Source organism: Pasteurella canis, from assembly GCF_900454865.1.
In the GTDB taxonomy this organism is placed as follows: domain Bacteria; phylum Pseudomonadota; class Gammaproteobacteria; order Enterobacterales; family Pasteurellaceae; genus Pasteurella; species Pasteurella canis.
The window spans coordinates 1,490,001-1,605,343 of sequence record NZ_UGTV01000015.1; the positions used below are offsets into that span (position 1 = coordinate 1,490,001).

The 115,343-nt window shown below is 37.3% G+C and carries 91 protein-coding genes, 2 pseudogenes and 2 CRISPR repeat arrays (2 of these 95 cut by a window edge); of the genes and pseudogenes, 42 read left to right on the plus strand and 51 right to left on the minus strand.

Features of this window, described 5'->3' with window-relative positions; all coding sequences use genetic code 11:
* The 3 genes in view from metN to DYE19_RS07635 are tightly spaced (at most 45 nt apart) and all read left to right on the plus strand, a layout consistent with a single transcriptional unit that may run on beyond the window.
* Nucleotides 1-912: the 3' portion of a methionine ABC transporter ATP-binding protein MetN gene (metN, locus tag DYE19_RS07625; protein ID WP_115323158.1), read on the plus strand. 123 nt of this gene lie to the left of the window's left edge; the window shows 912 of its 1,035 coding nt (coding positions 124-1,035); the start codon falls outside the window, past its left edge; it ends in the stop codon at nucleotides 910-912.
* On the plus strand, nucleotides 905-1,594 hold the full coding sequence (locus DYE19_RS07630; RefSeq protein WP_049215715.1) for a methionine ABC transporter permease: 690 nt from the start codon (nucleotides 905-907) through the stop codon (nucleotides 1,592-1,594). The genes metN and DYE19_RS07630 overlap by 8 nt, the downstream gene beginning before the upstream one ends.
* Nucleotides 1,595-1,639: 45 nt before the next feature.
* The gene (locus tag DYE19_RS07635; RefSeq protein WP_115323159.1) at nucleotides 1,640-2,470 is read left to right on the plus strand and encodes a MetQ/NlpA family lipoprotein; all 831 of its coding nucleotides are present in this window, start codon (nucleotides 1,640-1,642) and stop codon (nucleotides 2,468-2,470) included.
* A gap of 109 nt (nucleotides 2,471-2,579) precedes the next feature.
* Here the strand turns inward: DYE19_RS07635 and DYE19_RS07640 are convergent, their stop codons facing one another.
* The gene (locus DYE19_RS07640) at nucleotides 2,580-3,668 is read right to left on the minus strand and encodes a TrmH family RNA methyltransferase (RefSeq protein WP_115323160.1); all 1,089 of its coding nucleotides are present in this window, start codon (nucleotides 3,666-3,668) and stop codon (nucleotides 2,580-2,582) included.
* A 164-nt stretch (nucleotides 3,669-3,832) separates the two neighbouring features.
* Here DYE19_RS07640 and pssA point away from each other — a divergent pair, with 164 nt between their 5' ends.
* Entirely contained in the window at nucleotides 3,833-5,209 is a 1,377-nt protein-coding gene (pssA, locus tag DYE19_RS07645; RefSeq protein WP_115323161.1) for a CDP-diacylglycerol--serine O-phosphatidyltransferase, read from the plus strand.
* 98 nt (nucleotides 5,210-5,307) lie between these two features.
* On the opposite strand, the gene DYE19_RS07650 is transcribed toward pssA, so the two are convergent.
* From DYE19_RS07650 to hflD, 6 genes are all read right to left on the minus strand, one after another.
* Nucleotides 5,308-6,015, minus strand: a complete 708-nt coding sequence (locus DYE19_RS07650; RefSeq protein ID WP_115323162.1) for a LutC/YkgG family protein — start codon at nucleotides 6,013-6,015, stop codon at nucleotides 5,308-5,310.
* Between the two features lie 16 nt (nucleotides 6,016-6,031).
* Complete coding sequence (locus DYE19_RS07655; RefSeq protein WP_049215706.1) at nucleotides 6,032-7,435, minus strand: LutB/LldF family L-lactate oxidation iron-sulfur protein; 1,404 nt, start codon at nucleotides 7,433-7,435, stop codon at nucleotides 6,032-6,034.
* 11 nt (nucleotides 7,436-7,446) lie between these two features.
* Entirely contained in the window at nucleotides 7,447-8,166 is a 720-nt protein-coding gene (locus DYE19_RS07660; protein WP_115323163.1) for a (Fe-S)-binding protein, read from the minus strand.
* Between the two features lie 77 nt (nucleotides 8,167-8,243).
* Nucleotides 8,244-9,830 (minus strand): L-lactate permease, encoded by a 1,587-nt coding sequence (locus tag DYE19_RS07665; protein ID WP_115323164.1) that lies wholly within the window; start codon nucleotides 9,828-9,830, stop codon nucleotides 8,244-8,246.
* 410 nt (nucleotides 9,831-10,240) lie between these two features.
* Nucleotides 10,241-11,608 carry an adenylosuccinate lyase gene (gene purB, locus DYE19_RS07670; RefSeq protein WP_115323165.1) on the minus strand — a complete coding sequence of 456 codons (1,368 nt, stop codon included), beginning with the start codon at nucleotides 11,606-11,608 and terminating at the stop codon, nucleotides 10,241-10,243.
* Nucleotides 11,609-11,634: 26 nt separating this feature from the next.
* Nucleotides 11,635-12,246 carry a high frequency lysogenization protein HflD gene (gene hflD, locus DYE19_RS07675; protein ID WP_115323594.1) on the minus strand — a complete coding sequence of 204 codons (612 nt, stop codon included), beginning with the start codon at nucleotides 12,244-12,246 and terminating at the stop codon, nucleotides 11,635-11,637.
* 180 nt (nucleotides 12,247-12,426) lie between these two features.
* Here hflD and cscK point away from each other — a divergent pair, with 180 nt between their 5' ends.
* The 7 genes from cscK to rfaC all read left to right on the plus strand — a co-directional run bounded on the left by cscK (nucleotide 12,427) and on the right by rfaC (nucleotide 20,127).
* Nucleotides 12,427-13,350: a fructokinase gene (gene cscK, locus DYE19_RS07680; RefSeq protein ID WP_049215701.1), complete on the plus strand. Its 924-nt coding sequence runs from the start codon at nucleotides 12,427-12,429 to the stop codon at nucleotides 13,348-13,350.
* A gap of 34 nt (nucleotides 13,351-13,384) precedes the next feature.
* Entirely contained in the window at nucleotides 13,385-14,824 is a 1,440-nt protein-coding gene (locus DYE19_RS07685) for a glycoside hydrolase family 32 protein (RefSeq protein WP_115323166.1), read from the plus strand.
* 20 nt (nucleotides 14,825-14,844) lie between these two features.
* Nucleotides 14,845-15,864: a LacI family DNA-binding transcriptional regulator gene (locus DYE19_RS07690; protein WP_115323595.1), complete on the plus strand. Its 1,020-nt coding sequence runs from the start codon at nucleotides 14,845-14,847 to the stop codon at nucleotides 15,862-15,864.
* A gap of 241 nt (nucleotides 15,865-16,105) precedes the next feature.
* Entirely contained in the window at nucleotides 16,106-17,527 is a 1,422-nt protein-coding gene (locus DYE19_RS07695) for a sucrose-specific PTS transporter subunit IIBC (protein WP_115323167.1), read from the plus strand.
* Between the two features lie 97 nt (nucleotides 17,528-17,624).
* Nucleotides 17,625-18,032, plus strand: a complete 408-nt coding sequence (locus tag DYE19_RS07700) for a copper chaperone PCu(A)C (RefSeq protein WP_115323168.1) — start codon at nucleotides 17,625-17,627, stop codon at nucleotides 18,030-18,032.
* Between the two features lie 89 nt (nucleotides 18,033-18,121).
* A complete protein-coding gene (gene waaF, locus DYE19_RS07705; protein ID WP_115323169.1) occupies nucleotides 18,122-19,168 on the plus strand; it encodes a lipopolysaccharide heptosyltransferase II in 1,047 nt (348 codons plus the stop codon).
* The gene (gene rfaC / locus DYE19_RS07710; protein ID WP_115323170.1) at nucleotides 19,165-20,127 is read left to right on the plus strand and encodes a lipopolysaccharide heptosyltransferase RfaC; all 963 of its coding nucleotides are present in this window, start codon (nucleotides 19,165-19,167) and stop codon (nucleotides 20,125-20,127) included. The genes waaF and rfaC overlap by 4 nt, the downstream gene beginning before the upstream one ends.
* A gap of 49 nt (nucleotides 20,128-20,176) precedes the next feature.
* On the opposite strand, the gene cas3f is transcribed toward rfaC, so the two are convergent.
* The 20 genes from cas3f to DYE19_RS07810 all read right to left on the minus strand — a co-directional run bounded on the left by cas3f (nucleotide 20,177) and on the right by DYE19_RS07810 (nucleotide 53,182).
* A complete protein-coding gene (gene cas3f / locus DYE19_RS07715) occupies nucleotides 20,177-23,524 on the minus strand; it encodes a type I-F CRISPR-associated helicase Cas3f (protein WP_115323171.1) in 3,348 nt (1,115 codons plus the stop codon).
* Nucleotides 23,505-24,485 carry a type I-F CRISPR-associated endonuclease Cas1f gene (gene cas1f / locus DYE19_RS07720; RefSeq protein WP_049215687.1) on the minus strand — a complete coding sequence of 327 codons (981 nt, stop codon included), beginning with the start codon at nucleotides 24,483-24,485 and terminating at the stop codon, nucleotides 23,505-23,507. Before cas1f ends, cas3f begins: the two co-directional genes overlap by 20 nt.
* A 105-nt stretch (nucleotides 24,486-24,590) precedes the next feature.
* A CRISPR array of direct repeats spans nucleotides 24,591-27,918; the repeat unit is 28 nt; unit sequence TTTCTAAGCCATCTATACGATGTTGAAC.
* Nucleotides 27,919-28,059: 141 nt separating this feature from the next.
* Nucleotides 28,060-28,620, minus strand: coding sequence for a type I-F CRISPR-associated endoribonuclease Cas6/Csy4 (gene cas6f / locus DYE19_RS07725; protein ID WP_115323172.1), 561 nt, complete (start codon nucleotides 28,618-28,620; stop codon nucleotides 28,060-28,062).
* A 2-nt stretch (nucleotides 28,621-28,622) separates the two neighbouring features.
* A complete protein-coding gene (csy3, locus tag DYE19_RS07730) occupies nucleotides 28,623-29,627 on the minus strand; it encodes a type I-F CRISPR-associated protein Csy3 (RefSeq protein ID WP_115323173.1) in 1,005 nt (334 codons plus the stop codon).
* Between the two features lie 2 nt (nucleotides 29,628-29,629).
* Entirely contained in the window at nucleotides 29,630-30,613 is a 984-nt protein-coding gene (gene csy2 / locus DYE19_RS07735; protein ID WP_115323174.1) for a type I-F CRISPR-associated protein Csy2, read from the minus strand.
* An 8-nt stretch (nucleotides 30,614-30,621) separates the two neighbouring features.
* Entirely contained in the window at nucleotides 30,622-31,956 is a 1,335-nt protein-coding gene (gene csy1 / locus DYE19_RS07740; RefSeq protein ID WP_115323175.1) for a type I-F CRISPR-associated protein Csy1, read from the minus strand.
* A gap of 15 nt (nucleotides 31,957-31,971) precedes the next feature.
* Nucleotides 31,972-32,163 carry a hypothetical protein gene (locus tag DYE19_RS07745; protein ID WP_115323176.1) on the minus strand — a complete coding sequence of 64 codons (192 nt, stop codon included), beginning with the start codon at nucleotides 32,161-32,163 and terminating at the stop codon, nucleotides 31,972-31,974.
* Nucleotides 32,164-32,421: 258 nt separating this feature from the next.
* The gene (gene mutS / locus DYE19_RS07750; protein WP_115323177.1) at nucleotides 32,422-35,004 is read right to left on the minus strand and encodes a DNA mismatch repair protein MutS; all 2,583 of its coding nucleotides are present in this window, start codon (nucleotides 35,002-35,004) and stop codon (nucleotides 32,422-32,424) included.
* Between the two features lie 131 nt (nucleotides 35,005-35,135).
* The gene (locus tag DYE19_RS07755) at nucleotides 35,136-36,530 is read right to left on the minus strand and encodes a hypothetical protein (protein WP_115323178.1); all 1,395 of its coding nucleotides are present in this window, start codon (nucleotides 36,528-36,530) and stop codon (nucleotides 35,136-35,138) included.
* A gap of 12 nt (nucleotides 36,531-36,542) precedes the next feature.
* Nucleotides 36,543-38,003 carry a hypothetical protein gene (locus tag DYE19_RS07760; RefSeq protein WP_115323179.1) on the minus strand — a complete coding sequence of 487 codons (1,461 nt, stop codon included), beginning with the start codon at nucleotides 38,001-38,003 and terminating at the stop codon, nucleotides 36,543-36,545.
* A 60-nt stretch (nucleotides 38,004-38,063) separates the two neighbouring features.
* Complete coding sequence (locus DYE19_RS07765; protein ID WP_049215671.1) at nucleotides 38,064-38,546, minus strand: hypothetical protein; 483 nt, start codon at nucleotides 38,544-38,546, stop codon at nucleotides 38,064-38,066.
* 3 nt (nucleotides 38,547-38,549) lie between these two features.
* A complete protein-coding gene (locus DYE19_RS07770) occupies nucleotides 38,550-39,272 on the minus strand; it encodes a coiled-coil domain-containing protein (protein ID WP_115323180.1) in 723 nt (240 codons plus the stop codon).
* Nucleotide 39,273: 1 nt separating this feature from the next.
* Complete coding sequence (locus DYE19_RS07775; protein ID WP_115323181.1) at nucleotides 39,274-40,809, minus strand: SUMF1/EgtB/PvdO family nonheme iron enzyme; 1,536 nt, start codon at nucleotides 40,807-40,809, stop codon at nucleotides 39,274-39,276.
* On the minus strand, nucleotides 40,802-42,019 hold the full coding sequence (locus DYE19_RS07780; protein WP_255313146.1) for an ABC transporter permease: 1,218 nt from the start codon (nucleotides 42,017-42,019) through the stop codon (nucleotides 40,802-40,804). Before DYE19_RS07780 ends, DYE19_RS07775 begins: the two co-directional genes overlap by 8 nt.
* A 21-nt stretch (nucleotides 42,020-42,040) precedes the next feature.
* Nucleotides 42,041-42,745: an ABC transporter ATP-binding protein gene (locus DYE19_RS07785; protein ID WP_115323183.1), complete on the minus strand. Its 705-nt coding sequence runs from the start codon at nucleotides 42,743-42,745 to the stop codon at nucleotides 42,041-42,043.
* A 17-nt stretch (nucleotides 42,746-42,762) separates the two neighbouring features.
* Nucleotides 42,763-44,790 (minus strand): vWA domain-containing protein, encoded by a 2,028-nt coding sequence (locus DYE19_RS07790; RefSeq protein ID WP_115323184.1) that lies wholly within the window; start codon nucleotides 44,788-44,790, stop codon nucleotides 42,763-42,765.
* Between the two features lie 42 nt (nucleotides 44,791-44,832).
* Complete coding sequence (locus DYE19_RS07795) at nucleotides 44,833-45,795, minus strand: tetratricopeptide repeat protein (protein ID WP_115323185.1); 963 nt, start codon at nucleotides 45,793-45,795, stop codon at nucleotides 44,833-44,835.
* A 21-nt stretch (nucleotides 45,796-45,816) separates the two neighbouring features.
* A complete protein-coding gene (locus tag DYE19_RS07800) occupies nucleotides 45,817-48,477 on the minus strand; it encodes a putative virulence factor (RefSeq protein WP_115323186.1) in 2,661 nt (886 codons plus the stop codon).
* Nucleotides 48,477-51,551 carry a virulence factor SrfB gene (locus DYE19_RS07805; RefSeq protein WP_115323187.1) on the minus strand — a complete coding sequence of 1,025 codons (3,075 nt, stop codon included), beginning with the start codon at nucleotides 51,549-51,551 and terminating at the stop codon, nucleotides 48,477-48,479. The genes DYE19_RS07800 and DYE19_RS07805 overlap by 1 nt, the downstream gene beginning before the upstream one ends.
* Nucleotides 51,552-51,574: 23 nt before the next feature.
* On the minus strand, nucleotides 51,575-53,182 hold the full coding sequence (locus tag DYE19_RS07810) for an SrfA family protein (RefSeq protein ID WP_115323188.1): 1,608 nt from the start codon (nucleotides 53,180-53,182) through the stop codon (nucleotides 51,575-51,577).
* Between the two features lie 308 nt (nucleotides 53,183-53,490).
* On the opposite strand from DYE19_RS07810, the gene recA reads away from it, so the two are divergent.
* Together recA and recX are read left to right on the plus strand one after the other, a co-directional pair.
* Nucleotides 53,491-54,549, plus strand: a complete 1,059-nt coding sequence (recA, locus tag DYE19_RS07815) for a recombinase RecA (protein WP_049215653.1) — start codon at nucleotides 53,491-53,493, stop codon at nucleotides 54,547-54,549.
* A gap of 117 nt (nucleotides 54,550-54,666) precedes the next feature.
* Complete coding sequence (recX, locus tag DYE19_RS07820; RefSeq protein WP_115323189.1) at nucleotides 54,667-55,116, plus strand: recombination regulator RecX; 450 nt, start codon at nucleotides 54,667-54,669, stop codon at nucleotides 55,114-55,116.
* A 93-nt stretch (nucleotides 55,117-55,209) separates the two neighbouring features.
* Here recX and DYE19_RS07825 read toward each other — a convergent pair whose 3' ends face one another.
* From DYE19_RS07825 to hemC, 4 genes are read right to left on the minus strand one after another with little or no spacing between them, the layout of a single operon-like run.
* Entirely contained in the window at nucleotides 55,210-56,484 is a 1,275-nt protein-coding gene (locus DYE19_RS07825; RefSeq protein WP_115323190.1) for a heme biosynthesis protein HemY, read from the minus strand.
* 18 nt (nucleotides 56,485-56,502) lie between these two features.
* Nucleotides 56,503-57,915 carry a uroporphyrinogen-III C-methyltransferase gene (locus tag DYE19_RS07830; protein ID WP_115323596.1) on the minus strand — a complete coding sequence of 471 codons (1,413 nt, stop codon included), beginning with the start codon at nucleotides 57,913-57,915 and terminating at the stop codon, nucleotides 56,503-56,505.
* A gap of 43 nt (nucleotides 57,916-57,958) precedes the next feature.
* Nucleotides 57,959-58,705, minus strand: coding sequence for a uroporphyrinogen-III synthase (locus tag DYE19_RS07835; protein ID WP_049215647.1), 747 nt, complete (start codon nucleotides 58,703-58,705; stop codon nucleotides 57,959-57,961).
* An 18-nt stretch (nucleotides 58,706-58,723) separates the two neighbouring features.
* Nucleotides 58,724-59,653: a hydroxymethylbilane synthase gene (hemC, locus tag DYE19_RS07840; RefSeq protein WP_115323597.1), complete on the minus strand. Its 930-nt coding sequence runs from the start codon at nucleotides 59,651-59,653 to the stop codon at nucleotides 58,724-58,726.
* Nucleotides 59,654-59,806: 153 nt separating this feature from the next.
* On the opposite strand from hemC, the gene DYE19_RS07845 reads away from it, so the two are divergent.
* From DYE19_RS07845 to DYE19_RS07870, 6 genes are all read left to right on the plus strand, one after another.
* The gene (locus DYE19_RS07845) at nucleotides 59,807-62,341 is read left to right on the plus strand and encodes a class I adenylate cyclase (protein WP_115323598.1); all 2,535 of its coding nucleotides are present in this window, start codon (nucleotides 59,807-59,809) and stop codon (nucleotides 62,339-62,341) included.
* Between the two features lie 16 nt (nucleotides 62,342-62,357).
* A complete protein-coding gene (locus DYE19_RS07850) occupies nucleotides 62,358-62,987 on the plus strand; it encodes a response regulator (RefSeq protein ID WP_115323191.1) in 630 nt (209 codons plus the stop codon).
* 149 nt (nucleotides 62,988-63,136) lie between these two features.
* Nucleotides 63,137-64,891, plus strand: a complete 1,755-nt coding sequence (gene tamA / locus DYE19_RS07855; protein ID WP_115323192.1) for an autotransporter assembly complex protein TamA — start codon at nucleotides 63,137-63,139, stop codon at nucleotides 64,889-64,891.
* Nucleotides 64,892-64,930: 39 nt separating this feature from the next.
* Entirely contained in the window at nucleotides 64,931-68,839 is a 3,909-nt protein-coding gene (gene tamB / locus DYE19_RS07860; protein ID WP_115323193.1) for an autotransporter assembly complex protein TamB, read from the plus strand.
* 8 nt (nucleotides 68,840-68,847) lie between these two features.
* Complete coding sequence (ppx, locus tag DYE19_RS07865; RefSeq protein WP_115323194.1) at nucleotides 68,848-70,398, plus strand: exopolyphosphatase; 1,551 nt, start codon at nucleotides 68,848-68,850, stop codon at nucleotides 70,396-70,398.
* Between the two features lie 373 nt (nucleotides 70,399-70,771).
* Nucleotides 70,772-71,611: a hypothetical protein gene (locus DYE19_RS07870; protein WP_115323195.1), complete on the plus strand. Its 840-nt coding sequence runs from the start codon at nucleotides 70,772-70,774 to the stop codon at nucleotides 71,609-71,611.
* Between the two features lie 139 nt (nucleotides 71,612-71,750).
* Here the strand turns inward: DYE19_RS07870 and glmU are convergent, their stop codons facing one another.
* Nucleotides 71,751-73,127, minus strand: a complete 1,377-nt coding sequence (gene glmU, locus DYE19_RS07875) for a bifunctional UDP-N-acetylglucosamine diphosphorylase/glucosamine-1-phosphate N-acetyltransferase GlmU (RefSeq protein ID WP_115323196.1) — start codon at nucleotides 73,125-73,127, stop codon at nucleotides 71,751-71,753.
* 174 nt (nucleotides 73,128-73,301) lie between these two features.
* On the opposite strand from glmU, the gene DYE19_RS07880 reads away from it, so the two are divergent.
* The gene (locus DYE19_RS07880; protein ID WP_115323197.1) at nucleotides 73,302-73,829 is read left to right on the plus strand and encodes a PM1805 family lipoprotein; all 528 of its coding nucleotides are present in this window, start codon (nucleotides 73,302-73,304) and stop codon (nucleotides 73,827-73,829) included.
* A gap of 408 nt (nucleotides 73,830-74,237) precedes the next feature.
* Nucleotides 74,238-76,005: direct repeats of the CRISPR family, unit length 28 nt; unit sequence TTTCTAAGCTGCCTATGCGGCAGTGAGC.
* A gap of 144 nt (nucleotides 76,006-76,149) precedes the next feature.
* Here DYE19_RS07880 and srmB read toward each other — a convergent pair.
* A complete protein-coding gene (srmB, locus tag DYE19_RS07885; protein WP_115323198.1) occupies nucleotides 76,150-77,478 on the minus strand; it encodes an ATP-dependent RNA helicase SrmB in 1,329 nt (442 codons plus the stop codon).
* A gap of 111 nt (nucleotides 77,479-77,589) precedes the next feature.
* Here srmB and DYE19_RS07890 point away from each other — a divergent pair, with 111 nt between their 5' ends.
* Complete coding sequence (locus DYE19_RS07890; protein ID WP_115323199.1) at nucleotides 77,590-78,303, plus strand: tRNA1(Val) (adenine(37)-N6)-methyltransferase; 714 nt, start codon at nucleotides 77,590-77,592, stop codon at nucleotides 78,301-78,303.
* A gap of 187 nt (nucleotides 78,304-78,490) precedes the next feature.
* Here DYE19_RS07890 and DYE19_RS07895 read toward each other — a convergent pair whose 3' ends face one another.
* Together DYE19_RS07895 and pnuC are read right to left on the minus strand one after the other, a co-directional pair.
* Nucleotides 78,491-79,012 carry a rhodanese family protein gene (locus tag DYE19_RS07895; RefSeq protein ID WP_115323200.1) on the minus strand — a complete coding sequence of 174 codons (522 nt, stop codon included), beginning with the start codon at nucleotides 79,010-79,012 and terminating at the stop codon, nucleotides 78,491-78,493.
* 26 nt (nucleotides 79,013-79,038) lie between these two features.
* A complete protein-coding gene (gene pnuC / locus DYE19_RS07900) occupies nucleotides 79,039-79,731 on the minus strand; it encodes a nicotinamide riboside transporter PnuC (RefSeq protein WP_049215631.1) in 693 nt (230 codons plus the stop codon).
* A gap of 300 nt (nucleotides 79,732-80,031) precedes the next feature.
* Between pnuC and rapA the strand changes: the two genes are divergently transcribed.
* The 7 genes from rapA (at nucleotide 80,032) to DYE19_RS07935 (ending at nucleotide 88,411) form a co-directional block, all read left to right on the plus strand.
* Complete coding sequence (gene rapA / locus DYE19_RS07905; protein WP_115323201.1) at nucleotides 80,032-82,935, plus strand: RNA polymerase-associated protein RapA; 2,904 nt, start codon at nucleotides 80,032-80,034, stop codon at nucleotides 82,933-82,935.
* Nucleotides 82,936-83,171: 236 nt separating this feature from the next.
* Entirely contained in the window at nucleotides 83,172-83,831 is a 660-nt protein-coding gene (gene rluA / locus DYE19_RS07910) for a bifunctional tRNA pseudouridine(32) synthase/23S rRNA pseudouridine(746) synthase RluA (RefSeq protein ID WP_115323202.1), read from the plus strand.
* 62 nt (nucleotides 83,832-83,893) lie between these two features.
* A complete protein-coding gene (yihI, locus tag DYE19_RS07915) occupies nucleotides 83,894-84,463 on the plus strand; it encodes a Der GTPase-activating protein YihI (RefSeq protein WP_049215627.1) in 570 nt (189 codons plus the stop codon).
* 5 nt (nucleotides 84,464-84,468) lie between these two features.
* Nucleotides 84,469-84,903 (plus strand): DUF2489 domain-containing protein, encoded by a 435-nt coding sequence (locus DYE19_RS07920; RefSeq protein WP_115323203.1) that lies wholly within the window; start codon nucleotides 84,469-84,471, stop codon nucleotides 84,901-84,903.
* 15 nt (nucleotides 84,904-84,918) lie between these two features.
* Entirely contained in the window at nucleotides 84,919-86,286 is a 1,368-nt protein-coding gene (gene hemN / locus DYE19_RS07925; RefSeq protein WP_115323204.1) for an oxygen-independent coproporphyrinogen III oxidase, read from the plus strand.
* A gap of 175 nt (nucleotides 86,287-86,461) precedes the next feature.
* Nucleotides 86,462-87,130: an NAD(P)H-dependent oxidoreductase gene (locus DYE19_RS07930; RefSeq protein ID WP_115323205.1), complete on the plus strand. Its 669-nt coding sequence runs from the start codon at nucleotides 86,462-86,464 to the stop codon at nucleotides 87,128-87,130.
* 162 nt (nucleotides 87,131-87,292) lie between these two features.
* Nucleotides 87,293-88,411 (plus strand): anhydro-N-acetylmuramic acid kinase, encoded by a 1,119-nt coding sequence (locus tag DYE19_RS07935; RefSeq protein WP_049215621.1) that lies wholly within the window; start codon nucleotides 87,293-87,295, stop codon nucleotides 88,409-88,411.
* Between the two features lie 66 nt (nucleotides 88,412-88,477).
* On the opposite strand, the gene DYE19_RS07940 is transcribed toward DYE19_RS07935, so the two are convergent.
* The 5 genes from DYE19_RS07940 to DYE19_RS07960 all read right to left on the minus strand — a co-directional run bounded on the left by DYE19_RS07940 (nucleotide 88,478) and on the right by DYE19_RS07960 (nucleotide 91,719).
* On the minus strand, nucleotides 88,478-89,242 hold the full coding sequence (locus DYE19_RS07940; RefSeq protein WP_115323599.1) for a class I SAM-dependent methyltransferase: 765 nt from the start codon (nucleotides 89,240-89,242) through the stop codon (nucleotides 88,478-88,480).
* Between the two features lie 3 nt (nucleotides 89,243-89,245).
* Nucleotides 89,246-90,343, minus strand: a complete 1,098-nt coding sequence (trmA, locus tag DYE19_RS07945) for a tRNA (uridine(54)-C5)-methyltransferase TrmA (RefSeq protein WP_115323206.1) — start codon at nucleotides 90,341-90,343, stop codon at nucleotides 89,246-89,248.
* Between the two features lie 90 nt (nucleotides 90,344-90,433).
* Nucleotides 90,434-90,763, minus strand: coding sequence for a MaoP family protein (locus DYE19_RS07950; RefSeq protein ID WP_049215617.1), 330 nt, complete (start codon nucleotides 90,761-90,763; stop codon nucleotides 90,434-90,436).
* 58 nt (nucleotides 90,764-90,821) lie between these two features.
* Nucleotides 90,822-91,439 (minus strand): thiol:disulfide interchange protein DsbA, encoded by a 618-nt coding sequence (dsbA, locus tag DYE19_RS07955; RefSeq protein ID WP_115323207.1) that lies wholly within the window; start codon nucleotides 91,437-91,439, stop codon nucleotides 90,822-90,824.
* A gap of 13 nt (nucleotides 91,440-91,452) precedes the next feature.
* Complete coding sequence (locus DYE19_RS07960; RefSeq protein WP_115323208.1) at nucleotides 91,453-91,719, minus strand: YihD family protein; 267 nt, start codon at nucleotides 91,717-91,719, stop codon at nucleotides 91,453-91,455.
* A 65-nt stretch (nucleotides 91,720-91,784) separates the two neighbouring features.
* On the opposite strand from DYE19_RS07960, the gene mobA reads away from it, so the two are divergent.
* From mobA to DYE19_RS11470, 6 genes and pseudogenes are all read left to right on the plus strand, one after another.
* Nucleotides 91,785-92,357 (plus strand): molybdenum cofactor guanylyltransferase MobA, encoded by a 573-nt coding sequence (mobA, locus tag DYE19_RS07965; RefSeq protein WP_115323209.1) that lies wholly within the window; start codon nucleotides 91,785-91,787, stop codon nucleotides 92,355-92,357.
* A 71-nt stretch (nucleotides 92,358-92,428) separates the two neighbouring features.
* On the plus strand, nucleotides 92,429-92,944 hold the full coding sequence (locus DYE19_RS07970; protein WP_115323210.1) for an HI_0449 family lipoprotein: 516 nt from the start codon (nucleotides 92,429-92,431) through the stop codon (nucleotides 92,942-92,944).
* 96 nt (nucleotides 92,945-93,040) lie between these two features.
* Complete coding sequence (gene fruB, locus DYE19_RS07975) at nucleotides 93,041-94,189, plus strand: fused PTS fructose transporter subunit IIA/HPr protein (protein ID WP_115323211.1); 1,149 nt, start codon at nucleotides 93,041-93,043, stop codon at nucleotides 94,187-94,189.
* A complete protein-coding gene (fruK, locus tag DYE19_RS07980) occupies nucleotides 94,186-95,121 on the plus strand; it encodes a 1-phosphofructokinase (protein WP_115323212.1) in 936 nt (311 codons plus the stop codon). Before fruB ends, fruK begins: the two co-directional genes overlap by 4 nt.
* A gap of 10 nt (nucleotides 95,122-95,131) precedes the next feature.
* A pseudogene (locus DYE19_RS11635) lies at nucleotides 95,132-95,380 on the plus strand (PTS fructose-like transporter subunit IIB); the annotation flags it as partial.
* Between the two features lie 69 nt (nucleotides 95,381-95,449).
* A pseudogene (locus tag DYE19_RS11470) lies at nucleotides 95,450-96,541 on the plus strand (PTS fructose-like transporter subunit IIB); the annotation flags it as partial.
* A 218-nt stretch (nucleotides 96,542-96,759) separates the two neighbouring features.
* On the opposite strand, the gene DYE19_RS07990 reads toward DYE19_RS11470, so the two are convergent.
* Nucleotides 96,760-98,766, minus strand: a complete 2,007-nt coding sequence (locus DYE19_RS07990; RefSeq protein WP_115323214.1) for a BCCT family transporter — start codon at nucleotides 98,764-98,766, stop codon at nucleotides 96,760-96,762.
* 273 nt (nucleotides 98,767-99,039) lie between these two features.
* Between DYE19_RS07990 and DYE19_RS07995 the strand changes: the two genes are divergently transcribed.
* From DYE19_RS07995 to DYE19_RS08025, 7 genes are all read left to right on the plus strand, one after another.
* Nucleotides 99,040-99,294, plus strand: coding sequence for an FAD assembly factor SdhE (locus DYE19_RS07995; protein ID WP_049215603.1), 255 nt, complete (start codon nucleotides 99,040-99,042; stop codon nucleotides 99,292-99,294).
* A 120-nt stretch (nucleotides 99,295-99,414) separates the two neighbouring features.
* Entirely contained in the window at nucleotides 99,415-99,990 is a 576-nt protein-coding gene (rpoE, locus tag DYE19_RS08000; RefSeq protein WP_049215601.1) for an RNA polymerase sigma factor RpoE, read from the plus strand.
* A 44-nt stretch (nucleotides 99,991-100,034) separates the two neighbouring features.
* Nucleotides 100,035-100,622 (plus strand): sigma-E factor negative regulatory protein, encoded by a 588-nt coding sequence (locus tag DYE19_RS08005; RefSeq protein WP_115323215.1) that lies wholly within the window; start codon nucleotides 100,035-100,037, stop codon nucleotides 100,620-100,622.
* Between the two features lie 62 nt (nucleotides 100,623-100,684).
* Nucleotides 100,685-101,638, plus strand: a complete 954-nt coding sequence (gene rseB / locus DYE19_RS08010; RefSeq protein ID WP_204371650.1) for a sigma-E factor regulatory protein RseB — start codon at nucleotides 100,685-100,687, stop codon at nucleotides 101,636-101,638.
* Between the two features lie 8 nt (nucleotides 101,639-101,646).
* Nucleotides 101,647-102,078: a SoxR reducing system RseC family protein gene (locus tag DYE19_RS08015; RefSeq protein ID WP_049215596.1), complete on the plus strand. Its 432-nt coding sequence runs from the start codon at nucleotides 101,647-101,649 to the stop codon at nucleotides 102,076-102,078.
* A 54-nt stretch (nucleotides 102,079-102,132) separates the two neighbouring features.
* Nucleotides 102,133-102,642, plus strand: coding sequence for a molybdopterin-guanine dinucleotide biosynthesis protein MobB (mobB, locus tag DYE19_RS08020; protein WP_049215594.1), 510 nt, complete (start codon nucleotides 102,133-102,135; stop codon nucleotides 102,640-102,642).
* 9 nt (nucleotides 102,643-102,651) lie between these two features.
* Nucleotides 102,652-104,043, plus strand: a complete 1,392-nt coding sequence (locus tag DYE19_RS08025; protein ID WP_049215592.1) for a DHA2 family efflux MFS transporter permease subunit — start codon at nucleotides 102,652-102,654, stop codon at nucleotides 104,041-104,043.
* A gap of 724 nt (nucleotides 104,044-104,767) precedes the next feature.
* Here the strand turns inward: DYE19_RS08025 and DYE19_RS08030 are convergent.
* Together DYE19_RS08030 and DYE19_RS08045 are read right to left on the minus strand one after the other, a co-directional pair.
* Nucleotides 104,768-105,580, minus strand: coding sequence for a hypothetical protein (locus tag DYE19_RS08030; protein ID WP_115323216.1), 813 nt, complete (start codon nucleotides 105,578-105,580; stop codon nucleotides 104,768-104,770).
* 1,982 nt (nucleotides 105,581-107,562) lie between these two features.
* Complete coding sequence (locus tag DYE19_RS08045; RefSeq protein WP_115323217.1) at nucleotides 107,563-108,390, minus strand: NYN domain-containing protein; 828 nt, start codon at nucleotides 108,388-108,390, stop codon at nucleotides 107,563-107,565.
* 483 nt (nucleotides 108,391-108,873) lie between these two features.
* Between DYE19_RS08045 and DYE19_RS08050 the strand changes: the two genes are divergently transcribed.
* Nucleotides 108,874-109,149 (plus strand): hypothetical protein, encoded by a 276-nt coding sequence (locus DYE19_RS08050; RefSeq protein WP_147285039.1) that lies wholly within the window; start codon nucleotides 108,874-108,876, stop codon nucleotides 109,147-109,149.
* Nucleotides 109,150-109,786: 637 nt separating this feature from the next.
* Here DYE19_RS08050 and DYE19_RS08055 read toward each other — a convergent pair.
* The 8 genes from DYE19_RS08055 to DYE19_RS08090 form a co-directional block, all read right to left on the minus strand.
* On the minus strand, nucleotides 109,787-111,961 hold the full coding sequence (locus tag DYE19_RS08055; protein ID WP_115323218.1) for a DUF927 domain-containing protein: 2,175 nt from the start codon (nucleotides 111,959-111,961) through the stop codon (nucleotides 109,787-109,789).
* Nucleotides 111,954-112,388, minus strand: coding sequence for a hypothetical protein (locus DYE19_RS08060; protein ID WP_115323219.1), 435 nt, complete (start codon nucleotides 112,386-112,388; stop codon nucleotides 111,954-111,956). Before DYE19_RS08060 ends, DYE19_RS08055 begins: the two co-directional genes overlap by 8 nt.
* A complete protein-coding gene (locus tag DYE19_RS08065; RefSeq protein ID WP_115323220.1) occupies nucleotides 112,385-112,711 on the minus strand; it encodes a hypothetical protein in 327 nt (108 codons plus the stop codon). Before DYE19_RS08065 ends, DYE19_RS08060 begins: the two co-directional genes overlap by 4 nt.
* Nucleotides 112,704-113,111 carry a hypothetical protein gene (locus DYE19_RS08070; RefSeq protein ID WP_255313147.1) on the minus strand — a complete coding sequence of 136 codons (408 nt, stop codon included), beginning with the start codon at nucleotides 113,109-113,111 and terminating at the stop codon, nucleotides 112,704-112,706. The genes DYE19_RS08065 and DYE19_RS08070 overlap by 8 nt, the downstream gene beginning before the upstream one ends.
* Nucleotides 113,104-113,721 (minus strand): ash family protein, encoded by a 618-nt coding sequence (locus DYE19_RS08075; RefSeq protein WP_368656423.1) that lies wholly within the window; start codon nucleotides 113,719-113,721, stop codon nucleotides 113,104-113,106. Before DYE19_RS08075 ends, DYE19_RS08070 begins: the two co-directional genes overlap by 8 nt.
* Before the next feature lie 52 nt (nucleotides 113,722-113,773).
* Complete coding sequence (locus DYE19_RS08080) at nucleotides 113,774-114,202, minus strand: terminase small subunit (RefSeq protein ID WP_115323222.1); 429 nt, start codon at nucleotides 114,200-114,202, stop codon at nucleotides 113,774-113,776.
* 517 nt (nucleotides 114,203-114,719) lie between these two features.
* On the minus strand, nucleotides 114,720-114,995 hold the full coding sequence (locus DYE19_RS08085) for a hypothetical protein (RefSeq protein WP_041422803.1): 276 nt from the start codon (nucleotides 114,993-114,995) through the stop codon (nucleotides 114,720-114,722).
* Between the two features lie 191 nt (nucleotides 114,996-115,186).
* Nucleotides 115,187-115,343, minus strand: partial view of a hypothetical protein gene (locus tag DYE19_RS08090; protein WP_115323223.1) — the 3' portion only. It continues 122 nt past the right edge of the window; only the last 157 of its 279 coding nucleotides appear in the window; its start codon lies off the right edge, out of view; the stop codon is at nucleotides 115,187-115,189.

Here is a 115,343-nt window from a genome sequence, read left to right on the forward strand (position 1 = left end):
GCAGGAAAAAGTACGTTAATCCGTTGTGTTAATTTACTTGAAGCACCATCAACTGGCTCAGTTATTGTCGATGGAAAAGATTTAACTCAGTTAAGAAATACTGAATTAGTTCATGAAAGACGTAATATTGGCATGATCTTTCAGCACTTTAATTTGCTTACATCACGTACAGTATTTGGTAATGTGGCATTACCATTAGAATTAGAAAATACACCAAAAGAAAAAATTCATAGCAAAGTCAATGAATTATTAGCACTTGTTGGTTTGGCTGATAAGAAGGATGCTTATCCATCTAACTTATCAGGCGGTCAAAAACAACGTGTAGCAATTGCACGCGCACTTGCTAGTGAACCTAAAGTTCTTTTGTGTGATGAAGCAACTAGTGCTTTAGACCCTGCAACAACACAATCTATTTTAAATTTATTAAAAGAAATCAACCGCACTTTAGGTATCACCATCCTTTTAATTACGCATGAGATGGAAGTTGTTAAACGCATTTGTGATAAAGTTGCTGTAATTGATAAAGGACGATTAATTGAGCAAGGGTCTGTAAGTGAAGTTTTTTCTAATCCACAAACTCAACTGGCAAAAGAATTTATTCGATCAACTTTCCATATTAACTTACCAGAAGAATATATGGAAAAACTATCAGATACACCTAGACATACAAACTCTTGGCCAATTGTACAATTTGAGTTCACGGGACAAACAGTAGATGCCCCAGTACTCTCACAAGCTTCAAAGATGTTTGGTGTTGACTTAAGTATTTTAACTTCACAAATTGACTACGCTGGCGGTGTTAAATTTGGCTTTGTTATTGCAGAAATGGAAGGAGATGATGAAGCTATTACAAAAACAAAAGCTTATTTAATGGAACATAATGTAAAAGTTGAGGTATTAGGTTATGTTTGATCAATTATGGGCAGATTTTACCCGAGAAATGACACCAAGAATTTGGGAACTTGTTGGGCTTTCTACACTAGAAACTCTTTATATGGGATTTGTTGCAACATTATTTGCCATTATTGTTGGTCTCCCAATAGGATTCCTTGCGTTTTTAACAGGTAAAGGTGAGATCTTAGAGCATCGTCGTGCGCATCAAGTATTAAATGTGGTTATTAATATAGGGCGATCAGTTCCTTTTATCATCTTACTCATTATTTTATTACCTTTTACACGTTTAATTGTCGGTACGACACTTGGTACAACAGCAGCAATCGTTCCATTGAGTGTGTCTGCAATTCCATTTTTTGCAAGATTGACTTCGAATGCACTTCTTGAAATTCCAAGTGGTTTAACAGAAGCTGCGAAATCAATGGGTGCGACTAATTGGCAAATCGTCACTAAATACTATTTGCCAGAATCTATCCCTATTTTAATCAACGGTATAACGCTGACCTTAGTTGCTTTAATCGGTTACTCTGCAATGGCGGGCGCTGTTGGTGGTGGTGGCTTGGGTAATCTTGCGATTACTTATGGAGAACACCGTAATATGGTCTATGTGAAATGGATCGCAACAATTATTATCGTTCTGATCGTAATGTTAAGCCAAAAATTGGGTGACCACTTAGCTGAGCGTTTTGATCATCGCTAATTAACTATACAACTTACACAACATCTTTCTTTTAGAGGATTACTTATGAAATTAACAAAACTTTTAGGTCTAGCGACCATTTTCTCGGCAGTTGCATTAGCAGGTTGTAAAGATGACAAACCTACCGCAACAACTACTCCAGCTCAAGAGCCTGCACGTAAATTAACACTCGGTGTCATGTCTGGTGCAGAAGCTCAAGTTGCGGAAGTTGCCGCGCGTATTGCAAAAGAAAAATACAATATTGATGTAAAACTTATTGAGTTCACTGAATATACTCAACCGAATGAAGCACTATCAAAAGGCGATTTAGATATAAATGCTTTCCAACATAAACCATATATGGATAAAGAAGTAGAACAACGTGGTTATAAATTAGCTGTTGTTGGTAATACTTTTGTTTTCCCAATCGCCGCTTATTCTAAAAAAATTAAAGACATCTCTGAACTAAGAGAGGGTGCTATTGTTGCAGTACCAAATAACCCTAGTAACTTAGGGCGTGCATTACTACTTTTAGAAAAACAAGGTGTGATAAAATTAAAAGATTCAAATAATTTATTCTCAACCTCAATTGATGTCGTAGAAAATCCAAAAAATATCACTATTCAAGAAGTAGAAACATCATTATTACCACGTGCATTAGATGATGTTGATTTTGCTGTAATCAACAATACTTACGCAGGACAACATGGTTTAACTCGCGAAAAAGATGGTATTTTTGTGGAAGATAAAGACTCTCCATACGTTAACTTAGTTGTAGCACGTGAAGATAACAAAGATAATGAAGTTATCAAAGATTTCGTAAAAGCATTCCAAAGTGAAGAAGTTTATCAAGAAGCCGTTAAACATTTTAATGACGGTGTTGTAAAAGGTTGGTAATACTTTTTATATAGTTTCAAACAAAAAAATCCCCAGCATTAACTGGGGATTTTTATTTGCCTACTAATATATCATAGACTAAAATTTAACTAATACAATACATAGAAAATTAATTTAGACTTTCATCCCATTTTGCTAACAAAATTCCTGTCGCAACGGCAATATTCAATTCTGCATTGAGTGGATTACTTAACGACAAAATGACTTTTTCATCTTCCTGTTCTGCTAATGATGTTTTTCCACTTTCACTGACCACAAAAACCACTTTATGAGCTAACTTAATTTTATTGAATGTACTAGCTTGTTTACTAGTTGAAAGGTGTACAATTTGATATCCGGCTTGGCGAAGCTGTTTTAATGCTTTATCGGCATAATCTGTTTCTAATACACGAATATATTCCATTCCCCCTTCTGCAACTCGCACGGCAGCTGATGAGTTTAAATTGTCAGCAAATTGACGCTCGACAATAAGACCTTTAACACCAAACACTGCGCAAGTACGAACAATACCGCCAATATTATGTGCATTTGGTACATCATCAATCATTACTAAACAGTCTTGTTTACGAGGAATATCTAAATAACCTGATAGAGTAAATGGTCTCGCTTTTTTCACGAGCATACAGATTCCACCATGATGCTCTGTACCACTTACTAGCGTTAATTCCTTATTATCTACTACATGATAGACTTTTTTATTTGCAGCTAAATAACTGAATAACTCACCACTCTTTTTCGCCATTTCTACTGTTGTCCAAACTCGTACAATACTCTCTGGGCGTTGAATAAATAATGCAGAACAAGCATTTTCACCATATACTTTCATTTCCTCTGATCGATTTTTTTTGATCTTCTCTGGTGCACGAGGTGAAAGAGGCCCAGTTTTTTTCTCAGTAGCTTTATCACTCATAACAGAACTTTTTACAACAACCTTTACTTTCCCATCAATACCATTTGCTGTTCGTAAGGTTGTTTCTGAAATGCGTTGCTCTACTTTTTGAGTATGACGAGAACTGCTCATTTTTGTTTGTAATTTATGTGTAGAATGAAAGCTATCATGCTTTTTTTTAGCGCGATTTTCTTGTGTTTGATGTTTGAAGTGCGGTGTATTTTTTTCAATTTTTTCGCCTACAATACGCTCATTAAATTTTTTATGAGGTGTTTGTTGAAAAACAGGTGACTTTGTCTTATTGCTCATTTTGATGTGCCAGTTTGCTTGTTAGAAGGGTAAAGTTAGGCAAAAAAAGCCCTACTTTGCGATAAAGTGTGAGCATTATAACGAAAAAACTGTATTTTGCTACCAAGTTCCATATTAAATATTGTAAACTAGCGAGCTAATCAAACTTAAAGAGAATGATTTTTATGTTGATAAACAAAACCAAACGAGCAAAACAAAATATCAATCGTTTATTCTGTTTACCGTTACAAGCTGAACAAGTGGAGTTTCTTTATCATCCATCCACATTTAAAAACCAGATTATTCAGCTTATCAAACAAGCAAAATCACGTATTTATATCACTGCACTTTATTGGCAGCATGATGAAGCAGGGCAGGAAATTTTAGATGAAATCTATCGTGCTAAACAAGATAACCCCGCTCTTGATGTCAAAATCCTAATTGATTGGCATCGAGCACAACGCAACCTACTTGGTGCAGAAAAGAGCGCCACTAATGCAGATTGGTATAGTGATGAACGAGCGAAATATCAACTAGCAAATGATCCAAATATGTTTTTTGGTGTACCAATTAATACTCGTGAAGTCTTTGGTGTATTACATATTAAAGGTTTTGTATTTGATAATACGGTGCTTTACAGTGGTGCAAGCATTAATAATGTCTATCTACACCAATCAAATAAATATCGCTATGACCGCTATCATAAAATTACTCACCCAGAATTAGCGGATACAATCGTTTGTTTCATACAAAAGTATTTATTAAACCCAGATGCGGTTTATCCTTTGGATAGTGTGCACCGCCCAGCAACAAAAGATATTCGTCCAGCCATTAAAGAATTTCGTAAAACATTGGCATTTGAAGCACAATATGCATTAAAAGGAGCTAAATTATTAGAAGAAACAGAGGAGCAACTCAGCATTTCTGTCTTATTCGGTTTAAGTAAATATAACAATCGCTTAAATCAAACAATAGAAGATCTCTTTCAAATTGTTGAACAAGAATTAGTAATTTGTACACCTTACTTCAACTTTCCACGTACATTACAACAAAAGATCCGTCGCTTACTCAATAAAGGTAAAAAAGTGGAAATTATTGTAGGTGATAAAACAGCCAATGACTTCTATATTCCACCTTCAGAACCCTTCAAAATGGCAGGTGCATTACCTTATTTATATGAAAGCAATTTGCGTCGCTTTAGCAAAAAATTTGAGTATGAAATTAATCAAGGACTATTAACGATACGGACTTGGAAAGATGGTGAGAATTCCTATCACTTAAAAGGTGTTTGGGTCGACCGAGATTATATCTTATTGACTGGAAATAATCTTAATCCTCGTGCATGGCGTTTAGATGCAGAAAATGGCTTATTTATTCATGATCCAAAACAGCAATTAGGCGCTCAGGTTGATCAAGAGTTAACCTGTATTCGCCAGCACACAACTGTGCTAAAACATTATTCTGAGTTAGATGAAATGAAACAATATCCAGCGCCTGTACAAAAACTACTGAAAAAATTTGCTCGTATTAAGGCAGATAAACTCGTCAAAATGATTCTGTAAACAAAATGGAGGCCATTTTGCCTCCATTATTTATATCACAACACCTATCATTGATAAAATTTTACTAGAATAGACCACAGTTTTATCATGTTTGATACCTATTTAGTATCATCAATAATCAAATAAGCCTTTGCAACAGGGCCATGTACACCAACAACTTTAATCAGTTCAATGTCAGCAGTGGAACTTGGTCCTGCAATCAAATTTACGCATGACGGCATACGCTCCCCCGACTTTGCTTTTTGATGCAAAATCTCTGACAACTGTGCAACACGTGGCAAAATAGTGCTTTTTTTCAATACAACGATAGATACCTTGGGCAACAAGCTAACAGAACGACCTGATTGTGCATTAGAAAAAAGCACAATCCCACCTGACTCCGTTAGACCATATTCAGCAAATACAATACCAATATTCGCGCTGTTCGCAAAAGTGCGGTTTGTTTCCGCAGAGTTTTCTGCCCAAATATGTGTTTCATATTGTGTTTGTATAGCTGATGTGATACCTAAGCCCACTAAACGTACATCGTCATTCAATATAACTGGACCACCACCATATTGTTTACATAAAGCTAATATATCTGTACTAGCATGTTCTGGGGTCGTCATTTTGCAATTAACTAACATCGTTTGTGTAGCAAATTCAACGAATGCTTCACAACGTTCATCAATACTCAATTCTGTTAACCGCGTTGTAGGATAATTGTTCAATTGCAAATAACTTCCTGTAACAGTAGAACGAAACTCCCGTCCAAGTTGTTGTGCAAGGTTATCCAAAAACTGTTGTCTATTTTGTTGATCTAACATAGAAATTCCTTACCAATTAACGATTTTTGAACCAAGAACGGAAACTTTCACCTTCAGCATCAGGTAAATCACGAGCCTTACTCCACTCTGCAACCGCCCCAACTTGAATCGGCATTTTTCCATCACGAATAGCTAACTTTGCAACTTTAGCACCGATATTTACACCAATCTTCCATAGATTTGGATGGCTATTCGCAACAGTAAATGCCTTCACAGATAAACGTTCTACGACAGGATTCATACCTGACTCAGCAATATTACGACGATGTTTTAATAATAAATTTGCCAGTGGTATTTTAACAGGGCAAACCTGATTACATGCTGTACATAATGAACAAGCAGAAGGCAGATCTTTAAATTCCTCATAGCCACCTAAAATAGGTGAAATCACTGAACCAATTGGACCTGGATAAATCGAACCATAACCATGTCCACCAATTTGGCGATACGCAGGACAAGTATTCAAACAGGCGCCACATCGGATACAACGTAAAACATCACGAAATTCTGATCCCAGCATTTTCGAACGACCGTTATCCACAATCACTAAATGGAATTCTTCAGGTCCATCTGTCTCACCAGCTAAACGTGGACCAGTTAACCACGTATTATAGCCTGTTAAACGAGCCCCTACTGCACTTCGTGCCAATAAAGTAATTAAAATATCAACCTCTTTAAAAGTTGGAGCTAAACGTTCCATTCCCATTACCGCAATATGTGTTTTCGGTAATGATGTTGCTAAACGCAAGTTTCCTTCATTAGTAACTAAACATACACTGCCCGTTTCTGCTACTGCAAAATTACACCCACTTACACCAATATCTGCTTCTAAGAAATCTTTACGTATCGTTTCACGAATAAATAATGTCATTTCCTCTGGTGTTTCAGACCCTGTGTAACCTAACTTTTCTGCTAACACTTTACGAATTTGATGACGATCTTTATGAATAGCAGGAACAACAATATGCGATGGCTTATCTTCAGCTACTTGAAGAATATATTCACCAAGATCGGTTTCAATAACTTTTATCCCTTCTGCCTCAAGAACATGGTTCATGCCAATTTCTTCAGTCACCATTGACTTTGACTTCACAATTTTTTTTGCATTTTTCGCTTTAGCGACCTGTTTAATATAGTTAGTCGCCTCTTCAGCCGTTGCTGCAAAATAAACATGTCCACCATTTTCAGTCACTTTTTCTGAAAGTTGGAATAAATAGGCATCTAAATTTTCAATTACATGATTACGGATCTCTTTTGCTAAATCGCGCCATTCTTCCCAGTGCCCGAGCTCCTCCACCATTTTCTGACGATTAGCGCCAATACGCTCTTGTGCCATAACAACAGCTTTACGCATAATCTCATTTTGAATCTCTTCATTAATACGTGGCTTAAATTGAAGGTGACTTGTTTTTATTGACATCATTTTCTCCTTTATCGACTCATTAACACTTCAGCGATATGCATGACTTTTACATTATGCCCTTCTCGCTTCATCCTACCGCCGATATTCATTAAGCAACTTACGTCTGCTCCAATTAAATACAAAGGCTTGACTGCCATAATATGTTGTACTTTTTCTTTTACCATCTCACCTGAAATCTCAGCCATTTTTACAGAGAATGTTCCACCAAAACCACAACAAGTTTCTTGGTTGTGGATAGGCAATAAACTTAACCCCTTCACATTTTGCAACAGTTTTAAGGGCTCGTCTTTCACACCTAGTTTACGAAATAAACTACAAGAGGGATGGTAAACTGCATTGCCTTCTAATTTTGCACCTACATCAACGATACCTAATTTATTTACAATAAAATCCGTTAAATCATAAAAACGATCTGCAACTTTCTGCGCGCGAGCAACCCACTCTGGTTCATCTTTTAAATACTCTGGATAAGTTGTAATGGCATATACACAAGAACCTGCAGGTGCCACTATAGGATAGTCATTAACCTCAAAGGTTTCGATTAAATTTTTCATTGCGGGGATCGCTTGAGTCACATAGCCACTATTAATCGCAGGTTGTCCACAGCAACTTTGTTGTTCTAGAAACGTAATTTGACAGCCAAGCTGTTCAAGAAGAAGTACTGTTTGCTTTGCCACATTCGATTTCAATGCATCAGCAATACAAGTTACATAAAAATTGACATTCATTTTTGATTACTCCAAAAAAATAGTACATAGCTAACTTTATACAAGTTAGCTATGTATGACAGTATCACAACAACAGATTAGTAAATAACAACCGCAACTAATGCTGCAATTACGCCATATAAGAACATAGGTATAACCGTGCGTTTTAAGATCGTACCCTCTTGATTACTCACATTTAATACAGTACACACTGCAATAATGTTATTCAAACACACCATATTACCCATCGCGCCCCCCACAGACTGTAGCGCTAAAATAAGTGGAACTGACATACCTGTTGTTTCTGCAATAGATAACTGAATGCCACCGAAAGTTAAATTTGATACGGTATTTGAACCAGAGAAGAAGGCACCAATTGCACCTAAATAAGAAGAGAAATAAACCCACTTATCACCCGTTACATCAGCAAAGGTTTTACCGATAGTAATGACCATAGAATCATAATTATCATTACCTACTAGCATTAATTTTACCATAACTAATGCACCTAATAAGGCAAAGAAGGGCTTTTTAGTTTGATGATAAGTTGTTGATACAATATTCTTAGTTTTCTCACTATTCAATTTGAATACAAAAATAGAGATAATCACTGTCACAATAAATGGAATAAGAGATGGCACATAAAGCGTCTTATAGCTTTCACTAATCCCTTGTCCTAAAATATTATTTAACGACAAGATGAGAGCTTGACTGACTTTAAACTCACCTAATCCACCCAGTGAAACTGAGAACCAAGTTGTTGCATCATTTAACAATTGTTTAATACCTAACTGATGAATACGTGTCACAATTAAGATAGCAATTAACATCATTGTTGGGAAAAGTGCTTTGAATACTTGACTAAATGCCACGTTTTCCAGCTGCACATCCGTATTATCTCCTTTACTGATACCAATACCTTTATTAGCAATGAAAATTGAAACAAGTAAACCAATCGCACCACCTACTAACGATGGGAACTCATAGTTTATTTGTGCTAATAGGAAATAAGGTATCGTACAAGCAAGGATACTAATATAAATAAATACAAGGTTTTGTTTGATTTGTTTCCAAGTTACGAGAAAACGTAACGCTAATAGAGGGATAACAAACGCCGCTATAAAATGAATAAATGCCGTTTTTTGCCCTAATTCCAGTACCACATCATCACTTAACCCCAATGCACCAAAACCAAACCATGTTGGTGTACCTACTGCACCAAAAGAAACTGGCACCGAATTCATCACTAATGCAAGCATAGCAACTTGTAGAGGTTTAAAACCTAAACCAACTAGAATAGGTGCCGCAATTGCCGCAGGCGTACCAAATCCACTGGCACCTTCAATCATAAAAGCAAATGCCCAGCCAATAATCATGATTTGAGCAACGGGGTTGGGGTTAATATTGGCTAACCATTTACGAAGTATATCTGTGCTACCAGATACTTCCATCATACGATTAAATAAAATTGCCCCAAAAATGATCGTGATTGGTGTTTGAGTCGCAATTAAACCAGCAATAACATTTGCATTTAAACGCGTTAAATCTGTACCAAAGTAAAATGCTTGTAAAAGATAAGTTAATACTGCAATGATTGGCAAAGCAATATAGGAAGGTAAACTATTACGCTTTACCATTAAGTAAATTAATAGCGCAATCGGAAGAATGCTTAAAAAGAAAACCATAAAAAAATCCTATAGATAAATTCGATATGAATATCAAATTAACATATTAAAAATCCATATAACTATTTTTGAGTAATTATTTAAAAACAAAATTAAATTGCATAAATAATATACATTTACTCATTAATGTTAATGAGATGTTATATTAAAGTAATTAAAAAAAAATGCTTTAAAAAAAATCGTATTTTATGTGATTTAATTCACACATATAGCAATTCAATCAACAATTGATGAATTAACAAACAATATTGACTGCAACATTTTTTTATTTTTTATAAGTGAATTAATTTAATTTATTTAAAATAACGAAAAAAGGCTATGGATTATTCACATAGCCTTTTTAATTCAGTTTAAATTTAAAACAAATTATTTAACTTTAAAAAAATAAATATGATTAAAATTTAATCCAATTATAATTTTTCAACTAACTCAATTGCCGCGCCAATATAAGTTGCTGGTGTCATTTGCTGTAAACGTCTTTTTTCTTCAACTGGAATGTCAAGCGTCTCAATAAATTCACGCATAGCTAGGGCATCGACACGTTTACCACGAGTAAGCTCTTTCAATTTCTCATACGGTTTTTCAATACCGTAACGGCGCATAACTGTTTGAATTGGTTCTGCAAGTACTTCCCAATTTTGATCTAATTCATCAAGTAAATGTTGCTCATTGACTTCTAATTTACTGATCCCTTTACGAGTAGCAGCATAAGCAATCAAACAATAACCCAGTCCGACCCCTAAATTACGCAATACTGTCGAATCTGTTAAATCACGTTGCCAACGTGAAATAGGTAATTTCGCACCTAAATGTGCCATGACTGCATTTGCTAAGCCTAAATTACCTTCTGAATTTTCAAAATCAATTGGATTCACTTTATGTGGCATTGTTGACGAACCAATTTCACCTGCAATAGTACGTTGTTTAAAGTGGTTTAATGCAATATATCCCCACAAATCACGATCAAAATCGATAATAATCGTATTAAAACGCGCCACATTATCAAAAAATTCTGCAATATAGTCATGTGGTTCAATTTGTGTCGTATAAGGATTCCAAGTTAAACCTAATGATGTTACAAATTCCTGACTGAAGTTATGCCAATCAATTTCAGGATAGGCTGACAAATGAGCATTATAGTTTCCCACTGCTCCATTAATTTTACCTAGCATCTCAATTTGTTGTAATTGCTTAAATTGGCGTTTTAAACGATATACGACATTCGCCATTTCTTTACCTATTGTTGAAGGTGAGGCAGGCTGTCCATGTGTACGCGAAAGTAATGGAATAGATTTATATTCCCGTGCAAGTGCACTGATGTCATCAATTAATTTTTGCCACTCTGGTAAAATAACTTCTTCACGCGCTGTCTTTAACATTAAAGCATGTGAAAGGTTGTTAATATCTTCTGAAGTACAAGCAAAATGAATAAACTCACTCACTTTTGCAAGTTCAGATAAAGCTTCACTTTTTTCTTTTAAGAAATATTCAACTGCTTTCACATCATGATTAGTCGTGCGTTCAATTTCCTTAATTCGCTCTGCATCTTGCAAACTGAAATGATCAACTATTTGGTTAAGGTAATCGTTTGCTTCTTTCGATAATATAGGCACTTCTTGAATTTGTGGAGTTGCTGCTAATTTTTGTAACCAACGCACTTCAACAGTAACACGAAATTTTAATAAGCCGAATTCACTAAAAATATGACGTAATGAATTTGCCTTCTCTTGGTAGCGTCCATCAATAGGGGAAAGTGCAGTTAATGCGTTAAGTTGCATAGCGGTTTGCTCCATAAATAAGATGATTAAAGTGAAGAATAAATTTGTTTTGCCATGGCAGTAATTTTGCGACGTGAGAACAAAATCTGCCATTTTGTTCCGCCTACTTGTTTCCATAAGACCGCAGAACGAATTCCTGCCAACAAACAAGCTCGGATCCGATTATGCATAGCTGGCTGCTGTAAATAAAGCGTTGAGCCAGTCACTTGGATTTTACGACCTAATGGGCTAATCACATCCACATAAATACTTGCTAAAGTAGATAACATTTGCTCATCAAGCAAATCATAATGTTCAAGTTGAGTCAGTAAATATTGAATACGACGCGCAAGTTCAGTTTTAGCTTTAGGATCTTTATTTAATTTCCCCTCTAATGCTAATAGACTGATCCAATATCGACTGAGATCAGAACCACTGCCATTCATTTGCTCAAGCAAAGTTTCTAGCCCCAGTTTTAAATGTTGTTCATGTCCACCAAAGACAGCTAATGTATCTTCTGGATTCATTTGCAATAATGTATTTAGACTTGCTTTCAGTGCTGCTTCATCAGCTTGCCCCTTATGGGCAAACTGTTGTACTAATTTTGCAGCTTGACACACACCTGCAAGGGCCAGAGTAATCTCGTAATAATTTGCCATATTGTCAGATAAATGAAGATAAAAAATCGGCGGACAATATAGCACTTTTTCATACCTTTTTAAAGTTGCCTATTTGTATTTCAAAATTTGATCTTGATCTCAAATTTTAAAACCAAAATTGAAAAACTAAAACGTTTTAGTTAATATTATTAATTATAAAATCAGTAAAGGGGATTCACGATGAGTAAGATTTGGGTATTAGGTGATGCAGTTGTTGATTTAATTCCTGACGGACAACACCATTATTTACGTTGTCCTGGTGGTGCACCAGCTAATGTTGCCGTTGGAATTGCACGCTTAGGCGGTAATACTGGCTTTATTGGCCGTGTAGGTGATGATCCATTCGGTCGTTTTATGCAAGAAACATTACAACATGAAAAAGTCTGCACACAACAAATGATATTAGATCCACAACAACGAACCTCTACAGTTATTGTCTCTTTAGAGAATGGTGAACGCAGTTTTACTTTCATGGTTAACCCAAGTGCAGATCAATTTTTAGAGGTATCTGACTTGCCTGAATTTCAAAAAAATGATTGGTTACACTGTTGTTCAATTGCATTGATTCATAACCCCTCTCGTCAAACGACATTAGAAGCTATTCAGCGAGTTAAAAACAAAGGTGGATTTTTCTCTTTTGATCCAAATCTACGTGAGTCACTTTGGTCAAGTCATGATGAAATGAAAAGCGTGGTCAACCAAGTCATTGCTCAAGCTGATGTACTTAAGTTTTCAGAAGAAGAACTCATCTTACTCACTAATAGCAGCAGTCTAGAACAGGCAACACAAACACTTACCACCCAATATCCTGAAAAACTAATTATTGTGACTTTAGGAAAAGCTGGTGCAGCTTATCATTTACACGGCGAAAGCCAAATTATTGCAGGTAAAGCATTACAACCAGTAGATACAACAGGAGCTGGAGATGCCTTTGTTAGTGGCTTATTAGCTGGACTCTCTCAAGTCGAAACGTGGCAAACCTCAACCGCACTTATTCCTATTATCCGACAAGCGAATGCCTGCGGTGCTTTAGCTACAACTGCAAAAGGGGCAATGTCAGCTTTGCCAACTCGAACTGAATTAGAGCGCTTTCTTGCACAATAACATGAGCTCATGATGGCTAATTTCGGAGTGTCGTATGTATATTTTCAACCAAGGCAAATACAAAAGCCTACATGCACAATCTGCTGGTGAGTTAGATCAAATTCGCCAACAAGTCCTGTCTGATAAACAATTTCGTCCAACTTATCATTTGGCTGCCGATACAGGTTTATTAAATGATCCAAATGGGTTAATTTTTGATGGTAAAAATTACCATATCTTTTATCAATGGTTTCCTTATGATGCCATACATGGCATGAAACATTGGCAGCATTTAATCACCGAAAACTTTCAACAGTTTACTTATGCTGATCCCTTAATTCCCGATCAACACTTTGAATCACACGGTTGCTATTCTGGCGGCGCAATATTATGGCAAGATAATATTATCGCGTTTTATACAGGAAATACACGAAACCAAGAAAATCAGCGGATTCCATATCAAAATATTGCTATTTTTACTCAAGACGGTAAGTTGCTTGAAAAACGTTGTTTACTCAGCCAAGTACCTGAAGGCTACACTGAACATGTACGTGATCCTAAACCATTCATCACGGCCGAAGGTAAAATCCGTTTTATTCTTGGTGCACAGCGAAAAAATGGTACGGGTACTGCGTTGTTATATGAAATGCCTAATATTGATAGCTCACCTCAGTTGTTAGGAGAACTGTCTCTCACCCATTTTGATAACCAACATGTTTTTATGTGGGAATGTCCAGATCTATTCCAATTAGCAGATAAATCTATTTTTATTTGGTCACCACAAGGTAAAGTACGCGAAACACACCGCTTCCAAAACAACTATCATGCAACTTATGCTGTCGGTAAATTACATAATATGACTTTCCATAGTGAGCATATTGAAGAACTCGATTATGGATTTGATTTTTATGCACCACAAACTGTTTATCAAAGTGAAGGTATTCTTTATGGCTGGGTTGGATTACCTGACTTAACATATCCAACCGATCACTATCAATGGCATTCTATGTTAAGCTTACCACGCCAATTGACTTTAAAACAAAATAGGCTCTACCAAAGACCTATTGCACAAATTTATACACAATTAGGTGTAAGCCAAGTATTTTCTATACAACAGCCACAAATTATAGCAGGATTAGATACTGCTTATTTAATGTTTGAACCTGACAATCAAGATTTTGAAATGGCTTTTTTTAATAATAATGCTGAACATAGGCTGATTATAAGCTATCGCAATGGGCTATTTAGTTTAGACAGAACACAGACAAAACAGACTGAAATTATGCAAGCCTTTGGTACACAACGCCATTGCGAAATCAGTCAACTAAACAAAATCGAGATCTTTTTTGACCGCTCTGTAATAGAAATTTTTCTCAATGATGGTGAAAAAGTAATGACATCACGATTTTTTATTGAACAACGTGAAAACCAAATAACCTGCTCTCGCCCAATTCAGGTTTCTGTGGCACAATTACCCGCAATTTCGATTACATAATGGACTATATCGTGAATAAGATAAAAAACACGCACAAAAAACGAGTCACACTGAATGATATAGCCACATTGAGTGGTTTATCAACAACGACTGTCAGTATGATTTTAAATGGACGTGGTGAAGAATTTAAGATCAAACCTGAAACTTGTCAGCGTGTAAAAAACATTGCAGAAACGGCAGGATATCGCGCTAATGTTTATGCAAAATCACTGAAAATGCAACGCTCTAATGTCATTGGCTTGGTTATTCCTGATTTAACTAACTATGGTTTTGCTTACACTGCAAAAATGTTAGAAAAACAATGCCGCGAAAATGGTTTACAGTTAGTTATTGCTTGTTCTGATGATAATCCACAACAAGAAAAACTCGCTATTGAGCGTTTATTGGATCGCCAAATTGATTTTTTGATTACAGCTCCAACACATCAAGATCCGTATTATTATCAACAAATTGCACAGCAAACCCCCATTTTACAGCTAGATCGCTATGTACCAAATCTGGATCTTCCTTACATCATCAGTAATGATCAAAATAAAATTGCAAAACTGATTCAATATCTAATACAAAAATATCAACTTAAAGAATTCTTCTATTTTGGCGGTCAATTAGCCCTTTCTCCTAGTGAATCACGTTTACAAGGCTTTTTAACAGGACTTACACGAGCTCACGTGACACCAAAAAATGAGTGGATTTTACACCGCACTTATCAGCCTGAATCAGGCTATCAAATGTTAGCTGACCTGCAACAACGCTTAGGGCGTTTACCAAATGCAATTTTTACCGCCTCTTATACCTTACTAGAAGGTGTCCTACGCTATCTCACAGAATATCAACAAATGGAAAAGTTATTCAATCGTCAATTACATTTAGCTACTTTTGATGATCATGCTCTGTTAAATGCACTACCTTTTCACATTCATTCTATTAAACAAGATCACCAAACTATTGCAAAACACACTTTTGAAATGGTACAAAAAATGTTACAAGGTGAAAAAACACACAATCTTAAAATTGATTGTGAAATTATTTATCGTGATTAATCTTTCTCTTTCTTATTTCTATATTGATAAAAATATCTCCTATTTTGCCTTAATGAAGGTTTAATCAACTACATTATGTTGATTGATAACTTTATACACAATGTACTTCCCTTATAAATAAAAATGTGATCTATCACACAAAACTAAAACGTTTTAGTTAATTACAGTTTCAAAACTAAAACGTTTTAGTTAAAATAAAAAATGATGATTAAATACATTTATGGATTAAAAGGTGACTCATATGAACTTCCCACTTATTGCTCAGCAAGTCATTGAAAAATTAGGCGGTAAAGAAAATATTTCAGCAGCTGCACACTGTGCAACGCGTTTGCGCTTAGTTGTCGTTGACGAAACGAAAATTGATAAAGAAGCCATCGAAAACATTGAAGGTGTTAAGGGGCAATTTGCTGTCGCTGGACAGTACCAAATTATTTTTGGTTCAGGAACAGTAAATAAAGTATATACCGAATTAAGTCAACAATTAGGTATCGGCGATATGACAAGTGCTGATGTTGCTGCTGCTGGCAATGAAAAACAAGGCTTATTTCAACGTGCAGTTAAAGGCTTGGCAGATATTTTCGTCCCGATTATCCCTGCAATTGTAGCAGGCGGTTTATTAATGGGTATCCACAGTATGCTGACAGCAAAAGGTTTCTTTGTGGAGGAAAAAAATGTCGTTGATCTTTACCCAGCTATTGCGCATTTAGTTGATTTTATTAATACTGTTGCTAATGCGCCTTTTGTTTTCTTACCTGTGTTATTAGGTTTCTCTGCAACCCGAAAATTTGGAGGTAATCCTTATTTGGGCGCTGCCTTGGGAATGTTACTTGTCCATCCAGCTTTAGCAGATGGCTGGAATTATGCCTTAACGCTAGCGAATGGCAATATTCAATATTGGCAAATTTTTGGACTTGAGATAGAGCGTGTTGGCTATCAAGGTACCGTTATTCCTGTGCTGATTGCTTCTTGGGTACTTGCAACGCTAGAAAAAAACTTGCGTAAAGTTGTTCCTTCTTTCTTAGATAATTTAATTACGCCACTCTTTGCCTTATTTATTACAGGATTATTAGCGTTCACTATTATCGGTCCATTTGGACGTGAAGCAGGTTCTTTAATTAGTAGTGGTCTTACTTGGTTATATGACACACTTGGCTTTGTTGGTGGCGCAATCTTCGGTACGCTTTATGCGCCAATTGTTATCACTGGCATGCACCAAACGTTTATTGCAGTCGAAACTCAGCTATTAGCCGAAATTGCACGCACTGGTGGTACATTCATTTTCCCAATAGCCGCTATGTCAAATATCGCTCAAGGTGCCGCTTGCTTAGGAGCAGCATTTGTCATGAAAGATCCAAAAGTACGCGGAATTGCTGTACCTTCAGGTATCAGTGCATTATTAGGTATCACAGAACCAGCAATGTTTGGCGTAAACTTACGTTATCGTTATCCTTTTATTGCCGCTATGACAGGAGCGGGGATTTCCAGTGCTTTTATTGCCTTCTTTAATGTCAAAGCAATCGCCTTAGGGGCAGCAGGCTTACCAGGTATTCCATCAATTAAACCTGATAGCTTGGTGATGTATATTATTGGCATGCTGATCTCAGCTACTATCGCCTTTTCAGTCACCTTGATTTTAGGTAAGCGAGCACAAGCTAAAATATAAAGTTGAGTTTATGTCGAATGCCGTGAAGTTATCACGGCATTTTTTCTTTTTAGCACGTATAATACTGAGGATAATTTATACATAACGCGATGTTAATATGAAATACTTATACAAAATTGCCTTAGTTTGTACCGCTCTTTTACCAACAATGTTATTTGCCAAAATAAGTGTACAGCAGCCTGTGATTTTTACTGCGCAAAAAGGAGAACCTACTGCTATTTTTATGCAACTGCGTAATGACAGTGAGCAGGAAGTGAACCTTGCGATTGTACAAAGTAAAGATAAGGCACGTTTAGAATTACACGGTACACAAAATGGTAAAATGATCGAAGTCACTGGTATTCCAATTCCACCTCAAAGCATCACTGAACTAAAACAAGGTGGATTACACATTATGGTCTTTGACACAGAAAAAGATCTTACTATTGGCGATGAATACCCTATCCATTTATTTTTTGATAACGGGGAAATTATTGAAGTAAATGCGAAAGTCATTTCGCCTTAAAAGAGCAAAATGAATAAGAAAAAACGTTTTTCTTCCTAATAAAGCAGATTAAAATAGTACCTTCTTTTGACTAACTTAATGGAATCATAATGCGTATTTTAGTGATTGGGCCGTCTTGGGTTGGTGACATGATGATGTCACATAGTTTATATCAAACACTTAAACAACAATATCCTCATTGTGATATTGACGTCATGGCACCTGATTGGTGTAAACCATTATTAGCGCGTATGCCAGAAGTACGCCAAGCCATTACGATGCCATTAGGACATGGTGCTTTTGCTTTGGGTGATCGTTACCGTTTGGGAAAAGCACTAAGAAATCAATACGATATGGCTATTGTACTGCCTAACTCACTTAAATCTGCCTTTATTCCTTTCTTCGCAAAAATTCCACATCGTCGTGGTTGGAAAGGGGAAAGCCGCTATATGTTCTTAAATGATCTACGCAGTAACAAAAAAGACTATCCGATGATGGTGCAACGTTATGCTGCTCTTGGTTATGATAAAGGCATGGTTCCGAGCGCAGAACACTTAGTCTATCCTATACCTTACTTACAAGTTGATCCGACACACCAAGCAACCACACTAGAAAAATTCAACAATCAAACCGCACTTTGTCAACAACGCCCAGCTATTGGTTTTTGTCCTGGTGCTGAATTTGGTCCAGCAAAACGCTGGCCTCACTATCATTATGCTAAATTAGCTGATATGTTGATTAAACAAGGTTATGCTATCCGACTATTTGGCTCGGCAAAAGATGAGGCTGTTGGCGAACAAATCCGCCAAACTTTACCGCCTGAAAAACGTGATTTTTGTCTCAATCTAGCAGGAAAAACGTCGTTAAATGAAGCGGTAGATTTGATTGCAGATTGTACCGCTATCGTTACAAACGACAGTGGATTAATGCACATTGCCGCGGCAGTTAAACGCCCTTTAGTTGCACTTTATGGTCCAACAAGTCCAACTTATACACCGCCTTTATCTGACCAAGCCGTAATTATCCGCTTGATTGAAGGTGGCTTAATTAAAGTACGTAAAGGCAAAGACAGTGAAGAAGGTTATCATCAAAGTTTGATTGATATTCAACCTGAAATGGTCTTAGAAAAATTAACTGAGTTACTAAGTAAAGTATGAAAGTTTGTTTGATTAAAACCTCATCCATGGGCGATATCTTACACTCATTGCCTGCTTTAACAGATGCACAATGTGCAATACCGCATATAACATTTGACTGGGTAGTTGAGGAAAACTTTGCAGAGATCCCACATTGGCACAGTGCGGTCAAACAGGTCATTCCTATTGCACTACGTCGATGGCGTAAGACGCCTTTTACGGCAGCAACAAGAAATGAGTGGAAAAACTACCGCTCTTTATTACAAGCTACACAATATGATGCAGTAATTGATGCTCAAGGTTTATTCAAAAGTGCTTTTTTCGCCACACGTTTAGCACATGGTTGTAAACATGGTTATGATCGCCACTCTATACGAGAACCAATTGCAGCTTGGTTTTACGATAAACACTACGCAATTAGCTATCAGCAACATGCTGTCGAGCGCATTCGTCAATTATTTGCACAAAGCTTAGGCTATTCATTACCCATGACACAAGGCGACTATGCAATTGCGCGCCATTTTCCACAACAACTATCAGAAAAGCCTTATGTGTTATTCTTTCATGGCACCACACGCACAGATAAATTTCTACCTGATCGACAATGGCGTCAACTGGCAGAAAAACTGACTGCACTTGGTATAGCAGTATACCTACCTTGGTCAAATCCATTAGAAAAACAACGCGCAGATTATATTGCTCAAGACTTACCCCTTGCGCGTATTCTCGCAAAATCGAGCCTATCAGAATTAGCCCAATACATTGTCAATGCTCATGCCATCGTTTCAGTCGATACAGGATTGGCGCATTTAAGTGCTGCCTTAGATAAACCTAATATCACACTGTATGGGGCGACAGATCCCAGACTTATTGGTGCTTATGGCAAAAATCAACATTATGTTGTTGCTGACAGTATGACAAATATCCATAGTGATGAAATTTTGCAAAAACTCACCGCACTTCTGACACTTTCATCTTAAAAAACAGAGCGCAATCCTATTTGTATTGCGCTATTTCTAATTATAACAATTACATTAAAGTCTTATTGGTATCCCAAAAACCCAGCATTTCATTGTAATCCCATTTTAAATTATATAGTGGAATTGACACACTAAGATAGGTAACAGGGACAGCTTTCACATCATCTAACTCTAAATCCTCAGCTAATTGCGCGAGTGCAACCTCTAAAGACTGATTCAACCAAGGTTTCACTATACTTTGTGGGCAGTCAGGTAGTGGTTTATATTTAAAATTAGACGAAGTACTAAGATTATCTCGTTTCACATTCTCCATATCATAAAACGAGAATCCCCAATCAGAGTCATCATCGAATTTACAGACAATATCTTGCTCAGGCAGACTTTGTCGAAAACGCGTCATCAAAGGTAAATTTGCCAATAATCTATTTGTATAGCGAGGATCCCAATACAAATTAACATGATTTTCGCGTGGATTATTCAATAAATTAGCGATAACTTGATGTTCTAAATCTGCTAACCTTTCTCTCGGTTGTAAATTCGCTGGCTTCACAATACGTGGTGTGGCTTGAATATGTGATAGTTCTGCTGCTGAAATTAATTGCGCTAACTTATACGAACTCAGCTTATCTGTCTCACTTTCAAAACCAGGGCGATGATAAATCGGTTTATCAGAATTTCGTTTTAGCGACAAACCTCGCCAGTTGGTCGGCAATAAATACATATTTGGCTGTTCTGCAACTTTATCTGCACGATGTCGCCAGACACGTCCTGCAAGCTGGATAATCGAACGCATAGAAGAAGGATCAACTATCGCCCAATCATAATCATGATCGCGTCCAACTTCTGTGACGGGACTACCCAGGACAATGAATACATGGTTTTTAGCGGGATCACTTGCTAAAGCAGAGATGATTTCAGGTTGTTGATATATGTCTTGTGGATCGTGACGATCTAATAAACGATCAAGTTTTTCTTCTAAATTAGAACGCAATAATAATAATTGTCTAGAATGATAACAACACAGATGGAAGCAATAATCTGACAATTCATCATGTGCTTGCTGCTGCAAAAGTGCTTGTGCTATTGGAATCATAGGGGTGATATTCGAAAAACGCACTAGACCAATACTGACTTTTTTCTGACTTTTACTGTCCATTTCCCCATGAAAACTATGCAATTTTGCCGCACTCTTCAATAAATGTTCGGCTAATAATCGATAATTAAACATTTCATTTTCATTAGGTGATAATGACGGTAAAGTCAAAATCTCGGCTTTGCGCCGCACAGGACTTTTAGCTAAATTTTCTGCACGCTGTAAGACAAATTGTTGATGTTGTTGCATAAAAATCTGCTCATTACCACAATCCATTTGTTGTTGCTGAAATTCATCTACCCAAGCACAACAAACGGGCAATTCTGCAACAATGCCTTGTTGTTGGTTATAAATTTGACGTCCTGCTTGATAAGCGCGGAATAGCCCCGTGATAAAATCGGGCGTCAACGTAGCAGAAGAAAGCAATACACGGCTACCAAACAAGCCTGCCAAATGCACTAAACGACTGAGCGCAGGTAAATCCTCCAGCCCAAAATCATCAGGCTCATCCAAAATTAAATCTGATGTCAACAAACGCAATGTCGGCACTATATGATGCCCACCTCGCACACTTTCTGATGCAGCAATAATATGATCTAAAGTACAACTGACGAGTGGTGCATACAGTAATTTCTTCATTGTTGGATCTTTCTTCGTTAAAAAATCTGAAATTTCTTCATTTTCCACCGCACTTTCAATATAAGTCGCACCTGCAACTGTCATATTCTCGAACCATTGTTCGATACTTTCACTCCCCTGTTCTGCTAGCTGCTGTGCTCGCTCTTGCTGCAACTCATACAATTTTCTAACTGCACTACTCCCCACTAACACCGCTAAATAATCTTGTTCCTTGGCATTCTGTAATTCCAAACGCTGACTCAATGCAGTACCTGTTTGTAAGGTTAGCACACGTAAGCCTAACGCAATCGTTAATCTCGCTCCTTTAGCAGGATCACTTAATGCATACATCATCTTGGCATTAGCAAAGGTTTTGCCACAGCCTGTACTTGCCATATTCACACCAAAAAAACCTTGTGTTTCACTGTTTTTTTGTATTTTTTTTGCCAGATTAACAACATTATTCTGCCAAGCAAAACGACTTGTTGCAGGCTTAGCAAAAGGCTTATGTTGTTTAATATGTGGTAATTCTGTGCTGAATTTAGGGAGTAAACGGGCAAATCGACTTGCACTCTGGCATACTCCCAATAAATGTTCATCTAAGCGTTGTTTTTCGTTGCCTTCATCATCAGTATTAGCTAATAAGATACATTTTTTATCCCCTAAATCAGTATTTCTCACTTGTGAAGAATAATAATGATCGCCAGCAACTAAAGATAAACGCGCTAATAACAAGGCGAAAGGATTTTCAATGTAGGAAGAGGAAAATAAGGCGGGATGATTAAGTGCTTTTTTCGCCCAGCGAGTCATCACTTTCTGCCATGCACGGCTTTGTGTGACGATTGTATCAAATTGCCAAAAATGTTGTGGCTTGGGATGCTGTGAATCATTAAACACCCAACGCTCTATCGGACGATAATAACTAAAAAAGGAATTAAAATCACGTTTGCAGCAACCTCGTAGATCCCTCAAATAATTTCGCCCACCTACGAAAAAATTCTGACTAAATGGAAGTCGGTGATGAGAAGTAATTAACCAAATCAGCACTTGAGCAATGGGTGGTAAATGACCAAAACCAGAGAAATCTTTTCCCATATCGTCTTCAATAATATTTTTGTGCCAGTGAGGATTTTGCTCTTCGAACTCAGCCCAATCAGCTAACCGCTTAAGCCAATCCTGATCCGTTTCACACCCAGTGATCATCGCCTCAAACAAACGGGCTGAAATCCATTCATGTCGATATGGGTCAGCCTCTTTGGGAGCATTCTTTGTTTTAATTAACTTGTTCTGAAAACCAACACTCGACTTGCCCAAATCATGTAACAAGGCAGCAAGTGCGGTCAAAATTTGAATAGAATAGGCATCTTTCCAATTCACCTCATCTTCAACACGTAAAATATTACGCTGAGTACGATTCGTCGGTACACGCCCTTGCTCATTAAATTGGCGCTTATCACCAACGATCCATAATAACTCTGTCCTGTTTTTACCATGAGTCCAATAACAAGCGACCGCTGTATTTTTACGTGCTGTTTGGCGCAACATCTTATATAGAGTTTCCAACCCAGCTTGCGTAATAGCCGTTTGCCATACACAATCGCCACAACGCTCAGCAAATTGGTCTAAGATGCGACGAGTTTCAGTCAGCGCATTTTTCCGACATTGACTAACTAGCAGAATATTCATCCGACGCTCCCTGTAAAGCAAGTTGTTTCAACGTATCAATAATAATATCTAATGCCCCAAAATGAAGAAGATTTTGGATACAGGCTTGACGAAATTCTTTTTCTGACTCGCCATTTTGTGCAGAAATAAATGCTTGCGGTAAAATGATACTGTCTTTAATAATATCTGCTGCATCAAAAACCAGACCACCTCGTCTTGTTTTGCCATGTAATACGGCTAAACCGTGCGGTAATCCTAATACCCAACAAGCTGTTGCGCCTAAGCCATAGGCTAAATAATTGCCATGATCTAAAAACTGATTGACTGTATCAATACTATTACCACGCTCACTGCGTTTAAAAGTAGGATCATTCATTGTCGTCTGATTAGCGAGCGCATATAGTTTAGTCGTTAAACGCCCTTCTGATGCTAACAACGCTTGGCTATGTTCTGCATGAGTAAATTCTTGTTGATATTGCTGTACAAGTGCGGCGAGTTTTTCAGCAGAATAATGCCATTCTAATTTAGCCCAAATAACCTCTAACAAAGATAATCGATGTTGTTGTAATGTTTTGGCTACGCTTAACCGCTTTTCATCATCAAACCAAAAACGACACCATTGTTGTAAATAGATAACAGGACGATATTCACTTTGTGGACTAAAAAACTCACAGCCAATTTCTGCTTCCGTTCCATTGAATAAAGGCGTACCACCGCCACTACAAAACCCCACCATTACCCCTGCTTTTGATAGTTCACGCATTGCAGCTTGTGTAATAGACGTTCCACTCCCCAATAGCAGGCAACTAGTATTAGCAATAGGGATATTCCAGTATAAAGACTCTTTACCTTCATCAGTCACATATTCCACTCGTCCACCATTTAACAATACTCGACAGTGTTCTAAATAATAAATATTGGCTCTTTTAGAATGCATTATGGTTTTTAAATCTGAAGAGGCAATATAAGGTGTCTTACGCACAACATCCTCCTTAACTAAGTGTAAAAATATTAAAATCCAGTTTAAACTAAATTAAATAACATTTAACTTTTTCAATATGTTTAAATAATAAGCTTTATTTAAGCAGATATGAACCATCTATACGATGTTGAACCTCTCTTTAATGCTGATTTAAAGAGAGTTTAATTTCTAAGCCATCTATACGATGTTGAACCTGGCAGCATTTGGTCTTACTCACAGAATCATTTTCTAAGCCATCTATACGATGTTGAACTTCCAGTAAAACAGACCAAAAAGCGCAGTGAATTTCTAAGCCATCTATACGATGTTGAACATTCCGCAAAACTTAAATGATTTTGTTGAAATTTTCTAAGCCATCTATACGATGTTGAACCGATTCAAACGCACATCACAGTAGAGCTAGATTTTCTAAGCCATCTATACGATGTTGAACATGAATTAGGATTTGATGGAACTACAACAAAATTTCTAAGCCATCTATACGATGTTGAACCTTTAGGGCAAAGCGCGACAACAACGCTAACTTTTCTAAGCCATCTATACGATGTTGAACCTAACGAAGAAGTCAGTGTGATGAAAAAACATTTTCTAAGCCATCTATACGATGTTGAACTGAAAAAGTTTATATAGAAGGTGTACCGTATTTTTCTAAGCCATCTATACGATGTTGAACTTAATCATGAATGGACTGATATGAGCCAGAATTTTCTAAGCCATCTATACGATGTTGAACTTTGAACTTCTGTTAATGTTAACCCAGATTTTTTTCTAAGCCATCTATACGATGTTGAACCCTTTATTCTGTAATCCTAGGATTTTTAAAGATTTCTAAGCCATCTATACGATGTTGAACTGCGTGATGACCATTCAAAAGGTGTAATGAATTTTCTAAGCCATCTATACGATGTTGAACCATTACTCCACTTTTGTCCAAGTTAGCTAAAATTTCTAAGCCATCTATACGATGTTGAACGAACTCAATTCCTCTTGCAAATAGAATCACATTTTCTAAGCCATCTATACGATGTTGAACGCTTACGCGGTGGAGGATTGCGGAAAATTTATTTTCTAAGCCATCTATACGATGTTGAACCAAGTAACAATCCTGTTGCACTGCTCTATCGTTTTCTAAGCCATCTATACGATGTTGAACAAAGTGAACGGAGCGAGTCTCTAGCTTCTACATTTCTAAGCCATCTATACGATGTTGAACTATTAAAAATATTAAAATGGCTTGGCTAGGTTTTTCTAAGCCATCTATACGATGTTGAACTTTCAGGCGCGGTACGTTTTTGCCAAATAAGTTTTCTAAGCCATCTATACGATGTTGAACGCAAATATCGCCGTGGCTAGCATCTTCGGAACTTTCTAAGCCATCTATACGATGTTGAACTCGGCATAACAAATTCAACATTAAAAACATAATTTCTAAGCCATCTATACGATGTTGAACAAGCGACAACTATAAAGCCGTGCGGGCATATTTTTCTAAGCCATCTATACGATGTTGAACATTAAGTTTCGCACTTCATACTGCAACAAATGTTTCTAAGCCATCTATACGATGTTGAACCAACTACAAAAACAAATACTTATGGCTTTTTATTTCTAAGCCATCTATACGATGTTGAACAGCAAAAGAGAGCAGCAGAGAAGCTAGCATTATTTCTAAGCCATCTATACGATGTTGAACAGCTTGAGCAATCTTTCAATCTACACGCAAGATTTCTAAGCCATCTATACGATGTTGAACAATTGCTAGGCTGTGCTTGGTTGCTTAATGTATTTCTAAGCCATCTATACGATGTTGAACGTTTGCAGCTCTTGATGCTGAAGGTGCAATAATTTCTAAGCCATCTATACGATGTTGAACTTTCTACAAAATCTTGCAAATTTTTTGGTATTTTTCTAAGCCATCTATACGATGTTGAACACGCTTGTTTTGGCAAAGCTAAAAGGCATTGATTTCTAAGCCATCTATACGATGTTGAACGTTTTGCAGTGATAGGCGTTTCAGAAGATTATTTTCTAAGCCATCTATACGATGTTGAACGCCTTGTTTTAAATCTAGTGCTAATTCGTCAATTTCTAAGCCATCTATACGATGTTGAACGAGATAGATAATCTTCAATGCGATTGCGTTTCTTTCTAAGCCATCTATACGATGTTGAACAGATTATCGCCGAATCTATCAACAACGATCCGTTTCTAAGCCATCTATACGATGTTGAACTGCTTGATGACAGCATAATGTATTTGCCACCTTTTCTAAGCCATCTATACGATGTTGAACCTTGGTATGCAAGCATTAAATGAATCAGAACTTTTCTAAGCCATCTATACGATGTTGAACGATAAAAGCTGATCGTCGTCTAAACCCTCAGTTTTCTAAGCCATCTATACGATGTTGAACCTAAATCTTCAATATCTGCACCATTTACAAACTTTCTAAGCCATCTATACGATGTTGAACACTCCATACATCCACATTGCTTAGATATATCATTTCTAAGCCATCTATACGATGTTGAACACAAGCTAACAAACTACTCCCACTCCCCACGTTTTCTAAGCCATCTATACGATGTTGAACAATTACAAAATATGACTTGTTTTGTTGATCCATTTCTAAGCCATCTATACGATGTTGAACCCGTGTTACCCGGCGGGAAAGTGCGCGTTGACTTTCTAAGCCATCTATACGATGTTGAACGATATCCTTCTAATAATGAATCCATCAGATTTTTTCTAAGCCATCTATACGATGTTGAACGTTTTCGGAAATACTCACGCTGACGTTGGCGTTTTCTAAGCCATCTATACGATGTTGAACCTGTAAATGCTGCAACATCATCAATGAAGCGTTTTCTAAGCCATCTATACGATGTTGAACGGGCGAAGAAGGTGTAGTGGATTTTTCTGACTTTTCTAAGCCATCTATACGATGTTGAACTATTACGTACAATCGTCGGCACTGATTTTAACTTTCTAAGCCATCTATACGATGTTGAACTTAAATCTGTATGAGTGCCGAATTTTGAAGAGTTTCTAAGCCATCTATACGATGTTGAACTAAATGCCCCCATTGGTCTAATTTAGCCCACGTTTCTAAGCCATCTATACGATGTTGAACATTTTTATCTAAAATCTTTTATGCAATACAGGTTTCTAAGCCATCTATACGATGTTGAACGATAAAACCACGCCTTTTTACTGTAACATTTATTTCTAAGCCATCTATACGATGTTGAACATGCTGGATATATCCAATACACTAAATCGTAATTTCTAAGCCATCTATACGATGTTGAACACTTTTCACAACGTGAAGTTATGTTGATTATGTTTCTAAGCCATCTATACGATGTTGAACATGGTGGCTGCAAGTGTTCAATTATTAAATGATTTCTAAGCCATCTATACGATGTTGAACCTAATAATATTAATAAAAATTTATTTATTCTTCAAATTGTTAAAGAGCATCTGAAAGAAAAACCCTTTTTTACAGCATATTTATAACCCTTTGATCTCATTGGTTAATTTAGCCAATTAGAAAAAAGGGTTATAAATTAGGTTAGAAGTGTGGCACAGTTGCTTTATTACTTAATCCATAACTACTGAATTGAGCAATATGAGGCTGAGAGGTTTTATTGACTCTTATTGCCAAGATAAAACGCTGATTTGTGCTCGCACTTTTTAAATGTACATGTGGAAAATAAGGTGTATTTTGTTGGCGTTGTTGCATTTCTTCACGAATCCCTTCACGCCATTTGTCAATACTCTTCAGGAACTTTTCTGTGCGACGAATCGTACTTTGTCCTTTACGATGCACACGACTATAACAACGATATTCTGCTACAGGAGGAGTTTTATTTACACTACTGATCAACGCATAATCCTGCAATCCTACCTGTGATAATTGTTGATAAAGCTGTTTACAGTCATCTTCGCTACCAAAAATACGCAAAATACCGCCAAGAGTACGCCCTAAACCATAAGCAGGAAAGGCAACGCCCATACGACCTTCAAAGTGTGGTAAGAATTTATGTAATATTTGCATACAATGTCCAACCACTTCACTTTGTAGCATATCCATTTGTGGGATTGCTTTTAGTTCAATGTAATGGCTTGTCATGATTATTCCTTACCGCTTGCTCCAAAGACGCCACCGCGGATTAAAACACTCATCACATAATGCTGTTGTTCAATGCTTGGGACTTCATCTTTAAGCACCCAATTATCAAATAACGTATAAAAGTCCAGTTTTGCTTTAGGTTGGCGGAATGCAGTCCCTAACGTAGTCACTGCACCATAAGGTTCTGCAGCAATAGGGAAAGCCACTTCATCTGCATACCAAGTATCAATCGTGCGAATCGCGTTACCGACTTTTTGAGAATGCATACCCGCTTTTTGATTAATTTCATATAAAATTTTGCTTTTGCGATTAGTCGTTGAGTTATCTAACACAAGTTCTTGTGATGGATATACTTCTTGTCCATACCCCATATTGGCATAAGCTGTGATATAAAGAATCACAAATTTTTCACCGAGTAAGCCTGATTTAATTTCATCTGCAATATCTTGAATCTTGCTATCTTCATATGTAAAGCTGTTTAATGAAAATTGTTTCGCATCATCAAAACGAATAATTTCCTCACCACACTTCACTTCTATTTGAATATGCTCAGCCCCCATACGATTACGCCATAACCAACGGGCATTAACGATATTCATTGCATAACGCTTAGCTAATTCATCAATACCTGTTTGCGTCAAATATTGCTGTACTACCGTCATCACTTGCTGTTGATAGTGCTGATCGTTACACACATTTGGTCGCCCAGTAAATGGCAGCACTTTCATACTAAAACTGGCAACTAGAGTATCTTTGTCATTATCTAACGTTGCTACATCAACACGCTGTAAATTCGCTTTTTCGGTTTCTGCATCCAATTTTGCAGGATCATTTGTAATCGCATTTTTCAGGCGATTCGAAATCGTACCACGTACTGATTTTTCACGGATGCGTAGTGCAATAGGCTCATCTTGATCATTTTTACTGTCTTTTTGACTAAAAATCGCATCTGAAATATCCAAGTTACGTTCAAATGCTAATACGCTTGGGGTTGATAATTTACTCATTATTATTCTCCTTGTGAAATCAGATAAAGGTTATTTTGTGGAGCGCGATAGCGCCAAAAACATTGGGAAAGATCATCAGGTAAGCTAAATGGGAAAACCCACTTACCTAAACTATAAATTGTTTCAACATATTGGCTTGGATATTGTGTCGTGCGGCAATGCTGTAATTGTCCCGCATCAAACAAAGGAGAAATGGCTTGATATCCCACAGGCATTGGTACTAGCCAGCCACGATCTTGTTTAACACTGTAGGTTTGCCAATCAACTGAGCTTGCTTGTGGATGATTTGGAATATGGTGTAAGGTTGCCATTTCTAACAATGCATCAAGTGCGGTCGCTTCTGGCTGAATGTTGATTTGTGATGATTGTGAATTACCATCTTCGTCTAATAGATCTACGCGCAATCCTGTCTGTAGCTCTGTTGTAATATTAACCAAATCTGCCTTCGCATCCATCAGCACAAAGGCGGGCATTAAAGCAAATGGAATATCCGGTTCTTCTGCTAAGCTAAATAATTGTACATCACCAATCTTTAAGACCGAACCACCTGCAATGCGCTGTTGCCATAATAACTGCTTACATTCCTGTAAGAACTGTTGTGCAGTTTGGCTTTGTTTATTTTCCAACGCATCATATAAATGTTGATCAGGTACATGCATTTCAACGACTAACGAAACATCTAAATGGATCTTACCTTCTTCAATAATAGAGGCAGATTTACCATCTCGTTTGATTGGATTACGGGTTTGCTTAAAAGTGTGGTCAGAAAACGGCGAACTTTGATAAGTTTGTAGTTCATAATCGTGACACGCGATCATCACGCCACCTAATTGCACATTATGATGAGTTAACTTACGGCTCAGTGCATGAATAGCGCCAGTAAACCCTGTTAATGCAGGAAAACCATAACTTAACGGACCAGAAATCGCATTGGCGCCTTGTAGTTTAATGTGATCAAATAAAATATAGTAATCAGTTTGAAACATATCTCCTCCTAGGGATGGCGTAAACGATAGCGTAGGGAGCGACGTATATTACGACGCCATTCGTTATATTCTGCATCAGCAAAATCATGCGCTAATTTAGGGAAACGGCGTTGTAAGCATTGGTTTAGCCATAAAGCGAAACTGCGTTCTATTTCTGCCACCCAATCTCCTTTTTCACGTTCTGTACGAAATGCCTCTTCTTCAACTAATTCTGTGCGCTTTGGATCAAGCCAGTACTTTTCATGCATATTTAATTGATATTCTTTCGACCACCCTGCTGGTAACCGTTGGTATAAACTAGCGTGAAATAGCAATGTCCTTAAAATAATATTTAAGGCATCAATTCGATTGTCACGTACTTGATAAATATTTTTTTTATTTTTTATCACTTCATACAATTGACGTAAGCCATAACGGCATGCATATGCCAATCTATCATTAAAAATAGTATTTTGACTCTTTGTGATTTTAAGCTGACCTGAAAAAGACATAATAGGAGGTAAGGAAGGCAATAAATAATTACGCCCTCCTTGCGCACTCATTAACTGAGATATATTTTGTGGTTTGCTCCCACCTAAAACGACTGTGACGAGCTGATTAATGGAAAGGTAACTTACCTGCTCAGATGTTTTTTTATACCTATTCTCACGGGCTTGTTTATTTTGTTCAGAATACCGATTTTGATTAATTTTTTGATAGAAGGCATGAGTTAGAGAAGAGGGATAAAGTGGAATTAAACACGTATAATCATCATCTTCAATTGCATTTTCACTATTAGCCCATAATAGTTGTTTATTACGTTCGTGAGTACTTGGTTGAGTTAAGTCGCCTTTAAGGGCTTGTTGAAACTGTTGTTTATATTGTTCAGATAATGCAAGATCATCAGCAAAACAACCGATTAATTGTGGATCATCCGAGAGTAAAAGATCTCGTAATTTTAACTGTTTTTGTTCATCCACAATAATATTAAAAAATGCAGCTAATGGAAGGGCAGCAGCATTTCCATTAGCATCTAATACTAAATTGATAACACTCTGTGAACCGACATATTGATTGGATAAATCAGTCTCAGCTTGGAAAGTAACATTATCCCCCTTTGCATCGGGGTGAATACCTTTGGCGATATGTGTACCAAATTGAAGTTGTTTTGCCATGATATTAGCAGCATTAGCTACCCAATTATCAAATCGGTACTTTTCATCAAATTCTCGAATGCTCTTAGAGAGCTGCTCAATTTCTGCATCAGAGGTTGCTTTTTCGAGAGCCTTACGTTCTTTTTCAGATTTTTTATAATTTTGCTCTTGTAGAAAAGCTAAAATATATTGTTTAATATTTGAACTCATGATTAAATGCCCTTATCAAAATAAATAGATTATTATCTTAGCAACTAACAGCAACTGCTTAGCAATCGTCGCTATATTCTCTATTTTGCGTTTTTGTTCTGAAACTGGTTTTTCTATAGTTGGAACATTTATTTGCTGGTAAATAGTTATAGAAGTTTTATTACATCCTTTAATATAGATATCATTTTTTCTTTTATGTTTGTTCATATTACTACCTCTTTAAAGGTGATTAATTTAAGCTCATTCTACGAATAAGATCTAATCATGTCAATAAATTTTTAAATAAAAAATACACATGAATACATGGATGAAAATAAAGGTGAATAAGATACATAAATTACATGTAAGGAAGAGCAAAGAAAAACCGCCTATACGGCGGTAACAAAACATATAAAGAATGCACAAGAGTACATTTTCTAAGCCACTTTTCAGCGGTCCTTTAGTCTACCGTACTTTCTATAAAACTCAAACTAACTTTTTCAACTGATACAAATACGCCAGTGCTTGTTTTGGACTCAGTTCATCAGGATCGAGTTTTTCGAGCATTTCCCAAACTGCATTTTTGCCATCGTTTTCTTCCATCAGAGCTAATTCGCCTTGTGTTTGATTGAGTTGGCGTAAATCCTGAATACGTTGGTCGGCATTTTGTTGTGATAGTTTTTCTAATTGTGCTAATTTTTGTTTTGCCAGTTTAATAACTGATTGTGGTACACCTGCTAAAGCAGCTACTGCTAAACCATAACTTTTACTTGCGGCCCCTTCTTGTACGGAGTGCATAAAAGCAATGGTATCATTGTGTTCTAAGGCATCTAAATGGACATTGGCGCTGCCTGCCAGCTGTTCGGGTAATACAGTCAGCTCAAAATAGTGCGTGGCAAATAATGTCAGTGAGCGCAATTTTTTCGCAAGCCATTCTGCACATGCCCAAGCCAATGACAAGCCATCATAAGTCGACGTACCGCGCCCAATTTCATCAATGAGCACCAAACTCTGTGCCGTGGCTTGATGTAGAATATTTGCCATTTCGGTCATTTCCACCATAAAAGTAGAGCGTCCAGAAGCTAAATCATCTGAGGCACCAATACGGGTAAAAATACGATCAATCGGTCCAATGATGGCACTTTCAGCTGGTACAAAACTGCCAATATATGCCATCAAAGTAATCAAGGCTGTCTGACGCATATAAGTGCTTTTTCCCCCCATATTAGGGCCTGTAATAATTAACAGATGACGCTGTGAATTAAGCTGTACTGGATTTGCAATAAACGGCGCTTTTAAAACCTGTTCTACGACAGGATGACGCCCTTGTTGAATATATACACCAATGTCATCACTAAATTGTGGTGCGACATAATTTAAACTCTCTGCACGTTCTGCTAAATTCGTCAGTACATCCAGTTCTGCTAACGTTAAGCTCGCAAGTTGTAACGCCCCTAAATGCGGTAATAACTCGTCAAACAATTGTTCATAAAGCTGTTTTTCTAGTGCCAATGCAGCACCCTTAGCTTTTAGCACTTTATCTTCATAGGTTTTCAGTTCGGGAATAATATAACGTTCAGCATTTTTAAGCGTTTGGCGGCGTACATAATGGATTGGAGCTTTATGCGATTGCCCTTGGCTGATCTGAATATAATAACCATGCACTGCATTAAAACCGATTTTTAACGTATCAATGCCTGTACTTTCACGTTCACGACGTTCTAAATCCTCTAAATAACGCGTAGCGCCCTCTGATAAACTACGCCATTCATCAAGCTCCGCATTATAGCCTGCGGCAATCACACCACCATCACGGATGAGCATTGGTGGATTATCAATTAATGCACGTTGTAATAGATCCAATTGTGTTGAAAACTCGGCAATTGGTTGTAAAAGTGCGGTCAGATTTGGGGAAGTTTGCTGTTGTAAAATTTGACGAATTGCGGGAATTTGCGCTAATGCAGTGCGTAAACGTGTGAGATCGCGCGGACGTGCAGAACGCAATGCAACACGTGCTAAAATTCGTTCCATGTCACCAATTTGATGTAAATATGGTTGCAACTCTGACACTAAATCTTGTGTTAAAATGGCACTTATCGTTTGTTGACGTTGAGTAAGCTTTTCTACATCACGAATCGGTTGGTGAATCCATCTCTTTAACAAACGACTGCCCATTGCAGTAACACACTTATCCAACACTGAAGCTAACGTATTTTCTGTGCTTCCTGCTAAATTTTGAGTTAATTCTAAATTACGGCGCGTTGCGGCATCTAATTGAATGTTTTCAGAATTTTGCAATAAAGTAATGCTTTGAATATGCGGTAAAGCAGTGCGCTGTGTATCTTTTGCATATTGTAATAAACACCCTGCTGCACATAAGCCCAAAATGGCTTTTTCCACACCAAATCCGCGTAAGTCTTTAGTATTAAACTGACGATTCAGTAATTGTATTGCTGTGCCTAATTCAAATTCCCAAATAGGGCGACGGCGTAATCCTTTGATATGTTCAATCGCCGAAAAATCCGCCAACTCTTCACAATATAACATTTCTACAGGCGAAATACGTTGTAATTCAGCCTGTAAACTCGCGCGATCGTCTAGCTCACTGATTTGAAAACGTCCAGAACTCATGTCTAAAATCGCTAAACCAAAACGCGTTTTCTCTTGATAAAGGGCAGCAATAAGATTGTCTTGGCGCTCAGGTAATAAACTTTCATCACTCACTGTACCTGGTGTCACAATACGCACCACTTTACGCTCAACAGGCCCTTTTGCAGTAGCAGGATCACCAACTTGCTCACAAATTGCCACTGACTCGCCTAATTGCACTAACTTCGCTAAATAACCTTCAACCGCGTGATAAGGTACTCCTGCCATTGGAATAGGTTGTCCCGCTGACTGTCCACGCTTCGTCAATGAAATATCGAGTAATGCTGCTGCTTTCTTCGCATCATCGTAGAAAAGCTCATAAAAATCCCCCATACGATAAAACAATAAAATATCAGGATTTTCCGCTTTAAGGGCGATGTATTGTCGCATCATTGGCGTATGTAATTCTAAGTTATCCATACTTATCTCTATAATTAATCATAAAAGTACGCGCTATTTTCGCATAAAATAACAGGACAAAATATAGCTTTATCTAGACAAAAAGCAGGCGTTCTAGTGATTGCCTGCTTTTTGTTTACTATGCAAAAGATTTATTCACAAATCTCTTCTGTTTGGACTGATTTTACTGCTTTATTAATTAACTCAGTTAATTGTATTTCACTATTCACTTCAGTATTAAAAATCTGTCCTCCCGTTAGATTTGCTAAACAATCAGTCGCATTCCAAGGCGAGTTAATACTGACTATGTTGACTTTCAATTTTGGTCGACGTTTTAATTCCTGCTGAATCAATTGGCACGGATCACGGAAAGTACAATCACCATTGCCTTCTGTAATTAATAAAATCAATGCTTCCCTTTCAATACCGTCTACCATTGCTAACGCCTTCTGTAACCCCTCATAAATTGGCGTACCTGGCACTTCGTTTTGACGTACTTTCATTTTATTAATTTTTTGTTTCAATGTATCACGTTGACCTGAAGTGAAGATACCATGTGATACTGCAGCGGATACTTTTTTACTTTTACTTAAACAACTTTTTAATTCCACCAAACCAATATCAATATTCGGATCAATAGATGCTAAAATATTATTAACCGCCACTTTTGAAGCTGTTGAACGATTTGGCTTACGATACATATAATCAATATCTTTTTGAGGTACCGCTTCACGTGATAAACGTTTATCAAAATCATCAATCTTTTTAATCCCTTCTTTAATGGTATAACGCATACCTGAAGCATTATTGAAAATGATCGCCATCTGTGGTGCCTCAGCAGGAATAATTTTCTGACGACACACCTTTTCTGGCGGTGCAGGTTCAACTTTTGGTAACTCTACTGGCGGTTCTACTTTCGGCTCTTCTACTTTCACAGGCTCAGGTGGTATTTCATTTGGCTGTTCAATTACTGGCTCGACTTTCACAGGCTCAATAGCTGGTACACGCCACCAAAACCACCATAATAACAAGGCTAGTAATAACAATAATGGCAATAGCCACCAATACCAGCGTTTATTCGCCGCAGGTGCTGGCACAACGGGTATAGGCTCAGTTGGTTTATCTCCTATTCCCCATCCAGTAATAACGGGTTCATTATTCACTAAATAAATCTGGCGAGTATTGTGGCTAGCTCCTTCGACCAACTGTGTCAAAAGACGAGATTGCGCTGCACTAATTTGTCCTTTATTACTCAGTTCTTGATTGAGTTGACGAATCGCATTTAAACGTTGCATTAAGTGCGGTTGAATTTCAGCTAGTTTTTTCTGATCTTCTGAGCTGTGACTCAATAACTGAGGCTGTCCTTGTAAATCAGTATACCACTCAATAATTTTGCCATCAGCTTGTACTTCTGGGCGCGCAAATAAAGTGGCTGTACTTGGCGGCAAATATCGTAGCAAAAGACTTTCAATCTCTGAATAACGCGATAGCAATTCAATGGCTTCTTGATTTTCGGTTTGAATGGAAAAACGGGCTAAACGTTGCATCTTAATATCTCTCTATTTACACACTTCGACTTCTGTAATGGGTTTTACTGCTTGATTAATCATATTAATCAGCTGTTTTTGGCTATTGGCTGTAAAAACTTTACCACCTGTTGCTTTTGCTACACAGTTCGCTCCTTTAGCACCACCAATATCAACGACATTAATTTTCAAACGTGGCTGACGTTGCGCAATTTGTTTCGCTAGCGCGCAAACATCACCAACTTCGCAAGAATCCTGACCATCACTTAAAATTAAAATGAAACCATCACGCTTTTTACCATCAATCATACTTGCTGCTTTTTGTAAGCCGCTATACAAAGGCGTACCACCTGCATTCGGGTCATTATCAGGTGCTGGCTGCATAGCACTGATCTTCGCTCGGAGTTGTTTACGTTTAGCTGGACTGTAATAACCATGATTATTTGCTGCAGGGCAGCCTCTTAACTCCACCAAACCAATATCTACTGTTTTAGCAATACTATTAATAATGCTAGAAGAAGATTTTTTCGCTACTTCTAAACGATTCGGTGAACGACGCATATAAGCGAAATCCTCTGCTGTCACTAAGTCACGATCCCAACGCCAATGGAATTGTTCAATACTCTGATTATTTTCTAATAGCGAATACAACATGGATCTCGAGTTATCAAAAATAATCACCATCTGTGGATTTTCGCCTGGCTTGGTTGAAATTGAGCACACTTTTTTCGGTGCTTCAGGTGTTTTCGGCTTTTCAGGCTCTACTGCCTTTTCTTCTACAGGTGGCTGTGTTACTACTTCTGGTTCAGCCTTAACAGGCTCAATAACCTCTGGTTTTACTGGCTCGACTTTAGGTGGGTCAGGTTTGATTTCCTCAACTATTTTACTTTCTTTCGGCTGTTCAATCACAGGCTCAGTCTTAGGTAGTTCAGGTTGCTTTTCTGATACACGTAACCCAAACCACCACCAAAGTAGTAAGGCTAATAACAATAATAAAGGTAATAACCACAAGCACCAGCGATGTTTTTTCACGGGTATTGCAACAGGTGGTGACGATATAACAGGTTTCTCACCGACTCCCCAACCTGTAATCACAGGCTCATTATTAACTACATAGATTTGAGCTGTGTGATGACTAGCACCTTCAACTAACAACGTAAGGCAACGTGATTGCTCTGCGCTAATTGCCCCTTGTTTAGTCAAATGTTGATTTAATTGCGCTATGGATTGTAAACGCTGTGTTAAGTGCGGTCTAATTTCAGCCAATTTTTGTTGATCTGCAACGCTATTCCCTAATAAGTAAGGCTGCCCTTGTAAATCGCTATACCATTCAATCGTTTTGCCATCTGCTTGTAACTCAGGTCGAGCAAATAATGTCGCTGTACTAGGTGGTAAATACCGTACAATAATTCGCATTAACTCATCGTAATGAGATAATAAATCTATAGCAGATTGATTCTCGTTTTGAAGCGTAAAACAGGCTATACGTTGCATAATTTTTTCCAAACTATTAACAAAAAATAGGCAGCCTTCAGGCTGCCTTATTGAGCCAAATTAAATACCACTTGCGGCTTGTAATGCCTCAAGCTTGCGCTGTAAGGCTTTAATTTCAGCTTGTTTGGTCTCTTCACTTACCGCTGAGCCATTAATATTTTTTAACTGCTGCTCCACTTTTTTGACTTCAGCTAGGACATCATCTCTTCCTTTCGCTTTTTGTTTAAGCTGTGTAGCATAATCTGTAACAGATTTGTTCAGCTTTGCTAATTCAGCTTTCTTTTGCGCTAAGGTACGTTGAACATCTTTCGCTTTTTTCTGTGTACTGGCATATTCTTTATTTAAAGCAGTATGACGACTCTTTTCGCCTGCTAAAGTACGCTCTTTTTCTTGTACACGATTATCGTAAGTGCCTGATGTAGTACAGGCCATTTTATTCCATACACTGGATTCAACACTTGGATCACATTGTTCAGGTGTTACTGAGCAAGCTGTCAGTGCAGAAAGTGCAGAGACTAAACAAATTAACTTTACTTTTTTCATAAATTACCCTATTTGAATCGCTGAACGTTGTTTTGAAGAGGCATCAACTAAACGTTCATACGCCGCAATTTGTTTATTTAAACTCGCAATTTCTGCCTCAAAACGCCCTACATTTAAGCCATTTGATTTTTCTTTACTCGCAACCTCACGTAAGGTTTGGGCTCTTTTCTTCATTGATGCTAAATTACTTTGTGCAGCGCTAATATCAGCATCAATTTGAGCTAATTGTTTTTGTGCATCCGCTTTTTGCAGCGCACCTGATTTCAATTGCTTATTCAAATTCACTAACGCACGATTATTTTTATCAAGCTGTGTTTTGGCTTTAGCTGTTGCTTTTCTTACCATATCAGAATTTTTACGTGTTTCCGCGATGTAAGAGTTTAAGCGATCTTCTTTTTTAGCATAGGCTTTACGTTGTTGCTCAAGGTAATAGTTAGTTCCCATTAACGCACCACAACCAACCGCTGCACCTGCTACACCTGCAACCGTTGCAGTCGATGCACTTTTACCCGCTAATAACGCTGTGCCTGCGCCAAGTACTGCACCACCCGCGGCCCCCCAAGCACAAGCACTTAAACCTGAGTCGCTAAAGAATTCTGCTTCTTCACCAGTAGATAAACTACTTTTCGACCCAAAATAACTTGAGCCTACATTTTGACAGCCACTTAACGCAATTGCCGCAGAAAGTGTCAAGACACTAAAGATTGATTTACTTGATTTTTTCATTTTAGTTCCCCTGTTTGACTTGAGTACATTTATCCAACCATTGCTGGCGATTAATTTTACTATCTTGATAATATTGTTCTAGATGCTGCCAATAAAGATCAACATACTGAGTTAAATTCCCTTTACCACTACTCTTGACAATATTATTCGTTCGAGCAACTTGTGCTTGAATTGTTGCCTTATGGTAAGTTGCTGAACTGCCTACAATTGTATCAGCATAATATTTCAACACAAAATCTCGCGCTTTTTCTGACTCTAATAAGCGATTTTTCGCATTTGTTTCTTTATCTGAATTTGGATAAAGTGCGGTCATTGCCTCAACAATTTTATTATTTTGTTCCACTTCGCCCTGTAAGTCTGAGACATTAGCACATAAAAAGGCACCAAGTTGTAAGGCTGAGCGTATTGCTGAGTCACGCTGTTCATCACGCTCTAAATTCGCTGCACGAAGTTGTTCTTTCGTATTATTTAACTCTTGTTTTAATTTTTCATCCAAGGTGTTATTGGCAAGTTCTTCTAATTTATCCACGATTTTCGTACTTTCACCTTGCCCCTCTGTTTGGTTATCTTGCCCTAAAGTTTCCCACTCTTTTTCCATTAACTTAATTCGCTCACTCGATGTTAATAGTGGTGCGGCGATAACGACACGAAATCCCATATCTTTAGCTTTTTTGGCACCATTTTGATCATAAAATGGAATTTCTAAACGTAATACATTGTTCACATCGGCTTCAGATTTTAAATAGCTGCCGCCACGTGAAATAATACCACCATCCTGTCCATGGTAACGGTTTAACTTATTCAGTTTAAAGCTATCAAACATCATTTCACTGGCATTACCTAAAGTATCAAATATCCCCAATGGGTTAGGTTTTAAGCGACCAATAATCTGTAAACGACCGTTAGCAGACTTTGCATTATTAAACCAAGCATAATGAATCAGCCCCTCTTCCATTGGAAACACTTTTTCACGAAATTCTGATGGTGTGACTGCAACACCACCACGAGAAGCAAACTCCCACTCAGCATTAGTGGGTAAACGGACAAAACCAGCCATGCCATCTTCTTTAGGCAATTTGTCTTTCGCGTGCTTAAGCAGCCATTCATTATATTTTTGAGTGAAGCCCATTGCATCAAACCAACTCAGATTAGTCATTGGCAACAAGCCTTTCATATTTGGCGTACTACATTTTTCATTCATCACTGCTTGATATTGCGTTTCTGTCACTTCGTATTTCGCAATCAAAAAGAAACGTTCTTGATTGTTATCTGCAAAGCCACCTGCGATATAATTAGGCGTTGCATATTCTGCATAGCCATCTTGCTCGCTATTGCCCCCTAAAATCACAGGCATATCTTCTAATGGTTTATGCGTGTTTGTTTTCACGACGCGAAATACCATACTACCATCACAAGGTAAAGGCAAAATCACATCACTTTCCAAAGGTTGAGGATTATAAAATTTTTCTTCCCATGCTCCTTGAGCTGTTGCACTGATTACAGTAAGCATGAAAAAAGAAGAAGCATATTTAAACATCACGTAAACTCTCCGCTGGTTGAATACGTATTGCACGCATGGCACCAATTGCCGCCACAATCGCCGCAAGCACAAAACAAATGATAAATGCTGATACTAAATGCAATGGATGTAAGCTACTAATAAAATGTGTATCTGCTAAATTACTCGTTAAAATTTGGTTGAATAGCTGACTACCTGTAATAAAAAAGAGATAAGAAAGTATAAATGCGAGGCTACTTAAAATAATGGCTTGCAAAACTAAATAGCCCATTACACCAAGTGACTGAAAACCAAGTAAACGCAACACTGCAATTTCTTTGCGTTTCCGATCAATATTTGCTAAAAAAGCACCTATTAACGAGAGAATACAGCCAATAATAGATGTCATTGCGATGACCATAAAAATGACATTTAATACAGAATCAATTGCCTTTACATTTTCGATTGCTTTTGCCTCTGTGCGAGTATCTATATGTTTATCACGCAATTTCAATGCTAAAGGTGCAACGTCCTCCAAACTTGAGGCATAAATTCTCGCACGTGCAAAGGTGGTTCTGACTTGTTCTCTGATTTTTCCTTGCATAGTTGGGAAAAGATCAGTTTGTAATCCATCACGAAAATCCTCAATCCCAACTAGTGTAGTTAAATCAACAAATGCTGCCGCACGACTAAACTGTGACTCAGGTAATACGCCATCAATAACAAGTTCAATCAGACCTTTCTCTGTAATACCTTCATATTTCCGTGTCGCCAGTAATGTCACTTTATCGCCCGCCTTCACGGCTAATTTTTCCGCTGCTAAAGCGCTTAACACGACACCTTGAGACTGCTGTAATTGCTGTGAGCCTAATACGGGATCACCAGACTCTGTTGGTAATAATTCGACATCTGAGATAAAACGGCGATTATCAGTGCGTAAATCAACAATCGTATTTAATGAACGAGTTAATGGCATCACAAAACGCGTTTCTGGTTGCTGTTTTAACCAGATAAACCAGTCTGATGATAAATTCAAATTACCCACAATCTTGATTTCTAAATTACGTGGATCATTGATAAGTTGTGAGCGTAATTGCGAGACAATTCCATATTTCAAACTGAATAGCAATAATAATGGCGCAATCACTGCAATTAAAGAAGCGATAATACAAAAAGACACCTTGCGATCATATAACAAATCTCGCAAGGCTAACTGACTTAATAAATTTGCTTTTTGTACTAACATCATGCTCTTAATTCACTTTTTTACTTAAGCTTCACTAAATATTGCTTGTTGAGGTGATACGAGATTCGCTTGCAATGTTCGCAATTGCTTACGCTGAGTTAATGCCCAATCATGAGTGACTAACAAAACAGAAATGTGTTGCTGAGCAACTAATTTTAAAATTAACTCAAACAATATATCAGCATGATAAGGATCAAGCGCTGATGTTGGTTCATCCGCCAATAACAATAAAGGTTTATGTGCTACTGAGCGAATAAATGCAACACGTTGGCGCTCACCAATAGAGAGCTGCTTCGGATACTTTGTCAATAAGTGCTGAATATTAAGTTGCTCACCTAAAAAATCGATCCACTGCTGATCGACCTCTGCGTGCAACAGTGCATTCGGCAACGCAATATTTTGTGCCACATTAAGAAACGGCAATAAGCCACCATGCTGTAACATAAAACCTAACTTTTGCGCCCGAATCTGTGCTAAAGCACGCTGTTCTTGCTGCTGAATCAATGGCTGAATATCCACTAACGCCGTTTGTATCCCTAATTGAAAATGAGACAATTGCTCAGGTTTCAGGATTAAACCGATCATTTCTAATAACGTGCTTTTCCCACAGCCACTGCTACCTTGAATCGCAACGACTTCACCGTCATTTAGATGCAAGTAAGGCAAAGATACGGTAAAACCTTGTTCTCCTTTACCTCTGGTGACAGACATATTTTCAATGATCAGCACAAATTATCCTCATCCTATTATGGTAATGCTTCTAATGGAACTGGATAAACAAAATCACGTGGATCACTGCCTTCGGATAAGGATATCCAGCGACTTTGATCTTCATTAAATACACGATAATGGCGTAATTTACTGTGTAATTCACGAATAAATTTTTCTTGCTCTTGTACACTCATGCCTTTCCACGTTTCTTCATCAATTGATGTGACTTGGCTTTTATAAGGAATATCATCAAGGTACTCACCTAATAACCCTAAATCAGCAATTTTAGTCGAACTTTCTGCTTTAATTTTACTTGGATCTTGTCCCATCGCTGCTGCCACAGATCGTAGCTGTGCAAACATATCATTCGGCGAAATTAGACCTTCGTTTGCTGCATCCGCAATTTTCTTCACCACATCACTTAAATCACTCAGCTGTGATTTTGTTAACAATACACGGGCTTCTGCAGTTGGTACGGTAGGCTTTGCAAAATCTTTATCACTGATCCACGCTTTAAAAACAGGTGGCGCTTTTGTTCCTTTTTTTCCACCTAAATAAGCCAACTGCATAGCTTTACCTAATAGCATAGCATCTTGTTCAATCTCTGAAGTTGGTGTCGGTGTTGAAACTTTTTCTTTTTCAACCGCACTTAATGCGCTGCCAGCTGCCATTTCACCGCGATAAGCTAATTTCACTTGTGCAGTTAATGCTTTCGCTAAGGTACCGATTTTCTCGCCAAATTCATTCACATCACCTGCATTGACGGGATAATACAGCGCCTTATTTAAATAATTATTAAACGCAAGATCCGTATATTGTGCTTGTGCTTGCTCATGGTTTTTCACACCCGAAGGCGTTTTTAAATGAAGGGCATAAATCGCAACTCCACGATGTTGTGCTTCTAAACGTAATTGTTTTGCATCTAATCCTGTTGTCGAAATTGGATTATCACCTTCAATTGCACCCGCATCAGTAATTAATACAATGTAACGTGCACCAAATTTATTCCATTGAATTTCATTTAGTGCTTGGTTAATACCAGCATAAGCATCTTCACTAAATTCTTTACTGGAGACCTTTGCTTGCTTTAACGAAGCAACTTTTTGCATGAAGTCTTTACCATCTTTTACTGTCGTTGGATCAACAAACATTTTAGATGTATATTCCAGTCCTTTTACTGCTTTTGTACTGGAGCGAAACGCGACTAAACCAAATTTTACTTGTTCACCTAAATTTTCCTTTTCTATTTGCTCATACACCTGTTTAATTGCCTCGCGTGTGCGATTAATATAAGGATCCATGGAAATAGTAGAATCAATGACAAACACCACTGCCGCACTAAAACCAACGACTTCTTGCGGATCAGTATGTTTACTTTTCGCCGTATTTGTCGGATCTGTTTGGCTCGTTTTACTCACAGTAGGATCAGTGGTAGATTTGGTTAATGCATTCTCATTTTTACTCACAGAAGCCACTTCCAACGCACGTTCATAGAATCCCTTAGCGTTCATTACTTCTTCGCCCTGTAAAATAGGCAATAAATAAAAATTCTTTTGGAAATCGACAAATTCAGCAGGCTCTTGTGCTAAGACGGCTGGATTTGGTTTATTATTGGCTAAATCTTGACGAATAGGTGTCACAAGTTGCATAGGATCATTAGCATTAATCACTTTATCTAACTCAGTACGATCTTTAAAAAATAACAAACGATCGCGATCTGATGGATTAGTAAACACTAATGTCATTTGCATATTCCATGGTACCGCACAGCTTTCATCTAGCCAGCCAACTGTTTTACCAAATGTATCAGGTCCTACTTTTACAAAAGTTTTGCCTGCCACATTTTCACGTTGATACACATAATAACGAGAAAATGCTGGAATTTTTTTACCTGTATTGGCATTACTCTTTTCCAATAATTCACAAGTTGGCGTACTTAATACACGTTGATACAACGTTGTTTTCCCCGTTTGTAATAACGGCTTTTCATTTGCCAAAACAGTTAAACTTAATGGCAAAGATAAACATAATGCATATAGTGCTGCTAAACTCGATTTAGCCATAATTTAATTCCTCTCCATGTGGAAAATACCCTTCCAACATGCTTATTTTTTAAGCTCAGCTAACCCTTTTTTTGCAACTTCATTGTTTGGATCAATAGAAAGTGCGGTTTCATACCAATAAATTGCATTTTCTTTATCAGCTGTAAAACAAGGGCTACCAACTTGGTATTCTTTTGCATACGCGACTGCGATTTCAACATTACCACCTTGTGCTTGATGTGCATATAAACGCTGAGCAATACTACATTTATTTGCCGCTTTCGCCTCCGCAATAATTTCCAACACACGTTGACTATTTGGTTTTGTTTTTAAACAACTTTGAATGAACGCGAGTTCATCAGTGCTGCTTGCCACACTACATTCTGACACTATAGGTGTTGATGTTGCTGTGCTTGATTTATTGCCTAGAAGGAAATAAGCAGCTGCACCAGCAATAAGCAATAGCAGTAACAAACCGATTATTAACCCTACTTTACTTTTCTTTTTAACTTGTGGCTCAACAGTAGGCGAGATAACAACTGGTTCTTCAATAATAGGTGATTCAACAGTAGGAGTTTCAACTTCAGGATTTACTGCAATATCAACAGGCTCAACAAGTGGTGGTAATTCCTCGTCTATCACAGGCTGTGTCACCTCTCGTACTTCAGTTTCACGCGAAGAATCGCCCCCCGCAGAAGAGGCCAAAATATTACCAATTAAACTTAACGTTCCGCCATCTTCAATCGTGCCATCACGTACTTGTAATAAGAAACGGACATTCCCTATTTGGCTCATTAAACCATCAATCAACCATGGGCCTACTCGACCTTGTAGTGCATCTCCTTCCACGGTGAGTTCTGAGGTTTTATGCCAAATAGGCTCTGGTGTCCACTGATTATCGCCTGCAAAATAATAACGGTCTTGGTTACGTTGTACGGCAATTTCAACCGCACTAGACCCTTTCCATTTACGTGCACTAAACTTGGCATAACCTGGGCTGTCTTCTCTTAATTCAATTCGTAACACGATAAATTCCTCTTATGTTTTTTATTCTGTGATCTGTGCAGAACGAAACGCTCGTAATACATTACCTAACTGTGCATTCTGCGTTGAGTTAATTTCTCGCCCTGCACTGTGTCCAGCATTATTCACTGCAAAGTGCCCAAATGCGACTAACCAATCTAAACGATAGTTATCATCATAATTACTCGTTTGATCATTGAGTTTTGGCAATCCATTTTGTTGCTCAACTGGACGTTGTTCAAAAATCATTTGACCTTGTAACACACGGCTTGCTGGACGCTGTTCAATAGGTGTCTCTGCATAGCCTAGCCACGAAATAAAGTCTGCAATTGCAGTATTCATTGTAAAGACTTGGCGTTCTGCAAGTTGATCTCGCTTGCTACCACTGTTTTCATTACGTAACGCGATTTGCGAAAGTTGTTCCTGAAGCTTCAATCTTGTTGCACCTGTCACTAGCTCATTCACTACATTCTCAATATTATCAGTCGAAAGGCCAAAATATTGCATCAGTTTATGATCTGATGTTAAGTTACGTAAATGACTGACCCAAGCTTTAAACACTGCTTGAGCAAAACGTGATTCTTCTACTTTTTCGACCGCACTTACTGTTGCAGTCATAGATGGAACTGGGTCACTAAACAAATCAAAGTCATCTGCAGGCGCATGACTAACTGACATTTCCTCTTGCTCAAACACATCGTCTAAATCGGAAAAATACAGTGATCGAATCGTTTCTTCAGGTAATTGTAATTGACGCAATAATTCACCCATTAGTAATGAACGTGGATTTTGTGGGTGAAGCTCTTTAGCCAATGCATTCGCTAACTGACGCTTTTTAGCCACTTCTTCTTCGCCATCACTCTGATACCAACTTGCAAAACGATTTTCTACAAAATGATGAATACGCTCGTTAAGTTGTTCAGTTAAACGATTTGCTTTCACTTCAGGTAATGCGATAGTTTCTAAATAATGACTAATACGCTTCATCCCACCATCATTCAATAACAGCATCGCTTCCCACGCCTCTTCTGGATTTGCAATATGTTTACGAATATCAGGATCTTGACAGAATGTACGTTTTAGTAATTCTAACTGTACCTTCTCATTTGGGTTAACACTCACTTCATTTTCACCTTCGACATTTAAGAAAGCGACTTTGAAACCTGGTTTGCGTACTAGAAAGACATTATCAAACGGCTTCCCATCTGACCAATTATTAAACCACTCATAGTTACCAAAACGTTCTAAAATTGTTTGTTTTAATAATCCACCGGCACCCCAAGAAATTTTTAATAATTCTTCTTCCTTAGACAAGTCTTGACTAATGCGCATATCAAACATCGTAATTGCCCACAGCAAGCCTGGCTTACGCAGACCGCGTTGCTCAGGACTATCGCCTTGTGTTTTATGAATCCAACGCTCAAGAACTGGACCAACGCTATTCACATCAGACTGTTTCGTTGAAGGAGTACAAACGATCAAAATGTTCATTTCTTGGCTGTCTGTATAACGCTCAAATAAATAAGCTACTTTTCCACGTAAAATCAACTGAGAAACAGGATTGCCTTCTTTTACTTCTGCTAATGAAGTAATAGCTAAACGTCCACGATAACCTGGAAAGTCTAATAGATCCACTCGCTCAACCGCAGGCACTCGTGTTGGATTAATCAACGGAAAGACGAGTTCTGCTGTTAGTGCGGTAAGTTCTGCTAAAGAAATACTAACAGGGGCGCCCACTTCCCCCGCATGATTTGGACGAACTTCAATTTCTTCATCACGATCTGTACCTAAGCGTTCTAACATATCGACATTCATGATACTGTCTGCCTGCGATAACCCACCGTCAGCCGTTTCTTTTACAACGGCACTTAATGGTGCATATACACGCTCAGGATGGCCTAAACGTGATAAGGATGTTGCAAATTGAATATAGATATCAGTTAACTCTTTAATCTCACCCCACAAGATGGAAAATAATTCACCACGTTCACGAATAGACAAATAAGGTGCAAGTTGCGTTGCATTTGCCCAATAATTGCCTTGTAAAACGGATAGCGACTTGCCAAAACTATCTTGCGCATAATCTTGCAAATCTACTACATCATCTTTACTGACACCAGACACTTCTATAGTAGCAACACGAGAATGTAATCCCTTAATTAAGCTATTAACTCGACTTTGTGTGATTTCGTAATCTACACGTTCTTTATCAAAATCATTAAAATAAGAATTAACTAAAATTTTAGCGACTTCAATTTCACTAAATAAACGAAGTTCAAGTGGATAGCCTGCTACGCCTTTCGTTTCTTTACGTGTAAAACGTGTCACTAAGCCTGTGGCTTCTTTACCGCCACCTGGTGGATTAATATGCTTAATAAAATCCAGTTGTTTACCATCAAATAAAGTTTCTAATTTACCCCGTTCATCTGCTGCTAACGCAGAAATGAGGAATGACTTACCCGCTTGTGATAAACCAAAAAAACCTGCCGTAATAGGTTTATCAGAAACTGCACCTAAACGTTTTGCGGTATTACGTAAGCGACGTAACTCCAAAATCAGACTCTCTGCTTCATTGTTTAAACGTACAACATTCGGGCGAACTTCATCAATCCAATCAATTGCCGATTGTGATGCATTAAATACATCATCCCAAGATTGCACTAATTGTTTTGCTGTATTACTCATTATTTCTCCCGTTTAATGCTGCCAGTATCTAACCAGTAAAGACTGTCTTTTAAACCCGCATCTGTCATTGTATTTAACGTTAATTTAATTTGTGGTTCCCCAAGATCATTTCGTCTTAAACGTACCGTTTTTTCACTGCCACTCATCGTCATCAACTTAGCACTTTCAATTTCAAAATGCTCAATACGCTCTTTTTGTTTTGATGCTAAACCTAGTGCTTTCTTGATACGTAATTTCACATTTAATACGCCACCATTCGCCAACTCACGATTTAATGCATCATCTTCAATAGTCAATAAATACAATGGTGTCGCGCTCCAACGTTCTACATTTAATTGACGGAAACCTAAACGTGCTAAACCACGTACTTCAAAATGTATATCTGGCAATTCATAATCAGTGTTATCAAGATCAATATCACGATAATAAATGTTACTGTCTTTGATTACGTTATTGTTATCTAATAACCCCACATATTTAACCGTAGAATAGGCAATTAATGCAGTCGCTCGCAGATAAAAGTTTGGTAAGCGTTGATGTGTACTGAGAAAACATAGCATTGCACCAACAGACGCTGTGGTTTTTGGATCATCAATACGCCCTTGCTTGTGGAATGGATACCAGTTACCTGTACGATAATTATGTAATGGTAAAATACGCCCAACTGGTAAAGGTAAACGTGAACGGAAAAATGCCTGCACACCAGGTAAGCGTGATGGACGACCTGTTAATAGTAATACATCACATTGATAGCAATTAATGACTTCACATAATGCATTAAATGTTTTACAAATATCATAATAGTCGCCGCGTACGAAACGGTTATGAATCTCACGTAAATTCACTTCAATTGGTAAATCCAAAATACTGAAATGTGGATCATTTAATTCTCGACGAATTGGCTCATTAATATAATCCAACACATTTTCAGTCGGCGCCTCTACTTCACTTAACAAAGAGCAAAATGTTAGATCACTAATGCTCGCTTCGCTGTAATAAGGATCAAAATTTTCATACTCTTTCAATACACGTAAACCAATTGGCATGAATACTTGCAGTGTCAATTGCTGACGCAATAACTTATCTTGCACAGAACGCTCTTCTGAGCCAATTAATTTTGACAAAATCGAATCAGGTTCGACAATGCCTTTTTCTTTCAGACCTTTTGCTAATGCATTCACCACAACATCACGAATGATATCAAGTAGAATGTCATCACCTGCTACTTTAAAACCATCACGGAAGCGTTGAGTTGGTACGATATGTGCATTACTGCCACCATGATGATTATGGCTGCCATAATCTAAGGCATAGTCATTGATCACTAAATCCGTCGTACCACCGCCAATGTCAACTGTCGCAATAGTAATCGATTCTTTCTTCAAGTTATCACGACGTCTTAATGCAGCAATAAATTCCTCTGGACGACCACCATAATTATTTTGCGTTTCATTAAAGAAATACACGACTTGACCACAAGTTGCTTCGTCCCATTGAATCACCACTTCTGGTAACATTGGCCAATAACGTTCGCGACTTTCTTTTGAGTCGAAGTTTAAATCGTCATCACTTTTATCCCAGCCTAAACTTTTCCACACTAGACCAATAGCTTGATACACGCTATTACGGAAAATTTCACGCTCAGGTTTCGGCATTGCAGGTGGCACAGTTAAGATAATTGAACGTAAATAACGTGGTGTACGAGAATGTTCTAGCTTAGCACGCTGCGTTGGACTATTAATCTGTGCAAGTGCATGCATTAACACTTCAGATAACATGAAAGTCATCAATGAACTACGTGAGTATTTTGGATGAAAAACTGGAATTTTACGTTCAAATTCATCATCAATATTGTCATCAAGAATATGTAATGCTTCACCATATTCATTAATTAGACCAGATAACGGTTCTGCAGTGGCATGGGGTTCGTGATCAGTTTTCACATAAGCACTATTAAAACGCCAGCCTTGTCCATATTGTTCTACATCCCATAAATAACGTTTTGGGCTGGATAAACCAGTTGAACCTTCATTACCATTACGACGGCTTGCTAAACGTGCGGCTTCTTTACCTACACGTCCTATTGTTGCCCATTGGAAAGCATCACGACGACCACTCTGTACAGAAAAGTGCTCTTTACCAAAGAATGCTTGTGCAAATTCAACTCGACTTTCAAATGGCTCATTATAAACTCGCTCTGGACTGCTAAGATCACGTAGCTCTAATTCATAACGCTTTTTCAACCCATCTTTTTCTTGCTTATGATCCTCAATCAAAATACCACAAGTACGTGAGTTACCTACATCTAACACCATATCCACAGGGATAGCTTCAACAATATCATCCGCTTTTTTAGATACAACTTTAATATTAGGTATAGTTAAACAGGTGCCTAAAATTGCTAAAATATTTAAATAATGAGCTTGGTGATTTTTTAATTTCAGCGCATCAGATAACTCTTCAAAATCCGTTAAACGAATTAAATGGGCTTGCTCTTTAAAAATCTCTAACAACCACTCATTGACCCATTTAAAATCTAAAAACCACGACATTTGATTTGATTGATGAGCCAAACCAAACACCACTCCAGATCGAACATCTTCTTCGGTTGGCGCTAAGTACGCCACATTCTGACTGTTTGGAAACACTTTTGTATCAAATGCAAAAGTAATACGATGAGTATGACCATCTTGATCTGGCTGTTCTAATTGAACTATACGTGCACGCGCCCAGTTATATGGGCCTTCGTCAAAACGATCAGGTGGTACAGTGCGTAAAAATGGAATAGGTAACCAAATTCCATCAAACAATGTAAATGAATGTTCTACGCTAATATCTTGTTCTGGTGTCACAATGCGACCAGGTTGGGTTGGATCGTAATAACCATCACGAACTTTATCTTCAATTAAACGACGTAATGGACCATTTTCACCAGAGGAAATAAAATAACCGCTGCTAATATCACGCCATGCTCTTTCTTTCCAGTCAATTTTCAATCCAAAATCAATAAACTGAATCCCACTATTCATCACTAGCGAGACTTCTTTGCCCAAATAATGTAATTCTGGAAGCATTTTTATTCTCTCTTATTGTTAAATTAATTTGTTTTCATCGACATTGGGAAACGCTGACCTCTACCGTATTCCCCTTCGCAATCCGCAGAGCCACTTGCATCAGGTTTACACTTAACATTAGGCAATTGATATGTAGAACCATCACTACATTTCGCAATACCTGTATTGCCAATATTTAAACTCCCCCCTTGCATAGCAGCGTTCACATCACCCACACACTGTATGCCGTCCCCTCGCTCTACACGAACTTGTCCTTTTCCTTTTTCAAATTCATATTTTAAACGCAAAGGTTTACCCGTACTTTTATCTTGAATACCTGCTCCAGCATTCCACTGACCATTCAGAAAATCAACATTACCACTTTTGGCACTTTCAGCTGGAATTTGCAATGGTTGATTTGTCGTCTGATGTTCAGACTGCGTCTTTTGTAACAGATCTCGTGTTGCTAAATCATCTGTAGGGGCTTTTTCTGGTAGAGTTTGTGGCTCTAACGCTGTTTTCTCTACACTGTCTTTGTTATTATCTACTTGATTTAATTTATCATTAGTTGAATCTAGCTCAGGCAATACGGCTTTATCTGCAGACTCTGGCTGATTGCTTTCTACTACATCAGAACTTTTTGCTACCTCACTACGACTGTTCAAGACTGTTTGATTGACATCAGCTCCAACGACTTTTTTATTTGGATCGACATAATGAACTAACTCACATTTATCTGTTAGCTGTGTTGGTAACTGATTTAATTTTTCAATTAAGTGCGGCTCAGTAACTGCTTTTTTATTAACATCAGCAATCCAATTACCATTTAAAAAACGATATGAAATACCCTCAAAGCAAACCCGACGTTCTACACTAGGCGCTTTAACTTTGCTCGTATCCGAAGAAGTAGCAGCGACTTCAACCTTAGGCGCCCAACAACCACGCAAAAAGAACAATGCTAATAATCCCAATAATAAAAGCGGCAATAACCACAGTAACCAGCGCCACCAAGGTTTCTTTTCCTCAATAATAGGTGTAGGCTCAACCAAATCCGTCACAATAGGAGTAGGCTCACGTACAACAGGCTTTAAACTTAAAAATGGATTACCATAAAGTTCTGTATTTTTTTCAACAAATCCCCAAAACGTAATTACGGGTTTATTATTCACTAAATAAACATATTCAGGACTTGGAAAACGAAGGGCTTTTAAATTATCAGGATCACTAATATCTGAAGGATTATTATTGCCACATAATAAACGAGAGAAGAGAAGAAGATCGCCTTGTAAGTTATCTGTATTTTTTAATTTTAAGCCAAATTGCAACATTGCTTGTTCAAACTGACTTAACTCAGTGAATGCCGCCGCACGCTCCTCATCTGTCGCAGCGGTCCAAGGGATAATCATATATTTTCCATCGGGACGTTCTGACTCAAATGGTACATACCAATCAATCTGGCTCCCCTGATCATTACGCTGTGGAATCGCAAGATAGTTAGCAAATGTTTTACCAATATTTTTATTATCCGCCTCTTTCACTCTGAACTTAATCGCCTCACGTAATTGTGATGCGACAGCATATACAGGTGTACCATCTTGCCCAAGTGCGGTGTAATTTTTCACATCACCGCTACGTAATAAAGCACTTAACATAGATTATCCTTGCTCAAGTTGATTGCAATCAGTACAAAAAAATTATAAATATTGCACTACATTTGAAGGATTTTAATAATCTTGCTGCAGAAATGCAAAGAATTTGTGCTTTTTTAAATCACTCAGATTTGTATTGATATCAATGATCTAAAAATGAAAAGAGGAAATTTATAACACTTATATTTTATACTCTTTCTCTATTTTGGAAGAAATTTCACAAAATCAGCAAAAAGCACTTGATACTGTTTATTCATACAGTTAATATACATACCAAATTCTGATGATGATTTTTTATTGAGGATTCAACAATGGCAACAAAAGAAGAAAAAAATAAAGCTCTGGCTGCAGCATTAGGCCAAATTGAAAAACAATTTGGTAAAGGTTCAATCATGAAATTGGGTGACACACAAGCCTTGGATGTTGAAGCGGTCTCAACAGGCTCATTAAGTCTAGACGTTGCACTAGGCATCGGCGGTTTGCCAATGGGACGTATTGTTGAAATTTTCGGACCAGAATCTTCGGGTAAAACAACATTAACCCTTTCAGTTATTGCTCAAGCCCAAAAAGAAGGTAAAACTTGTGCATTTATTGATGCAGAACATGCGCTAGATCCTATTTATGCTGCTAAATTAGGGGTGAATGTCAATGAGTTATTAGTATCGCAGCCTGATAATGGCGAACAAGCGTTAGAGATTTGTGATGCATTAGTACGCTCAGGTGCCGTTGATGTCATTATTGTTGACTCTGTTGCAGCATTAACACCAAAAGCTGAAATTGAAGGTGAAATGGGTGACTCCCACATGGGATTACAAGCACGTTTAATGTCACAAGCGTTACGTAAACTCACGGGGCAAATTAAAAATTCAAATTGCTTAGTGGTTTTCATCAACCAAATTCGTATGAAGATTGGTGTGATGTTTGGTAACCCTGAAACAACAACAGGTGGTAACGCATTAAAATTCTATGCATCTGTTCGCTTAGATATTCGCCGCACAGGCTCGATTAAAGATGGTGAAGAAGTGATAGGTAACGAAACGAGAGTAAAAGTAGTCAAAAATAAAGTTGCCGCACCATTCCGTCAAGTAGACTTTCAAATCCTTTATGGACAGGGTATCTCTAAAACAGGAGAACTTATCGAGCTTGGTGTGAAACACAAATTAGTCGATAAATCGGGTGCTTGGTATGCTTACAATGGTGAAAAGATTGGCCAAGGTAAAGCTAATGCAATGAAATGGTTAGAGGAACATCCTGAAGAAGCATTAGCACTCGAAACTAAGCTACGCAACGAATTATTAGCAAATCCAGAAAAAGTACTTGCAGCAGATATTGCAGAGCAAAACAACGAGCAAATAGACTCAGAGTACTAATCAATAACTGCGAGTAATCAAAATGAAATAAAGTGCGGTTAAAATTTGCAAAAAAGTAACCGCACTTTTTATTTGTCAGCTAAGCTTTATTACAAGATCGCTTACAGGGAAAACTAGATGTCATCAACTGCACTTAATTATGTCATCAATTTATTAGCACGCCGTGAATATAGTGAATTTGAAATTCGCTGTAAAATGCAAGAAAAATGTTTTACTGAGTTAGAAATTGATGAAGTGTTAAGTTATTGCCAACAAAAAAATTGGCAAAATGATCAACGTTTTACTGAAAACTATCTCGTTTTTCGTTCACAACGAGGTTATGGACTTAACCGAATCAAACAAGAATTACAGCAATTAAAAGGGATCAGTTCAGATGTCATTCAACAAGCTTTAGATGAAGCTGGAATTAATTGGTCCGAATTAGCCTTAACTGTATTACGTAAGAAGTTTCCTCAATTCGCTACTATTTCTGAAGTAAAAATGAAACAAAAAGTATGGCGTTACATGCTTTCTCATGGTTTTAAGCAAGAGGATTTTTCTCACTACATCAATAATGAAATAGAATAATATAAAAAAATAAGGCAGATCATCTGAATCTGCCTTACAAGTCAAACTTACTTATTTCTTAACAAGATCGTATCCAATACATTTATCTTGTACTTATTTACTTTCTAAAAGTACTGTTGGTGTTTCTTCGAGTTTATCAATTTCAGTTTTTAAACTCGACACAGCCATAGCCTCTTTCAATCCCTCTTCACGTACTTGTTGTGCTAATGCATTTTCACCTACCTGCTCAAACACATAGGCTGCCATATTCACATCTGTTGGTTCCAATTGTGTTTTATGTAAAATCACTTGTTTGAACGCATCACTCGCGTGAACAAAATCATTGTTACGCACATACAAATAGCCTAAAGCACGATTAATGCAACACTGCGCCTGTTCTGTTGCTTTATTTGCACGTTTCTCCATCAACTTAATTAACTTACTGTTATCTTCTGGCTGTAAACGAGCAATTTGCGTACAAAGTAATTTATTTTCTAAACTTTGTTCATCCACTTTTTTCAAGGCTTCTAACGTCAATTCATAAGCTGTTTCATGATCATTACAATCAATTAAACGTTGAATCAAACCAATTTTGACAAACAAATCATTACGGCGTTTACGTGGCTGATCATTCCACCAAGCAAGTAAACCATCTACGCCTTCCTCATTCATTTTTTCATCAAGCAATCCTTCTTCTACCTGACGTTGCAATGCAGTAAACTCTTCTCCAGAATACAATGCCGAATTTTCAATTTGATCCAAAATCTTATCTAATGCCAAGTAGGCTTTTGATTTTAAATAAATTTCAACAGCTAGCTTAAGCACTTCTTTATTGCGACTAGTCATCACTAATAAACTATCAACAGAACTACGTGCAGCAGGTAATTTACCTTGTTGTAATAAAATACGAGTTCGTGCTAACTCTACAATCAAACTGTCTGATCCCGCAATTTCCGTTGCTTCCATTAAATAGCGATTTGCATTAAATTCGTCACCTCGCTGCTGAGCTGCCTCAGCCGCTTTAATAAAATTTAATACAGGCTCATCAGAATGTTTCGCGTTTTTACCAATTAATTTTTCCGCTTTAGAGTAATCCCCCTCATTCATGCGAATTAAGCCTTCGAGAGTTTGTTTTTGTGCTTTAGCACGTTTACGACGCGAAAACCAATTATATGTATCACTACTTAAACGACAAAAACGAGTAATGACAACCTCAATCCCATAAATAATTGCCATAGCAATCACAAAAAACACAACTAACATTGTAATCGACATTTCAATGTTATAGTTGCTAGTTTCAATCAATACATAACCTTGTTTACCAGATAAATAAGGGCCTGCAATCAATCCTGCCAGTAACACCAGCATTAAAAATAAGACTCTAAACATAATCCATTTCCTCTACTGTTACTGTTGTTCAGTTTTCGATACATCTTCACCTGTTTTTGGTGAGTCATTCACTGGTTTTTCTGTTAATGCTTTATCAACAGAGAGTTCAATTTTATGCACTTCTTGTGGTTGTTTATCAAGTAACTTATCTAATACATTTAAGCTTGAAAGTTGGTTAGGGGTATCTACATAAATAGATTGCTCTGCTAATTCATCTAGGCTTTTTAAGAAATTTTGTGCAATTTCAGTACTTGTATCAAAATAACTTCTTATCCAAGAAGCAACAGCCTCTAAAGATTGTTTATATAAGTCATCTTGCTGACGTGGTACTGCCATAATCGCAATTTGTAAGCGTAAACGGATATTTTCACGTAAATAAATATCTTGGTTTGGTGCTAAGAGTGCCTTGTCATGAGAATTTCTTGGCGTAATACGAATAAAATGATTCAAAAACGATGTTGCGCTTTTCTCTGCATTCTCTTTCCAATCTTCTAAGGAGTCCGTTAATTTTTGGTTAGTTGAATCAACTTCATCAAAATTCACATCTAACACAGTCAAGTCATCGAGATTATTTGCTAACTGCGATAAACGCTGCATTATGGCATTTTGATCGACATTATTGACCGCTAACAATTGTTTTAAATCTTGATTAATTGCTGTGCGCACACTGACAATACGAGGATCTGACACTTTTTCTAATGTTTCATCTGCAACTTTTAATAAAGAAATACTCGTTTCTACATCATTATCTAGTACTAATTTACGTAGTGCATTATTTAATAAAAAATCTGCTTCCGATAATAACCAATCATTTGGCTGTTGTGCTTTAGTTGCAGAACTCAATCGATTAATTTGATTTTGTAACGCTGAAATCGCATGATCTTTTACAGCAAGTTCTTTTTGCAACAAAAGTAATTTCTCATCAGTCATACGATTTGCATCCGTTAATTGTGCAATCTGTTGACGCTCTTGCTCAAAAGAAGGAATATCAACACTAGGCGTGACCATTGCTTGACCTGCTTTATATTCAAGTGCAGTCAATTTTTGGTGAATTTGATCGACTTGTTGTAGACCAAAATAATAACCCGCTCCACCGAGCCCCAAAGCAACTAGCAATGCGAGTAAAGCAAGAGCTGTTCCGCCTTTTTTAACGACAACAGTTTCAACTGGCTTTGTTGCTTCAGCAGCAACATTATCTGGTTGTGTCAGATTTTGCGTCTGCTCTTGCTGTTTCACTTTTTTCGAATCCTTTTTTTCTCCAGTATCTACTTTATTAGATATATCTTTTGGCTTTTGTGGTACTTTTTGCTCTGTAACATTTTCGTTTTTCTCCACAATAACCTTCTCACTATGTTTTTTCTGCTCTGGTGTGCCTGTATCATTCTGTGGCACTTCAGTAATATCAGAAGAAGTTATTTTATTTTCAGCCATAATAATACCCATTTCCTTTATGATAATTAGAATTCAAAATCAATCAGCTTGAATGTAACAATGTCTGTAATAAATGCTGATTATCTGCACGTGGTGAAACTACAACATTATGCCAACCCAAATTATGCGCTAACTTAGCAAGGCGAGAACTCACTGTCACAAGCTGGCAACTTTTTAACCAATTATGTTCGCTTTCTGGGACAAAATCTACAAGATACTGTAAAATTTCTGCACTAGTTGCAACAATTCGTTGAATACCTGCACGTTTACAAATACTCATTTGCTCAACATTATTGTAGTTTATTGGTACTCGTTGATAACATTCTACTGTATCAACTTTTGCACCACGTAATTGTATTTGCTCAGAAAAATATTCACGTCCACCATTGCCTCGTAGAATCAAAACACTTTTTTCTGCCACATCTTGCATCAAGGCTAATTCAAGTACACCTTCACTCGTTTCTGTTTGTTGCGGATAATAAATAGCATGCTCTGTTTGACTGGCAAAATATTCAGCCGTACGCTGCCCAACAGCAAAATAGGACAAATCATGTCGCCAAGCAAAACCAGTATCCTTAAAAGTTTGAGTCGCATAAGCAACAGCATGTTTTGAAACAGCAAAAACATAGTCCCCCGCTTTTAATTGTGAAAATTTATGCGGTAACGCATTTAATTCACGACCAGCTTCAATCGTAAATAATGGCAAATGGATGGCAAACACGCCTGCTTGAATTAACATGTCGACCAATTGGGCCCCGCGTTCATCAGGTCGAGTGACTAATACTGCCATTGTTTATTCTTCCTTTCCTTATTCTGAATAAAGTTTCTGCAAAATTTTATCAGCACCTTGTTGCAAAAGCTGTTCAGCAATTTGTATACCCAACATTTCTGCATTTTCAACCGCACTTTTACCTTCAGAACGAATAATCACAGCCTCATCTAAATCGCCAACTAAGGCACGTAAATAAAGTTGGTTTTCTGCTAAAATTGCATAACCTGCGATTGGCACTTGGCAACCGCCTTGCAAATGCATATTCATAGCTCTTTCAGCTAACACACAATAAGTCGTTTCCAAATCAGCTAATGGAGCAAGCAATTGCTGGACTTCGTGATCATCTGTTCGACACTCAACTCCCACAGCGCCCTGTCCTGCTGCTGGCAAGCACTGCTCTATATCAATAAAAGAAGTAATTCGTTGTTCTAAACCTAAACGAATCAAACCCGCAGCAGCTAAAATAATGGCATCATATTCACCATTGTCTAGTTTAGCTAGCCGTGTACCTACATTACCACGCAATGAATGGATGTTTAAATCAGGACGTAATTGTTTTAATTGACACTGACGACGAAGGCTAGAGGTGCCGACAATTGCACCTTTTGGTAAGTCTATCAAACTATGGTAGGAATTTGATACAAATGCATCTCTTGGATCTTCACGTTGACAAATCACACTCAAACCAAGACCCTCAGGGAATTGCATCGGCACATCTTTCATGGAATGGACTGCAATATCCGCTTCACCATTGAGTAAAGCAACCTCAAGCTCTTTTACAAAAAGCCCTTTACCACCAATTTTTGCGAGCGGTGTATCTAAAATCACATCGCCTTTCGTCACCATAGGCACTAATTCAATCTGCAAATCAGTATGAATTTGTTGTAAACGTGCTTTGACATAATTCGCCTGCCATAACGCAAGTGGGCTTTGACGAGTGGCGATTTTTAAGATTTTTTTTGTCATCATCACAACCATTGTAGGCATAATAATTTGCTCTTATCCTACCATTGTTCCATCTAAATGTCAGTTTCCATTTAAATTTTTTGCTTTAATTTAGACCAGATGTTAGAGTAAGGTTGCAAAATGAATCGCAACGTAAATTTAGTGGGATATTATTTGAATTACGATCTCTTTAGTGCGAAGAAAAAAGTTGAGTATTTAGATAACTTACGTATTAAACGAGCTTTATCTAATGCCTCCAATGAGTTTCAGCATGTTTTTCAATTAATTACATTATTATTACATGTTAACCATCCTAATATACCGGGCTATGTGGCTGATGCACCGGCTGGGATTGTTGACTTTGAACTATCTCATTATCAACAACAATATCTTAAGCAAATTGTCCCTAATTTAGATCTTAATCATTCACTTATTCCGTCTTTTTCATATCGTGGCTTTAACGCTATTCTTGGTGTTTACGTCATGGGTAGTATTGCATCAATATCACAAACTGAGTATTCAGATTTAGATACTTGGGTCTGCCATCGTGAAGATTTGAGTGCAAGAGAAAAAGAGGCATTACAAAAGAAAGCGACACTCATTGAAGAATGGGCAATGCAATTTAGTATTGAAGTTAATTTCTATTTAATGGATCAACAACGCTTCCGCAGCTTTCGTTATGCCGAACCACTTACAGCAGAGAACTGCGGTTCGGCACAATACATGTTACTGTTAGATGAATTCTACCGTTCTGCAATTCGCTTAGCGGGCAAACCATTACTTTGGCAACATTTATTAGTTGAGCGAGAGGATCGCTATGAAAGTGAAGTTAAACGTTTAAGTAAAAGTGGACAGATCGATTTACAAGATTGGGTTGACTTTGGTGGGCTGGGACAATTTTCTGCTAACGAATATTTTGGTGCAAGTTTATGGCAACTCTATAAAGGTATTGATGCCCCCTATAAATCAGTTATCAAAATTTTGTTACTGGAAACCTACTCTTCCGAATATCCTAATACATATTTAATTGCACGTGAATTTAAAGAAGAATTACTCACAGGTAAGCTCAACCCAAGCCACAATTTTGATCCTTATCTTGCTATGTTACAACGTGCAACTCGTTATTTAACTGCACATAATGAACTCAAGCGTCTCGGATTTGTTCGCCGCAGCGTTTATCTCAAAGCGACAGAAGGGATTGATTGGCACGCACCTGAGACAAAAAACAATTGGCGTATACAACATTTACAAAAATTAATTAAAGAATGGGATTGGTCTGATTACTTAATTAACGATCTTAATCAACGTGCTCAATGGAAAATTAAACAAGTTAAAAAAGCACACAACAGTTTGATTAAATTCTTAATGCTAAGCTATCGTAATCTGGTAACATTCGCTCGTAAGCACAAAGTGAATTCTAGTATCATGCCGCAAGATATTAGTGTTTTAACACGTAAGCTTTATACTGCTTTTGAGGAATTACCAGGCAAAATCACATTACTCAATCCACAAATTTCAATGGATTTATCTGAAAAAAACCTCTTATTTTTTGAAGTAAAAAATAACAAAACCTTCAAAGATGGATGGTATGTGATTAATCAAACACCAAACGTAAAAGGTTTTGTTCAAAAACGTTATACTGAATACAGTAAAAGTTTAAATAAACTTGTTGCATGGGCTTATTTTAATGGTATTTTAACAGCTAATACGAATTTACATATTATTAGCCAGAATGTCTCTTTAGCGACTTTGCGTCATTTCGTCACTGACCTACGCCTTTCTTTTCCTGCAACAGTATCCTCCGCGACTAATGAAGACTTAGCTCATGCATGTGAGATTCGTAGTTTAATTGTTGCAGTAAATCTCACAGTTGATCCTACTAAACAAATTAAACAAACAAAAACGCGTATCCAAGCAAGTGATTTATTTAGTTTTGGGCCGAAAGAAGAAAGTTTAGTTGGAAGTATTGATATTACTTACCGTAATTTATGGAATGAAATACGGACTTTACACTTTGAAGGACCTAATGCGATTTTATTAGCCCTTAAAGTGCTCTCTAATAAAATCCATCGTGGTGCGCCTTCACCTAAATTAGTACAAGTTTTTTGTTATAGCCAACGTTATCGTAAAACATTACGTAACATCGTCACAGCGCTGATTAATCGATGTATTAGTATTCAAATTGGTACTAGCTTACCGCCACAAAATAATTTGCTACGCGTAGCAGGTAAAAACTGGCAATTTTTCTTTGAAGAAAGAGGGATCAGCCTACAAGAAATCCAAAATAATACTTTTGTCGAAACAACAGAATTTGATAGCGCCTTACAAACAGAAATAGAAGAAAAAGAAATTGCTCCTATTGATCATCCTCGTCCTTATGAGCATTCTCGTGCTTATCCACCTGAAATCGATCATTTTGCCAGTGAAGGATTTTTGCAATTTTTCTTTGAGGATAATTTAGATGGCTCATTTAATGTCTATATTTTAGATGAGTCAAATCGGATTGAGATCTACCGCAATTGTGATGGACAAAAAGAGCAAAAGGTACTTGAGATTAATCATATTTATCAATCTTCAGGCTTGGATGAAAATAATAATCCGTATAAAATTGTACAGCGTGATTTTAATTATCCGCAATTTTATCAACTATTATCACAACAAAACGGAATTAAAATTGTCCCATTCCACAGTCGATTAGCGATGGCATAACCATACCGGGGGTTACATGTTAGAAAAAACAAAAGTTTTGATTATCGATGATCATCCATTGATGCGTCGAGGAATCAAACAACTTATGGAATTAGAAGATGATTTTGAAGTTGTTGCTGACGCAGGTAGTGGCAGTGAAGGTATTACATTAGCATTACAAACCCAGCCAGATCTGATCATTCTTGATCTTAACATGAAAGGATTATCGGGCTTAGATACATTAAAAGCTTTACGAGCAGAAGGTATTGATGCACGTATTTTAATTTTAACCGTATCAGATCTAAAAAGTGATATTTTCACTTTAATTGATGCTGGTGCTGATGGTTATTTATTAAAAGATACTGAACCAGATACACTATTAAACCAAATTAAACGTATCGCACAAGGTGAGATTATCTTAAGCGATTCAATTAAACACGCACTTCTTGAGCGACAAACTACAATGGACCCTATGTATTCATTAACAGATCGTGAAATGGATGTACTCCGTTTAATTGCAACAGGCTTATCTAATAAACAAATAGCAGGGCAACTGTTCATCTCTGAAGAAACCGTTAAAGTCCATATTCGTAATCTTCTACGCAAACTAAACGTTCATTCTCGTGTAGCAGCAACAGTCCTTTACTTTGAGCATAAAGGTTTGTAATTCTATTCATTATTCACAAAGCCAATTGTTCTTATAATTGGCTTTTCTATAAAAAATTTACTAAAATTTTCAAAAAAACTACCATTCTTTGCGTTGCCAAAGCCTCTGTTTAAAAGGTACACTAAAGTAATTTTTAATTTGAGGAATCTATGAAATTATTAAGGAATACAAAAGCATGGTTTGCTACAACAGTAGCCACATTCAGTGCTATTTTATTCAGCACGTCTCCTACCTATGCACAAGTTGACCTACAAATACAAGGCATTAAAAATACACAATTAAATAATAATGTACGTATCCATACTGCAACAATAGACAAAGAAGAAGCTGATGGTTCAGAACGTCATAAACAATTAGTTCGAGAAGCAATTGATCAAGCTTTACGTGCATACGGTTATTACCAAAATAAAATTGATTTTGAATTGATAAACCGCCCGCCACAAAATGTAATTCTTATTGCACAAGTCACACTCGGTAAACCCGTTAATCTAGTAGAAACAGATGTTAAAATCGAAGGTGAGGCTAAAAATGATCCTGAATTTACGAAATTAGCACAGCAATTACCTCCAAATGGTAGCGTTTTGAATCATGAAACATATGATGATTATAAAAAGAGTATTCAGAAATTAGCACTCAGTCGGGGGTATTTTGATGGTGATTTCTTATTATCACGCCTTGAAGTTATGCCTTCTACTTTACAAGCATGGTGGCGTTTAATCTATGATAGTGGTGAGCGTTACCATTTTGGCGAAGTAACTTTCGAAAATGCTCAAATACGCGAAGATTATTTGCGTAATATGATTAATATTAAACAAGGCGACCCTTATTTAATTAATGATCTTTCTACCTTAACAAACAACTATACTTCCTCAAACTGGTTTAGTTCTGTTTTATTACAGCCTAATTTAGACGAAGAAAATAAAATTGTGAATGTTGATGTATTGCTCCAACCTCGTAAAAAAAATAGCATGGAAGTTGGGATTGGCTGGGCATCAGATGTGGGGCCACGCTTACAACTTGGTTGGACCAAGCCTTGGATCAATAACCGAGGACATAGCTTCCGCACTAATCTATATGTTTCGGCACCCAAACAAACTTTAGAAGCAACCTATAAAATGCCGTTACTGAAAAACCCTCTCAATTATTACTATGAGCTCTCAACTGGGTTTGAAAATGAAAATAAAAATGACACAGAGTCCTTTGCTTCTACTTTTTCTGCAATACGCTACTGGAACCATGCAGCAGGTTGGCAACACTCATTTGGTTTACGCGTTCGTTATGATTCTTTCATTCAAGCAAATGTAAAAGATAAAACGCTTCTTATTTATCCTACTGCCTCACTCAGACGTACTCGTTTGCAGGGAGGATTATTTCCGACATGGGGAGATGCACAAAATATCACTGTTGATTTAGGACGTACTTGGTGGTTGTCCGATGTGGATTTTTTCAAAATACAAGGGTCTAGTTTGTGGGTACGTACTTACTTACATAATCATCGTGTAGTGACTCGTCTTGAATTAGGTTGGTTACACACTAAAAATATTGAACGCATCCCCCCTGCATTACGTTTCTTCGCTGGTGGTGACCGCAGTGTACGAGGTTATGGCTACAAAAAAATTGCCCCTAAAAATGCAAATAATAAATTAGTTGGTGGTTCACGTTTGTTAACAGGTAGCCTTGAATATCAATACCAAGTATATCCTGATTGGTGGTTAGCTACTTTTGCAGATACAGGACTTGCTGCGAATATGTTTACTGCAAAAGAATTACGCTATGGTGCGGGTATGGGCGTACGCTGGGCATCCCCTGTGGGAGCTATCAAATTTGACATAGCAACTCCGATACGAGACAAAGATAATAGTAAAAATATTCAATTTTATATTGGACTTGGCGCAGAACTTTAACGCATTTAAGTGACTCCATTCTACTAACCGAGCAACAAAATGACTGAGCAAACAAAGAAAGACGAAATAGATACTGCAACGACAACAGATAGATCTAAAGTAAAAACCTCAAAACCACTTTGGCGCCGCTTATTATGTACGATAAGTGCGGTCATTGTTTTACTTATTTTTATCTTAGGCACATTGTTAGTAACCAGTACAGGGCAGCGTTGGCTCATTCAGTTAGCAGATAGATCGCTTGATAGCTTATCAGTCGAAAAAATTGAAGGTGGTTTACAAGAAGGATTAACGCTCAATAATCTTTTTTATGAGTCGACTGGAGTGAAAACACATTTGTCTCAAGCACGCTTAGAATTAGATTTAGCTTGTTTATGGCATTTACAAATTTGTCTAAAAGATATCAGTTTGTATAAACCACATATCCAAATAAATACAGCGCTTTTACCTGCAACAGAAAACAAAAAAGACAATGTTTCTAAACCAATGCGACGCATTGATTTACCAGTTTCGATACAAGTCGATAATCTATTAATTAATAAACTACGTCTAGTCATAGATGATAATAGTATTGATCTCGCCCATTTTCAAACATCCGCCAGCTTAACAAATGAATCAGGTTTTATTCTTGAACCAACGACTATTGACGAACTTTTAGTTAAAGTTTCAGCACAAGCGGAAAAAGAAAAGACACCAACAACCTATCAAGAAAAACAACCTATTGATTGGACAGAGCTTGAGCAAAAATTAGCTCAACCATTATTAGCAAAGCTCGAACAAGTCGATCTGCCTTTCGATATTAAAATTAAAGCTATCCAAGGGCAAAATTGGCAATATCAATACTTCAATAATAGCCATCAGCAACAAATTGATATCCCTCTAGTTCTTTTACAAGCTGAGGCAATAGACCATCTAGTAAAATTACATCAACTTCATATCCAAAGCTCTTTGGCTGATGTACAAGGACATGCTGAGATACAACTCAATGAAAATTTTCCCATTGAATTAAGAGTAAAAAGCCATATCCATGAATTGATGCAAGACAACAATACATTGCTACCAGAAAGTCAGCTCAATTTAGCCCTTACTGGAAGTTTAAAAAAACAGACCGCACTTTCGCTCGAAATGACAGGCGCGTTAAATGCAAATGTAAATGGAGTGATTGCACTTAACCAAGCTAAAACGCCTTTTGAGCTAAAATTAATAGCGCAGGATTTCCGCTATCCGTTTAACACGGCTGAATCAAATCCACTGCAAGTGCCACAACTGAATTTAGATGTTAGTGGTGACCTACTTAACTATCAATTACAACTCAATACCTCAGTACAAGGCATGAATCTGCCAAAAACAGATCTCCACTTACAAGCAAAGGGAGAATTACAATCAGTCGAAATTGAACAATTACATCTTGATACATTAAAAGGCTCTGCTGATATGCAGGGAAAAATTGGCTGGCGTGATGGTGTACAATGGTACAGTGATTTAAAACTAAGCCACTTAAATTTAAGCGATTATGTTGCTGACTTACCGACAATTCTATCAGGTGGCATCTTCTCAACAGGTATTATTACTGATCAAGTCCTCTTATTTGATATTCCAGAATTAGACTTACAGGGCAGCTTATCCAATCGCCCTCTCGTCATGAAAGGCATTCTTAGTTTTGGTGTGGATACAAATTTCCACAGCCCTTCATTAAAAGCACCAGCACTATTACTCAGTTATGGTAATAACAATATTAATGTAGCAGGCTTTATTGGCAAGGAGTCTGAGCTCGAAGTCGATATTGATGCACCTGATTTACGAGGCTTAGTCCCTAATTTATCTGCAAGTTTACAAGGTAAAGTAAATCTCACTGGTCATATCGCTCAACCCATAATTGATGCCGATATCATAGGTAACCAAATTAAATTTAATGAATTTAACCTTAATAAGATCTTATTAAAAGGACAAGTAGATTTGGCAAATCAAAGCCAAGGACAACTTGATCTTCAGCTTGATAACTTAAATTATGGTGATGTGAAACTAAATAATGCGAAATTAGCATTACAAGGGAATGAACACGCTCATCAATTAAATCTCAGCTCACAAGGTACACCTGTCGCTCCAAACTTGAATATTGAAGGTAGCTTTGACCGTAAAACACAAATTTGGCAAGGTACATTAAGCCAAGTAGCAATTCAATCTCTCGCAGGACCATGGAATATTAATCAAAATGTGCCATTAAGTTACGCTCATGAAACGGCACAGATGCAAATCAATGCACATTGTTGGCAAAATCCGAATATTGAACTTTGTTTTCCACAAAACTTCCGTGTTGGCAAAACAGGAGAGATTCCTTTCCAACTTAAAAAATTCGACTTAGCATTGATCAATAAACTTATCCAACAAGAACTATTAACGGGTCAGTTACAAAGTCAGGGAAATGTTGCATGGTTTACAGATAAACCTGTTGAATTGACAGTACAACTCAGTGGAGATAATTTACATTTAGCACAAAAAATTGATTATAGAACCTTTAAGTTGACAATGCCCAAATTGACTGTCAATGCAGATTTACAAAACAACAATTTAACCGTTAAATCTAACTTACTCTTACAAGAACAAGGCAATATTAGTACTAATCTAGAAATCAAAGATTTAGCAAAAACACGTCAGTTAGGTGGTACATTCACTATCCATAAACTCAATTTAAGTTTAATTAACCAATTGCTTTCAAATAATGAAAAACTCCATGGTGATATTACTGCCGATTTAAAATTCGGTGGTTCATTGAATACACCAAGTCTCAACGGGGTATTCAACATTAATAATTTGACTGCCAAAATGAAGTCACTGCCATTTGATATTAATGGTGGTGAACTCGCATTGAATTTTCAGGGTAACCGCTCCACTTTACGTGGGCATTTACAAACACCAGATAGCCGCCTCAACTTGGATGGCGAAGCAAGCTGGCAAAATTTAGAGAATTGGAATTCACGCTTACATGCTCAAGCAGAACAATTTAAAGTAGATATTCCCTCTATAGCAAAACTTAAAATTAGCCCGAATATTGAAATAAAAGCAAGTCCAAAACGTTTAGAATTATCTGGCAATATTGATATTCCTTGGGCAAGAATAGAAATTGAAAGTTTACCTGAAACCGCCGTATCAGTCAGTGCAGATGAAGTCATCTTAGATGGGAAGCCTAAAACTAAAATGAAAGCCAACTTACCTGCAAAAACTAAATCAGGTATGGAAATTCTTTCTGACTTAAAAATTAATATCGGACGAGATGTCTATCTTAACGCCTATGGACTAAAAACCAATTTACACGGTTTACTGAGTGTCAAACAAGAGAAAGGCAATTTAGGGCTATTTGGTCAGGTTTATTTAAGTAATGGGCGTTATGCCTCTTTCGGGCAAGATTTACTGATCCGTAAAGGCATGATCAGTTTCTCAGGTCAACCTTCACAACCAATGTTAAATATCGAAGCGATCCGAAATCCTGAATCCATGGATACGTCTGGTATTATCGCAGGTATCAAAGTATTGGGTCTTGCTGAGAATCCAGAAATTAAAGTGTTCTCTGAACCTGGGATGTCACAAGATCAAGCACTTTCTTATGTACTCACAGGCCGCTCGCTAGAAAATAGTGGTGAAGCAGGTTCTGGTGGCTCAATTGGTGCAGCATTATTAGGTCTTGGCTTAGCCAAAAGTGGGAAAGCGGTTGGTGGTCTAGGTCAGGCTTTTGGTATCCAAGATCTCAACTTAGGTACACAAGGAGTAGGTGACAGCTCTAAAGTAGTCGTAAGTGGAAATATTACACCACGCTTACAAGTTAAATATGGCGTTGGGTTATTTGATGGTTTAGCTGAGTTTACTGTACGTTATCGCTTGCTACCAAAACTTTATTTGCAATCAGTTTCAGGTGTAACACAAGCCGTTGATTTGCTTTATCAATTTGAATTTTAAGGAATCCTATGAATAACCAAAATCTGATAGCAAAAGTAACCGAACTGACACCGCTCACTCGCACTGAAGTGAAAGAAATAGCAGCAATTGATCTTGGTTCCAACAGTTTTCACATGATTATCGCGCGTATTATGAATGGCTCTATTCAAATTCTGTCGCGCTTAAAACAAAAAGTCCAATTAGCTGAAGGATTAGATGAGAATGATGTGTTAAGCCAAGCTGCGATCACTCGTGGGGTAAATTGTTTAGCCTTATTTGCTGAGCGCCTACAAGGCTTTGCGCCTGAGAATGTGAATGTTGTTGGAACTTATACCTTACGCCGCGCAGTCAATAATCAAGAATTCTTGCGCCAAGCTAAAGCTGTTTTCCCTTATCCGATTAACATCATTACAGGTAAAACTGAAGCAAAAACAATTTATGCTGGTGTATCGCATACACAGCCTGAAACAGGCAGAAAATTCGTCATAGATATTGGTGGTGGTTCTACTGAAATGATTATCGGTGAAAATTTTACACCCCTACTCGCTGAAAGTCGCCATATGGGTTGTGTCAGTTTTGCTAAAAAGTTTTTCCCTAATGGCGTCATTAGCCAACAACATTTTCATCATGCCCGCCAAGCAGCACTTATGAAAATTGAAGACTTAGCCTTTGAATATCGTCATTTAGGTTGGGATGTGGTGCTGGGTTCATCAGGTACTATCAAGACAGTTTATCAAGTCATTATGTCGAATATTGATCCAAATGGCATGATCACACCACAACGGCTTAACCAACTGATTGAGCGCACATTACAAAGCTCTCATTTTGATGAATTAAAGCTCTCTGGTCTCATTGAAGAACGTGCTGATGTCTTTGTTCCTGGCTTAGCTATTTTAAGTGCCGTGTTTGAAACATTTGACATTCAACAAATGCGCTATTCCGATGGGGCATTACGTGAAGGCGTAATGTATAGCTTAGAAAAGAACTTCCAAGTGACCAACATCCGCCAACGTACTGCCCTAGGTTTGGCTGAGCAATTTGCAATTGATCTGGCTCAGGCTGAACGAGTGTATCAAAGTGCAAAATTGCTTGGTTCACAGTACACCCATTGGCAAAAACCTGAGCTCGCCGAAGAAATGAGCGAAATTTTGCTTTGGGCAGCTAAATTGCATGAAGTTGGCATTGTGATCAACCATAAAGGAATGCAAAAGCATTCTGCATATATTTTACAAAATATCGAACTACCTGGCTTTGATAAAGAGCAGCAGCGCTTGTTAACAACTCTAGTACGTTATCAAATTAACTTATTCAAGCTTAGTGATTTCACAAAATTTTCTCGCTATCACGAACAAGATGTATTGGCTTTAATACGTTTACTCCGTTTAGCAATCATGCTGAATAAGTCTCGCCAAGCCACTGAGAAAACCGAGAGAATTTCGCTGAAAACAGACCGCTCTTTAAGTCATTGGCAGGTTACTTTTGCGAATGATTATTTAACCCACACACCATTAGTGCATAACGAGTTAAAAGCCGAAAAACGTCTCTTAAATGAGATTGGACTAGAACTCCATTTTAATTAAGTTTTGTATTCTTTCCCCTCTTTTTTAGAGAGGGGGAATTAATAATTAAATGTATTTTAAATCCGCGTTATTCCTCTAACGTATTATTTCATTAATTAATCAGACAAATAATTATTCTCTATTCCATTTATATTTTATAATGTTATTTTATATCAAAAAATATTCATATTTATCATAAAAAACCCTTTTAATTAATCTCTTATTTTTATTTTTTGCATAAAAAAATGATTAATAAATCGCCATAACATAAATAACATTTAAGCAAACAGATTTATTCTCTCTATACATAATAAAAAAAATCAAGGTAAAATAGAAACACATTATTTAAGGATATAAATAATTTTTAATGTAAAAACGAAAAGGACTTTAATAAATGAAAAAATCTATTTTAAAAATAAGCTTACTTATTAGCTTATCTACTCTCTTTTCTGCTTGTGGTAGCCACAAACCTAATCATCACTCCGATATGCAATCTAACAAGAAACCACCTATAAATAAAACCGCTCCCAAAGATAAAGAAAAAGATTCTATAAAGTGGGTAGGGAAAGAATGTGTTTATGGCGTATGTAAAACTAATAATATAAAAAAACCAAATGAAATAACCATCGAAAACATCAGCAAAACCAATTCTTCTAAAGAAAAAGAAAAAATAACCACCATTTCACTTTCAGTAGGCGAAAATAAAAATAAAGACAATCAGCACGAATATAAGATTACATTACTACAAGAAAATCAGATCGATCTCGCTTATTATGGATATAGTATTTATAACAATACGCCGAATAAAAAGAAAAGAGTTAAAATTCTCTCTGGTATAAATGAAAATTATATTAATAACAAATCCTTACCAACTGATTTCAATGCTAAATATGAAGGAAAAAATAGTTTTATTTATACTAATTTTTCAAATTTTGACGAGGATCATAAGGCCCAATATGCGGATATTACATTAAACTATAATAATGGAAGTATTAGTGGCTCTGTTACTAAGATAAAAGAATCTAATGAAGTTATATTTGATATTACAAAAGGAGAACATAATTCCTTATTATTTACCCCAACAAACAAATCTGGTATTGCTCAAGAGGATGTGAGTCTATTTGACATCAAGTTCATTGATTCAATCAAAAATAAAGATGATCGTAAATATATCATTGGCACAGGAATAGGATATGATTGGATGGGTACTTTCTCTGCAGAGAAAAAACAATAACAACTAATCTTTTTTATTCAAATTAACATTAACTCATCACTGTTAGCGAATTAATCTAGCTATAAAAAATTAGGCATACATACACTGTATGCCTATATTACATTTCTTATGATCTATCATTTATTACAATACAGTGCGGTCATTTTTTTCCTTGTTTTGTTGGGCGTTGCCAGTCTGTAATATGGCGCTGTCGTACTCGGCTAATTACTAACTCGCCACTATATACATTGTCAGTTACTGTCGTACCTGCACCAATTGTCGCACCATTTTCCACTGTAACTGGCGCAATCAATTGTACATCAGATCCCACAAATACATTATCGCCAATCACCGTTTTAAATTTATTAGCCCCATCATAATTACAAGTAATCACACCTGCACCAATATTACAATCTTGCCCAATTTCAGCATCACCTATATAACTCAGATGATTCACTTTTGAACCCTGACCAATATTCGCTTTTTTAATTTCAACAAAATTACCAATATGCGTTTCTGCAGCTAATGTTGCACCTGGTCGTAAACGTGAAAACGGTCCCACTTGAGATAAACGACCAACTTGTGCATCTTCTAATACAGAATAAGGCTTAATTTCTACATCATCACCAATTTCACAATTTTTCAATACACAGCCTGCACCAATACGCACACGATTACCTAATTTGACGTATCCCTCAATCACAACGTTAATATCAATTTCCACATCTCTACCATGTACTAGTTCACCACGTAAATCAAAACGTGTAGGATCCGCTAAAGCTACCCCTGCTAATAACAATTTATCCGCTTGTTTACGCTGATAATAACGTTCTAATCGAGCAAGTTGCTGACGATTATTCACACCCTCTACTTCCATAAAATCCTCAGCTTGTACCGCCGTAACTTGACAACCATCTTGATTAGCAAGGCTAATAATATCCGTAATATAGTACTCCCCTTGCGCATTATGATTAGTTAACTGACTTAACCATTTTTTCAAACTCTTACCGTCAGCCACTAATACACCCGTATTAATTTCTTGAATTTTTAGCTGCTCAGGGTTGGCATCTTTCTGTTCAACAATAGCAACTACATTGCCTTTTTCACGCACAATACGCCCATATCCTGTCGGATCATCTAACATAACAGTTAATAATGCGATACCATTTATTGGCTTCGCTGCAATTAATTTTTGTAACGTTTCTGCACGGATAAGTGGACCATCACCATATAGCATTAAAATATTTTCATCATCATTAAAAAACGGTGCGGCTTGTTGCATTGCATGCCCAGTGCCTAGTTGCTGTGCTTGTAATACCCAATTCACTGGCTCATCTTTTAAATGTTGTTGCATGACATCCCCACCATGCCCATAAACTAAATGAATATTTTTAGCATGAATTGATTTCACTGTATCAATCACATGTTTTACCATAGGTTTTCCTGCTATTTTATGCAGTACTTTAGGCAAATCCGAGTACATACGCGTACCTTTACCCGCCGCTAAAATAACGATACTTAATGCTTTAGCTTCCATAATATTCTCTTATTAACTAATAAAATGATGTTCTCAAATTATAATCCAACTTAATTATAAAAATAAGCTTCCCCTAGATAAAACAAGGAAATTGTCAGCTTATACAAAGCGGTGTATAGTACTAACTCGGCTATTAATACTAGCCATTTGGATAAAATTTTAAGGATTAACCATATGAATAGACTATCAAAAATCAGTGCAATCACACTTTGCGCATTGTCTTTAGTCGCTTGTGACCAGTTCACAAGTAGCCAAGAAAAAACACAAGGAAACGTATCGACAGCGCATGTACAAGTTGATCCAAAAGCAGATTTTGCTCTCTTTACTGAATTTCAACTTGCACAAAATGAAAAAGTGGCTCAATTAAACCAACAACTAGTTGAAATTTTGCAATCAGGTGACAAAAAAGCCTTAGAAACTCTATTAGTTACATTTTCAAAAGAAATTAATAGTATTGTAAAAGAATTAGATGCATTAGCTATTTATAGTGCAGAAGTTCGTGCTCTAAAAGAAAAAGCAAAAATCTTACTTGTTACTTCATCAGAACTAATGACAGATAATGTAAAACTACAGCAAAATCCTTCCGAAGCTGGTGGGCAAGCATTATTGGTGAAAAGAGATGTACTACTTAAAATCACTGATGAGTTTACACAACTAAATAACGAGTTAGCACAAAAATACGGTACCCCAGCAACCCAATAACGCGTTATAAAACAGAAGAAAAATCAACCGCACTTTTACATACCGACAAAAGTGCGGCTGTCTTTTTGTTCTTCTTATCAAGTTAAAAACAAAATGTACAACGATAAAATAGACAAAACAAACTAAACTGGCTTGCACAACAATTAGTATCCGATGCTTTATTTTCCGTCTTTAACTACCTATACGGCAGTGAGCATGTACCGCCAATCGCTTTTAAATACCCATGTTTTCTAAGCTGCCTATGCGGCAGTGAGCAAGATGTCAACTTAAAAATAATGCTTTCTTGATTTCTAAGCTGCCTATGCGGCAGTGAGCCGACAAAAACCACCGCACTTTTCCCTTCGCACTTTCTAAGCTGCCTATGCGGGCAGTGAGCACGGGACTTGATAACATAATTGATGGGTTAATTTTCTAAGCTGCCTATGCGGCAGTGAGCAAACGCGTCAAAAATTCGGCGGGGGAGGAAGTTTTCTAAGCTGCCTATGCGGCAGTGATCTGAGGGTGACAGAAAACACGATTATCCCACGCTTTCTAAGCTGCCTATGCGGCAGTGAGCCGACCGTCAAAACATCTGCAGGGCATTGATAATTTCTAAGCTGCCTATGCGGCAGTGAGCTGGACGGTTAATAGCGATTTTTTTACCCGCAATTTCTAAGCTGCCTATGCGGCAGTGAGCCTAACGGAAATCAAGTGAGCATTGGTTTCGTTTTTCTAAGCTGCCTATGCGGCAGTGAGCTGCGCTTGATTCAGTCGCTGGATAACGAAACATTTCTAAGCTGCCTATGCGGCAGTGAGCTGATTTGTGTGCAATAGCCCGCTTTGTTGTTCTTTCTAAGCTGCCTATGCGGCAGTGAGCTGGTTTATTGGTAAGCACGGGCAGGATGAAGCTTTCTAAGCTGCCTATGCGGCAGTGAGCTAAACGGAATTTCAGAACTTGCTTTAAAATTATTTCTAAGCTGCCTATGCGGCAGTGAGCAAAAAGGCAAACACGCTAAATACGTCTTTGTTTTTCTAAGCTGCCTATGCGGCAGTGAGCCCTTTATATAATCATCGTCTTTAATCCAGTTCTTTCTAAGCTGCCTATGCGGCAGTGAGCCGTTTTCAATATCATCAAGAACAACTAAATCTTTTCTAAGCTGCCTATGCGGCAGTGAGCCTCTTTAGTGCCAGCTTCCTCGTGCATTTCAATTTCTAAGCTGCCTATGCGGCAGTGAGCAACCGTCGTATGGCGACTTATTCGGCATATGCTTTCTAAGCTGCCTATGCGGCAGTGAGCATGTATCAAGATCTGCTTGGCTTGGTCTTAATTTTCTAAGCTGCCTATGCGGCAGTGAGCTGACCGGCGCGAATCAGAAAGTACAAGTCGCATTTCTAAGCTGCCTATGCGGCAGTGAGCAAAATGTTTGAAAAAGTTCAATCTGTTCCTCTTTTCTAAGCTGCCTATGCGGCAGTGAGCTGCTTGTAGTGTTCTGCAAGCTTCGCAATAATTTTCTAAGCTGCCTATGCGGCAGTGAGCGTAAATCATTCTTATTCTGCCGCGCCCGCGTTTTTCTAAGCTGCCTATGCGGCAGTGAGCTGATTAGCACTTTTTCTTTTGGCGATTTACGATTTCTAAGCTGCCTATGCGGCAGTGAGCGTGGATTATTTTCTCTCTTGAAATCAAGTTTCTTTCTAAGCTGCCTATGCGGCAGTGAGCTTATTCAAGTGTTTTTGGAGAATTTTAGTATTTTTCTAAGCTGCCTATGCGGCAGTGAGCTTCAAGTTCAACTTCATCAATGGAAAGATAATTTTCTAAGCTGCCTATGCGGCAGTGAGCGTGCAACTTCTCACGTTTAAAATGCGAGTTCCTTTCTAAGCTGCCTATGCGGCAGTGAGCTTTAGAACATTTGAAGACTGCAACACGCCAGATTTCTAAGCTGCCTATGCGGCAGTGAGCATGGGAAAAGCACTGATAACAAAGTGAAAGTGTTTCTAAGCTGCCTATGCGGCAGTGAGCAAAACAAATTACTGCAATATAAACAATAAAAATTTCTAAGCTGCCTATGCGGCAGTGAGCTCGCCTGCGGTTGACCGCTTAATGCAGCAATTTTTCTAAGCTGCCTATGCGGCAGTGAGCAAGAATTTTCAACAATCCTACAGCTTCTGATTTTTCTAAGCTGCCTATGCGGCAGTGAGCTTTGGCAGTTTAATTCAGACCTCAATATTTATCAAGCTTTTGCACATTTTATATACAAAAACCCTTTTTTTAGCTATAAAAATAACCCTTTGATTTTATTAGATAAAAAACTCATTAAGAAAAAAGGGTTACCTGTATAATAAATTAATCAGTTTGGCTGACTTGTCCGCTGGGTTTACGGCGCTTACCAATATTTTTGCTATCTTTATGCCGTATTTTTACTTTTTTCTGCTGTATTTGTTTTTGCTTTTCTTCTCGTTTTGCTTTGATTCGTGCTTTTTGCTTTTTGCTGATTGTTTTCACTTCACCATCTTTAGGCGCTTTAGTACGAGGCTCTAGACCTTCAATAGTACGTGCTTTTAATAGTTCATCAGTGTAGCGTTTAACTTTGCCCAACAATTTGTAATCATGAGCTTCAATAAACGAAACAGCAACACCTTTTTTTCCCGCTCGAGCAGTGCGCCCAATACGATGTAAATAAGTGTCTGCACTGTAAGGTAAATCAAAATTCATTACATGGCTAACATCCTCAATATCAATACCACGTGCAGCTACATCTGTAGCAACTAATACAGTAACGATGCCATTTTTTAGCTTATCAATCGCATTATTACGTTGCGTTTGTGCCATTTCACCTTCTAAGTGAGTCGAGCGAATACCTCGTTTACGCAAGGTTTCAGATAAAACTCGAGTATCTTCACGACGACGTACAAATACAATACCTCGTGATACTTGTTCTTGTTCAATAAAACGTGCTAATAGCTTAGTTTTATGTTCATAACTATCTGCATGGTAGTACCATTGCTGGATTTTTTTACGCTCACGACGGCTTGGTTCGGCATCTACTTGGACAGGTTCGGTTAATAGACGAGAGGCAAAATCAATCAACAGCTCCCCTTCTAATGTCGCAGAAAAAAGCAGTGTTTGTTGACGCCAACGCGTTTCTGCAGCAATTTTCTCTGCATCTTGCCCAAACCCCATCTGTAACATGCGATCCGCTTCATCAAAAATAAGAATTTCGACGGAACGACAATCAAAGTTTTCTTCTTTAATGTACTGTAATAAGCGCCCCGGTGTTGCAACAACAATATCTTGATTCTTATTAAACACTTCACCGTGATTTTGATAAGCAACGCCGCCAGTGATAGTCGCAATACTTAAGTGAGTAAAGGTTGCGAATATCTCTGCTTGTTCTGCCACTTGCATCGCTAATTCACGTGTGGGTGTTAAAATCAAAACACGTGGCGCACCTGGCTTACGACGAGGATAATCTAATAAGTGTTGAATGGCTGGTAAAAGAAAGGCCGCCGTTTTGCCCGTTCCTGTTGGTGCAGAACCTAAAATATCTCGTTGTTCCATTGCAGCAGGAATGGCTTGTTGCTGAATAGCAGTAGGGCGAATATAGCCTTTTTGTTTCAGTGCCTTAAGTAAGGCAGGATCAAGATCAAAATCGTCGAAATGTGCTAATGTCATGGTTTGTGAGTTTCTATTAATGAAAAATTGTGGCAGATTATAGCGTACTTTGTACTTATCACGAAATGAAGAAAAACGGTATAGCAAGTGCGGGCTGTTTTAAGGAAATTTATGTCAGCTAAAAATAATGGTTTTACTTTTAAGCAATTTCATATCCATCATGATCGCTGTGCGATGAAAGTAGGGACAGACGGTATTTTATTAGGCGCTTGGGCAGAAGTAAAAGAAGCTAAACGAATATTAGATCTGGGTACAGGTACAGGCTTAATTGCTTTAATGTTAGCACAACGTAGTAACGTAGAAAGCCATATTTGGGCTATTGAATTAGATCACGACGCATTTTTACAAGCAAAAACCAATATTGAACAATCAAAATGGGCAGCAAAAGTGAGTTTACTAGAACAAGATGTGGCAAACTTTTGTCTCAATACACAAGAAAATTTTGATTTAATTGTTGCCAACCCGCCTTATTTTCCACAAGGTGTAGCTTGTCGCACGGAACAGCGTCAGCTTGCACGTTATGCTCAACAACAAACACATGCTGATTGGCTTCATTTCGCCACTCATTGTCTTACTGAACAAGGTAAAATAAGTTTAGTCCTTCCCTATGAAGCTGGTAAAACTTTGTTAAAACAGACCGCACTTTATTGTACGCAGTACTGCGAAGTCATCACCAAACAAGGTAAATCACCACAACGTTTGTTACTGACTTTTTCCACACAGTCTCACGTAACTCAAAAAAGCCAGATAATGATTTACGATAAAAACAACCAATATCACCCCGATTTCATCGCACTTACTCGCGAATTTTACCTTAAATTTTAAACTATCCACTTGATATTTAAATACTTTATTTCTAAATCAAACTCGTTCGATAATTTCCAATTTGCTTATTTGGTAGTGATTAAAATAATATCAAAATAGACTTATTGTTTAATAAATAAGAAGTGGAGAAACATTTTGGAGCATAAAAAATCCCCCTTAATTAGAATTAAGAGGGGATAATATCAGACTATTTATTCCACGGCATGAAGGCTAATAAGCGCGCCATACCACAAAAACCTGTGACGCCTGCAAAAATTAAACCTGCACCAACAAATATTGGGATAGCAAAGAAATAAGGAGAGGCGACTAAACCTAAAATTGCCCCTAATAATACTAATGTACCTGCGGCAATTTGTACTTGGCGTATCATTTCTAGTGGCTGTTTTTTATCAAATATAACGGGGAGATTCGCCGCTTTCCAACCGTCGATGCCTTTCTCAACAATATAAACTTCTGCACCACAGTCAGTATATTGCGCTAGTATTGCCTGTGCATTTTGTGTACGCATACCTGATTTACAATGGAAAATAATCACTTTTTCATCTTTCAGCTGCGTACAAAGCCCCTGTTTTAATTCATCTAATGGGATAGATTTTGCTCCAGCGATATGTTCACGACGGTGTTCATCAGGTTGGCGAATATCAACTAAAACTGCGCCAGCAAGACAACGCTGTTGTGCATCTTGTGCGGAAATAATTGTCACAGACATGGCATTCTCCTTTTGTGAGACCTAATTTAGACTTGCTCAAGTTTACGCCAATTATAATAACCATAAATAGAATTTAATAAATAGGCAGAATACATTGTAACCATAGATAATGATCCCTCTTCGGCCTGTGTCCAAAGCACAATAGAAATCACATTAAGCACTATCCATAAAATCCATTGTTCACGATAACGTAGAACCATAAGCAACTGTGCAACCACTACAATGATTGTTGTTAAGCCATCTAAGCCTGTTGAGCTACCACCAGCAGCATTAAGTGCTTGTACAAACAATAATGTCCCGATTACAATTGCACTTAATGTAATCGCCCAACCTTTTAAAGTGAGAGATTTACTGATCACACTTTCTGTATTTGTAGTTTCTTTCTGTAAATTATTTTTCCAGAGGAAGTAACCAATGAATTGTGCAGGGATATATACATAAAGCACGGTATTCATTTCACCAAGATAGTTTGCTCCCCAAGCCACATAAAAATAGGTATAAGCAAAAATCAAACCAAAGAAATAATTACTGATTTTTCCTTTACTCACAAACACAACACATAAAATCCCTGCAATACCAGATACCATTGCTAAAATTGATTCTGGGTTTTGAATGTAAATGACGATCTGTGCAATTAAAAAGAGAGAAAGCCAAGCAACTTCAAATGGTTTCCAGCCCCCTAAAAATTCATTTTTAATCGCCTCTAAATTGAGCTTCATCATAAATTACCTCACTTTGTTAATACAAAAAACGTATTTTCGTTAAGTCAAAAATAGTAGAAAAAAGGTTAACATATTAAAACATGAACAAAAGTTTTACACTTTCGCCATAACATGTCAATCATAAGCTACATTTAATCAACAAAAATTAAAATAAAATAGCATTTTGTGACATATGAGATAAATTTATCCTTTTTTACTACGCCTAATAAACTCCTATATTTCATTTTATTTTTTAACTTAACATCGCTAAAATAGCTGGCTATTTTTTATAAAAGCAATAAGAGAAAGTAATTACATATGGCATTTGCAGTCGGTCAACGTTGGATCAGTGAAAGTGAAAATAATCTTGGTTTAGGAATCATTGTAAATATTGATATACGTAGTGTCACAATTTTATTCCCTGCCTCAGAAGAACAACGTATTTATGCATTAGATTCTGCACCTTTAACACGCGTTTTATTTCAAGTTAATGATGAAATTATCCATCAAGAAGGTTGGAAGGGACGCATCTTAGATATTTTAGAAAACAAAGGTGTGGCATTTTATTTAGTTAAACGTCTTGATAATTATGAAGAAGTGACGATTCATGAAATGGATTTAGCTCATCAAGTCACGTTTAGCAAACCTCAAGACCGTTTATTTACTGCACAAATTGATCGTAATGAACATTTTAGTTTGCGCTATAACGCATTAATACATCAACAAGCACAATTTCAATCTCCTCTACGTGGTTTACGTGGTATTCGTGCAGGACTGATCCCCCACCAATTACATATTGCTAAAGAAGTAGGTCAACGTAGTGCACCACGTGTGTTATTAGCGGATGAAGTAGGCTTAGGCAAAACAATTGAAGCGGGCATGATTTTACAACAGCAGTTATTTGCTGAAAAAGTGGAACGTGTACTGATTATTGTCCCTGAAACGCTGCAGCATCAATGGTTAGTTGAAATGCTACGTCGTTTTAACTTGCATTTTTCTTTATTCGATGAAGAACGCTGTGCTGATTTTGAAGATCCCACTTCAGCATTATGGACTAATCCTTTCACTACTGAATCACAGATTATCTGTGCTCTAGATTGGTTGCGTACAACACCAAAACGAGTAGAACAACTGCTTGAAGCAGGCTTTGACATGTTGATTGTCGATGAAGCGCATCATCTGGCTTGGTCAGAAGACAACCCAAGCTTAGAATATCAACTTGTGGAACAGCTCGCACGCAAAATTCCAGCCGTCTTATTACTCACTGCCACGCCAGAACAATTAGGTCAAGAAAGCCATTTTGCCCGTTTGAGTTTGCTCGATCCTGATCGTTTCTATGATTACAATGCCTTTGTACAAGAACAAAGGCAATATCAACCTGTCGCAGATGCTGTACAGAGTTTATTAGCAGATAAACCATTAAGTGCGGTAGAAAAAAATCATATAGCTGAGCTATTAGCGGAGCAGGACATTGAACCAATGTTGAAAGTCATTGACTCTCAAGCTAACCCAGAACACAAAGCACTTGCTCGCCAAGAGTTGATACATAATTTAATTGATCGTCATGGTACAAGTCGCGTACTATTTCGTAACACGCGCCAAGGTGTTAAAGGCTTCCCACATCGCACCTACAACCAAATTACCTTAGCTTTACCCAAGCAATATAGTAATGCAGCCAATGTATTAACAATGCTCGGTGAAATCGCCGAAAAAGACGCATTCTACCCCGAACAAATGTTCCAGAAGCTCAATCCTGAGGCACGTTGGTGGGACTTTGATCCAAGAGTTGAATGGCTCATCACCTTTCTAAAAAATCACCGTGATGAAAAAGTATTAGTGATTTGTCGCCATGCTAATACAGCGATTCAATTGGAACAAGCATTACGTGAAAAAGAAGCCATTCGTGCTGCTGTTTTTCATGAGAAAATGACAATTATCGAACGTGATCGCGCTGCTGCATATTTTGCTCAGACAGAAGAGGGCGCTCAGGTATTACTCAGCTCAAGTATAGGTTCAGAAGGGCGTAACTTCCAATTTGCTTGTCACCTTGTACTCTTTAACTTACCTGATAACCCTGATTTATTAGAGCAATGTATTGGTCGATTAGATCGTATTGGACAAACACGCGATATTCAAATTCATGTCCCTTGTTTTGCAGATAGTATACAAATCGTTCTCGCTCGTTGGTATCACGAAGGACTAAATGCCTTTGAGGAAACCTGTCCAATGGGGATGACATTGTTTGAAAAATACCAACAACAACTTAATCAAATTTTACAAAAACCAACCGAACTTGATGGTTTTGATGACTTCATTACTCAGACACGTAAGCAGCAAATAGCACTTAAACAGGCCTTAGAAAAAGGTCGTGATCGTTTATTAGAATTAAATTCTAATGGGGGCGAACAAGCACAACATCTTGCAAGCGATATAGAGCAGCAAGATAGCTCACCAGAATTAATTAATTTTGCGTTAAATCTATTTGATATTATTGGACTGGAACAAGAAGACTTAGGTGAAAAATCAATTGTTATTAGTCCAACAGGTACTATGCTTGTGCCAGATTTTCCGGGTTTAAAAGAAGAAGGTACAACAGTTACTTTTGATCGCCAACTTTCACTTGCACGTGAAGATCTCGACTTTTTAAGCTGGGATCATCCTATGATTCGCAACGGTATTGACTTAATTACTTCAGGCGATATTGGCAAAAGTGCCGTCAGTTTATTAATTAATAAAGCTCTACCTGCGGGAACACTTTTACTTGAAATGATCTATGTTGTTGAAGCACAAGCGCCAAAAGGCTTACAACTCACTCGTTTCTTGCCACCTACACCTATTCGTTTATTATTGGATCAAAAAGGCAATAATCTCGCTGAACAAGTGACTTTCAATGCGTTACAAAAACAGTTGAAACCAATTGGTAAAAACATGGCAAACAAAGTCGTAAAAATGGTGCGTGCTAATATTGAACAACTAATAAAACAAAGTGAGCAAAAAGTCATTGCACAAGCGGAACAAATTATCCACAATGCACAACAGCTTGCAGATTATACTCTCAGTACTGAATTAGATCGTTTAACTGCATTACAAGCGGTCAATAAAAATATCCGCCAAGCTGAAATCGATGCGCTCGAAGCTATCCGTACACAGTCTCTTGCTCAACTAAAACAAGCCACATGGCGTTTAGATAGCTTACGTGTGATTGTGAGTAACAAAGAATGATACATTAGAAAATCACCACACGTTTAACGAGTCGTACAAGGATAATACTTGTATCTATATAAGTTTGAATAAATAGTAAATATAAAAGAAAATCCCCGATATAACCTGTTCCAACGCGACGCTCCGTTTTCTATCAAAATAGACTCGAATGAAGAAAACGTAGTCAACGGGGGATTTCTTTAGTGACGTTGTTTAGACAAAAAGAAAATAACACACTGCATATAAAACAGAAAAAAATGGCTTTAATCACTTACAATCCACCCACAGAACCTTATCTGGATATTGTTCACTACGACGATCATTTTGTCGTCATCAACAAACCTAGCGGACTGCTCTCTGTTCCTGGAAATCAACCGCAGTATTATGATAGTGCCATGTCACGTGTAAAAGAAAAATACGGATTCTGTGAGCCCGCACACCGCTTGGATATGTCAACTAGTGGACTTATTCTGTTTGCCCTCAGCAAAGCAGCTGATCGCGAACTAAAGCGCCAATTTCGTGAACGAGAACCAAAGAAACACTACCAAGCATTAGTTTGGGGACATATAGAACAAGATCAGGGCGTTATCAACCTACCTTTAATTTGTGACTGGGAAAACCGCCCTCGCCAAAAAATCTGTTTTGAGCGTGGTAAAAGTGCGGTCACATTATATGAAGTTTTAGCACGCTATCCCGACAATACTACAAGAGTAAGACTAACGCCAATTACTGGTCGTTCCCATCAACTAAGATTACATATGCTAGCTTTAGGACACCCTATTTTGGGTGATAAATTCTATGCCCCACCTCAAGCTAAAACTTTATCTACACGTTTATGCTTACATGCAGAAAGCTTAGCTTTTACTCACCCAATTAACCAACAAAGCATGTTATTTGAAGTAAAGCCTGAGTTTTAATTAAGTAAAAATGGTTTTAAATGGTACAATCTTCAATCAATTATAGAGAAAGAGAAAACAACATGGCTCGTAAGAAAAAAACACGTCGCGTAACAGATATTATGCCTGCACGTAAAACAGATAAAAAAATAGAGATGCCTAAGGGAAAAACTGGCAAAAAACTAACGCGTTATGAATTAGATGCCAAGGCTCGTGAAGATAAAAAGAAACGTAAACATAAAGGGTTAGCTTCAGGCTCACGCCATAGTGCAGTCGATAATAATACCTATAATCAAAGCATAGAGAAAAAAGATCCACGCATTGGTAGTCGTAAAAAAGTGCCACTAATTGTTGAGTTTGTAAACAAACCTGAAAAAGGAATGACAATTCCTGCTGTCCAATTAGAAGAAAAAACGAAACAACTGGATCCAATGCTAGAATTAGAACAACTGGAAAATAATGAATGTTTGAATCAGTTGTTAGATGAATTAGAGGCAGGGCAAACATTAAGTTTAGAAGATCAACAATTTGTCGATGACTGCTTAGAACGTATCGCTCAATTAATGGATGAACTCGGTATTAATGACGATGAAGATAATGAAGAAGATTTATACCGAACTTTCGAGAAAATCGATATTAACCAATTTAGATAATCATTATGTGGACCACTTTTTTAATCATTATTGCAGTGCTGATTATTGTTGTGATGGTCGCTTATGCGGGCTATCTACTACTCATGTTACAAAAACAGAAAAAAGCAATTCAACATGCTCGTACAGCGAGAACTCAGCGCCTCAAAGAGAGTATTGTGATTATTGCCAAAGCAATGCAAAATGGCGATTGTAATCATTCTGAAGGCGTACTTCGACTCAAAATGTTGTTGGATCCATTAGGTAAAAAGCTGAAAAACTATCAAGCGATGAACCAACTCTATGAAGTTGTGATGGATATGCCAACTCATGAGAAACGTCGAGAATTAAAGAAAAATGAGCGTATGCGCTTAGACTTGCAACGTGAAAGTGCTGAAGCAGATTTAGAAAAACAAATTTTGTTGGAGATTCATCAGCTACTCGCTGATATGGAACATATTTAATTTTGAGGGGAAACCATGTCCGAAATTATTTGGGACTCAGCATTAATTCAAAAGTATAACTATTCTGGTCCACGTTATACATCTTATCCAACGGCGTTAGAATTTAATGAAAGTTATACAAATCAGGATTTTACTCAAGCAGCACAACGTTATCCTGAACGCCCACTGTCCCTTTATGTTCATATTCCTTTCTGCCATAAACTATGCTATTTTTGCGCTTGTAATAAAGTCATTACTCGCCACCAACACAAAGCGGATATTTATCTAGATTTTTTAGAAAAAGAAATCGAAACACGCGCACCCTTATTTAAAAACCGACTCGTTACGCAAGTGCATTGGGGTGGAGGTACACCAACCTATTTGACTGAAGTACAGTCTTCACGATTAATGACAATGTTATGTAAGCATTTTAACATTTCCCCTAATGCAGAAATCAGCATTGAAATAGACCCACGTGAAATTGAATTACCTATGCTCGATCATTTACGTCATATTGGCTTTAATCGCATGAGCATGGGAGTGCAAGATTTTAATAAAGAAGTACAAAAAGCAGTCAATCGTGAACAAGATGAACATTTTATTGAAGCATTACTAAAACGTGCTCGTGAATTAGGTTTCCAATCAACTAATCTCGATTTGATTTATGGATTACCTCTACAAAATGTAGAAAGCTTTATGTTTACCTTACAAAAAGTAATTGCACTCAATCCTGATCGTTTAAGTGTGTTTAACTATGCTCATTTACCCAGCCGCTTTGCTGGTCAAGCCAAAATTAAAAATGAACAACTACCAGCTCCTGAAACAAAATTAACAATCTTACAAAACATGATCGAGACACTCGGTAACGCAGGTTACACCTTCATTGGTATGGATCACTTTGCGAAACCTAATGATGAGTTAGCAATTGCCCAGCAACAAGGTGTACTACACCGCAATTTCCAAGGCTATACCACCCAAGAAGAATGCGATTTATTGGGCTTAGGTGTGTCTGCAATTAGTTTATTAGGCGATACTTACGCACAAAATCAAAAAGAATTAAAACATTATTATACGGCGGTAGATAATACTGGTATTGCGTTACATAAAGGCTTTGTAATGAGTCAAGAGGACTGTTTACGTCGTGATGTCATAAAACAACTCATTTGTAACTTTAAACTAGATTATCATCCGATTGAACAACAATATCACATTCAATTTAAACAGCATTTTGCGGAGGATTTAGCACTCCTTACACCATTAGCTGCAGATGGTTTAGTAGAAATTGGCGAAGATAAGATCCAAGTTTCTGCCAAAGGACGCTTATTAATTCGGAATATTTGTTTATGTTTTGATACTTATTCAAGAGCACAAGCAAAAAGACAGCAGTTTTCTCGGATCATCTAAGCAAAATGTTGAAAAATAGAGCGCACTTTTATTCATAACGCTCATAATATAGTGTTCATATAAATTAGTTTGCATCATGTAATATGGCAAAGAATCTTCAATCCCTAATATGAACCTATAAATAACGTAAATCGTCATCGACGAGTCCCGATAAATAAACTATAAGGAAACCAACATGACTATTTCAAAAACAGATATTCTCAACGCTTTCCACTACCGTCATGCTTGTAAAGCTTATGATCCAAGTAAGAAAATTAGTGACGAAGACTTCCGTTTTATTCTAGAAACAGGTCGACTTTCCCCAAGCTCTTTTGGTCTTGAACCTTGGAAATTCTTAGTCATTGAAAATCAAAAAATCAAAGAGCTTATCCGTGATATTGCATGGGGGGCAAAAGAGAAAGTGATCGATTGTAGCCATTTTGTGGTAATACTTGTCCGCCAACCTGATACATTACTTGCTGATGGGGAATATGCACAATATATGATGCAAGATGTTCACAAAATCCCAGAAGAAATGCGTAAAATGCGCCAAAACTTCTATCGGATTTTTACTGAACAGGACTTTGCTTTAACTGAAAATCCAAATGCCTTCTATCATTGGGCATGCCGTCAAAGTTACATTGCAATGGCAAATATGCTCACAAGTGCAGCAATGATCGGAGTTGATTCAACACCAATAGAGGGGTTTCCATTAGAAAAAATGGATCAAGTTTTTGTTGAACAAGGGCTTTACGATCCTAAATTGTACAAACTCAGTGTGATGGTCGCTTTCGGCTATCGTTTAAATGAACCAAGAGATAAAACTCGCCAAGCCTTTGATGATGTAGTGGAATGGATTAAATAATTATTTTTAATCAACCAATCTGATAAGTTGGCATTGGGCTAATTATAAACTGCATTAATGTGATTCATTTACTATAAATAATCATTAACCGTTTATTTATGGTTTGAAATATACTTTACAATACGATGCATACTGTCGAGAAAAGAGAGATAAGGAGAGATTATGTACTATATTGGTGTAATGTCTGGCACAAGTTTAGATGGCGTCGATCTCGCTTTAATGGATTTCTCTACGCCTCAGCCTCAGCTTGTTCATGCTGAGTTTTATCCGATGCCAACACTCCTAAGACAAAAAATTACTACTTTGTGTAATACAGGCGAAACGACCTTACAAGCTTTAGGTGAGTTAGATCATTGTTTAGGCCTACTCTATGCAGATTGTATCAAACAATTCTTACAAAAATACCAACTTACCGCTACACAAATTACTGCTATAGGTTGTCACGGACAAACTATTTGGCACTCACCTACTGGTCAATATCCATTTACCATGCAAATTGGCGATGCGAATTTAATTGCAGCTAAAACAGGGATTACGACAGTAGCAGATTTCCGCCGTAAAGATATGGCATTTGGAGGACAAGGTGCACCACTCGTACCTGCCTTTCACCAAGCTTTATTTTCTAAAGCTAATCAAGCAACAGTCGTACTAAACATCGGTGGTATCAGTAATATTTCATGTTTACTGCCAAATGAAGAAGTGATTGGTTATGATACGGGACCGGGTAATACACTGTTGGATGCATGGATTGAAAAACATCAATCTAAAGCCTATGATAAAGACGCTGAATGGGCAAAATCAGGCATAGTCAATCAAACACTACTACAAGATTTATTAGATGAGCCTTTTTTTACTTTCTCCCCACCAAAAAGCACAGGACGAGAATTATTTAATTTAGCTTGGCTCAACAAAAAACTAGCAAAACATACCGCACTTCGACCACAAGACGTACAAGCGACACTAGTTGAATTGACTGCACAGAGTATCGTGGCACAACTTCAACAAATCCAAACGCTGTTACCTCGTTATTTGCTCGTTTGTGGTGGCGGCATGAAGAATCCATTGCTCATGGCACGTTTAGTGGCGTTATTACCCGATTGGAGAGTTGAAACGACAAATGATTATGGTTTGAATGGTGATGATGTAGAAGCCGCTGCTTTTGCTTGGCTGGCTTATCAACGTTTAAATGATAAACCTGCCAATTTACCTAGTGTTACGGGAGCAAAAAGTGCGGTGAGTTTAGGCGCAATTTATCCTAGAGAACATGACATAGCAGAGTAAAATATTGAGCATTACACAATTTATGCTGACTCTTTTCTTAAATAAGGAAATAAGAGCAATGCTAGCTTATTCATGATGTTTTACATAAATATCAAAACGATGATTTTTCGTTTCACGACTAAAATCTGGCGAGTGCTGTGCCAGAAAATTGGCATAATCTGGTCGCTTAACAACGACACGCTTTTTTGCTAATTTTAATGCAGGCTCAAGTAAATTATCTGCATCAGTGTCCGCGCCAACTAAATGCTGAAAAACGCGCATTTCTTTTTTAACTAATGCACTTTTTTGTTTATGAGGATACATTGGATCAAGATAAACTGCATCAGCAAAATCAATTTCTGGCTGTAATTGTGCAATATGTTGAACCGTTAATAATTGCATATTCTGTTGCATCATCTCACCAATTTCTTTATCAGCATAAGCGCGCTGTAAACCATCTTGCAGCAACAAACGTACAACAGGGTGACGTTCAACAAGACGTACTTTACAGCCTAAAGAAGCCAATACAAAGGCATCTCGTCCTAAACCAGCTGTCGCATCAATGACAGTAGGCAAATAGTCTTTTTTAATGCCGATTGCTTTCGCGATCGCCTCACCTCGCCCACCGCCAAACTTACGACGATGAGCCATCACACCACTCAAAAAGTCCACATATACCGCCCCCAGTTTAGGCTCATCTAACTTACGTAGCTCTAAGCGAGTTTGTCCTTGTTCATCATCAATTTGAACTAAAGCCAAATAACTTGAATAATCTTGTTCTATACCTTGTGCTTGGCAAAGTGCAATAAAATTTTCAGTATTTCCACTCTCACAAATCAACTGGATTTTCATCATTTACTTCCGAATTAACCACACACCTGTTTCCATATGGTCAGTATATGGAAATTGATCAAACAAGGCCGCCTTTTCGATACGATGCGTTTGACAAAGTGTTTGTAAGTTATGACATAAGGTCTGAGGATTACATGAAATATACAAAATACGCTGATAATTCTGTACTAATTTGACAGTTGCCTGATCTAACCCTGCCCGTGGCGGATCGACAAAAATCGTGTCACATTGATAACTCATTAAATCAATTCCTTTCAAACGATTAAATGTGCGTACTCCATTCATCGCTTGAGTAAACTCTTCTGCCGACATCCGAATAATTTGTAAATTATCAATATTATTTGCAACAATATTGAACTGTGCAGCGGAAACAGAAGGTTTTGCAATTTCAGTTGCAAGTACTTTACGGAAATTTTTCGCTAAAGCGATAGAAAAATTACCATTTCCACAATAAAGCTCTAATAAATCACCTTGGCTGTTTCGAGTACAATCAACCGCCCACTCCAACATTTTTTGACTCACTATTGCATTAGGTTGAGTAAAGCTATTTTCTACTTGACGATAGAGATAAGGTTGACCATGTACAGTTAAAATCTCATCAACAAACTCTTGCTCGAGACAAATTTTTTGTTTACTTGCACGACCAATTATTTGTACATCAAATCCTAGAGCTTGTAGCTGTTTTTTTAATTGCTGTGCTGCCTGTTCCCATTGTTCATCAAGCTCCTTATGATAAAGTAAACTCACAATGAGCTTATTACTTAATGTACTCAAATAATCAATCTGAAATAAGCGATGATGTAACACATTCTCTTTTTTCAATAATGGCAACAACGTACTCATCATCTGATTAATTAATTGGCTCGCAATCGGAAAACTATCAACACGATATCGCTGACGTGTTTTTTGATCAAACATGACATGATAAAAATCGCCCTTATCATGCCAAATACGGAACTCTGCACGCATACGATAATATTTTGCTGGTGAAGCAAATACCGTTAATTCAGGCGCACCAAAGGGAGATAAAAGAGCGGTCAGCTTTTGTTTTTTTTCAACCAATAAGTAGTCGTATTGTTCAATTGGGAGCAAGTCTTGCATGAGATAAAGTCTATCATATAACTGAAGATAAAAGTAAAAGGCTCGGTTTTCTTTTCGTCTGCCAAGCCTTTTATCTGATGGGATTTACGATTATTCTGCTGAGAAATCGTCTAAATTATCTGTCCCAACTACGCCAGATAACGTATAAACACGTTTTGTAGTTGAAATACGAGAACGATATTTATGCCAAGTTTTCTCTAAAAAAGTTTCAGGTTGACGCTCGCCACGGCAAAAAGCAACAAAGTCTTTTTCTTCTTTAGTGATTGGTTCGCGCTCGCCTGAATCCAATGCTTTAAAAGCTTGACCATATTGCTCAAGTGCTTGTGATTCTTTAATAGTATAATCGCCATGACGTGAAAAACCTCTTGGGTAATTTTTATCATCGAAAAAACGACGCGTCACACTAAAACTTTCTGCCATAATATCCCTCTTAAAATAATCTCTTTTGTTAAAAACGAGGCATTAAACCAATTTTTTATTATTTTTGCAATAAGCCTTTTACAGTTTCTACATAATCTTTAATAAAAGCATCGTTACTCGTCGTGCTCAACCCTTCGGGATTAATACGATAACGTCCATTCACATAGAAATCTGGCACACCACGCACCTTAAATTGTTCTGCAGCATTCACTTGTTTATTTACTAATGCTGTAACAGCAAAGCTGTTAATGCCACCATCAAATTGCTCAGCTGAAATACCTTTCTTTAAGAAAATATTACGAATATCTTCCATAGAACGTAATACATTTTTTTGTGCAGCTTGGAAAAGCGCCTCTTTCACTTTATCTTCCACGCCTGTTGCCATAGCAAACGACCATGCACGTGTTAAATTTTCACCTTGTGGTCCTAAAAAATTCACATGATATTGTTTAAACTCTACCCCTTGTGGTAAATCCGCTTTGACTTTTTTAGGAATTTGATATTCATATTCAAATGAATAACAATGTGGACAGTAAAAAGAAAAAAACTCGATAACTTCAGGTTGTGCTGAAGGTGAGGTATTTAATGTTACATATTGTTTACCTTCTGTTAAGTTCTGTGCCTGAGCAGCAAACACACATAAAAATGAAGCTAAAACTAAAAACAATTTTTTCATTTGCAATCCTTAATTACTCAATAATTCCGCGTGCTTTTAGCAATGCGGTTTTAAAATCTTCTTCATAATCTTTTTTAATCCCTGGAATCGGCTCATATTTATCCGTGCCATGCATTTTTAAATGGTAAATAATCACTTCATCAGTTAATTCAGAAACAGGTTTATCAAAACCTGTTTCATCTGCAATTTTCTGCAAAATTTGCATTAAATGCAGGTCAGGTTCTTTAGACCAATAAGGCTGTAAAAGTTCCAATACTTCGTTTAATCGATGACATTTCATAAAGTTTTCCTTATGATTGAGAAAAATTTGTTCGCATCATACTTTAATTAAACCAATAAGAAAATATGACAATCACAATTAGTGCAGTAATTTTAGCAGGTGGGCAAGCTCGCCGTATGCGCGGTGTTGATAAAGGATTACAGCTCTTTCAGCAACAGCCATTATTTCAACATGTTTATCAACGCTTACAACCACAAATAAAAGAAATTAGTATCAATGCTAACCGTAACCAAGATAGTTATGCCCAAAGTGGATTATCAGTTTTTCCTGATCATTTGGAAGGCTTTCAAGGACCATTAAGTGGTATCTTAACTTCACTTCAACGTGCAAAAACAGATTTTGTGTTATTTGTACCTTGCGACTGCCCTTTTTTTCCTAATAATCTATTAGACAAACTAAAAAGTGCGGTGTGTTTTTCTGATGTCTTGATTGCCTATGCTCAAGACAGTGAACGAGAACACCCCACTTTTTGTTTAATTTCCACTCAATTAAAACATGCGCTTGCTGATTACTTAGCCAGCGGTGAACGCAAAATGCTAAAATTCATGCAACAACACCATGCTGTTGCTGTGGATTTTTCTGAATATAAAAATGCATTCTTAAACATGAATACATTGGCTGATTTGAAATCAAATTAATCCACTTGCGCATAAGGGCTTTCGCAGTATAATCAAACACATGATTCCATTTGGCTAACTAGGATATGTTTATGTTAAAGAAAATCTCTACTCTTTTTTTAATCACGATGATTTCTGCCTGTTCAGTTTCTTCGTATATCCCTTTTATCGGTGATAAAAAAGCAGTGATTAATTTAGATCAGGATCAAATTGACCAGAAATCTTACGCCACTGCTTATGAAGCAACTATTGAAACTTATAAAGGTCGAGTCAATCAGGATTATGATGTCAATTCTTTTAGTAGTGGTGCTAATGATTGGTACTTAAATCGCATTCTCTTGTCTATCGAAAAAATCAAAGCAGACCTCTATCAAGGAGGGCATGACTCCAGTATTCATGCCTATTATAGTGGTGTCATTTTTGCCTCTGCCTTACAAACAAATTTCAAGAGTTTAAAACAAGGTTGTTGGGAGCAAATTGACTCTGCGAGTATTACACAAGGTATTTATGACGCAATGAGAGATTTACAAAAAGATAAAGTACGATCTGAAGATGATCCTTATATTGTGAAAGGGTCAGAGCAGTTATTAAAAATTTGTGGTCATTAAATAGGGAAAACTGTTGATGTAAAAGTCGGCAGTTTTTCTATTATTATCCTAAGGGTGACATGACAAAATCAATAAAGCAAAATCAGAGGAGTACCTGTGTTTCAATTATCAGACAATGATATTCATTTATCGGCTCAAGCTACCGATAAACAACAAGCTATTGAACTTGTTGCGGATGCCCTAGTGAAAGCTGGCTATGTAGAATCAGGGTATTTACAAGGTATGCTTGAACGAGAGTTCCAGATGACCACTTATTTGAGTAATGGTATTGCGATTCCACATGGTTCACTCAACACGAGACACATGGTTAATAAAACTGGTGTACAGATCTTTCAATTCCCACAAGGTATAAATTGGGGTGATGGTCATATTGCTTACATTGTAATAGGCCTTGCAGCAGACTCTGATTCACATTTAACGTTACTACGCCAAATAACACGTCTTTTAGATAATGAAAAAGCAGTAAAACAATTGGCGACCACACAAAATGTCAAACAATTTCGAGCCCTTATCATGGATGATACGCACTATTCTATCATCAATGCTGAATCCATTAGTTTAGGTGTCGAGACAAAAAGTTTATTAACACTAACTGCGTTAAATGCAGAAAAGTTACAGCAACAACAAGCTGTAAACAATGACTTTATTATGGAACTTCTTACCAGTCCTGCCCTTCCTTTAGGTAAAGGAATTTGGCTGACAGATGCTGTTGTTGGTAATCAACGCAATGCCATTGCTTTAAGCCGCGCTAAGCAAGCATTTACTCACAATAGTAAATTAGTTCAAGCTGTACTCACAATTGCTACAATTGATGATCACATTCATCACACCCTCACTTGCTTATTAGATGAAAAAGTACAAGACATTTTATTAACAGGTTCAACTGAAGACATTCTGATTGCATTATATACTCAACCGAATACTGAAAGTGCGGTCAAAAATTCCCCCACTTTAATAGGGCAAATCCCTACAATCGAAACGATTGTAACAATTCAAAACACACATGGGCTTCATTACCGCCCTGCTGCAATATTAGTCAACCACATAAAAAAATATAACGTGTCTATTGCTGTACAAAATCTTGATAACGACAGCCAACTGATTAGCGCTAAAAGTTTAATAAAAGTCATCTCACTAGGTGCACAAAAAGGACATCGTTTACGTTTTATTGCTACAGGCCAAGAAGCAAAACAAGCACTCGAAGAAATACGTAAACTCATTGAGTCAGGTTTAGGAGAATCATAATGAAAGTGCTAACTGTTACACTCAATACCGCCTACGATTTGATTGGTCGTTTAACTCGATTGGCTTTAGGTGAAGTCAATAAAGTCGAGAGTTTAGGTCTATACCCTGCAGGAAAAGGGGTTAACGTTGCAAAAGTCCTACATGATTTAGGTATTCATAGTGCAGTCACTGGCTTTTTAGGCAAACAAAACCAAAGTGAATATCAGCATATGTTTGCTAATTTAGCATTAACAGATTATTTCCAACGAGTCCCAGGGCTAACAAGAGTTAATGTCAAAATCACAGAAACAGAAGCAGAGGTTACGGATCTTAATTTTCAAGGTTACGTAATTACAACCGAAGATTGGCAACATTTTGTTGAGTTTTCATTACAAATCGCGCCAGAGTTTGACTTAATTGCAGTTTGTGGCAGTCTGCCTGATGGTATCAGCCCTCATGCATTTGCCAAGTGGCTGACACAACTTAATCAGCACCATATTAAACTCATACTAGACACAAGTAATCAAGCACTAACAATGGGGATTCAGTCCAAACCTTGGCTAGTAAAACCCAATTATCGTGAACTTGAAACTTGGATAGGACATTCTTTACCTACCCAAGCTGATGTCATTCATGCTGGGCGACAATTACAATCAACTGGCATCGAAAATGTTGTTGTTTCATTAGGTGAAAAAGGAGCAATTTGGCTAACTCAAGACAATATTATTCATGCTCAACCCCCTATTTGTGATAATCTAATCAGTACTGTAGGGGCTGGAGATTCGATGGTTGCAGGTCTTATTTACGGTATTGTTAATCAACAGTCAATCTCAGAAACACTGACTTTTGCAAGTGCAATTGCTGCCTTAAGAATATCACAAAAGCATGTTGGCGTTACTGATATGACATTATTAAAACCTATTTTAGAAAAAGTAAAAATCACATTCATTTAAGGATAATGACATGAATATTTTCCTCACGCAAAAAGATGATATTGGTAATTCAAAACTGTTTTTATTACATCAAGTCTTAACGACAGCAGCCAATCAACAAAGTCATCAAATCACTGAGCTGGCAGATGCAGATATCATCATTGTATTTAGCAATCGCTCACTAGATCGCCCAGAATTTGTGGGTAAGAAGATCTTTATTGTTGATGCTGAACAAGCATTTAATGCGCCAGAAACAACCATTCAACAAGCAGTTACAAATGCCACTCTTTATTCAACTACAGAAAGTGCGGTTGATTTTACAGATATTTCAGCACCTCAAATTAACCGCATCGTTGCAGTCACCGCTTGCCCAACAGGTGTTACACAAACTTTTATGTCAGCAGAGGCGATTATGAACTACGCCAAAGCACAAGGCTGGCAAGTCAAAGTAGAAACACAAGGGCAAGTTGGTACAAAAGAAATTCTCACTAATGAGGAAATCGCAGCGGCTGATCTTGTCTTCATTGCGACGGATATTGATATCAATTTATCAAAGTTTTCAGGCAAATTATTATATCGAACCTCAACACGCGCTGTACTCAACAATGTTGAAGCCGAGTTTAATCAAGCACTTAAACAAGCAGCCATTTATCAAGTTGAGCAAAATGAAGATATACCTACTATTACACCAGCACCACGCAATTATGCGAATGATTTTGAGCACTGCGAAGGCAGTAAAAAAATCGTTGCGGTTACAGCTTGCCCAACAGGTGTCACACAAACTTTTATGTCAGCCGAAGCCATTATGAATTATGCGAAAGTACAAGGTTGGTGTGTAAAAGTGGAAACACATGGACAGATGGGTTCCAATAATCTGATTAGTGCAGAAGAAATCGCCGATGCAGATTTAGTCTTTGTTGCTGCCGATATTGATGTTGATCTAACCAAATTTGTTGGTAAGCCGATTTATCGTACATCAACACGTGCTGCCTTGAAAGAGACAGCTCAAGAGTTTGCAAAAGCATTTGAACAAGCCGTTATTTATACAATTGAACAACCTGAAGAAGACATTATCACTCCCCCAGCACGTAATTTTGCCAATGATTTCGCGACTTGTGAAGGCAATAAGAAAATTGTTGCTATAACAGCGTGCCCAACAGGCGTTACACAAACATTTATGTCAGCTGAAGCCATTATGAATTATGCTAAAACGCAAGGTTGGTGTGTAAAAGTAGAAACGCACGGACAAATGGGCTCTGATAATTTGATTAGTTCAGAGGAAGTTGAGGCTGCAGATTTAGTTTTTGTTGCTGCAGATATTGATGTTGATTTGACTAAATTTAAAGGCAAACCATTATATCGCACTTCAACTAGTGCAGCACTAAAAAACACCGCACAAGAATTTGAAAATGCTTTTGCGAAAGCTGTGCCTTATACAGGTATACACACTACTAAAACCTGTACACCACAAGCTTCAACCACAAGTGAATGCTGTCAATTTAAATGTAAAGGGGCCTACCTATTGCCATTCATTCTGATTGGACTCATTATAGCGCTACTTATCTATTTTATGTCGTAACCTAAACTGGCTATAATAACGACCGCACAGAACATCAAGTGCGGTCTTTTTTTAGTAAATTTAATCACTAAAAATAATAATTAAGCAACATCGTAAGTCATTAATGCATTAGTATTATCCATCACTAAATTCATATAGCGTTCATATTGCTTCAATACATCCACAATTAATTCATTTTTTGTCATATATTGCACATCATAACCCTCTCGCCCATCAATAAAGTAAGTAATCGGCTCATAAGAACGTTGTGAATCAATATTTGGTAATCCATCATCTTCTACAACTAAATTCGACAGCTCACGTGGCTTACAATCAATACCATACAAGAAATTACGTACATTTTCTTTCATTACTACAAATTCAATTTTGGGATTTTTATCCATAATAATTTCTGTTTGTGCAGTTAATCCATGTTTTTCGAATTCTGCTACTAGCTCATTAAATGCCGGCTGTGCAATATCTTTAATAAAGTGTTTCACATCAGCGCGCTTAGATTGTAAAAGGATCTTTTCCAAACGATCTTGCCAATGTTTCCCTGTCCAGTTGTCGCTTCCTTGTGAAAATGCCTTGCTAAAATATTGATTATCCACCATTAATCCTTTCCACAAACCAAAGCAAAGTAGCAACATAATTATTGTAAATGGCAGCGCTATCACTAATGTCATCGTTTGTAAGGCAGATAAACCATCAGAGCGTAATAACGCTAACGCTAATACTGTCAATAATAACGCCCAAAATATACTTTGCCATTTCACACTTTTTTCCTCACCCTGTGAGGCAATACTATTAATCACATAAATACCTGAATCAGCAGAAGTAATAAAAAATAAGGCGATAATCGTTATAGCAATGAAAGATGCAATATTACTAAAAGGCAATTGTTCAAAAAAGCCAAATAACAATGCCTCAGTATTGTTTGAAAGTGCGCTTAAATTACCCGCAGTTTCAACATCTAGCCAAATCGCAGTATTACCAAAAGTCGTCATCCATAATGCATTAAATAGTGATGGGATAAACAACACACCTAAAATAAATTCACGGATAGTACGCCCTTTTGAAATCTTAGCGATGAATAACCCTACAAATGGAGCCCAAGACACCCACCAAGCCCAATACAGCACAGTCCAGTTACTAAACCAACTTTGATTTTCTGGTTCATATGCAAAAGTCCGAAAACTCAGAGCAACTAAGTTACTTAGATAATAACCTAAGTTTTCCGTAAAACTTGTGAATAACAGCAAGGTTGGTCCAACAATAATGACAAATAGCATCAAAGATAATGCCAAGAATAAATTCACTTCACTTAGTCGGCGAACACCTTTTGCCACACCTGTAATTGCTGAAATAGTAGCCAAAAACATCACAACAATGATTAATATTGATAATGTAGAGAAGCTCCGCGATTCAATCCAACCTAAGCTATTTAAACCTGCATCTAATTGCATTGCCCCATAGCCCAATGTCGTTGTAATACCAAAAATCGTGCTACACAATGCACAAACATCTATTACATGTCCCCAGAAACCTGAGATTTTGTGTTTTAATAATGGATAAAATCCTGAACGAATCGTCAAAGGTAACTTATAACGAAAACCGAAATAAGCGAGTGCGAGTCCAATCACGGCATAAATCGCCCATGCATGAATACCCCAGTGATAAAAAGTCATCAACATCGCCTCTTTCACTTGCTCTGTTGCCGTAAACTGTTGATGTAACGGATTAACATAATGTAGCATAGGCTCAGCGACCCCAAAATACATGAGACCAATACCCATTCCTGCCGCGAATAACATTGCTATCCACGAAAGGAATGGATACTCTGGTGCTTCATTATCTGTTCCTAAGCGAATATCACCTAACCGACTTGAACACAGTAAAATTAAAAATACGATAAAAATAGACGCCGCTAATACATATAACCAACTAAAATGAGTAAAAATTTGTTGTTTAGCAATAGTCAGTATCTTTTGAGCATGCCTAGGAAAAAAAGAACAATAAATTGTGACAAAAGCGATAAAAATAAGACTTGGTAAGAAAATGGGTGCTTTTAACGTGCTATTAGCACGTAATTGCTTTAAAAACGTCAAAACGCCTCCTTAGTAATGATTTTGATATAACCTATTGTGATCCAGAATAGCCCGTTTTCTAACGGGAAAGCGAGGAGAACTCTCAATTAAATTGAGTATAAAACAGGTAGAATATATGGCTAAATGCTTAGCATACGTTATTTAATATAACAAAAAATTATCAAAATCGCAAAATCATGACGTTTTAATCTATTAATAAGCTAAATTAACATTGTTTATTTTGTAATAGATCCTTGCTATATTTAATCTGTTTCAATTTCAAAAGGATATAAAATGGCACAATACAACAAATTGCGAATTGAATGGGATTGTCGTCGCGGCATGTTAGAGCTTGATAAAGTGATTATGCCATTCTATCAGCAGCATTTTGAGCAATTATCTGATACTCAAAAAGACCAGTTCATTCGATTACTTGCCTGCTCTGACTTACAGCTGTTTTCTTGGTTTTTTAATCGTGGAAAAGCAAGTGATCCCGAATTACAAGATATGGTTGATTATATTCAACATACCTTGAAATTAGCTGATTAATCACAATATTGGGTCTTTACAAAAAAGATTGAACTTTTTAATTTTAACACCGTCTAACTGATTGCAAGAGCTTGCTGTCTTTGAATATTAAGGCTTGTTAGAGGTGATATAAGAGGTTATATGGCTGAACAGCTAACAGATCAGGCTTTGGTAGAAAGAGTACAGCAAGGAGATAAGAAAGCCTTTAATTTATTGGTTTCACGTTATCAAAATAAAGTGTCTGGTTTGCTGACTCGTTATGTGTCACCAAATGATATCCCCGATGTTGTACAAGAATCATTTATTAAAGCATATCGTTCAATTGATTCTTTTCGTGGTGACAGTGCTTTCTATACTTGGCTATACCGAATCGCCGTTAATACGGCAAAAAATTACTTAACTGCACAAGGACGCCGCCCTCCAAACGAAGATATTTTAGCAGAAGAGGCGGAAAGTTACGATGTGGGTAGTAATTTACGGGATGTAGATACCCCCGAACATGAAATGTTATCTAACGAATTGAAAAAAATTGTGTTTGACACGATCAATGGCTTACAAGAGGACTTAAGAACAGCAATCACTTTACGAGAAATCGAAGGTTTAAGTTATGAAGAAATTGCTGAAATTATGGACTGCCCAGTTGGTACTGTACGTTCTCGAATTTTCCGTGCACGTGAAATTATTGAAAGTAAAGTACAACCTCTGTTAGAGCGTTAAAAACACAACAAATACAAAAACCAAACGAAAGTTGGAGTATCAACATGCAAAAAGAGTTACTTTCAGCCTATATTGATGGTGAACAAGTAAGCACAGAACTAACAGAGAAACTCTGTCAAGATCCTAAATTACAGAAATCTTGGGCAAGTTTTCATGCTATCCGTTCTGTCATGCGCCAAGAAACTGAAGTACTATTAGGTGCGGATTTTACAGCAAAAATGGAAATGCTCATTGAACAAGAAGAAATGCTTGTGGCTCAGCCAATCATTTCTCAACCTCTACCACAAGAAGTCGCTAAACTGCCACTTATGGAGAAGCTCAAAGGGTTATTTGCGCCATTAGCACAAGTTGCAGTAGCAGCAAGTGTTTGTTTAGTCGCTGTATTTGGTACTCAATCTTTCCTGACTGCAAAAAATGAAGCACAAAATAATATTGATTCGCCAATTCTACAAACATTGCCATTTAACAATGTTGTACAAGAAGTCAGCTATAATGCACCGAAAGATGCCGTAACTCCAGAACAATTAGAACAAAAAAACAAACGAATTGGTGCAATGTTACAGAACTATGAAATTCAACGCCGTTTATATGCTGATTCACTTATCCTGAATCAACAAGCTAATCAAAAGTAATGATTTAACAAATTAATCTTCACCACCTTCATTGGTGGTGATTTTGTTTTATGGTAATGACTATGTTAAAAACTTTTCAAAAATTAACCGCACTTTTCTTCGCTTTGCTTGTACCACTTGCTGCTTTAGCTGAAACTCAACTTTCAGCTAAACAAATCTTATTAAAAATGCCTGAGGCTCGTGAGAAATTAAGTTATGAAATTGCATTTGTGAAAACAACACCAGCCAATATGGATTCATTACGTTATCGCCACCTTCATTTAGAAGGTAAATCTTATGCCCAACTGGTATCTCTTGATGGAGTACAGCAAGAAATCGTCCAACGCGATAACTTAGTCAGTTATTTCCAACCTAATTTCCAGCCTTTCACCATTCATAGCACACACATTATTGACAGCCTACCAGCCATCATGCGTGCCGATTTTAATCACTTAGAAAAATATTATGATTTCATCAATATTGGGCGAAATCGTGTGGCAGATCGTATTGTACAAACCATTCGTATTTTGCCAAAAGATGATTTCCGTTATCAATATATTGCTTTTATTGATGAAGAAAATTATCTTTTATTACAAAGTGATATACTTGATCGCGATGGTAATTTGCTTGACCAATTCCGTGTTGTCAATCTATATATTGGTGATGGCTTACAAGGACTAGCCCAATATTTAGATAATGTTGTTTTTCCCCCTCTACTTATTGATAAAAAAGAAGAAAATACACCGCTCTTTCACTGGCAAGTGAGCTGGTTGCCACAAGGTTTTGTTAAAATTAATGAAAGTATCGGACTAGAGGAGGATAACCATATTGAAAGTCAGTTATACAGTGATGGGTTGTTTTCTTTTACTATATATGTTGCTGATCCTGTTGCAGGAATTAATTTAGATAATACTTGGAAACAAGGCACTTATACAATATATAGTGAAACAATTAATGACAAAGAAGTGACTTTTGTTGGTCAATTACCAATTTCGACCGCAAAACGTATCGTGCAAGATATCCAATTCAAAAAATAGGTTAATTAATGTTGAAAGAAAGTGCTATTGTTATTGAATACCAAGCTGGTCTCGCTAAAGTAAAATGTCAGTCACAAAGTGCCTGTGGTGCTTGTGCAGCTAAAAACGCTTGTGGTGCATCAGCACTTTCTGAGTTAACAGGCGAACAAGGTGAACATATTTTCACTATTGAAACTATTACGCCTCTTAAAGTGGGACAATTAGTCGAAATTGGTTTAGCTGAGCGCTCACTGATTCTTTCCGCACTACTACTCTATATTGTGCCCCTATTCACTATCCTAATTAGTACATTCATTGCTGAGCAACTTTTTCCACATGAGTTAATCAGTGCAGTATTTATCTTTATTTGTACCGCTCTTGCATTTCTTGTGATTCGTTATTACAGCAAACGCCTTAATCAGAAAACAGCTTATAAACCTATTCTATTAAGAATTTTGTGATCTGCCTTAATCCCTTTATAATGCATAAAATTTTTGAAAAAAGGATACTATCTCATGCACTTAATGCTAGGTATTACTGGTTATAGTGGCAGTGGCAAAACAACTTTATTAGAAAAACTCCTACCTGTTTTGATCACAAAGGGACTACGTGTTGCTGTCATTAAACATAGCCACCACAATGCCCAGATAGATAAAGAAGGCAAAGATAGCTGGCGTATGAAAGAAGCAGGAGCAAGTCAAGTAATTATGGCTTGCGATAATCGTTGGGCATTAATGACAGAAACACCTAAGCAGTCTGTTGATCTTGATTACTTAGCACAGCAATTTGATCCTCATTTAACTGATTTGATACTTGTTGAAGGGTTTAAACAAGAGCCTATTGAAAAAATCTTATTGCATCGCTACACAATGGACAAACCGCTACCTGAGCTAGATAACAAAGTTATCGGATTAGCCACAGATTATGATCTAAACTCGGAAAAACCGCTTTTAAATATCAATGATATTAATCAGATTGCTACCTTTATCTTAAATTGGTATCAACAAAAGTGCGGTCTAAAATAGGAAAATTTTATGACAGAACGTGACAGTTATCGAGGGCTAGCTTGGATTGCTGCTATTGCTCTTTTTATGCAAACCCTTGATGCAACGATTCTTAACACTGCACTTCCCGCTATTTCCCGAGATCTCAATCACTCACCTTTAGAAATGCAACTTGCCATCATCAGCTATGCATTAACTGTTGCTTTATTTATTCCATTAAGTGGCTGGCTTGCAGACAAATATGGCACCTTAAAAATCTTTCGCTTTGCAGTCAGTATTTTCGTTCTCGGCTCAGTTGCTTGTGCAATATCAAATACATTAGATACTCTCGTCCTTTCACGAGTTATACAAGGATTTGGAGGAGCTCTAATGATGCCTGTAGCACGTTTATCTATTATAAGAACAGTTCCCAAACAACATTTATTATCTGTTTGGAATCTCATGGCAATGTCTGGCTTACTTGGTCCGATTCTCGGTCCGATATTGGGTGGATGGTTAGTGACTTATGCAACATGGCATTGGATTTTCTTAATTAATATACCTATTGGCATAATTGGAGTTATTATCGCAGGAAACTATATGCCGAATGTTACTTCTCCTGTAAATAAACTTGACTGGATTGGTTTTTTCCTTTTTGCGGGTGGGTTAGTTGGCTTAACTCTCGGTTTAGATTTAATCGCAGAAAAAACCAGTAATAAAATAAATGCATTAAGTATTTTAAGCCTCGGCATTGCTCTTCTTTTTGCTTACTATTTTCATGCTAAAAAATCATCAACTTCACTACTACCTTTATCGCTATTTAAAATTAGAACATTTAGCATTAGCATTCTTGCTAATTTACTCATTCGTTTATGTGGCTCAGGCATTCCTTTCTTACTTCCTCTCATGCTCCAAGTCGTCTTTAACTATAGTGCAGAGCTGTCAGGATGGCTACTTGCTCCAATCGCAATTAGTTCGGTACTCATGAAGCCACTTATTACTCGTATTTTAACCTCGTGGGGTTACAAAAAAACATTAGTTATCACAGCTATACAGCTTACACTCTCAATTGCGGTCATGACATTAGTGACAAGAGAAACACCTATTTGGTTACTGATTCTAGCCTTATCTTGGTATGGAGGCTCTATGTCTGTTATTTTCACTGCAACTAATACGCTAGCAGTGAGTGAATTATCAGAACAAAATGCCAGCGCAGGCTCTACAATTCTGAGTGTGGCACAACAGATGGGAATTGGCATTGGTATCGCAGTATGCTCTGTCATTTTAGGGCTTTATCGTGAGCATATTGGTGAAACAGGACAGCAGTTACAACAATCTTTTAGTTACACGTTTTTAAGTGTTGCATTATTTGGTTTAGGACTAATTTGGTTACTTAACTACTTAAAAACACATGATGGTGCAAGCTTACAGCAAAAAAAATGAGCTAAAAAGCTTACTTCTGTCGTGCAGATTCCCTTAATTAACATTAGTCAGGGAAAACTCACTTTTGAATCTAGTACTTCTAACACAACGCTTTTCATCCTATGTTATTTAACAAAATATTCTTCACAATCTGTTATAACATTAAAAAACTTTCATCATCCTATCGACTAAAATTCGCTACACAAGCATTTTTTACTATAAATAACTCTTCCTCTTGCTATATGCTCCACTTTTACTTTATCTACCCAAAAGATTTTAACCTCACAATGATAAAATTGAGCTAACGTTTAGTCTAGCTATATGCCTAATTAATTTAATGAAATTTGATTTATAGATTGGCCAGAATGGGAGTTCAATTTAATATATAACATATTGATTTTTAAAAGACTAAATTTTCATACCTTAAAATATAGTACTATTCCTAGTACTATTTTTGTTTGCTACCCCTATTTTTGATTGTTTTTATACTTTATTTTTGCCTAATATCCCTCTCTAAAAATGAGTTTCTTTACATTATAAAAAAGGACTAATTAAAACTTGTTAAAAGGGTGTCAGCCATTGGCTGATAACTATGACGTATACGTTAGGAAAATTATCCTAACGTATTATTTATTTTGATGATGCTCTGTACATACAATTCGTTTCGGGAAAAGGAAGATTGATGGACCTTAAAGCTAAAACCCCCCAAGCAATATCATTTGGGGGGTATGTGAGGAAAATTTAACTATGGATCTAGTGGCGGACTAGGTAGATCTCGTTTTCCACCAAATACCTCATAGATTAGTGGCGGATTAGACATCTCTCCCATAGCCATGACAAAACCGATAGCTTCATCTGCTGAAGGCCCCGCAAAAGTAACCACATATTTTAAATTATTGTCTACTCCCATAGGTTTATAATCAGTTTCACCTAATAAGGCACCAACCCCAGCATCTTCCGCATAGTTGCTAGTCTCTTTTAAGGTAATATCAGGCAGCCCTTCACCCTCCTTATTTTTCCGCTCATAAAGCTTACCCGATACTGTTGTGCTAGCAAAGTCCATATTTAATAACATCTTTCCGACAGCATTTGGATTTGCAGAATAACCATGATAAGTCGCTTTACTTGCTGGGTAATTGTCTTTAATAGTGAATTTTCCTACCCCAGAAAGCAATCCTTTACTATCATAAAACTCCTCTCCTTCTGTGTAGGCACTAGGTTGGCTCCAAGCAAGCACAGAATATGGCAAATTTAGCATTCTTACGACATTCCCATTCACCTTTTTAGTCATCACTCCTTCAGGTAAATTACTTGCATCAAACTCTAAACCAAAGCCTTTCGAAAGAAACTCACTTTTTATCTTAATCACTTTGCCTTTCAGCCCATCATCAACGTAACCAACAGCTGCAACATCAGGGTTGGGAACAATATCAATTAATATTGGCTCGTCTACAGGAGGATTAATTAAGCCTCCGTTACTCACCCAACTTTTCCCACCACTACTGCCACAAGCAGCCAACACCATACTCATTAATACAACTAATAAGGACTTTTTCATATTTGCCTCCACATGGTTGCTACAGTTCATTTATAGCATACATTTTTGTGTGGTTATTTCTGTTACATTGATCACAAAATGAACAATTCATAAAAAATAAAATATCTTTTATTGATTAAAATGACCGACTTTTTGACTTTATAAATAAAACAAGAAATAAAAATTTGATGGACTAAATTTAAAAAAGATCGAAAAAATGCCGAAAACCACGCGCACCCAACCCAGCGGAAAGCCTCCCATCAAGAGTACCTTTTAAAATTACCACACTTCTAATTCCTTGTTATATCAGGCATTATCTTTATTCACAGTATACTTTTTATAAGACTATAATCGACATCTGTCATCATCTTTAGGCAATAAAAAAGCACCATTTAGGCACTAAATTTAGCTTATATAACTTCTATACCTTTAATCGCAGTAACTCATTTAGCTGTTCTATATCAAGGAGAAGGAGATTTTTTATGGTATTGCTGGAAATAAAAAAGGCTAAATAAATTAGCCTTTGAAATAATTATGTTAAGCCACTCTTTTTTGTTTGGATTTATGTTGTTTCTGTTCTTCAGTCAGTTTGATTTTTTTAATTCTTCGGCTATTTTCTCATTAGCCATCATTCTCTTCTCAGCATCAGCTAATCTATTTAAAATTTGCTTAATAAGAGGTTGATACTCTAACCCATGTAGTTCGGCGATGTGTTTTAGATCTTGTATTAATGCTTTCGGCAATCGAATAGAGATAGGCTGTAAACCTAACGCATTTTCTAAACTGTCCTTAGTTTTTGAGGTTTTCTGTACAAAGTTTTAATCTCTGCCCAACGTACCATCTTCCCATTTATCATCTAAATGAGTCATATCCTAACCCTCGCTATTTATATTTTTGATATGTTCGTATTTCTTCATCATTTGGTCTATACGCTGTTCTAATATAGATACTTCCATCTTTCTCTATAAAACATACGTTAAGTAAAACCCCCATATTAGTTTCTGCAATAAACCATTCTGTTGGTAAATCGCTATTATGCAGTTTAAAACTAATCATGGTGTAATATTCTTCGTCACTTCGACCTTATCCGACCACTTCTAATTCATCACTCAGCCAATCTTCACGCTAAATAATTTCCTCAGTATCTTTATCTAGTTTTGGAGTAATGAAGTATAAGCCACTTTTACTGCCTATTCTGCCTTTTTCTATGTAAGGTGAAATATTTATGTTTGTTCTACGCCCTCCTGTGCGATAATTTCATCCATACTAGTATTTTGCCTTACTCATTTAATGTAACTACTCCGATTCTCGGTTACTTCACCAATATTATTCAACTGTTCTACATTAAGGATGATCGGTTTTTATTTTGAGTTAAATACTATAAACCTTGATTTTACTGAGTTTTATTAATTCTTTTGGCGAGGTTTGATAAAGATTGATTTATGGATTGGCGGAGAGAATGGGAGTTGAATTTAAAACCTAACCATTTGAATATAAATAGATTTATTTTAAGCAAATAAAAATAGGTAACAAAACAGGTAACAAAAACTGTTCCCTCCCCTATTTTTTGATTACTTTTTATACTCACTTTCTGTTTGATTATCTTCTCTAAAAATGAGTTTCTTTACATTATAAAAAAGGACTAATTAAAACTTGTTCAAAGGGTGTCAGCCATTGGCGGATACTTATCAGGCATACGTTAGGATAATTTTCCTAACGGTGAAATATTTAGCTCTTATCTATTTGCTAATAAGCGTTGTGCAAATTTACATATCGGACAATAACAATACGGATTATCTTCGTATGAGTACGGATAAAAAACTAGTTATTAATGATCATTTACATGGGGTTGTTTTTAAAAATAACATTTTAAGTACACTGAAGAAAATAGGGAATTAACACATCAAAAACAAAATACAAAGTGATTAGTGAATCTAAAATGGGGAAATTTGATTAGCTAATAAATTTAGGGTAAAGAAAAATCGCCACATTGGGCGGTTTGCTTAATTTTTAGATTTTCTCGGCTTGGATTTATCCTTCTTTTTACTTTTTCTTTTATTTTCAATTTTCTGCTGATGCTCTTGCCACCACTCAGGATTATTATCTGGGGTACATTTCAGCACTTCAGCAAGGCCTACACCAATACTGAAAGATTGAATACCGTCAATATGTTCAGATAATTCAGATGAAATTTCTTGCTTTAGAGGATTTAAAATAAAGTCAACACCTTTAATTCTCGCTTGCTTTGCTGCAGGAACGAAATCAGAATCTCCAGCGACTAAAACAATGACATCAACTAATTTCTCATAGGACAGAATAGTTATATCCATACCTAGTTTTACATCAACTCCTTTTTGATTTACTTCGTAGTACCAATCAGAATTGGTTAAATCTTCCCATTTTCGTCTCCCATTACGCAAATCCTTAAGAGTATTGTCATTAAGTTTCCAATCCGTTGATTGTAGTTTGCCCATACGCAAAGCCGTTTTACGAGTTCCTTTTAATTTTGTATGAAATTCCGTACGAAGCTTATTCATTGGCTCCGCTTTGAAATTTTTATCTCTGGGAGATGTTTGTCCCTTTTCTGGGTGAGGTAATCTAACTTGTTTATCTAATGGTGGGCTATCGTAGTAGTATATACGGTATAGTTCATGAGGCTCTCTACCTGTATGTTGTCCCCGCTCTATTTCGATGTGGAATTTTACCATTTTCCACATTAAATCAATGAGGTGATCCGCTGTCACATCTAGAGTCTTAAAGTATTTTCTAATAAAAAAACCTACTTTAGCAAAGAAAAAACCACCATCAATTAGAATTGCTGTCTTTTTCATAATTATTTTCGCAATAATTCACAATAAAAAGATAAATAAAAACCCATAACAACCAGTACAGATAGTAAAAATGGTCTGTGAGCTGCTATGGGTTCCGTCATAATTTCAAGTAAATATTAGCCTGTTTTTTTTATTTGTCAAGCAATTTGGAACAATACTAAAAAATACACTAACTAATCACCCACTAGCAGAACACGTTACCTGTCAACCAAACCAAACTCACTAAAAGTGCAATTAATAAAACTTATCTGAAAATCAATTTTTAATACTAAAACAATAGTTTTACATAGACAAATATACGCTGTATGTTTTGTGATCCGCTTCAAAGAGTTAAAAAAGGTCGAAAAACTGGAATAGCGATAAAACAGAGTTGACGGGGCGGTAGTCTAAACCTTTCTTCTGAACTTTTTACCCACCCTCCCCCATATCTGAAAATTTTAATTTTGCAGTTGTAAATATTAAGTTAGTTCTGCTGTTGCTGCTGTGTCAACAACAGGTCATAAATACTACGACCATAAGTTGACTAAAATAGAAAAAGGCAACTTGTTAGAAATGACCTCTCGCGTATCAACTGCGGAGATTTCTAGCTCGTCGCCTTTATCTGACGTCAATGATAAAAGCCTATTACAAATTCTGCAACAACAAAATGCAGAACTGGAGCAAACTAACAGCCAAATCAAACGGTTTGGCGGAGAAGAGTTTAATGATTTAATGGCTAGGGTGTGTATTGGAATAAAGAAAAAAGCCAGCAATTTCTGAAAACCCATCCGCTTCAATTACATTGGGATCTTACATCAGATGCTGACCTTTCTGTAAAGAATATTAAAACCGAAACTGACCTAAGTCAATACATTCAACCTGCACCCTAACATCCACCATTGGTGGAAGTATCCTCAATGTATTATGTAGCATAATCCCCTGATTTTTCATAAATCCACCACCACGATTTTTTTATCAAGAAAAAAAGCAATATGTATATATAAGCAAAAAACTATAGGACAATTAGGACAATAGGACAGAACCTGTAAAATCAATAAGTTAGATAGCAAAAATTGTCCTAATGCGTTAGGACAGTGTAGGACAAAATTAGGACAAAAATAGGGAAATTTAAGGAGAAATTAGGATGATAATTGATTAATATTCATACTATTTTAAATGTAACGCATTGTTTTACATACAATTGTATTTTTTATTATCCTGATTATCCTATAAAAATTTATACTTCTATACGAAAAGATTTTTTTACTCTCTTGTTTTTTTCTTAGTGGTAAATTGAGAATTTTTAATGAAAACCATTTGCTACAAAAAATAAAAATATTTATCTAAAAAATAATATTATGCTACAAAAAAGAGCCATTTTTATTTGGCTCTTTATAGTGGGTTATGGTGTCAGCTCTTATCTTTCGTCTTGACTTTCATCAAGTGGATAAAGCAAATAGCACCTTGTACGAGTAGGTTTTATCTTGCTAGGTAATTTGAGCCTAAACGGATAGCCTTTTTCTCTTCCTCGCTCTAGCATATCCGCATTTGCTAATATCTCGCTTGCTTGTTTTTCATTAAAGCCACTAATAACATCATTAAGATAAACCTGCGGTATTATCCAATATCTTTCTTTTTCATTCTTGCCTTGCTCTGCCAACTCTTTATAACCTGCGGTATCTTTTGGCTCTGCCTGATTTGGATTGAAAGGGTATTCAATAAAGCGTGAACTATTGCGCAAAAGCCAACCATTCACTTGTTCAATAATCTGTAATTCCTCTCGGCTATGATAACCAAAGATATTTACCCACTCATTAAATGCTTTCGTGATCGCATTTTCACATTCGACCACATCCCATTTTGTGAAGTCTAGGGAAAGTTTTAATGTCGTTTCTAATATCGCAAAACGGTTCATTACACGCTTAACTTGTGAATGACAATCATTCGGCAGGGTATTTAATCTATTCTCTAAAATGGCTCGATATAACGTCTCTATGGCGTTATTGTGGTGTAAATTAATAAGGTGCTTAATCCATTCTCGCCCTACAACGCCATAATGCAATTTTGAGGATTGGTTTAAATGGTCTGCGTGCGCCTTTCCGTCTTTGTGGTGGTGGAATTGAGTAGCCCTTTGTAGTGGAATATTCAGCAATCGGACTAACTGCCCCACATTCGTTTTTATCCCCACGTTAGTTAAGTAGGTTTCTAAATCCATTTCCCCAGTAGAAAAAGCCACCGTGCGCCAGCGGGCTAAATCTCGGTTTCCGCCTTCTTTTGCGCCTTGTATCTTGCCTACACCATTAAATAAACTATAAGCAATGTCGCCAACGTGCTTGCGGTTGGTGCTTTGCCCTATCTCATCCAACGGTATAAAGCCATCATTTCTGGCTTGTGCCTCGTTGCTAATCCCTAGCGGTGTGGTTAACCAACTTAAACGGATTTCATCAGGATGACCATAGATAGAGCTTGCAATATTGGCTATTGTTGTTTTCCCTGTCGAACTACCGCCAAAGATATGAACCCCAAAACTTTCCGCATTGATTAAATGAATAATAGGCGCACTTAACGCAACAGCTACACCCAGCATCATAAACGGATTACCAGCCACGTTGTTAGCGATTTCCTGCTGCCAACTTTCAATACTACCGCTTACGCCATAGCCTTTATTATTAGCAGACTGTCCTACAAAGAATACTGGCGTTTTAGACTCTCCCACAACCTCACCATTAGGCAAAATATATGCGCCTGATTGCCACCCTGTCGCATTTACTACACGATAAAAGCCCTTTTGATAATAGTCTTGTAAATAATCGGCTAAGTAAGGGCGTAAGCGTTGATTATTCGTGATATTCAAGCCATTTTTACGCAATAACTGCCAGCCCGTACGCTCGCCAACGTCTTTTAATGGTAAAGCGATAATTTTACTTTGCTCACTGCGATTAGGTGTAAAGCGCAACATTGTGTAAAACTCATCCTCACTTTGCCCCATTCCAACAACTTCCACCGCATCACAAAGCCACTCTATTTTGTCCTCGTAGATTTCACCCGTTGATCCATTGGTTTTTAATGTAATGCGATATAAGCCTCTTTTCCCTCGTTCTGTGCGATCTTCGATAAAAGGTAAGGTGTTGGCTTGATTATTCTCTTTGTGTGCCTCTGCGATGCTCTCGCTCACAATTTCAGCCACACTATCACCCTTTCTTACTCGTTTAATATAATCACTTAGATTCTCGGTTACTTCGCCAATACAATTACATAATGCCAATTGCTCAACCTTAGAATGTTTGGCAAGGTTAAGACAAAGTGCGGTAACTTGCACCTGTGAAAGCTCACCACATTGGATCACCCTTACTGCCTTCTGTGCTGGTGGAACAATTGCTAACCACTCTAATTTATTCAACTGCTTTACATCAAGAACAATCGGCTTTTGTTTTGAGTTATGCTGTAATGCTTGGCAAAGTAAGAGCCATCCCTCGCCCTTACCTTTACCCCACCATTCCCACGCTTGATTGCCTGCTAACACAATTAAATCACTCAACGGCTCATTAGGTTGTCCTTTAAAGTTTGGTGCCTGAATCATTTTTTTACTCATTTCCACCACCTTGTATTTCATCTACATTGAAACTAACACCCTGCAGTTTGCTAATTAAATATTTAGCACCACGCATAAAGGCTTTAATCTGCCCCTTTTGCTCTTTACTTAACGTTTTTCCTTCTGCTAATTCTTCCATCATCAACAAGCCTTTTGATAACCGTTCGGCTAAATCATCACATTCTTTGGCTAATTTAATCTTATGGTGATAGCAATCTGGAAACTCATTAAAACAGCGTTGGTTACTGTCTTTTATTAGCTGAAATTGGCGGTTAATTTGCGTATATAGCACATATAAGCCATTTCCCTTGCCTAGTGTGAGAGTTGGCTTTCCATCGCTTAAATAGCCCTCTAATTTCGCTTTAAATAGCTTATTTGGTTCGGTGGTGGATTTCGCTACTTTCATTTGAGTAATTGGATTCATCATTGATCACCTCCTAAACCATCTGGATGACTAATTCTGATTTCAGAATACAAGCCAGTGGTTTTTAAATAATCAGATACTTCACAAGCTTGAGCATAGGTAGGATATTCACCAGTAAAAGCAATCTCTCCTTGTTTATTAAAAACAGTGATTTCATAAGGGGAACGCTCTACTCTCAATGTTGAACCATAAACAAGCGGATCGTTATCCATTGCCTCACGTGCGATTTGTGCTGCCTCTTGGTATGTTTTCCCTGTGGCAATAATGAATGGTTGACCTTCTACGGTTTCATCTTCTCGATAGGTGACTACACTGTATTTACGCATGGTCCACCTCCATAGCAGGAGCAAAAGCAATAGGTGTGCGTGAACGAACCGCTAAAAGTGCGGTAGATTTTTGACTAGTTTTCATTGTGGGATTTCTCTTGTATGTTTTAGTAAAAAGAGTATCGCCCTTAGTAGGGTGCGATACAGACTCAACTACCGCATACAAACGGCTAGCCTTATTCGTGCGATTGCTCGCCTTATTTCGGCTTATCATCTGTACCGCAAATTCGATATTTTCAGGGTGTAGTAAGCCCTTGAAGTGAATTTGAGGTAAAAAAATTCCACAAGTCTTACGGGTGCGGTGTCCGTTGTATGGGGTAGTACCTTGAATACTACAACGATTCCCAGCGATTGACAAGCTATCTTCTTCCCGATAGGTGATTACGCTGTATTTACGCATAAATCACCTCCTTAACAGCAAAGAAAGGACAAATAATCGCTTTGGCTTGCTCTAAGTTATCGGCTTTAATTCGTATGGTATAGCAAGGAAATGATGAGATAGGTTTTGAAGTGTTACGTAAGTCTAAACGGCTTATAGCTTTGAATAAGTAAATCATAGCGATTAACTCCACAAGATGTTGAATAGAGGTTACCGCTAAAAGTTTCCACGCTTTAGGGCGGTAACGTGCGACTGGGTGGAAAACTGCGACTTGTGGAACACAGCCAACGATTAAACGTTGCCAATCGCACGCTACCATTGAGATAAATCCAGTCAATCCAAAAATGGATAGTATTGAATTTATTGAGAAAATTCCGTTGTGCGAATTTGCATATCGGATTTTAGGTGTGCGAACTTCACGAACAAAAAAAGCACGGTTAAATGGCGTGCTACTGTTCGCCACAAGTAAATAATTCGAGTTTCCACGCTCGGCTAGCGATTTTGCGCTAACGTCTAAATAATGCCAAAACGAACCACACTTTGTAAAGCGTTTTAGCTTACTTTTTTTAAATAAATCGGATATTTTGAATAGCATTTTGATATAATCCTTTTGCCTAGATATTGATTTCATTCCAAAGCCTCATTGAGCTAAACTCGGTGAGGTTTTTTGTTTTCTGGATTTTTTAATCATTTTCTTTGGAGCTGACGGAATTAAAATCAGGCGCAACTAATTCAATCACAGTTGGATAATCTATCGTTTCCAACTTAACTGTTTGTTTATCTAAACCTAATAACTTAGCTTGCCCCATTACTGCGTTAACTGCTGTATTTAAACTACCGTTTCCGCTAATTGCCTTTTGGTAAATGTCCTCGAGTTTCCTAATCAAATCATCTACAGTGATTTCATGGCGTTGTTGGTGTACTGCTTTTAGCTCACCAATCCTAGCCGTAATCTTGCCGTCAGATAGTAATTCACTTGCTTTTCGATTTATGGTGTCAGGTTTCATATTCTCAGCATGGTAAGCCTGTCTATAAGCCTCGCTGGCGTTGCCTGTCTCGATATACTGTAAGCAAAAATTTTCTTGTTTCAGCGTTAATTTATGGTTAAACATTTGCCCTCCTGTAACTCATTGTTTTTAAAGCAAAGACCAAAGTTGGATTTTGTAAGAAAATCAACAATTTATAATTCCCTCAAATTGAGGTAAAGCCACTCACTGGTACACTTACTGCTCTTACACCATTGGTGGAAGTTAAAAAATCATCTTGCCACTCCCTTGCGCGCTTACTGAATTTAACCAGACCAATTTTGGTCTCGTTGAATATACTTCCTCGTATGCGTTTATACTGAAACATCCCTTTTTTATGGACTCGCAAAATTCAGGGTGTTCACCACCCCTCGCGCGCGTACTGCTCCGAAAATTGCTAGAACCACCATTGGTGGACGGACTTAAAATTGCGCTGTTTTAATCTCCTAAAATTTGAGGAGATTACCGCCAACTTGTGTTAGTCCAGTTGTGGTCATATGACCACAGTTGAATTGTGTACATATGTACATAGCTAAGTGTTGTGTTATCGCAACAGTTCAGCCAAACCAAAATGGGATTGACTACCTCAAAAATTCAGGAGGGTTCACTTCTTCTCAACCTCGCTTAGCCTTTTCTCTAACTTATTCAGCGTTTGCTTAGCCTTGAGTAATTGCCCTAATAAAAACTCCGTAGGGCATTGTTTATATTCCCGTTCAATTTCTAGCACCTTTTCTTTCTGCAGCAGGATGACCTCACTTAATGGGTAGAGTTCGTTATCGTCATCAAGACTGAGGAAAGAGTAGGTAGTCGCTCTCACCAAGTAATGTTGAACAGCATTAGGTAAGAGAAAACGCTTGGCTATCTTGTTCTTTATTTCCATTTCTTTTCCCAATAAATTCGCTTTTCCTCTGCGGTGAGGGCGTGAAAGTGTGTGGCATATCCACCGTGCTTTAATGCGTTAAATCGGCTATGGCGATATTTGTTATCCGTTTCGCAAATAGGCGTTTTATTTCGCACTTTTGGCGTTATCTGAACACTCACAATCCACCACCAGCAAGGGTTTAACGGTTTTCACAATTCGCAGTTTGTGTCGCAATTTATCTGCAGTAATTGTGCTAATTTTTCTTGGATGTTCTCCACGTCATAAATCACGCAATTAATACGCTCTAACATCCACTCCAGATAGTCTTTATCACTCATTCTCACATCAGGCACTCCCTCTGCTTTT

What these genes read in the sequence shown, in the direction of transcription:
- DYE19_RS07630 (WP_049215715.1), top strand. Translation starts at nt 905, where the DNA reads ATGTTTGATCAATTATGGGCAGATTTTACCCGAGAAATGACACCAAGA.
- DYE19_RS07635 (WP_115323159.1), top strand. Translation starts at nt 1,640, where the DNA reads ATGAAATTAACAAAACTTTTAGGTCTAGCGACCATTTTCTCGGCAGTT.
- DYE19_RS07640 (WP_115323160.1), bottom strand. Translation starts at nt 3,668, where the DNA reads ATGAGCAATAAGACAAAGTCACCTGTTTTTCAACAAACACCTCATAAA.
- pssA (WP_115323161.1), top strand. Translation starts at nt 3,833, where the DNA reads ATGTTGATAAACAAAACCAAACGAGCAAAACAAAATATCAATCGTTTA.
- DYE19_RS07650 (WP_115323162.1), bottom strand. Translation starts at nt 6,015, where the DNA reads ATGTTAGATCAACAAAATAGACAACAGTTTTTGGATAACCTTGCACAA.
- DYE19_RS07655 (WP_049215706.1), bottom strand. Translation starts at nt 7,435, where the DNA reads ATGTCAATAAAAACAAGTCACCTTCAATTTAAGCCACGTATTAATGAA.
- DYE19_RS07660 (WP_115323163.1), bottom strand. Translation starts at nt 8,166, where the DNA reads ATGAATGTCAATTTTTATGTAACTTGTATTGCTGATGCATTGAAATCG.
- DYE19_RS07665 (WP_115323164.1), bottom strand. Translation starts at nt 9,830, where the DNA reads ATGGTTTTCTTTTTAAGCATTCTTCCGATTGCGCTATTAATTTACTTA.
- purB (WP_115323165.1), bottom strand. Translation starts at nt 11,608, where the DNA reads ATGCAACTTAACGCATTAACTGCACTTTCCCCTATTGATGGACGCTAC.
- hflD (WP_115323594.1), bottom strand. Translation starts at nt 12,246, where the DNA reads ATGGCAAATTATTACGAGATTACTCTGGCCCTTGCAGGTGTGTGTCAA.
- cscK (WP_049215701.1), top strand. Translation starts at nt 12,427, where the DNA reads ATGAGTAAGATTTGGGTATTAGGTGATGCAGTTGTTGATTTAATTCCT.
- DYE19_RS07685 (WP_115323166.1), top strand. Translation starts at nt 13,385, where the DNA reads ATGTATATTTTCAACCAAGGCAAATACAAAAGCCTACATGCACAATCT.
- DYE19_RS07695 (WP_115323167.1), top strand. Translation starts at nt 16,106, where the DNA reads ATGAACTTCCCACTTATTGCTCAGCAAGTCATTGAAAAATTAGGCGGT.
- DYE19_RS07700 (WP_115323168.1), top strand. Translation starts at nt 17,625, where the DNA reads ATGAAATACTTATACAAAATTGCCTTAGTTTGTACCGCTCTTTTACCA.
- waaF (WP_115323169.1), top strand. Translation starts at nt 18,122, where the DNA reads ATGCGTATTTTAGTGATTGGGCCGTCTTGGGTTGGTGACATGATGATG.
- rfaC (WP_115323170.1), top strand. Translation starts at nt 19,165, where the DNA reads ATGAAAGTTTGTTTGATTAAAACCTCATCCATGGGCGATATCTTACAC.
- cas3f (WP_115323171.1), bottom strand. Translation starts at nt 23,524, where the DNA reads ATGAATATTCTGCTAGTTAGTCAATGTCGGAAAAATGCGCTGACTGAA.
- cas6f (WP_115323172.1), bottom strand. Translation starts at nt 28,620, where the DNA reads ATGACAAGCCATTACATTGAACTAAAAGCAATCCCACAAATGGATATG.
- csy3 (WP_115323173.1), bottom strand. Translation starts at nt 29,627, where the DNA reads ATGAGTAAATTATCAACCCCAAGCGTATTAGCATTTGAACGTAACTTG.
- csy2 (WP_115323174.1), bottom strand. Translation starts at nt 30,613, where the DNA reads ATGTTTCAAACTGATTACTATATTTTATTTGATCACATTAAACTACAA.
- csy1 (WP_115323175.1), bottom strand. Translation starts at nt 31,956, where the DNA reads ATGAGTTCAAATATTAAACAATATATTTTAGCTTTTCTACAAGAGCAA.
- DYE19_RS07745 (WP_115323176.1), bottom strand. Translation starts at nt 32,163, where the DNA reads ATGAACAAACATAAAAGAAAAAATGATATCTATATTAAAGGATGTAAT.
- mutS (WP_115323177.1), bottom strand. Translation starts at nt 35,004, where the DNA reads ATGGATAACTTAGAATTACATACGCCAATGATGCGACAATACATCGCC.
- DYE19_RS07755 (WP_115323178.1), bottom strand. Translation starts at nt 36,530, where the DNA reads ATGCAACGTTTAGCCCGTTTTTCCATTCAAACCGAAAATCAAGAAGCC.
- DYE19_RS07760 (WP_115323179.1), bottom strand. Translation starts at nt 38,003, where the DNA reads ATGCAACGTATAGCCTGTTTTACGCTTCAAAACGAGAATCAATCTGCT.
- DYE19_RS07765 (WP_049215671.1), bottom strand. Translation starts at nt 38,546, where the DNA reads ATGAAAAAAGTAAAGTTAATTTGTTTAGTCTCTGCACTTTCTGCACTG.
- DYE19_RS07770 (WP_115323180.1), bottom strand. Translation starts at nt 39,272, where the DNA reads ATGAAAAAATCAAGTAAATCAATCTTTAGTGTCTTGACACTTTCTGCG.
- DYE19_RS07775 (WP_115323181.1), bottom strand. Translation starts at nt 40,809, where the DNA reads ATGTTTAAATATGCTTCTTCTTTTTTCATGCTTACTGTAATCAGTGCA.
- DYE19_RS07780 (WP_255313146.1), bottom strand. Translation starts at nt 42,019, where the DNA reads ATGATGTTAGTACAAAAAGCAAATTTATTAAGTCAGTTAGCCTTGCGA.
- DYE19_RS07790 (WP_115323184.1), bottom strand. Translation starts at nt 44,790, where the DNA reads ATGGCTAAATCGAGTTTAGCAGCACTATATGCATTATGTTTATCTTTG.
- DYE19_RS07800 (WP_115323186.1), bottom strand. Translation starts at nt 48,477, where the DNA reads ATGAGTAATACAGCAAAACAATTAGTGCAATCTTGGGATGATGTATTT.
- DYE19_RS07805 (WP_115323187.1), bottom strand. Translation starts at nt 51,551, where the DNA reads ATGCTTCCAGAATTACATTATTTGGGCAAAGAAGTCTCGCTAGTGATG.
- DYE19_RS07810 (WP_115323188.1), bottom strand. Translation starts at nt 53,182, where the DNA reads ATGTTAAGTGCTTTATTACGTAGCGGTGATGTGAAAAATTACACCGCA.
- recA (WP_049215653.1), top strand. Translation starts at nt 53,491, where the DNA reads ATGGCAACAAAAGAAGAAAAAAATAAAGCTCTGGCTGCAGCATTAGGC.
- recX (WP_115323189.1), top strand. Translation starts at nt 54,667, where the DNA reads ATGTCATCAACTGCACTTAATTATGTCATCAATTTATTAGCACGCCGT.
- DYE19_RS07825 (WP_115323190.1), bottom strand. Translation starts at nt 56,484, where the DNA reads ATGTTTAGAGTCTTATTTTTAATGCTGGTGTTACTGGCAGGATTGATT.
- DYE19_RS07830 (WP_115323596.1), bottom strand. Translation starts at nt 57,915, where the DNA reads ATGGCTGAAAATAAAATAACTTCTTCTGATATTACTGAAGTGCCACAG.
- DYE19_RS07835 (WP_049215647.1), bottom strand. Translation starts at nt 58,705, where the DNA reads ATGGCAGTATTAGTCACTCGACCTGATGAACGCGGGGCCCAATTGGTC.
- hemC (WP_115323597.1), bottom strand. Translation starts at nt 59,653, where the DNA reads ATGACAAAAAAAATCTTAAAAATCGCCACTCGTCAAAGCCCACTTGCG.
- DYE19_RS07850 (WP_115323191.1), top strand. Translation starts at nt 62,358, where the DNA reads ATGTTAGAAAAAACAAAAGTTTTGATTATCGATGATCATCCATTGATG.
- tamA (WP_115323192.1), top strand. Translation starts at nt 63,137, where the DNA reads ATGAAATTATTAAGGAATACAAAAGCATGGTTTGCTACAACAGTAGCC.
- tamB (WP_115323193.1), top strand. Translation starts at nt 64,931, where the DNA reads ATGACTGAGCAAACAAAGAAAGACGAAATAGATACTGCAACGACAACA.
- ppx (WP_115323194.1), top strand. Translation starts at nt 68,848, where the DNA reads ATGAATAACCAAAATCTGATAGCAAAAGTAACCGAACTGACACCGCTC.
- DYE19_RS07870 (WP_115323195.1), top strand. Translation starts at nt 70,772, where the DNA reads ATGAAAAAATCTATTTTAAAAATAAGCTTACTTATTAGCTTATCTACT.
- glmU (WP_115323196.1), bottom strand. Translation starts at nt 73,127, where the DNA reads ATGGAAGCTAAAGCATTAAGTATCGTTATTTTAGCGGCGGGTAAAGGT.
- DYE19_RS07880 (WP_115323197.1), top strand. Translation starts at nt 73,302, where the DNA reads ATGAATAGACTATCAAAAATCAGTGCAATCACACTTTGCGCATTGTCT.
- srmB (WP_115323198.1), bottom strand. Translation starts at nt 77,478, where the DNA reads ATGACATTAGCACATTTCGACGATTTTGATCTTGATCCTGCCTTACTT.
- DYE19_RS07890 (WP_115323199.1), top strand. Translation starts at nt 77,590, where the DNA reads ATGTCAGCTAAAAATAATGGTTTTACTTTTAAGCAATTTCATATCCAT.
- DYE19_RS07895 (WP_115323200.1), bottom strand. Translation starts at nt 79,012, where the DNA reads ATGTCTGTGACAATTATTTCCGCACAAGATGCACAACAGCGTTGTCTT.
- pnuC (WP_049215631.1), bottom strand. Translation starts at nt 79,731, where the DNA reads ATGAAGCTCAATTTAGAGGCGATTAAAAATGAATTTTTAGGGGGCTGG.
- rapA (WP_115323201.1), top strand. Translation starts at nt 80,032, where the DNA reads ATGGCATTTGCAGTCGGTCAACGTTGGATCAGTGAAAGTGAAAATAAT.
- rluA (WP_115323202.1), top strand. Translation starts at nt 83,172, where the DNA reads ATGGCTTTAATCACTTACAATCCACCCACAGAACCTTATCTGGATATT.
- yihI (WP_049215627.1), top strand. Translation starts at nt 83,894, where the DNA reads ATGGCTCGTAAGAAAAAAACACGTCGCGTAACAGATATTATGCCTGCA.
- DYE19_RS07920 (WP_115323203.1), top strand. Translation starts at nt 84,469, where the DNA reads ATGTGGACCACTTTTTTAATCATTATTGCAGTGCTGATTATTGTTGTG.
- hemN (WP_115323204.1), top strand. Translation starts at nt 84,919, where the DNA reads ATGTCCGAAATTATTTGGGACTCAGCATTAATTCAAAAGTATAACTAT.
- DYE19_RS07930 (WP_115323205.1), top strand. Translation starts at nt 86,462, where the DNA reads ATGACTATTTCAAAAACAGATATTCTCAACGCTTTCCACTACCGTCAT.
- DYE19_RS07935 (WP_049215621.1), top strand. Translation starts at nt 87,293, where the DNA reads ATGTACTATATTGGTGTAATGTCTGGCACAAGTTTAGATGGCGTCGAT.
- DYE19_RS07940 (WP_115323599.1), bottom strand. Translation starts at nt 89,242, where the DNA reads ATGAAAATCCAGTTGATTTGTGAGAGTGGAAATACTGAAAATTTTATT.
- trmA (WP_115323206.1), bottom strand. Translation starts at nt 90,343, where the DNA reads ATGCAAGACTTGCTCCCAATTGAACAATACGACTACTTATTGGTTGAA.
- DYE19_RS07950 (WP_049215617.1), bottom strand. Translation starts at nt 90,763, where the DNA reads ATGGCAGAAAGTTTTAGTGTGACGCGTCGTTTTTTCGATGATAAAAAT.
- dsbA (WP_115323207.1), bottom strand. Translation starts at nt 91,439, where the DNA reads ATGAAAAAATTGTTTTTAGTTTTAGCTTCATTTTTATGTGTGTTTGCT.
- DYE19_RS07960 (WP_115323208.1), bottom strand. Translation starts at nt 91,719, where the DNA reads ATGAAATGTCATCGATTAAACGAAGTATTGGAACTTTTACAGCCTTAT.
- mobA (WP_115323209.1), top strand. Translation starts at nt 91,785, where the DNA reads ATGACAATCACAATTAGTGCAGTAATTTTAGCAGGTGGGCAAGCTCGC.
- DYE19_RS07970 (WP_115323210.1), top strand. Translation starts at nt 92,429, where the DNA reads ATGTTAAAGAAAATCTCTACTCTTTTTTTAATCACGATGATTTCTGCC.
- DYE19_RS07995 (WP_049215603.1), top strand. Translation starts at nt 99,040, where the DNA reads ATGGCACAATACAACAAATTGCGAATTGAATGGGATTGTCGTCGCGGC.
- rpoE (WP_049215601.1), top strand. Translation starts at nt 99,415, where the DNA reads ATGGCTGAACAGCTAACAGATCAGGCTTTGGTAGAAAGAGTACAGCAA.
- DYE19_RS08005 (WP_115323215.1), top strand. Translation starts at nt 100,035, where the DNA reads ATGCAAAAAGAGTTACTTTCAGCCTATATTGATGGTGAACAAGTAAGC.
- rseB (WP_204371650.1), top strand. Translation starts at nt 100,685, where the DNA reads ATGTTAAAAACTTTTCAAAAATTAACCGCACTTTTCTTCGCTTTGCTT.
- DYE19_RS08015 (WP_049215596.1), top strand. Translation starts at nt 101,647, where the DNA reads ATGTTGAAAGAAAGTGCTATTGTTATTGAATACCAAGCTGGTCTCGCT.
- mobB (WP_049215594.1), top strand. Translation starts at nt 102,133, where the DNA reads ATGCACTTAATGCTAGGTATTACTGGTTATAGTGGCAGTGGCAAAACA.
- DYE19_RS08025 (WP_049215592.1), top strand. Translation starts at nt 102,652, where the DNA reads ATGACAGAACGTGACAGTTATCGAGGGCTAGCTTGGATTGCTGCTATT.
- DYE19_RS08030 (WP_115323216.1), bottom strand. Translation starts at nt 105,580, where the DNA reads ATGAAAAAGTCCTTATTAGTTGTATTAATGAGTATGGTGTTGGCTGCT.
- DYE19_RS08045 (WP_115323217.1), bottom strand. Translation starts at nt 108,390, where the DNA reads ATGAAAAAGACAGCAATTCTAATTGATGGTGGTTTTTTCTTTGCTAAA.
- DYE19_RS08055 (WP_115323218.1), bottom strand. Translation starts at nt 111,961, where the DNA reads ATGAGTAAAAAAATGATTCAGGCACCAAACTTTAAAGGACAACCTAAT.
- DYE19_RS08060 (WP_115323219.1), bottom strand. Translation starts at nt 112,388, where the DNA reads ATGATGAATCCAATTACTCAAATGAAAGTAGCGAAATCCACCACCGAA.
- DYE19_RS08065 (WP_115323220.1), bottom strand. Translation starts at nt 112,711, where the DNA reads ATGCGTAAATACAGTGTAGTCACCTATCGAGAAGATGAAACCGTAGAA.
- DYE19_RS08070 (WP_255313147.1), bottom strand. Translation starts at nt 113,111, where the DNA reads ATGCGTAAATACAGCGTAATCACCTATCGGGAAGAAGATAGCTTGTCA.
- DYE19_RS08075 (WP_368656423.1), bottom strand. Translation starts at nt 113,721, where the DNA reads ATGAAATCAATATCTAGGCAAAAGGATTATATCAAAATGCTATTCAAA.
- DYE19_RS08080 (WP_115323222.1), bottom strand. Translation starts at nt 114,202, where the DNA reads ATGTTTAACCATAAATTAACGCTGAAACAAGAAAATTTTTGCTTACAG.
- DYE19_RS08085 (WP_041422803.1), bottom strand. Translation starts at nt 114,995, where the DNA reads ATGGAAATAAAGAACAAGATAGCCAAGCGTTTTCTCTTACCTAATGCT.